Below are 110147 nucleotides of genomic sequence, written 5' to 3' on the forward strand. Positions count from 1 at the left end.
GGTTCGAGGTTGTCTGCGCGGGCGAATGTGGCGCGCACAGCGGATATTCCTTACTTCTCAAGCGCTTCGGCAGCCTGAGTTTGCGGCTTGGTCCCATCAAATCCTGCACTTTCCACTCATGAAAGCCCGTCAGTCATGCAATAAATGCTGGGCTGGCATGCAAGATCGCGGGCTGTGCGTTGATTTGTCGCAAAAACAATGTGCGTGGCTAATAATGTCGCACGTGTGCAATTGGAATTGACACGCTAAAACTCTTGCGCATTGGCTGTGGCTGCGCTAACCACGGCTTGTTGCAACGCACGTTCGCTTGCCGGGCAAATGCTCAGGCCGCGCCTCCCGGCGCAGGCGGCAAGCAGGGATGAACCTGATGACTGGACTTCTCAGTTCCTATATTCCGATCGCCATTTTCATTGCCATCGCCCTTGTAATCGGCTTGTCGCTGCTCATTGCGCCGTTCGCCGTTGCCTACAAGGCGCCTGATGCTGAAAAGCTTTCGGCTTTCGAATGCGGCTTCAACGCGTTCGACGACGCCCGCATGAAATTCGATATCCGCTTCTATCTGGTGTCGATTCTCTTCATCATCTTCGACCTCGAAGTCGCCTTTCTGTTCCCGTGGGCCGTTTCTTTCGGCGCGATCGGCTGGTTCGGCTTCTGGTCCATGATGGTCTTCCTTCTCGTGCTGACCATCGGCTTTATTTATGAGTGGAAAAAGGGAGCCCTGGAATGGGAGTAGCCCCAAGCGACAAGGCGCTCGTCGCGCCGCATCCGAAAAGCATCATCGACCCGGCAACGGGCAAGCCTGTTGGCAGCGACAGTGCGTTCTTCGGCGAGATCAATGACGAGCTGGCCGACAAGGGCTTTCTGGTCACGTCCACTCGCGATCTGATCACCTGGGCGCGCACCGGCTCGCTGATGTGGATGCAGTTCGGCCTCGCCTGCTGCGCCGTCGAAGGCCTGATGCAGGTTTCCGGTCCGCGTTACGACATGGAGCGCTTCGGTGTTGCTCCGCGCGCTTCGCCGCGCCAGTCTGATGTCATGATCGTCGCTGGTACGCTGACCAACAAGATGGCGCCGGCGCTCCGCAAGGTCTATGACCAGATGCCGGAGCCGCGTTACGTCATCTCGATGGGCTCCTGCGCAAACGGCGGTGGCTACTATCACTATTCCTACTCGGTCGTGCGTGGCTGCGATCGTGTCGTTCCTGTCGATATCTACGTGCCGGGCTGTCCCCCCACGGCAGAAGCGCTGCTCTACGGGGTCTTGCTTCTGCAGAAGAAGATACGGCGCACCGGAACGATTGAGCGCTAAGGGCGGAGGACTGTCATGAGTGAAGCCTTGAGCGAACTGTCGTCGTATCTCCGCGAGATGCGCGGCGATCTGATTGCCGATGCGTCCATCAGCTATGGCGAATTGAACGTAACCACGACGCCGGAAACGATTGTCGCGCTGCTGACGTTCCTGCGCGACGATCCGCGTTGCGGCTTCGTCAGCATGATCGACATTTGTGGCGTCGACTGGCCGCAGCGCGAAAAGCGTTTCGATGTCGTCTATCATCTCCTGTCGCCGAAGCAGAACCTGCGCATCCGCGTCAAGCTCGCCGTTGCCGATGGCGTATCGGTTCCGTCGGCGACGTCGGTCTACATGGGCGCCGAGTGGTTCGAGCGTGAAGCCTGGGACATGTACGGCATTCCGTTCTCCGGCCATGCCGACCTGCGCCGTCTGCTGACGGACTACGGCTTCGAAGGCCATCCGCTGCGCAAGGACTTCCCGACGACAGGTTATGTCGAGGTACGTTATGACGATGCCGCCAAGCGCGTTGTCTACGAACCCGTCGAACTGAAGCAGGAATTCCGCAATTTCGATTTCACGTCCCCGTGGGAAGGCACCGATTACGTACTTCCGGGAGACGAGAAGGCTGCGAATTGAGATGAGGCTCGACTGTCTTGAAGCCTCTCCGTTCGCCGTCTCATGCCAATTGCCAGCGCGGAGCGCGTCGCTATGACTGAACATAACGTTCGCAACTTTACGATCAACTTCGGACCGGAGCACCCGTCCGCGCACGGCGTTCTGCGTCTGGTGCTTGAACTCGATGGCGAAATCATCGAACGCGTCGATCCGCATATCGGCCTCCTGCACCGCGGCACCGAAAAGCTGATCGAATCGAAGACCTATCTTCAGGCCGTTCCTTATTTCGATCGTCTCGACTACGTCGCGCCGATGAACCAGGAGCATGCTTTCGCGCTCGCCGTCGAAAAGATGCTGAAGCTGGAAATTCCGATTCGCGGTCAGCTGATTCGAGTTCTGTACTCCGAAATTGGCCGAATCTTGTCGCACATCATGAACGTAACGACACAGGCCATGGACGTTGGCGCGATGACGCCGCCGGTCTGGGGCTTCGAAGAGCGCGAAAAGCTGATGGTGTTTTACGAGCGCGCCTGCGGCGCCCGTATGCACTCGGCCTATTTCCGTCCGGGCGGTGTCCACCAGGACATCCCGCAGGAACTGGTCGAGGATATCGGCAAGTGGTGCGATCCGTTCCTCAAGGTTCTCGACGATATCGAAGGCCTTCTGACCGACAACCGCATCTTCAAGCAGCGTAACGTCGATATCGGCGTCGTCTCGCTGGAAGACGCATGGTCCTGGGGCTTCTCGGGCGTCATGGTTCGCGGTTCCGGCGCTGCCTGGGACCTGCGCCGCTCGCAGCCCTACGAGTGCTACAACGATCTCGAATTCGACATCGCCATCGGCAAGAACGGCGACTGCTACGATCGCTATCTGATCCGCATGATCGAAATGCGCCAGTCCGTCCGCATCATGAAGCAGTGCGTCAACCGCCTGCTCGGCGATGCCAAGGTCGGCCCGGTCTCCTCGATCGACGGCAAGGTCGTTCCGCCGAAGCGTGGCGAGATGAAGCGTTCGATGGAAGCGCTGATCCACCACTTCAAGCTCTACACCGAAGGCTATCACGTTCCGGCTGGCGAAGTGTACGCGGCCGTCGAAGCGCCGAAGGGCGAGTTCGGCGTCTACGTCGTCGCCGACGGCAGCAACAAGCCCTACCGTTGCAAGATCCGCGCCCCGGGCTATGCCCACCTGCAGGCGATGGACTTCCTCTGCAAGGGCCACATGCTTGCGGACGTGACCGCCGTTCTCGGTTCGCTCGACATCGTCTTCGGCGAGGTCGACCGCTAATGAAGCTGCCGTCGCTCGTTACCGCCGTTCTCCTCCTGGCTTCTGGCGCATACGCCCAGCAAGCCGGTGGACTTGGCCCCAAGTTGGGCCAGGACGACGTGACGCCGCCGGCAAAAAACGCGTCCATGGGCGAACTTTTGTCCAAGGGCTATCAAATCAAGGCTGCAGTCCCCAACGGTGGAAAGTTCTTCGTTGTGTTCCTGCAGAAAGACCAGTCGGCCTACGCTTGCGAGATGAAGTCTCTGACCTCGTCGCAGTGTGGCGCCCTAAACTGACAAGGCGTGAGGAAGAATGTCCGTTCGTCGATTAGCCGAAGATCAATTCCAGCCTGCCGCGTTCGCCTTCAATGACGAGAACGCGGCCTGGGCGGATAAGACGATCCAAAAATACCCTGCGGGCCGTCAGCAATCCGCGGTCATTCCGCTGTTGATGCGAGCGCAGGAACAGGACGGCTGGGTCACGCGCGCGGCGATCGAAAAGGTCGCCAACATGCTCGACATGGCCTACATCCGTGTTCTCGAGGTCGCGACCTTCTACACGCAGTTCCAGCTCGGCCCGGTCGGCACACGCGCCCACATCCAGGTGTGCGGCACGACGCCTTGCATGCTGCGTGGTTCGGAAGGTTTGATGTCGGTCTGCAAGAGCAAGATCCATCACCATCCGTTCGAGCGCAATGCCGAAGGCACGCTGTCCTGGGAAGAAGTCGAATGTCTCGGGGCTTGCGTCAACGCGCCCATGGTCATGATCGGCAAGGATACCTACGAAGACCTGACGCCGGAGCGCCTGGCCGAGATCATCGACACCTTTGATGCCGGCAATGGCGCAAGCGTAACACCCGGCCCGCAGATCGACCGTCATTTCTCCTCTCCTGAGGGCGGCCCGACGTCGCTGACCGACGAAGAGCCGAAGAAGAAGGCCTCCGCCAAGAAGGTCGTCGCCGATGCTGCGACCGCAACAGTCGACGCCGCACCGGTTCCCCCGTCCGAAGCAGCCCGCGCCAAGAGCACGGACGCCGAGACCAACGCCGCGCTGAAGACGCCCGTAACGGCGCCGAAGGCCGCTGCAAAAAACGCCAAGGCCGTTGAAGAACAGCCGGGCGTAGCAGCACCGGTTCCGGCAACGGCAAAGCCGTCGCTGACGGACAAGAACCGTCCTGCCGGCATCGAAAAGCCTGCCACCCCTGACGATCTCAAGCTGATCTCGGGCGTTGGCCCGAAGATCGAAGGCACGCTGCACGAACTCGGCATCTTCACCTTCGCGCAGGTCGCGGGCTGGAAGAAGGCCGAGCGCGAGTGGGTTGATGGCTACCTGAATTTCAAGGGCCGCATCGATCGCGACGACTGGGTCAAGCAGGCCAAGGCGCTCGCCAAGGGCGGCGAAGCCGAATACATTAAAGTCTTCGGCAAGAAGCCGCGGTAAGAGGTGAAGCATGTTACAAGATAAAGATCGCATCTTTACCAATATCTACGGCCTCAAGGACAAGTCCCTGAAGGGCGCGATGAGCCGCGGCCACTGGGACGGCACCAAGCAGATCCTCGAAAAGGGTCGCGACTGGATCATCAACGAGATGAAGGCCTCCGGTCTTCGCGGTCGTGGTGGCGCAGGCTTCCCGACGGGTCTCAAGTGGTCCTTCATGCCGAAGGAAAACGACGGCCGTCCGCACTACCTCGTCGTCAACGCCGACGAATCCGAGCCCGGAACCTGCAAGGACCGTGACATCATGCGTCACGATCCCCATACGCTGATCGAAGGCTGCGTCATCGCCTCCTTCGCCATGGGCGCCAACACCGCCTACATTTACGTTCGCGGTGAATACATCCGCGAGCGCGAGGCGCTGCAGGCTGCGATCGACGAGTGCTACGATTTCGGTCTGCTCGGCAAGAACAACAAGCTTGGCTACCCGATGGACATCTTCGTCCACCACGGCGCCGGCGCTTACATCTGCGGCGAAGAAACCGCATTGCTCGAAAGCCTGGAAGGCAAGAAGGGCCAGCCGCGCCTGAAGCCGCCGTTCCCGGCCAACATGGGCCTCTACGGCTGCCCGACGACGGTCAACAACGTCGAGTCGATCGCCGTTGCTCCGACGATTCTTCGTCGTGGCGCCGGCTGGTTCTCGGCACTCGGTCGCCCGAACAACGTCGGCACCAAGCTGTTCATGCTCTCTGGTCACGTCAACAAGCCGTGCACCGTCGAAGAAGAAATGGGCATCACCTTCCGTGAGCTCGTCGACAAGCACGCCGGCGGTATCCGTGGCGGCTGGGATAACCTGCTCGCCGTCATCCCGGGCGGTGCATCGTGCCCGATCGTTCCCGCCAAGGACATGATCGACGTGCCGATGGACTTCGATGGCCTGCGCTCGGTCGGTTCGTCCTTCGGTACGGCAGCCTCGATCGTCATGGACAAGTCCACCGACGTCATCAAGGCGATCGCCCGCATCTCGGCTTTCTTCAAGCATGAGAGCTGCGGCCAGTGCACGCCGTGCCGCGAAGGTACAGGCTGGATGTGGCGCGTCATGGAGCGCATGGCCAAGGGCAACGCCCAGAAGCGCGAAATCGACATGCTCTTCGCCGTCACCAAGCAGATCGAAGGTCACACCATCTGTGCGCTCGGCGATGCTGCCGCATGGCCGGTGCAGGGTCTGATCCGCAACTTCCGTCATGAGATCGAAGCGCGCATCGATCAGTATACGGCAAGCGCCATGGATCATGGCGCGGTTCTCGAGGCTGCTGAGTAAGACGATGGCAAACGCATCCGACAGCAAGAACAAGGAAGGGGTCGCCGATTTCTCGGCCGACTTCGGCCGTCTTGCCGCCGAGATGCTGGAAAATGCCCGCGCCTTGCCGATCGCGCCGATGATGGTCAATCCGGCAGCCGCCATGGCCGCCGCGACCGCAATCGGTTTCGGCTTCTCCACGCAGATGGCCGGCGCCTTCTTCGGCGCTCTCCAGGGCGCGATGGAAGCATCGAACAAGCTGGCGGCGGTTCTCGACGAGACGCCGCCGGAAGAGCCGAAGCCCGAGATCGACGTGAAGCCGGAAAATATTCGCCCGGCCGCGCCGAAGAAGACGGCTGAACGCGTTAAGCTGGCCGTGGTTGCCGACAAGGCCGAGCCGGTGGCGAAGACGAAGACTGCAGCCGCTAAGCCGGTGCGAGGCAAGAGGGCCGATGATCTCAAGCAGATCTCAGGCGTCGGCCCGAAGCTCGAGCAGGTGCTGAACGCCAAGGGTGTTCGCACGCTTGCCGAGATCGCCGCTTGGTCGGATGCCGATGTGGCCCGCCTGGACGCGGAGCTTGGCTTTGACGGCCGCATCGCCCGCGATGGCTGGGTGGCACAGGCCAAGTTGCTGACGGCAAAGGGCCGGAAGCGGACGTGATGATGTCCGGTCGCGGATCGCGATCGGAGGAGAGACAAGACTGAGCGGCGCGGGGAGGGTCCCAATGCCGCGATGTCGCAGGCCGGTTCCCGGGCCTCGGGGGGCGGAGACGAAAATTTGGACGACACCAGTGTCAGCGGGATAAAAATCCGGCCTGGCAGTGGAAACGTTGCAGAATAGGTTTGTTTACCGGCTTCCGGTGAACGGGAAACAGGACTGAGTGACGATGGCAAAACTGAAGATTGACGGTAACGAGATCGAGGTCCCGGATCATTACACCCTCATTCAGGCGTGTGAGGAAGCCGGTGCTGAAGTTCCGCGCTTCTGCTTCCACGAACGCCTTTCGGTTGCCGGCAACTGCCGCATGTGCCTCGTCGAGGTCAAGGGTGGCCCGCCGAAGCCGCAGGCATCTTGCGCCATGGGCGTGCGCGATATCCGCGGTGGCCCGAACGGCGAATTGCCCGAGGTCTTCACAAACACGCCGATGGTCAAGAAGGCCCGCGAAGGCGTGATGGAATTCCTGCTGATCAACCATCCGCTGGATTGCCCGATCTGCGACCAGGGTGGCGAATGCGACCTGCAGGACCAGGCCATGGCTTTCGGTATCGCCGGCTCTCGTTATCAGGAAGATAAGCGCGCCGTCGAAGACAAGTACATCGGACCGCTCGTCAAGACGGTCATGAACCGTTGCATTCACTGCACGCGCTGCGTTCGCTTCACCACCGAGGTCGCCGGCATTGCCGAGCTCGGCCTGATCGGTCGTGGCGAAGACGCCGAGATCACCACCTATCTCGAGCAGGCGATGACCTCCGAGCTGCAGGGCAACGTCGTTGACCTCTGCCCGGTCGGCGCTCTGACCTCCAAGCCCTTCGCCTTCACGGCCCGTCCGTGGGAACTGAACAAGACCGAAACGATCGACGTCATGGACGCGCTCGGCTCGGCGATCCGCGTCGATACCCGTGGCCGCGAAGTCATGCGCGTCATGCCGCGCGTCAACGACCAGATCAACGAAGAGTGGATCTCCGACAAGAGCCGCTTCATCTGGGACGGCCTGAAGACGCAGCGCCTCGACAAGCCTTACGTTCGCAAGGACGGCCGTCTGCAGGTCGCAAGCTGGCCGGACGCGTTCGCAGCGATCAAGTCGGCGGTCGCCTCGACCGCTGGCGACAAGATCGGCGCCATCGCAGGTGACCTCGCTTCGGTCGAAGAGATGTACGCTCTGTCTGAACTGGTGAAGTCGCTCGGTTCCGAGAACCTCGACTGTCGCCAGGATGGGACGGCACTTGATCCGTCGCTCGGCCGCGCAAGCTACCTCTTCAACCCGACGATCGAAGGCATCGAACAGGCCGACGCGCTGCTCATCATCGGCGCCAACCCGCGCTTCGAAGCCGCAGTTCTCAACGCGCGCATCCGCAAGCGCTGGCGCCGCGGCAACTTCCCGATCGGCGTGATCGGCGAAGCCGGCGAACTGCGCTACGACTACGAATATCTCGGCGCCGGTCCCGACACGCTGAAGGATCTGGTCGACGGCAACAACAGCTTCGCCAAGGTTCTGACCGACGCGAAGAAGCCTCTCATCATCATCGGCCAGGGCGCCCTCTCGCGCGCTGATGGCTCAGGCGTTCTCGCCAGCGCCGCCAAGCTCGCAGGCACTGTCGGTGCTGTCGTCGATGGCTGGAACGGTTTCGCCGTCCTGCACACGGCTGCTGCCCGCGTCGGTGGTCTCGATCTCGGCTTCGTACCGGGCGCCAAGGGCGTCAATGCCGCCGAGATGCTGACCTCGATGGACGTTCTCTTCCTGCTCGGCGCCGATGAAATGAACTTCGAAGCCAAGAAGGCGAAGTTCACCGTCTACATCGGCTCGCATGGCGACCAGGGCGCACAGAACGCCGACGTCATCCTGCCGGCCGCCGCTTACACGGAAAAGTCGGGCACCTGGGTCAACACCGAAGGCCGCGTTCAGGTCGGCAATCGCGCAGGCTTCGCACCGGGCGATGCTCGCGAGGACTGGGCGATCATCCGCGCACTCTCCGACGTGCTCGGCAAGAAGCTGCCGTTCGACTCGCTGAGCCAGCTGCGCGCCAAGCTTTACCAGGCGTTCCCGCACTTCGCGGCCGCCGACGAGATTGCCGAAAGCGACAGCGCCAAGATTGCTGCCGTCGCCAAAAAAGCCGGCAAGATGAACAAGGCCGGCTTCGCATCGCCGGTGAAAGACTTCTATTTGACGAACCCAATCGCGCGCGCATCGGCTGTCATGGCTGAGTGCTCGGCATTGGCCCGCAACAACTTCAAAGTCGCGGCAGAGTAAGGGCAGGGGACTATGGAATCGTTTCTTTCAACATATGTCTGGCCAGGCCTCCTCATGGTCGGTCAGTCGCTTCTTGTCCTCGTCTGCTTGCTCGTCTTCATCGCCTACATCCTGTTGGCCGACCGCAAGATCTGGGCAGCCGTACAGCTGCGTCGCGGACCGAATGTGGTGGGTCCTTTCGGCCTTTTCCAGTCCTTCGCCGACCTTTTGAAGTTCGTCTTCAAGGAGCCGATCATTCCGGCTGGCGCCGACAAGGCGGTCTTCCTTCTGGCCCCGCTGGTCACCGTGCTTCTGGCACTGTCGACCTGGGCCGTGGTTCCCTTCGCTGATGGCTGGGTCATCGCCAACATCAATGTCGGCATCCTCTACATCTTCGCGATCTCGTCGCTTGAAGTGTACGGCGTCATCATGGGCGGCTGGGCTTCGAACTCGAAGTACCCGTTCCTCGGCGCGCTGCGCTCGGCGGCACAGATGGTGTCCTACGAAGTCTCGATCGGTTTCGTCATCGTCACCGTCCTGCTTTGCGTAGGTTCGCTGAACCTCACGGATATCGTTCACGCGCAGCAGAGCGGCATCGGTACGCGTCTCGGCATGCCGTCGTCCTTCCTGGACTGGCATTGGCTTGCGCTGTTCCCGATGTTCATCATCTTCTTCATCTCGGCACTGGCTGAAACCAACCGTCCGCCCTTCGACCTTCCGGAAGCTGAATCCGAACTCGTCGCCGGCTTCATGGTCGAGTATGGTTCGGCCCTCTACATGATGTTCATGCTCGGCGAATACGCGGCCATCGTCCTGATGTGCTCGCTGACGACGATCCTGTTCCTCGGAGGCTGGCTGCCCCCGGTCGACGTCTGGTTCCTGAACTGGGTTCCCGGCATCATCTGGTTCATGCTGAAGTCGTGCCTGGTGTTCTTCATGTTCGCGATGGTCAAGGCATTCGTGCCGCGCTACCGCTACGACCAGCTGATGCGCCTCGGCTGGAAGGTCTTCCTTCCGCTGTCGCTCGCCATGGTCATCATTGTTGCATTCGTGCTGAAGCTGACGGCAGGGGCATGATCATGCCGGCCCTGGTTTCCAGCAATATTGGAGGTTGAAGATGGCAGGCTTGTCCAACGCTGTCAGCTCGTTGTTCCTGAAGGAATTCATCAGCGCTTTCTGGCTGACGTTCCGTTACATTTTCAAGCAGAAGGCAACGGTGAACTATCCGTTCGAAAAGGGACCGGTCAGCCCGCGCTTCCGTGGCGAACATGCCCTGCGTCGTTATCCCAACGGCGAAGAGCGTTGCATCGCCTGCAAGCTGTGTGAGGCTATCTGTCCTGCTCAGGCGATCACCATCGAAGCCGGCCCGCGCCGCAACGATGGCACCCGCCGCACGGTCCGTTACGATATCGACATGGTGAAGTGCATCTATTGCGGCTTTTGCCAGGAGGCTTGCCCGGTCGATGCGATCGTCGAGGGCCCGAATTTCGAATTTGCAACGGAAACGCGCGAAGAGCTCTACTTCGACAAGCAGAAGCTCCTCGAGAACGGCGATCGCTGGGAGCGTGAAATCGCTCGCAACCTCGCTCTCGACGCTCCGTACCGTTGATTGAAATTGAAATGCCGGGCGGTGCTTGAAGCGTCGCCCAGTCAACATGCACCAGAGCTTCGCGGCAACCAATGCGAAGCTTCATCGGGCGGGGGGAGTACCCGGCAGCCCGTGGGAAGATGAAGAAGGCACGAACATGGGTCTGCAGGCTCTATTTTTCTATATTTTCGCCTTTATCGCGATAGCGTCGGCGTTCATGGTCATCTGGTCGAAGAACCCGGTTCACTCGGTTCTGTTCCTGATCCTGGTTTTCTTCAACGCGGCCGGTCTCTTCCTGCTGCTTGGGGCTGAATTCCTCGCGATGATCCTGCTCGTCGTTTATGTCGGCGCCGTGGCGGTTCTCTTCCTCTTCGTGGTCATGATGCTTGACATCGACTTCACGGAGCTGCGCGCGGGCGTTCTGGAATACGCGCCGATCGGCGCCCTGATCGGGGTGATCCTCGCGGCCGAGCTGATCGTCGTGGTCGGCGGCAGCGTGATCTCGCCGGAGATCGCCAAGACGGTCGCCATGCCGATCCCCGCGATCACCGAACGCACCAACACCGCCGCCCTCGGCGACGTGCTCTACACGAATTACGTCTACTTCTTCGAAATCGCCGCTCTCGTCCTGCTGGTCGCGATGATCGGGGCAATCGTGCTCACGCTCAAGCATCGCACGACGGTCAAGCGTCAGAACATCGCAAACCAGGTTGCCCGCAACCCGAAGACCGCCGTCGAGGTGATCTCGGTGAAGCCGGGGCAGGGGCTTTGAGGCAGGCGCGAGCTTAAGGAAACAACACAATGGTCATCGGACTTTCCCATTACCTGACGGTCAGCGCCATCCTCTTCACGCTCGGCGTCTTCGGCATCTTCCTCAACCGGAAGAACATCATCGTCATCCTGATGTCGATCGAGCTCATTTTGCTCGCCGTCAACATCAACATGGTCGCCTTCTCGTCGTTCCTGAACGACATCGTCGGCCAGGTCTTTGCATTGTTCATTCTGACTGTCGCTGCTGCTGAAGCGGCCATCGGTCTCGCAATTCTCGTCGTCTTCTACCGCAACCGCGGCTCCATCGCCGTGGAAGACGTCAATATGATGAAGGGCTGATAAGGCTATGTTTTTATATAAGGCTATCGTCTTTCTTCCCCTGATCGGCGCGATCATAGCCGGCCTTTTCGGCCGTGCGATCGGCGCCAAGGCGTCGGAATTCGTCACCACGGGTCTGATGATCATCGCGGCGGTCTTGTCGTGGTACGTCTTCATCACCGTCGGCATGGGCCATGTCGAAGGCGGCCCGATCAAGGTCGAGGTCCTGCGCTGGATCCAGTCCGGCGGCATCGACGTCTCCTGGTCGCTGCGCATCGACACGCTGACGTCGGTCATGCTGATCGTCGTCAACTCGGTCTCGACGCTCGTCCATCTCTATTCGATCGGGTACATGCACCATGACCCGCATCGCCCGCGCTTCTTCGCCTATCTGTCGCTCTTCACTTTCGCGATGTTGATGCTGATCACGTCGGACAACCTTGCCCAGATGTTCTTCGGCTGGGAAGGCGTGGGTCTGGCGTCCTATCTGCTGATCGGCTTCTGGTTCAAGAAGCCGTCGGCGAACGCCGCCGCCATGAAGGCCTTCATCGTCAACCGCGTTGGCGACTTCGGCTTCATCCTCGGCATCTCGAGCGTTTTCGTCCTCTTCGGCGCCATCAACTTCGACACCATCTTCGCCAATGCCGCGAGCTTCGCGCATGAAGGCGGCGAGGGCGGCGAAGTGGTCCTGAACCTCTTCGGCATGCACCTCGACAAGGCACACGCGCTGACCGGCGCCTGCCTGCTGCTGTTCATGGGCGCGATGGGTAAGTCGGCGCAGTTCCTGCTGCACACGTGGCTGCCTGACGCCATGGAAGGCCCGACACCTGTGTCGGCGCTCATCCACGCCGCGACCATGGTCACCGCCGGCGTCTTCCTCGTCGCCCGCATGTCGCCGCTGTTCGAACTGTCTCCGGATGCACTGACCGTCGTCACCATCATCGGTGCGATCACTGCCTTCTTCGCGGCCACCGTCGGCCTCGTGCAGAACGACATCAAGCGCGTCATCGCCTACTCGACCTGCTCGCAGCTCGGCTACATGTTCGTCGCTCTCGGTGTCGGCGCCTATGGCGCGGCCATCTTCCACCTGTTCACGCACGCTTTTTTCAAGGCACTGCTCTTCCTTTGCGCCGGCTCGGTCATCCACGCCGTCGATGGCGAGCAGGACATGAGAAACATGGGTGGCCTGCGTCCGCACATCAAGGTCACGTTCCTGATGATGCTGATCGGCACGCTCGCCATCACCGGCGTCGGCATTCCGTTCACGCCGTTCGGCTTCGCTGGCTTCTTCTCGAAGGACGTGATCATCGAGGCGACCTATGCATCGCATTCGCCGGTCGCTGGCTTCGCCTTCGCCATGCTGGTTATCGCGGCTCTGTTCACGAGCTTCTATTCCTGGCGCTTGATGTTCCTCACCTTCTTCAACAAGCCGCGCGCGTCGCACGAGGTCATGCACCACGTGCACGAATCGCCGCAGGTCATGCTGATCCCGCTCTATCTGCTGGCGATCGGCGCGGTCTTCGCGGGCTGGTTCTTCGAAGGGCACTTCTACGGCGAGGAATATGCGGAGTTCTGGAAGGGCGCGCTCTTCACCTCGGAGCACAACGAGCTGGTCCACGAGTTTCACCACGTTCCGGCCCTCGTAGCCCTCAGCCCCTTCATCGCCATGGTGATCGGTTTCGTGACCGCCTGGTACATGTACATCAAGTCGCCATCGACGCCGGCCGTGCTCGCACGTCAGCATCGGGTGCTCTACCAGTTCCTCTTGAACAAGTGGTACTTCGACGAGCTCTACGACTTCCTCTTCGTCCGTTCGGCAAAGGCCCTTGGCCGCTTCCTGTGGAAGAAGGGTGACGTCGGCGTCATCGACACCTACGGCCCGAACGGCATTGCCGCCCGCGTCGTCGATGTCACCAACCGCGTCGTGCGCCTGCAGAGCGGTTACCTCTATCACTACGCGTTCGCCATGCTGATCGGCGTTGCAGCGCTCGTTACCTGGATGATGCTCGGGAGTGCCCTCTGATGACCGATTGGCCTATTCTTTCCACGGTCACCTTCCTGCCGTTCGTCGGCGTGGTGCTCCTGCTTTTGATGAATGAGAACGGCCCGAACGGCCGCCGCAACGTCCTCAACATTGCCCTGTTGACGACCGTCGTGACCTTCATCCTGTCGCTCTTCATCTGGATCGGTTTCGACAATGCGAACCCGGGCTTCCAGATGATCGAGAAGCACGGCTGGCTCGGCACGGGCATCAGCTACCATCTCGGTGTCGACGGCATCTCCATGCTGTTCGTCATCCTCTCCACCTTCCTCATGCCCTTCTGCGTGCTCGCCAGCTGGTTTTCGGTGGAGAAGCGCCTGAAGGAATACATGATCGCCTTCCTGATGCTGGAAGTGATGATGGTCGGCGTCTTCGTGTCGCTCGATATCGTTCTCTTCTACGTGTTCTTCGAAGCCGGCCTGATCCCGATGTTCCTGATCATCGGCGTTTGGGGTGGCAAGGATCGCGTCTACGCCAGCTACAAGTTCTTCCTCTACACGCTGCTCGGCTCCGTGCTGATGCTGCTCGCCATCATGGCCATGTACTGGCAGGCCGGCACGACCGATATCTCGGCGCTGCTCGCCTACAAGTTCCCGCCGCACATGCAGACCTGGCTATGGCTGGCCTTCTTCGCCTCGTTCGCGGTGAAGATGCCGATGTGGCCGGTCCACACCTGGCTTCCCGACGCCCACGTTCAGGCGCCGACGGCCGGTTCCGTCATCCTGGCGGGCGTTCTCCTGAAGCTCGGCGGCTACGGCCTCATCCGCTTCTCGCTCGGCATGTTCCCTGTTGCTTCCGATTTCTTCGCGCCCATGGTCTTCGCCATGTCCGTCATCGCCATCATCTACACCTCGCTGGTGGCGCTGATGCAGGAAGACATCAAGAAGCTGATCGCCTACTCATCGGTTGCCCACATGGGCTACGTGACGATGGGTATCTTCGCAGCCAACGCGCAGGGTCTGCAGGGTTCGATCTTCCAGATGCTGTCGCACGGCATCGTCTCGGGCGCGCTCTTCCTCTGTGTCGGCGTGGTCTATGACCGCACCCACACCCGCGAGATCGCGGCCTATGGCGGCCTCGTCAACAACATGCCGAAATATGCTGTTGCGATGATGGTCTTCACCATGGCGAACGTCGGTCTTCCCGGCACCTCGGGCTTCATCGGCGAATTTCTGACGCTGATCGGTGTCTTCCGGGTCAACAGCTGGGTTGCGCTCTTTGCCGCCACCGGCGTCATCCTCTCGGCCGCTTACGCGCTCTGGCTCTATCGCCGGGTGATCTTCGGCACGCTGGACAAGGAAAAGCTCAAGGCTCTCCTCGACCTGTCGCCGCGCGAGCAGCTGATCCTCTACCCGCTGATTGCTCTGACGATCTTCTTCGGCGTCTATCCGGCTCCGGTCTTCGATGTGACCGCTGCCTCCGTCGACCATCTGATCAACAGCTATTCGGCCGCAGTCCAGGCAGCGCATGACGTCGCGCTGTCGATGAAATGATGACGGGACTTTTGTGATATGACCTCTGAAACACTACTCGCAAGCCTGCATCTTTCGATACCGGAACTGATCCTCGCGATCGGCTCTCTGGTCCTGCTGATGATCGGCGTATTCTCGGGAGAGCGCTCCGGCCGCATGGTCAGCGTTCTCGCGATCATCCTTTTGGCAGTCGCGGCCCTCTGGCTGGTCTTCGCTCCGAGCGAAGGCCTTGCCTATGGCGGCGTCTTCCTGGCTGATGGCTTCGGCCGCTTCATGAAGGTGACGGCTCTGGTCGGCTCCATCGTGGCGCTGTTCATGTCGCTCGGCCTTGCCAGGGAAAACCAGATCGACAAGTTCGAGTTCCCGGTTCTGATCGTGCTCTGCACGCTCGGCATCCTGCTGATGATCTCGGCCAACGACCTGATCTCGCTCTACCTCGGCCTCGAGCTGCAGTCGCTCGCGATCTACGTCATCGCCGCGATCAACCGCGACAGCGTCAAGTCGACGGAAGCTGGCCTCAAGTATTTCGTGCTCGGCGCTCTGTCGTCAGGCATGCTGCTCTACGGCATGTCGCTGGTCTATGGCTTCACCGGCCACACCCACTTCGCCGATATCGCCCAGGCGCTGACGGTGGATGGCGCGCGCTCGCTCGGCCTGATCTTCGGTCTGGTCTTCATCCTCGCCGGCATCGCATTCAAGATCTCGGCCGTTCCGTTCCACATGTGGACGCCTGACGTATACGAAGGTGCGCCGACCCCGGTCACGGCCTTCCTGGCAAGCGCGCCTAAGATCGCCGCCATGGCCATGATGACGCGTATCGTCATCACCGCCTTCCAGCCCGTCATGGCGGACTGGCAGCAGGTCGTGGTATTCATCTCGATCGCCTCGATGCTGCTCGGTTCTTTCGCCGCGATCGGCCAGAAGAACATCAAGCGACTGATGGCCTATTCTTCGATCGGTCACATGGGCTACGCGCTGGTCGGTCTTGCCGCCGGCTCGCAGACGGGCGTTTCGGGCGTCATGCTCTACATGCTGATCTACATGGTCATGACGCTGGGCTCCTTCGCGATCATCATGTCGATGCGCCGCAAGGATGGCACCGTCGTTGAAAACGTGGCCGATCTCGCAGGCCTGTCGACCACCAATCCGATGATGGCGACGGTTCTCACCATCCTGATGTTCTCGCTGGCCGGTATTCCGCCGCTGGCTGGCTTCTTCGGGAAGTACTTCGTCTTCGTCGCCGCCATCGAAGCCAAGCTCTATGCGCTTGCCATCATCGGCGTCCTCGCATCGGTTGTCGGCGCCTACTACTATCTGCGCGTCATCAAGCTGATGTGGTTCGATGAAGCCACCGGCGAATTCGCCCGCGTCTCCGGCTCGCTGCGCCTCGTCTTCGGCGTCTCCGGCCTGTTCGTTCTCGCCTATGTGCTCATCGGCGGTCCGATCGGTGGTGCGGCCGAACTCGCAGCCGCGACGCTGTTCTGATGAGCTTCGACCCACGGCGCTTGAAGTCGCTCGACGACTTCAGGCACGAGGCTCTGTCGGAGACATTGTCCACCAATAGCGAATGCCTTGCCCGGGCCCGGGCAGGGGATGCTGGTCGCCTCTGGGTGACCGCGGAAAGACAGACCGGCGGCCGCGGCCGCCGTGGTCGTCCTTGGGTGTCTGAACCCGGCAACCTCTACGCCTCTCTTCTCTTGATCGATCCCGCGCCGATGGAGCGCATCTCGTCCCTGCCGCTGGCGATCGCGGTGGCCGTGCACGAGGCGGTGCGGATGGTGCTGCCTCCGAGTGCCGAGCCGCTCGAGGTGAAGTGGCCCAACGACATCCTGATCGGCCGCAAGAAGACATGCGGCATCCTCATGGAGGGCGAGGCCCTGGCCGACGGCCGCTACGCCCTTGTCATAGGCATCGGCATCAACGTCGCCTTCATGCCCGACAATCCGCTCTATCCCGTGACCTGCCTGCGAGAGCAGGGAAGTTCGGCCTCTCCACAGGAACTCTTCGCGCACCTGTTCGCATCCATGGCCGATGTGCTATCAGCGTGGGACCGCGGCCGCGGTATTCGCGATATCACCGCCCGTTGGCGCGATGTGGCTTGCGGTATTGGCGAAAAGATAACCGTGAATCTGCCGGACCGTTCGATTTCCGGCCACTTCAGCGGAATTGATGATAATGGCCTGTTGCTGCTCGATACGGGGGCAGGCAGGATGATGACGATCGCCGCCGGCGACGTCTTCTTTGGATGATTGGAAAAACAAGCAGTATGGCGAAGCAGGACGAACTGGTATTTCTGCCTTTGGGCGGCGTTGGCGAGATCGGTATGAATCTCGCCCTTTACGGCTATGGCCCGTCCGCGCATCGCCAGTGGATCATGGTCGACTGCGGCGTGACCTTCCCGGGTCCCGATCTGCCGGGAGTAGATCTGGTTCTGCCCGATATTCGCTTCCTCGCCAAGGAACGCAAGAACCTGAAGGCGATCTTCATCACCCACGCGCATGAGGATCACTATGGCGCGCTGGCCGATCTGTGGCCGGGCCTCAATGTTCCCGTCTACGCGTCGGGCTTCACGGCGGGGCTGCTGGAAGCCAAGCGCAACTACGAAAAATCGACGATGGTCGAAATCCCGATCACGCCCTTCACAGCAGGGACAGTGGTCAATGTCGGCCCCTTCAGCGTCGAAGGCGTGGCCGTCAATCACTCGATCCCCGAGCCGATGTCGCTGATGATCCGCACGCCCTTGGGCAACGTCATCCACACCGGTGACTGGAAGATCGACCACGAACCGTCGCTCGGCCCGCTGACCGATGAGGCACGCTTCCGCCAGCTTGGCGATGAAGGCGTGCTCGCCTTGATGTGCGATTCGACCAATGCGCTCCGCGACGGCGTCTCGCCGTCCGAAAAGGACGTCTCTGAAAGCCTGCGCAAGATCATCGAGAATGCCGAAGGTCGCGTCGCGATCACCACCTTCTCCTCGAACGTCGGCCGTATCCGCACCGTGGCTGAAGCCGCCGAAGCCGCCGGACGCGAAGTCCTGCTGCTCGGCAGCTCGCTGAAGCGGGTCGTCAACGTCTCCCGCGATCTCGGCCTGCTCGATGGCATCAAGCCGTTCATCGCCGAAGAGGAGTACGGTTATATTCCGCGCGAAAACGTCGTCGTCATCCTCACCGGCAGCCAGGGCGAGCCGCGCGCAGCGCTTGCCAAGCTCTCGCGTGACGAGATGCGCAACGTGGCGCTTGCGGCCGGCGATACGGTCGTCTTTTCCTCGCGAGCCATCCCGGGCAACGAGAAGGCCATTCAGGACATCAAGAACGGCCTCGTCGAGCAGGGCGTTCACATCATCACGGATAGTGAGGCGCTCGTTCACGTCTCCGGCCACCCGCGCCGCAACGAACTGCAGAAGATGTACGAACTGACACGGCCGACCGTCGTCGTTCCCGTGCACGGCGAAGCCACGCATCTGACCGCCCACAAGGAACTCGCGGAGCAATCCGGCATCTCCACCGTTCCGCGCGTGCGCAACGGCGATGTCCTCCGCCTGGCGCCCGGTACGGTGGAAGTGATCGACGAAGCCCCGCATGGCCGTATCTTCAAGGACGGCACGCTGATCGGCGATTTCGACGAAATGGGTATCGGCGACCGCAAGAAGCTCTCCTATGTCGGGCATGTCGCGCTGAACGTCGTGATCGACGCCCGCTTCGATATCATCGGCGAGCCCGACATGGTGGCGATCGGCCTGCCTGTGTATGACGATGAAGGCGATGAGTTCGAGGACACGCTCTATGACGCCGCGCTGAGCGCCTTCGAGAGCATTCCGCGCGCGCGCCGCAAGGATCTGGACCTGCTGCAGGAATCGATGCGTCGGGCGGTTCGCTCGACGGCCAACCAGATCTGGGGCAAGAAGCCGCTGGTCACCGTGTTCGTCACCAAGGTCTGACCCTATGCTCGGCCGCGTCAACCATGTCGCCATTGCCGTTCCCGATCTCGCAGCCGCCACGGCCGCATATCGGGACATGCTGGGCGCCACGGTATCGGCGGCCGAGGCATTGCCGGAACACGGCGTCACTGTCGTTTTCGTCGAACTGCCGAATACCAAAGTCGAACTGCTTGAGCCGCTCGGCCCGCAATCTCCGATAGCGGCCTTCCTGGAGAAGAACCCGTCCGGCGGCATGCATCACATCTGTTATGAGGTGGCCGACATCATCGCGGCCCGCGACCAGATGCTGGCCGCCGGGGCGAGGGTGCTTGGCAACGGCGAGCCGAAGATCGGCGCCCACGGCAAGCCCGTGCTGTTCCTGCATCCAAAGGATTTCTTCGGCACGCTGATCGAGCTCGAGCAGGTCTGATCGGCTGCGGCAGAGTGACCCAAACGTCGCCAAGACTGGACAAGCCCCTCAACACCACTTTGTATCGTCGCTGTTCCGTCTTATAAGGGCGATGGCCCGATGCGGCCGCTTGGGTGGGAGATCTTATGCTGCAGACATTTCTACAGGGCTTTGCCGTCTACTTCATCGTCTGGTGGATGACGCTCTTTGCCGTCTTGCCGATCGGCTTGCGGACGCAGGCGGAGGACGACGATATCGTGCCCGGCACCGTGCATAGCGCACCAACGCGTTTTCGGCCGCTCTTCACCTTCTCGCTGACGACGCTGGTCTCCGCCGTCATCTACACCCTCTGGTATGTCTCTTCGACCTATTTCGGCTGGGGCTTCGACGCCCTCCCGCAGATCGGTCCATCATTTTCGAATGTTTGAGAGCGCTTAAGGGCGTTTGCTCAGCAATTGAGCAGATGCGAGCGAAGGCGCGTCATACGCGTGTCATCAAGTTGCGGCATGCAGGTGCCGTAACGGAATGGGCAGCTTACGTTGCGGAAGATGGGCGTTTCGAGCGAGGGACGCGGTGTCAAAAAGCCAAAAAAAAACAAGGCTAAAAGCCTTGTTTTAAGTATCGCGTGATCCTTAACCGTTACCGGGGCTGCGACAAGCGCGCCTAAGATCTGATCCTCCCAAGACTTGACCGCGAAAATGGTAGGGATTTGAACTCCCTGCCTGTTTTGTGGGCTAAAGCTAGCTCAAAGATTGTGCTTTGTCATCAGATTTTTTTGCATTTTTGCTACACTCGAGTAAATTTTTTCTGTTGATAAGAGTTTCGCGCAAGTCATTATAATTTCGCCGCTTTCTTGGTTTCTTCGGTTTGCGGGCTCCAACTTGCTCTAAGAGAAGCCTGTGGAAATCCCTCGCGGGTTTCCTTCCTGCCGCGAAGCGGTTATGAACGCTGCCAACATTGTGATTGCCTTCGATTCCGCTATTTGGCGGCGTCTCAACAGCTCTGGAATTCGCCATGCGTCTGTCTCGCTACTTCATGCCCATCCTCAAGGAAAACCCCAAGGAGGCTGAAATCGTCTCCCACCGGTTGATGCTGCGCGCCGGCATGATCCGGCAGCAGTCGCAGGGGATCTACTCCTGGCTGCCGCTGGGCAAGCGCGTGCTCGACAAGGTCAACAACATCATCCGCGAGGAGCAGAACCGCTCCGGCGCCATCGAGCTGTCGATGCCGACCCTGCAGTCGGCCGAGCTCTGGCAGGAAAGCGGCCGCTACGACGCCTACGGCAAGGAGATGCTGCGCATCAAGGACCGCCAGGACCGTCCGATGCTGTACGGCCCGACCAACGAAGAAATGGTCACCGATATTTTCCGGTCTTCGGTCAAGTCTTACAAGGACTTGCCGCTCAACCTCTATCACATCCAGCTGAAGTTCCGCGACGAAATCCGTCCGCGCTTCGGCACCATGCGCTCGCGCGAATTCATGATGAAGGACGCCTATTCCTTCGACATGACCCGCGAAGGCGCCGAGCATTCCTACAAGAAGATGTTCGCGGCCTATCTGCGCACCTTCGATCGTCTCGGCCTGCGCGCCATTCCCATGCGCGCTGACACCGGCCCGATCGGCGGCGATCTCAGCCACGAGTTCATCATCCTTGCCGACACCGGTGAATCGGAAGTCTACAGCCACAAGGATTTCGTGAATTTCGATATCCCCTCGGTCGACACCAACTTCGACGACGTCGCCGGTCTGGATGCGATCTTCAAGAAGTGGACCTCGGTTTACGCCGCCACCTCCGAGATGCACGACGAAGCCGCTTTCGACGCCATCCCCGAGAGCGATCGCCTGTCCGCACGCGGAATTGAAGTCGGCCATATCTTCTACTTCGGCACGAAATATTCCGAGCCGATGGGCGCGAAGGTGCAGGGACCGGATGGCAAGGAACACGCCGTCCACATGGGTTCGTACGGTATCGGCCCGACACGCCTTGTTCCCGCCATCATCGAAGCATCGCATGACGAGAACGGAATCATCTGGCCGGCCTCGGTCGCGCCTTTCGATGTCGTCGTGATCAACATGAAGGCCGGCGACGCCGCTTGCGACGCAGCCTGCGAGAAGATCTACGCCGAGCTCTCCAAGGCCGGCGTCGATGTTCTCTATGACGATACCGACGATCGCGCCGGCACCAAGTTCGCGACTGCGGACCTGATCGGTGTGCCCGTACAGATCATCGCCGGCCCGCGCGCGGTCGCGAACGGCGAAGTGGAAGTCAAGGACCGCAAGACTGGCGCCCGCGAAACGATGACCATCGACGCGGCAATCAATAAGCTCTTGGGCTAAGAAAAGGCGGGAGGCGAAATGGCAGACGCAGCGGTGAGCCAGCAGGGATCCAAATCCGGCTCGGCTGCGGCCAGCAGGCCATTTTCCGCTTTCGAGCGACTTGTGGCGTGGCGCTATCTGCGCGCACGCCGCAAGGAAGCCTTCATCTCGGTGATCGCAGGCTTCTCTTTCATCGGCATCATGCTCGGCGTCGCGACGCTGATCATCGTCATGGCCGTGATGAACGGTTTCCGCACCGAGCTGATCTCGCGCATCCTCGGCATCAACGGCCACATGATCGTGCAGCCGGTCGATGGTCCGTTCACGGATTATCCGGCGCTGACCGATCGCCTGGGCGCCGTGCCCGGCATCAAGGTGGCGCTGCCGCTCGTGGAAGGCCAGACGCTGGCCTCCGGTGCCGGCGGTGCCGGCACCGGCGCGCTGGTTCGCGGCATCCGCGCCGAAGACCTGAGCAAGGTGAAAACCGTCTCCGACAACATCAAGTCCGGCGACCTCGTCGGCTTTGCCGCCGGCCAAGGCGTTCTCATCGGCTCGCGCATGGCGGATCAGCTGGGACTGCAGGCGGGTGACAATATTACGCTGATATCACCGGAAGGTGACGTGACGCCGATGGGCATCAATCCGCGCGTCAAATCCTACAAGGTCTCGGGCATCTTCGAGATCGGCATGTCGGAATATGACGCGACGATCATCTATATGCCGCTCGAGGAAGCACAGCTCTATTTCAACGCCGAAGGGCTGGTGCAGTCGATCGAGCTCTATGTCGACAATCCCGACAATATCGATGAGCTCCGCCCCAAGGTAGAGGCCGCAGCCGGCCGCCAGATCGCGATCACCGACTGGCGCCAGCGCAACCAGACCTTCTTCTCAGCGCTGCAGGTCGAGCGCAACGTCATGTTCATGATCCTGACGCTGATCGTTCTCGTGGCCGCCCTGAACATCATCTCCGGCCTCATAATGCTGGTGAAGGACAAGGGCAGCGATATCGCGATCCTGAGAACCATGGGCGCGAGTTCCGGCGCCATCATGCGGATATTCTTCATGACAGGCGCCGCGATCGGCCTGGTCGGCACCTTCGCCGGCGTGCTGCTCGGCGTTATCGTCTGTATCAATATCGAGAAGATCCGCGCGTTCTTCTCCTGGCTGTCGGGTACGGTGCTGTTCGACCCGCAGCTCTACTTCCTCAGCCAGCTGCCGGCCAAGATGGAGGTCGGCGAAACGGTCTCCGTCGTCGTCATGGCGCTGACGCTGTCTTTCTTCGCGACAATCTTCCCCGCATGGCGCGCTTCCAAGCTCGATCCCGTGCAGGCCCTGCGCTACGAATAAGGAATGCTGATTACATGAAGCGGAATACCGTTCTCAAGCTTTCCGGCGTCGAGCGTCACTATGGCCAGGGAGAGACCCAGCTTTCGATCCTCAAGAAGGCCGACCTGACCATCAACAGCGGCGAGATCGTCGCGCTTGTGGCGCCGTCGGGCACCGGCAAGTCGACCCTGCTGCATCTGGCGGGCCTGCTCGAGCATCCCGATGGCGGCGAAGTCACCATCAGCGGCAATGCCTGCAATGGCCTCTCGGACGACAAGCGTACGGCGATCCGCCGCAGCGAGATCGGCTTCGTCTACCAGTTCCACCACCTGCTTCCCGAATTCTCGGCGCTTGAAAACATCATGATGCCGCAGATGATCGCCGGCCTGCCGCGCAACGAAGCCAAGGTGCGGGCAGGGCAGTTGCTCGACTACATGCGCATCGGCCACCGCGGCGCCCATCGCCCCGGCGAATTGTCTGGTGGTGAACAGCAGCGCGTGGCGATCGCCCGCGCCGTCGCCAACGCGCCGAGCCTCCTGCTCGCCGACGAACCAACAGGCAACCTCGACCCCGAGACGGCGAGCTATGTCTTCGAAGCCCTGGAGGCCTTGGTGCGCCAGTCCGGCCTCGCGGCGCTGATCGCCACCCACAACCACGAGCTCGCGGCCCGCATGGACCGCCGCGTCACCATCGCCGACGGCAAGGTCGTGGATTTCTGAGATTTCACTGTCGGGTCAGGACCAGTCTAGCCGCCGCAGATCGACTGCCCGGTTTCGTCCTTCCAGTCGGCAATCGTGATCGTGCGCGCCTCGGCCTTCGCATCCTTGCCGTCCCGCTGCAGCTTGCCGGTGAGCGCATTGTAGTCGCACGAGCCGCCGCCATCGGGATTTAGCGTATCGTAATGGCTGTAGGTGTAGCCAGCGACGACGAACTGGTTGTTGCGGTAAGCAAGCGTCAGCGTCTGCTCCCACCGGTCGCGGCCGATGGCGCTGTTCTGCGAGTGGATGGCTATCGAGCTCTTGCCTGCCGCCTTGATCGACGGCTCCTGGCCGTAAATCCCTTCAGCCACCGTGGTTCCCCAGATCTTGCCGGGTGCGCTGGTCGTAAGCCGCAACAGGTCGTGGTCATCCCGCAGATAGATGTAGACGCCAAGCTGGTCGTCGGCGGCATCATCTGGGGCCTCGGCGAGCAGCGCCAGATCCGGCTTCCCGTCGCCGTTCCAGTCGCCGACGGCCGCATCGACGATGCGCGCGGGATCAGGATCCGCGCCGAAGGCCGCGTTGGCCGAAAGCAGGACTGCCACAAAGATGAATCGCCGCATGCTCGTCTCCCGTTTGCCGTTAACCAAACAGAAAACAATCCTGTTGACAACGGAACAAGAGAGGAACAAAATAAAAACATAAGAGCACAGGAGAGCCAAATGACTGACATGATCCGCGATATCGCAGCATTCACCTCCATCGCAATGTTCATTGCCAGCTTCTCTTTGATCTGCATGGCAATGTAAGAATAACGGGGACCGCATGACTGTCATGCGGTCCGATAGTACCCGTCTCTCTGGACATCGGCGTCCCCAAATCCGACAATGCATCCGATTCATACGGATGCGCGGAAAGGCATATCATGGCGGGCACTGAAAACGGCGCGAGCGACTTCATCGGCGGTACGCCGGGCTTCGTTCACCTGCGTGTGCACTCCGCCTTTTCGCTGCTTGAGGGGGCGTTGCCGCTCAAGAAGATCCTCTACAAGGTATCGGGCGATAGCCAGCCGGCGATCGCCATCACCGATACCAACAATCTATTCGTCGCACTGGAATTTGCGCAGAAGTCGATGGACGAGGGCCTGCAGCCGATTATCGGCTGCCAGGTCTCCATCGATATGGAAGACGGGCTTGAGACCGAGCGGCGCGGCGGCCAGCAACAGCTGGCGAAACTGCCGTCGATCGTGCTTCTGTCCGCCACCGACGCCGGCTATGAGCGGCTAGTGGATCTCGTCAGCCGCGCCTATCTCGGCGGCGAGGGAGGCGGGCAGGCGGTCCACATCAAGGCGTCGTGGCTGGACGAGCTCGGCACCGAGGGGCTGATCGCGCTGACCGGCGCATCGACCGGTCCGATCGATATGCCACTGAAAGATGGGCACATCGCGCCGGCGACCGCGCGCTTGCTGTCTCTGAAGGACAAGTTCGGCGACCGGCTCTACATGGAGCTTCAGCGCCAGGGCACCTACGACAAGCGCCACGAGCAGCGTGTGATCGGCCTTGCCTATGAGCACGAGATCCCGCTCGTCGCGACCAACGAAGCCTTCTTCCCGACCCGCGACGATTATGACGCGCACGACGCGCTGATGGCCGTTGCGCACAACGCCATCGTCTCCGACGACACGCGTTTTCGCCTGACGCCGGATCACTATCTGAAGAGCCGCGCCGAGATGGTGAAGCTTTTCGCCGATCTGCCCGAGGCGCTCGAGAACACGGTGGAAATCGCCCGTCGCTGCTCCTTCGTCCTGAAGACCCGCAAACCGATCCTCCCGCGCTTCACCGGCGCCACGGCTGATCCTGAAGAGGCGGAGCGCGCCGAATCGCTGGAACTTCGCCGCCAGGCAGTCGAAGGCTTGGACATGCGCCTCGCAACGCTCGGCATGTCGGCGGGCTACGAGGAGAAGGATTACCGCGACCGCCTGGAATTCGAGCTCAGCGTTATCGAGCGCATGAAATTCCCGGGCTACTTCCTGATCGTTGCCGACTTCATCAAGTGGGCGAAGCTGCAGGATATTCCTGTCGGCCCCGGCCGTGGCTCCGGCGCGGGCTCGCTTGTCGCCTACGCGCTGACGATCACCGACGTCGATCCGCTGCGCTTCTCGCTGCTCTTCGAACGCTTCCTCAATCCGGAACGCGTCTCGATGCCCGACTTCGATATCGACTTTTGCCAGGATCGCCGCGAAGAGGTGATCCGCTACGTGCAGAAGAAATACGGCCGCGAGCAGGTGGCGCAGATCATCACCTTCGGTTCGCTACAGGCGCGCGCCGCCCTTCGCGACGTCGGCCGCGTGCTTGAAATGCCCTACGGCCAGGTCGACAAGATCTGCAAGCTGGTGCCGAACAATCCGGCCAACCCCACGCCGCTGTCGAAGGCGATCGAGGAAGAGCCGAAACTGCAGGAAGAGGCCGACAAGGAGCCCGTCGTCGCCCGTCTGCTCGATATCGCCCAGAAGATCGAAGGTCTCTACCGTCACGCGTCGACCCACGCCGCCGGCATCGTCATCGGCGACCGCCCACTGTCGAAGCTGGTGCCGATGTACCGAGACCCGCGCTCCGACATGCCGGTCACCCAGTTCAACATGAAGTGGGTCGAGCAGGCTGGTCTCGTCAAGTTCGACTTCCTCGGCCTGAAGACGCTGACGACGCTAAAGGTCGCCGTCGATTTCGTCGCCAAGCGCGGCATCAAGGTTGATCTCGCCGCGATCCCGCTCGATGACAAGCTGACCTACGAGATGCTGTCGCGCGGCGAAACGGTCGGCGTGTTTCAGGTGGAAAGTGCCGGCATGCGCAAGGCGTTGATCGGCATGCGGCCGGACTGCATCGAGGACATCATCGCGCTCGTGGCGCTGTATCGTCCGGGTCCGATGGAAAACATCCCGACCTACAATGCCCGCAAGCATGGCGAGGAAGAGCTCGAATCGATCCATCCGACCATCGATTACCTGCTGAAGGAGACGCAAGGCGTTATCGTCTACCAGGAGCAGGTCATGCAGATCGCTCAGGTGCTGTCGGGCTATTCGCTCGGCGAGGCCGATCTTCTGCGCCGCGCCATGGGTAAGAAGATCAAGGCGGAGATGGACCAGCAGCGCGAGCGCTTCGTCGTCGGCGCCGTCAAGAACGGCGTGTCGAAGCCGCAGGCCGATAACATCTTCGAGCTTCTGGCGAAGTTCGCCAACTACGGCTTCAACAAGTCGCACGCCGCAGCCTACGCCATCGTCTCCTACCAGACCGCCTACATGAAGGCGCATTATCCGGTCGAGTTCCTCGCCGCCTCGATGACGCTCGACATGTCGAACACCGAAAAGGTCAACGACTTCCGCCAGGATGCCAAGCGCCTCGATATCGAGGTGATCGCGCCCTCCGTGCAGACCTCGTTCCGCCACTTTCAGACCGGCGACAACCGCATCTATTACGCGCTGGCGGCGCTGAAGGGTGTCGGCGAATCGGCCGTCGATCATATCGTCGAGGTGCGCGGCGACACGCCGTTCGCCAGCCTTGAGGATTTCTGCTTGCGCATCGATCCCAAGCAGGTCAACCGGCGCGTGCTGGAAAGCCTGATCTTCGCCGGCGCCTTCGATTGCTTCGATCTCGATCGCGCCCAGCTTTCGGGCGGCATCGATCGCATCATGGGCTATGCCCAGCGCGCCCAGGAAAACAAGCTGAGCGGCCAGTCGGATATCTTCGGCGGCGTGTTGTCATCGGGCCCGGAAAAGATCTCGATGCCGCCTTTCTCGCCTTGGCTGCCCTCGGAGCGCCTGCTCAAGGAATTCCAGGTCCTAGGTTTCTACCTGACGGCCCATCCGCTCGATAGCTACAGCAGCGTGCTGGAGAAGATGCGCGTCCAGACCTTCGGCGATTTCGCGGCCGCCGTGAAGCAGGGCGCCAGCAATGCGCGCCTTGCCGGCACCGTCATTTCCAAGCAGGAGCGCAAGACGCGCACCGGCAACAAGATGGGCATCATCGTCTTCTCGGATTCATCCGGCCAGTTTGAAGCGGTACTCTTCTCGGAGATGCTGAACCAATATCGCGACATGCTGGAATCGGGAAAATCCTTCGTCATTACCGCCACCGGCGAAGAGCGGCCGGAGGGCATTGGCCTCCGCATCCAGACGATCCAGTCGCTGGAAGAGAAGTCGCTGCAGATGCAGAAGGCGCTCCGCGTCTATGTCCGCGATTCCGGTCCGTTGCGCGCCGTTGCCGCCCATCTCAATGCCAGGGGCGACGGCCTCGTCTCCTTCATCGTCATCAAGGAAGATGGCAAGCGCGAGATCGAGGTGGAGTTGGCGCAGAAATACCGGATCACGCCCGAAATCGCCGCCGCCATGCGCTCGGCCCCGGGGGTGATCGATGTGGAACTCGTCTAACCGCGCGTCAGCGTGATGAAGTCGGTGCCCTGACCGGTCTCCGGGCCGACGCCGGTGTCGGAGATCGTCAGTGTCGATCCCGGCGTCAGCATGGAGTCGATCCGTTGCCGGGTGTCATCAGGAATGGTGATCCGGCCGAGCGCGTTCAGGATCGGCGTGCCAGAGATGATCGAGCTTTCCATCGTGCTGATGCCCAGCCGCTTCATCGTCTGGCTGGTCAAGGTGTTGGGCAGCGTCACGCCCAGCCACTCGGTGGTGCCGTCTTCGAAATTCACCTCGTGCGCGCTGAAGAAATGCGTCCCGAGGGCCAGTTCCGGTTGGGCGATCGTCACCGGCGCCTCGAATACCTGCTGGAATCCCTGCCGCACCATGATCACGCCATTCGGCGGCTCGCCCTTGCCAGCGGCGCTATAGACCGCGCGTAGCAGGTCGTCACTGATGAGTGACTTGGCGGCATCAGGGCTCATCGGATGCTGCTTCTTGAACTCGCCGATCGCCTGAACCGTCGCCGGCCCGAGATAGCCGTCGGCGTTGCCGACGGCAAATCCAAGCTCGGCGAGATAGGTCTGCAGGTCGATGATCGTCTCGCGCTGCGCCCGGCGGGTGATCAGGATCTTCACCGGCTGGTCGTTGACGGGCGCCACGATCGGCTGCACCTGCAGCCGCGGCATCGCCACCTCGTTCATCGCCACCTGCACCGGCAGCGAGCCGATGGCCGGCCGGAGTTCGACGTCGGACAAAAGCGGCGCCGGAGGTGGCGCGTGTGGGCTGAACAGCAGCGGATGATCGACCGGCTCCGGCGCAAGCTGCGCATCGGTGATGATCACGGGCACGCCCATCTCGGTCATCTTGTAGAGCTGTTTTGCAAATGCGTCGGGCATGCGCACGCAGCCGTGCGAGGCGGGATAGCGCGGCACGGAATTCGACTGGTGGAGCGCAATGCCCGACCACGTCAGCCGCTGCATGAACGGCATCGGCGCGCCCGAATAGATGTTGGATTCGTGGTAGGTCTGCTTCTCGATCACCGAGAAGATGCCGCTCGGCGTGGTGTGGCCGGACTTGCCGCTCGATATCTTCGACGTGGCGATGACATCGGCGCCGTCATAGACGGCCAGAGACTGCTTGCTCTTTGAAACGAAGATCTGCAGCGCCCGCGCGTCCGTGGCGAACGCGGGGTGCACGAGGGCGGTGGCCGACAGCAAGCCGAGCCCGAAGACGAGACGCGAGAACATTTGAACCCAACCGATACGCAATACTACAGGCCGGAGGGTAATGCTCGAAACTTAAGGAATATTTGAAATGAGCGACCCCGAGTAGGGCTCACATATTATTGATTGCGCTTGCTTCCGAACGTATAGCCGGTCTCGACCGTACCCTTGCCGAACTTGTCGCGCAGCTTGTCCATAGCGGCCTCGGCAGCGGCACGTCGCCCGGATTGAACGTCGATCAGGTCGGGCGGATCGGCGCGCGTGGGGTCGCAAAGGTCGGTTACGCCGATACCGATCAGCCGGAACTTGGTTCCGTCGGTTTCTTTCTGCAGCAGTTCGATGCCGGTGCGGAAGATCCGGTCGGCAAGCTGCGTCGGGTCCTCCAGCTTGCGGTTGCGCGTGCGCGACTTGAAGTCCGCCGTCTTCATCTTCAGAACGACCGTGTGGCCGGCGATATCGCCCTTCTTCAGGCGCCAGGCGACTTTCTCGGAGAGATTGCGCAGCACCGGAACGAGTTCCTCATATCGCCAGATGTCGTCGAAGAAGGTCGTCTCGGCCGAAACGCTCTTGGCGGGATCGTTGAGGTGCACATCGCGGTCATCGATCCCGCGTGATAGCCGCGACAGCCGCTGCCCCATGGTGCCGTAGCGGCGCATCAGGTCTGTCTCGTCCATGGTCTGCAACTGGCCGATGGTGCGGATTCCGTCGGCCTCCAGCGTCGCGGCGAAGGCCTTTCCCACGCCCCAGATCGTCGTCACCGGACGCGGCGCCAGAAACGAAACCGCTTCCTCGCGACCGATCACCGAGAATCCACGCGGCTTCTGCAGGTCGGAGGCAACCTTCGCCAGGAACTTGCAATAGGAGAGCCCGATCGAAACGGTGATTCCGATCTCCTTCTCGACACGGCGGGCGAACTTCGCCAGCGTGCGCGCCGGCGGGTCGTTGTGCAGCCGCTCCGTGCCGCCGAGTTCCAGAAACGCCTCGTCGATCGATAGCGGCTGAACCAGCGGCGTCAGCTCCTGCATCATCGCCCGCACCTCACGGCCGACCTTGACGTATTTCTCCATGTTGGGAGGGATCACCACCGCCTGCGGGCAGGCCTCAAGCGCCTTGAACATCGGCATGGCCGAGCGCACGCCGTAGATCCGCGCCACATAACAGGCTGTCGACACCACGCCGCGTTTTCCCCCACCGATGATGACGGGCTTGTCGGCCAGCTCGGGATTGTCGCGCTTCTCGACGGAGGCATAGAAGGCATCGCAGTCGATATGCGCGAGCGTCAGGCCGTAGAGCTCGTCGTGGCGAACGAGGCGGGGGCTGCCGCAGGCAGCACAGCGTCGCCCCTCCGCCTTCTGCTCGGCAAGGCAGTCGCGACAGAAGCCGGGTGTCTTGGCAGGATTGGCGGTCATCGACGGGAACAAAGGTTGAACATCCCGACATTACGCTCTAAGTTCGAGAGTCTCAAGAGGATGTCGGCGCTTATGCGCTGGTTTTGCTGAGCGACGTCGTGGTCGAAAAATGCCGACGCATCAGCTCGGCTGCATGCGTCCAGTCGGACGCTTGGACGATTGTGCCGGTGGGCGGCGGCGCGAATGGCTTGAAATCGGCATTCGCCATCATGTTGAGCAGCAGACACTCCGGCACATGGTCGGCAACGGAAAGGAGGTTGCGTTGTATATCGTCGATAAAGGCGACGGGCAGCTCCCGGCGGTCATGCAGCGCCGCCACGATCGGCCCCTTGGGCTGTTCCGAGGCGATCATGTCGAAGCACAGGTCGAACCGGTCGAGAAGCTTGCGGCGCACCTCGTGGTGGCGCGGCGGCATCGCCGTGAGAAACACGATGTCGGCATCGGCGGCCAGCGCATGCAGCGTCTCGACGGCACGCTCCGCCGGCTCCTGCCACAGATCCTGGGTCTCGAAGAATATCTCGTGGAAGCGGTCGAACGCCTCCCGGTCCATCTCCGCCCCATCAAGCAGCGACACGATATTGCCGTGCAGCCGGAAGGAGCGCGGCAGAAGATCGTAATCGTGCGAGCGCAGGAAGCGGGTGAGGGGCGAGAGAAACTCCAGCACCACCTCGTCGATATCGCAGACGATCAGCGGGCGATCACCGAGGCGCACCTGAGAGGGATCGGTGACCACGCTCATGATCAATACTCGCCCGAGCCGAGACCGGCAGGAGAGAAATGCTGCCAGGCAGCATTGAGCACCTCCGGCGGCGTCCCGCTTGCCTGGCAGAACGCCAGCGCCGTCGGCTCATGCTGCATCAGGAAGTCCATCATCCCCGATAGGAACCCCGGATCATTGATCGCGTTGCGCACTTGGGCCGGCTCGACGCCGGTCAGCGCCAGGAATCGGCCAAACAGATCAGGTTCGTTTGCGAGCCAGGCGAGAACCGCGATGGCCGTCTCTTGCGGGTCGGCGGCGCGTTGCTTTGAAGTCTTGAAGTTGCTCTGCATTTCTTGCGGTAAATTACCTATTTTTCAACCAAATACCGATAGCGTGCCGCAATCGGTTTCATGGCGGCCGGTGCGCTCGCGGGTTTAGTTCCGCATGGCGAAACGGTTTTCATGACGGACTTAGGATCGCGTTCGATGCCCAAACAAGTGATGATTGTAGAGGATAACGAGCTTAACATGAAGCTCTTTCGCGACCTGATCGAGGCGTCCGGCTACAGGACCATCCAGACCCGCAACGGTATGGAAGCGCTGGATCTTGCCCGCAAGCATCGCCCCGATCTGATTCTCATGGACATCCAGCTGCCAGAAGTTTCCGGGCTCGAAGTCACCAAGTGGCTGAAAGAGGACGACGAGCTCCACGTCATTCCCGTCATCGCCGTCACCGCCTTCGCGATGAAGGGTGATGAGGAACGCATTCGCCAGGGCGGCTGCGAGGCTTATGTCTCCAAGCCGATCTCCGTTCCGAAGTTCATCGAGACGATCAAGACCTACCTGGGCGACGCCTGATAGATCGGAAAGAAGCTTATGACCGCGCGCATTCTCGTCGTTGATGATATCCCGGCAAACGTGAAGCTGCTCGAAGCGCGGCTGATTGCCGAGTATTTCGACGTGCTGACCGCGTCCGACGGCTATCAGGCACTGGCGATCTGCGAGCGCAACCAAGTCGATCTCATCCTGCTCGATATCATGATGCCGGGCATGGACGGCTTCGAAGTCTGCGAGCGGCTGAAGTCCAACCCGAAGACATCGCATATCCCCGTCGTCATGGTTACCGCGCTCGATCAGCCGGCCGACCGCGTGCGTGGCCTGAAGGCCGGCGCCGACGACTTCCTGACCAAGCCGGTCAACGACCTGCAGCTGATCGCGCGCGTCAAGAGCCTGCTGCGCCTGAAGACGCTGAGCGACGAACTGCGCATCCGCGCCCAGACGGCGCACACGATGGGCATCGACGAATTGCTGCGCGCCGATCAGCGCGGCGAGGAGGGCGGCCAGATCATGCTGGTCGATGGCCGCGCCAATTCGCAGGAGCGGATCATCAAGGCGCTGAAGCCGATCGGCAACGTGTTTGCCATTTCGGATGCCCAGGCCGCCGTTTTCGAAGCATCCGAAAATCCGTTCGACCTCGTGATCGTCAATTCCAATATCGACGACTACGACCCGCTCAGGCTTTGCTCGCAGCTTCGCTCGCTGGAGCGCACCCGTTTCCTGCCGATCCTGATCATCACCGAGCAGGGCGATGACGAGATGGTGGTGCGCGCGCTCGATCTCGGCGTCAACGACTACATCGTCCGCCCCGTCGATCCGAACGAGCTGGTCGCCCGCAGCCTCACGCAGATCCGCCGCAAGAATTACAATGACCGCCTGCGAGCCAATGTGCAGCAGACGATCGAGCTCGCGGTCACCGATCCGCTGACGGGCTTGAGCAATCGACGCTATCTCGACAATCATATCAGCACGCTCTTCAATCGCTCGATGGCGCGCGGTCGCCCGCTGTCGGTGCTGATCGCGGACATCGACCGCTTCAAGCAGATCAACGACACCCACGGCCACGATGCCGGCGACGATATTCTGCGAGAGTTCGCCAATCGCGTCCGCTCCACGGTTCGCGGTGCCGATCTCGCCTGCCGCTATGGTGGCGAGGAATTCGTCGTCGTCATGCCCGACACCTCGCCGGAGATCGCGGCCTCGGTGGCCGAGCGCTTGCGCGGCGTCATCGAAAGCGTACCCTTCGTGGTGAAGGGTACGGGCCAGGAGTTGCAGGTGACGGCATCGTTCGGCATCGCATCGCGCACGCCGCAGGTCATCACGCCCGGTCATCTGCTGAAGCAGGCCGACGTTGCGCTTTATGAAGCGAAGAACGGCGGTCGCAACCGAGTCGTCGCCGCGGCCTGATATTGGCAACGGCCGTTTAGCGCCTAAGACCGGCAGCGCATTGATCATCCACAGAAAGTTGAACGGGCGCCGATCCGGCCCTGTGTGCGGATTAGCCGCAAGTAGTAGTGCCGGGTTTTGACCTCAGCGCCGCCCGCGACAGGCGATCCAGGTCAGCACAGACGCTGTCGGCCTCAGAAGAAAATGTGAGGCGCCGTCACTTTGCTTGGTCTGGTCGGCGGATTTTGATGATTTTCAGGCGGTTTCGTCGGTCTGCAAGCGCGAAGACTACTCGCTTATATTGTCCGTCTATTCTTGCTGTCGGATCTTATTCTAGCGCGTGGTGGTCGAAAATTACGCGAAACGGCGTCCCAAATCGGGACTTTTAACCATAAAATCAAGCTAATAAATCTCATCATTAAGAATTTGTTGATTTTCTTTCATTTTCGCGCGAATGATCAATACATAGAAATAAAGCACTCCCTATACGGGGTGCGCCGATACCCCATGATGCTCAGGTCCGCCGCATCTCCTGGGTCGTGGGGTCGGTCGGTCGGCAAGCAACACCTGCGGTTCCTCGTGCCGCGTTGCCTGTTGACCGACCCCCTTTCGCAAAACGCCGTCCTCTCCGTTGAAACGGGCAGGGCGGCGTTTTCATTTGTGCTCTCTAGTCGACTGGCTGCGGCCGTATCGCAGACAACAAAAAAGCGCGCAGCCTGGTGGCGCGCGCTTTTAAGCGGTCTACAGGATCAAGAAATTACTTGATCTTGGTTTCCTTGAACTCGACGTGCTTGCGAGCAATCGGGTCGTACTTGGTCTTCGTCATCTTGTCCGTCATCGTACGGCTGTTCTTCGTCGTGACGTAGAAAGAACCTGTGTCGGCTGTCGACAGCAGCTTGATCTTGATTGTTGTAGCCTTGGCCATGGTCGTCCTGCCTTTAATGAAATGAAAGCCGTTGGAATCCGTTTAGGCGCCTCGGCTAATTCTGGCGCGAAACTACGAATCTAGCTTGAAAAGTCAACCCCGCTTTCGAATGAAAAGCAGTCTGCCCGCCGAAAGCACTGCATAAACGCCGAAGAAGCCCGCAATCGCCCAGGCAAAGCCGTTGTTTCCGGCCACATCGATGGCCGCGCCGATGACTTGCGGACCCGCAACGGTGCCGACGGCATAACAGAAGACGAAGGCGGCATTGGCGGCGGCAAGGTCCGAGCCGGTCAGGCGCGAGCCCAGATGGCTCAATCCGACCGTATAAAGCCCGGCCACGCAGCCGCCCCAAAAGAGCAGGACGCCGGCCATCAGCACCCAGCTGTGCGAGAGCACGGGCAGCATCAGCGAGCCGATCAGGCCCATGAAGGCCATGCCGGCAAGCAAGGGGCGCTTGTCCTTCATCTTGTCGGACAGCATGCCCACAGGGATCTGGAAGATCATGTTGCCGATCCCCATGACCGTCAGCAGAAGGGCTGCCTGCGTCTCGGTGAAGGCGGCGCGCACCGCGTAGATCGGAAACAGTGCCAGTCCGCCGGCTTCCACCGCGCCGAAAATAAAGACGGCGGCCGTGGCGCTCGGCACTAGGAAGACATAGCGCATGAAATGCAGCTCCGGCTTCTCTTCGAGCACCGGGCTTTCATGGCGCGCGACAAAGATCGGGATGGCCGCCATCAAGATGGCGCAGGCGCCGACGGCGAAGGGCAGGATGCCGTCGCTGCCGAGAACGGAGAAGAGCAGGGGGCCCGCCGCGAAGCCGAGTGAGAGCACAGTCGCATAGATACCCAACACGAAACCGCGTTTCGATGGCGGCGAGGCGGCGTTGATCCAGAACTCGGAGAGAATGAAGAGTGTGGTCGTGGCGCCGTGAAAAGCGAAGCGCAGCGGGAACCACATCCAGAAGTCCTGCGCATAGTAGAAGCTGACAGCGCTGATTGCCGAAACCACCACCGCCCAAAGCATCGTCTGCGCCACGCCATAGGCATGGGCGAGCTTCGTCGTGATCGGCGCGGCCACCATCGCCGCGACGCCGGCCATCGCCGTATTGAGACCGATCAGGGTCGAGGGGATGCCGCGCTTCTCAAGGATAATGCTCAGAAGTGGCAATCCCAGCCCGATCGCAATGCCGACCGCTGAGATCGACGAAACGGCGGCTACCAGAGACGGCCAATGGATCTCTTCGACATCGCCCGGTGTGCCGTTTCGCGGCTGAGACATATATCCACCCCTACAGAACTGCTGCGCACAAACGCGACCCGAAAGCCACATCTGCCCCCATGGTCATACCAGCCTCAGATGACGGGCCAGACCCAGATGACGTGTGTGCTTTACTAGATGAACAAGGTTGGCTGCAATGATCTGATTGCGGTGGACGAGATTCAGTCAAATAAGCCTACCATCGCGCAAGTTGACATCGTGCCTGAAACAGAGTTCGCAGCACATCCGGCGCTGCTACACGCCAAATATGTCGTGACGGTGAAGGTTCAAGGAAAGTCTTCAGCCTTGATGTCGGCGGCCGGGGATTTCGTACTGATCCTGCTCGTCGCTGTGCCCGCCGAAACCATGCATCTTCAGCGCCCACTGCAGCCCGATGACCCCGCCCTTGATCGGCTGGATGATCAGCAGGGTGGCGAGCAGCGTCAGCGGCGTCCAGATGGCGAAGGTGAGCCAGAGCGGCATCGGCCAGATCAGATCGGTCATCATGTAGCCCGCGATGATCACGTGGCCGACGATGACGATGGTGATGTAGGGCGGCAGGTCGTCGGCGCGATGGTGATGCATGGCCTCGCCACAGGCCGCACAATTGTCCACCGGCTTCAGATAGGCGCGGAACAGCTTGCCGCTGCCGCAGGCAGGGCAGCGGCCGAGAAGGCCGCGCTTGATCGATTGACCGAGCGGGCGCTTGGCTTCATCGACATCGCCGTATTGGATCGCCTGGCCGTTCGAGGTGGTCGTCATGACTGCACTTCCTTCCCGGCGTCCTAAAACGCCTATCGACGCCCTCTCGGGGGTCTTGTCCCGGCCTGCTTGCGCGCGCGGCTTGCGTCGCGGCGGCCGCCCTTGTGGAATGAACGCACGGCGGTGGGCATCTTGCGCCCCTCGCTCACCATCTCGAACCGAAGCGCGCCGGCCAGCGGAATGGCTTCCACCAGCTTGACCTTGACACTGTCTCCCAGGCGGTAGCCGAGGCCGGTTTTCTCACCGGATAGTGCCTGATGCGCCTCATCATAGATGAAGTAGTCCATTCCCAGTGTAGATATAGGAATGAAGCCGTCCGCTCCATAGTCCGGCAGGGCGACAAATAGTCCCGATTTCGTCACACCTCCCACGCGTCCATCGAATTCCTCGCCGATACGGCCGGCTAGATGATGGGCGATGAGGCGGTCGACCGTTTCGCGTTCGGCGGCCATGGCGCGGCGCTCGAAGGTGGAGATCTCGGCTGCGATATCGTCGAGAGCGGCTTCCTCATCCGGTGTGATCCCGCCTTCGCCGAAGCCGAGCGAACCGACGAGCGCACGATGCACGATCAAGTCGGCATAGCGGCGGATCGGCGAGGTGAAGTGCGCGTACTTCATCAGGTTCAGGCCGAAGTGCCCGATATTCTCGGGGCTGTAGATCGCCTGGCTCTGCGAGCGCAGCACCATCTCGTTGACCATCGTCTGGTGCGGCGTGTCCTCGGCCTTGGCGAGAATGCCGTTGAAGTTGTTGGCGCGCATGTTGCCGCCCTTGGCGAGCGAAATGCCGAGCGTCGCCAGGAACTCGCGCAGGATTTCCTGCTTGGAGAGCGACGGGCCGTCGTGCACGCGATAGATCAGCGGCTGCTTCTTCTTTTCCAGCGTCTCGGCGGCCGCGACGTTGGCCTGGATCATCATTTCTTCGATCAGCTTGTGCGCATCGAGGCGCGGCGGCACGACGACGCGGTCGACGGTGCCGTCGGGCTTCAGCTGGATCTTGCGCTCGGGCATGTCGAGTTCCAGCGGCTGCCGGCGCTCACGGCCACGCTTCATCACCTCATAGGCATGCCACAGCGGCTTCAGGATCGGCTCCAGCAGCGGCCCGGCCTTGTCGTCGGGATTGCCGTCGATCGCGGCCTGTGCCTGCTGGTAGGAGAGCTTTGCAGCACTCTTCATCATCACGCGGTGGAAGGTATGCCCGGCCTTGCGGCCTTCCTTCGAGAAGGTCATGCGCACGGCCAGCGCCGGCCGGTCCTGTCCCTCGCGCAGCGAGCAGAGATCGTTGGAAATCCGCTCCGGCAGCATCGGGACGACGCGGTCGGGGAAGTAGACCGAGTTGCCGCGCTTCAGCGCCTCGCGGTCGAGCGGCGAGTTCGGGCGGACGTAATAGGAGACATCGGCGATCGCCACGGTAACGATCACGCCGCCTTCATTGTCGGGCGAGGGGTCGTGCTCGGCATAGACGGCGTCGTCATGGTCCTTGGCATCGGCAGGGTCGATGGTGATGAGCGGCACGTCGCGCCAGTCCTCGCGGTGCGACATGGTCGCCGGCTTGGCGTCATCCGCCTCGGCAACCACGGCCGGCGGGAAGATATAGGGGATGCCATGGGCGTGGATGGCGATCATCGAGATCGCCTTTTCCGAAGCGACAGAACCGACGATCGACAGCACCTTGGCGCGCGGCAGTCCGAAGCTGCGCAGGCGCGCGACTTCGACCTCGACCAGATCGCCGTCCTTGGCGTCGCCCTTGTCATCGGGGTCGATCAGCATTTCCTCGCCGCGCCGCTCGATCGGTAACAGCCGCCCGCCGCCGCCAGGCGCATCCTTGAAGACGCCGAGCAGCGCGCCGCGGCGCTTGTCGAGGATCTTGATGATGCGCGCCGTATAGGCCGGGCCGCCGCGGTCGGTGGCGGCGAAGATCTTCGCGAGAATGCGGTCGCCCATGCCGGCGACGGGCGCCTTGCCCTTGCCGTTGCGGCCGGCAGGCGAGGAGGACTGCCGGATGGAGACGGCAGGCGCGACGCCCATCTCATCCGACCATTCCGCCGGACGGCCGATCAGTCCGCCGTCCTTGTCGCGGGTGGTGATGTCGAGCACGGTGACCGGCGGCAAAGCGCCGGGACGGATCAGCGACTTGCGCGTCTTTTGCAGCATGCCTTCCTGCTCGAGATCGCGCAGCAGGTGCTTTAGCTCGACGCGGCTGTCGCCCTTCAGTCCGAAGGCCTTGGCAAGTTCGCGCTTGGAAGCCTTCTGCGGATGATCGGCGATGAAGCGCAGGATCACTTCGCGCGACGGAAGCGCGCCGTGCTGGATGTTGAGTGGCTCGACGGCGGGCGCCCTGCTGGAGCGTCCCGTCTTGTCGGGACGCTTGCCCATGCCCTTTGGTTCCCGCGGAATTCTGGTCACTCTTCGCTCTTTTTCTTCTTTGCGGGTGCTGTAGCTTTCTTGGCGGGCGCCTTGGCTTTTGCCTTTGGCTTGGCGGCTGCCTTTGCAGGCTTCTCGTCATCGCTCGCCGCAGCCTTGGCCTTCGCTTTCGGCTTCGCCTTGCTCTTGGCAGCAGGCGCCTTGCCAGCCTTTGCGGTGATGAGCGCCACGGCTTCCTCGACGGTCAGCGCCTGCGGATCGGTGCCCTTGGGCAGCGTTGCGTTGACCTTGCCCCAATTGACATAGGGGCCGTACTTGCCGTCGCGCACGGTGATCGCGCCGCCGCCATCGGGATGCTCGCCGAGCTCCTTCAGGGCAGCCGCTGCCGTGCGACCGCGTCCGCCCGGACCCTTGGCGGCCTTCTCGGCGATCACGGTGACGGCGCGGTTGAGGCCGATGCTGAAGACATCCTCGACGGTCTCGAGATTGGCATATCCGCCGTCATGCAGCAGGAACGGTCCATAACGGCCGATGCCGGCCGAGATCATCTTGCCCGATTCCGGATGCTTGCCGATATCGCGCGGCAGCGAAATCAGCGCCATCGCCTTTTCATAGTCGATATCCTCGGGCTTCCAGCCCTTCGGCAGCGAGGAGCGCTTGGCCTCCTTGCCGTCGCCACGCTGGACGTAAGGTCCGAAGCGGCCGGAGCGCAGCGTCAGTTCTTCGCCGGTCACAGGATCGGTGCCGAGCGCCTTCGGCTCGTTCAGTGCAGCACCCTCGGCCTCCGCGCCGCCCTCGGAAGAAAGCTGGCGCGTGTAATTGCACTCGGGATAGTTCGAGCAACCGACGAAGGCGCCGTACTTGCCGAGCTTCAGCGACAGGTTGCCCGTGCCGCAGACCTGGCAGATCCGGGGGTCGCTGCCGTCCTCGCGCTTCGGAAACACCAGCGGCGCCAAGGATTCGTTCAGCGAATCGAGAACGTTGGTGACGCGCAGTTCCTTGGTGTCTTCGATCTGCGCGAAGAAATCCTTCCAGAAGTCGCGCAGAACCTGCTTCCAGTTCAGCTCGCCTGCGGAAATCCGGTCGAGCTTCTCTTCCAGATCAGCCGTGAAGTCGTATTCGACATACTTGGTGAAGAAGCCTTCGAGGAAGGCCGTCACCAGCCGGCCCTTGGAGTGCGGGATCAGCTTGCGCTTGTCGATGATGACATATTCGCGGTCGCGAAGGGTCGCGAGCGTCGCGGCGTAAGTGGACGGGCGGCCGATGCCGAGCTCTTCCATCTTCTTGATCAGCGACGCTTCCGAGTAGCGCGGCGGCGGTTCGGTGAAGTGCTGGCTCGAATTGATCTTCTGCTTGGCGAGGTTTTCGCGCGCATTGATCTCCGGCAGGCGACCATCCTCGTCGCCGTCGTCGCTCTGCTCGCCGTCTTCCTTCTGGTCCGTATAGGCGGCGATGAAGCCGTCGAAGCGGATGACGGAGCCAACTGCGCGCAGTCCGGCCTTCTCGCCGTTGTTGTCGGCGATAATCTCGGCGGTCGTGCGCTCGATCTCGGCCGATGCCATCTGGCTGGCGATGCCGCGCTTCCAGATCAGGTCGTAGAGCTTGAGCTGGTCGGCGTCGAGATACTGGCGAACCTTGTCCGGCGAGCGGTTGAAGTCCGTCGGGCGGATGGCTTCGTGGGCTTCCTGGGCGTTCTTCGCCTTCGTGGAATAGAAGCGCGCCTTCTCCGGCAGGTAGCGCTGGCCGAACTGGTCGACGATGGCGCCACGCGCCGCGTCGATCGCCTCGGGCGCCATCTGCACACCGTCGGTACGCATATAGGTGATCAGACCGACCGTCTCGCCGCCGATGTCGAAGCCCTCATAGAGCTTCTGTGCCACCTGCATGGTGCGCGATGCCGAGAAGCCGAGCTTCGAGGAAGCGGCCTGCTGCAGCGTGGAGGTTGTGAAGGGTGGTCCCGGGTTGCGCTTGACGGGCTTGGCCTCGACGGTATCGACGACGTAGGACGCGCCTTCGAGCAGCGCCTTCAGCTTGCCGGCCTCGTCGCCGTTGCCGATCGAACGTGCCTGCAACCGCTTGCCATTCGCCGCAACCAGCTTGGCTTCGAACTCGTCACCGCGCGGTGTCTTCAGCAGCGCCGAGATGTTCCAATATTCCTCGGAGACGAAACGCTCGATCTCGGATTCGCGGTCGCAGACGAGGCGAAGCGCCACCGACTGCACGCGTCCCGCCGAGCGGGCGCCGGGCAGCTTGCGCCAGAGAACCGGCGAAAGATTGAAGCCGACGAGATAGTCCAGTGCGCGGCGCGCCAGATAGGCGTCGACCAGCGGCACGTCGATATCGCGCGGCTCGGCCATTGCGTCGAGCACGGCCTTCTTGGTGATCGCGTTGAACACCACGCGCTTGACGGTCTTGCCGCCGAGCACGCGCTTCTTGTTCAGCATATCGAGCACATGCCAGGAGATCGCTTCGCCTTCGCGATCAGGGTCGGTTGCGAGGAACAGGCCGTCGGAGGACTTCACCGCGTCGGCGATGTCCTTCATACGCTTGGCCGAGGCCCCATCGACCTCCCACAGCATTTCGAAATCCTGGTCGGGCAGCACGGAGCCGTCCTTGGCGGGGAGATCGCGGACGTGGCCAAAGGAGGCGAGCACCTTGTATCCGGGTCCCAGATACTTGTTGATCGTCTTGGCCTTCGAGGGCGATTCCACCACTACAACATTCATGATGATTCTCTAAAAATGGATGCCAGCCGGCCTATATCAGGGCAGAGGACCTGCCGTGTCACGGTCGCCGGTTCTCCGACATGGACAGGGAATTCGTTTCGGTCAAGTACTTTGAGTGCATTTTTACGCATTGCAACGCGTTGCAACCAAAAGACGATATTCCGCATATTGCAATTTCTGATTATTGCGATATCGTTTTTCGCGTGTGGTTCAGGCTGCGACGATCAACCCTTCCCAATTGGGGCGCGAGTGCTTTCATGACGGCTAAGTACGCAAAGAAGGACACCGGCCGATCCGGCTCCCGCGAGAACATTGCCTTCATCCGCCAGATGCTCGCCGAGTTGCGTCAAGTGGCGGAAAAGGAAAAGGCCGACATGCTCTGCTATCTGATCGAGATGGCATATGTCGAAGCCGGCGATCTCCAGGCTCGTATGTAAGTGGCCCGGATGTAACCCGCTCATATGTAAGTCGTCACACCTCCATTGCAATGGACACCATGCCGCCGGGGTGCCGGTGCAGTCGCCCGGCGATGTCGAGCTCCAGCAGCACGAGATAGACGGCCGAGGCGCTGAGCTCCGTATGCCGGATGATATCGTCGATTTCGACAGGCGTTGGCCCGAGCGCATCTACGATGCGCGCCCTGTCGGTCTCATCCGGCGGCAGCAGCGACGATCCGCCGCCGCGTTCTGGCTCCTCGGCAAGCGGCGCAGTAAACAGGTCGAGCTGCGATAGCGGCGCAAGCGCGCTGATCACGTCATCGGGCGCGGTAACGATCATCGCGCCGTCCTTCAGCAAGCTGTTTGTGCCGTGGCATCGCGGATCGAGCGGCGAGCCGGGAACCGCGAAGACCAGCCTGCCGAACTCGCCGGCGAGCCGCGCGGTGATCAGGGAGCCCGATCGCGTCGCTGCCTCCACCACCACAGTCCCAAGTGAAATGCCGGCGATCAGCCTGTTGCGCCTCGGAAAGTCACGCGCGCGCGGCTCCCAGCCGAACGGCATTTCGCTGACGGCAAGACCGTTGCCGTTCCAGATTTCCTCAAGCAGCCCGGCGTTTTCGGGAGGGTAGGGCTGATCCAGCCCGCCAGCCATGGCGGCGATCGTGCCGGTGTCTAGGCTGGCTCGGTGGGCGGCCGTGTCGATGCCACGAGCAAGACCGGAGATAACAGCATAGCCGACACGTCCGCATTCTCTCGCGATCATCGCCGCGAACTTCGCGCCTGATATCGAGGCGTTGCGCGAGCCGACGATGCCGATGGCAGGCTGGGCGGTCGCCGCGAGATTGCCTTTCACCGCGAGCAGAGGCGGCGCCCCGTCGATCTGCTTCAGCGCCTGCGGATATTCCGGCTCACCGATGCCGACAAAGCGCGCGCCAAACCTGTGCGCCGCATCGAGCTCCTTCAGCGCTTCGCTCTCGGTGGCGATCCGGATCGCGCGTGTCGCGCCGCCACGCGCCGAAAGGCCGGGCAGGGCGGCAAGCGCTGCTTCCGCGGAACCGAAATGATTGATGAGATCGCGAAAGGTGGCCGGGCCGACATTGTCGGAGCGGATGAGACGCAACCAGGCAATCCTTTGCCTGTCCGTCAGCGCAATTCCTTTTGGCCTTGCGCTGCGTGCGTCCATCTATCCTATCCCTTTGCCCCGATCTTGCTTTCCGTGCCGCTGATGAGGCGGCTGATATTGGCCTTGTGCTTCCAGTAGGAGATCACGGTCATGATCGCCATGATCGCTGCAACCTTCTCTGCACCCAGTATCCACAATGCAACCGGAATGACAAGCATTGCAACCAGTGCGGAAAGAGAAGAATAACGGGTCAGGAATGCAACGCCGAGCCAGACCGCCGCGAAGCCAAGAACCATCAGCGGTGCGACGCCGAGAAGCGTGCCGATATAGGTCGCGACGCCCTTGCCGCCCTTGAAGCCGATCCAGACCGGGAAGAGGTGGCCGATGAAGGCGAAGAAGCCGGCGATCACAGCGGCTTCCGGGCCGAAGAAATAAGAGACGATCCACGCCGCCGCCGATGCCTTCAGCGCATCCAGCAGCAGCGTCGCTGCCGCCAGCTTCTTGTTGCCGGTCCGCAGAACGTTGGTGGCGCCTATATTGCCCGAACCGATGCTGCGCACGTCGCCAAGGCCGGCAGTGCGCGTCAGGATAAGCCCGAACGGAATGGAGCCCAGCAGATAGCCGATGGCGGCCGCCGCCAGCGCGATTTGCCAGGTGATCTGCCACGTCATGAGATCAGCGCCCATGTTCCCCCACTTGTCTTCTTATAATGTATGCACGCACTGGCCGGCGACATAGGTCGCGACTGCACGTCCGCTGAAGCGCGCGTCTTCGAACGGCGTGTTCTTCGACCGCGAGAGAAGCATGTCCTTGGCGACAATCCAAGGCTCTTCGAGATCGATCAGCACGATATCCGCCTTGGCGCCGGGCTTCAGCGTACCGGCATCAAGACCGAAGATCTGCGCCGGCCTCGTCGACATGGCATCGATCAGGCGCATCAGCGTCACATGCCCGCTGTGGTGCAGGCGAAGGGCGGCCGCCAGCATGGTCTCGAGCCCTACGGCACCGTCGGCAGCCTCGCCAAAGGGCAGGCGCTTGGTGTCGACGTCCTGCGGGTCGTGCGAGGAGACGATGATGTCGATCGCCCCGCGCGCCAGCGCATCCACCATCGCCACGCGATCGTCCTCGGAGCGCAGCGGCGGATAGAGCTTGAAGAAGGTGCGGTACTCGCCGATGTCGTTTTCGTTGAGCGCCAGATTGTTGATCGAGATGCCGCAGGTAACCGTCGCGCCACGGCTCTTCGCCAGCTCGATCGCCTCGACGGATTCGGGCACCGAGATCATCGCGGCGTGATACTTGCCGCGTGTCAGCTTGGCGATGCGCAGGTCGCGCTCCAGCGGGATGAGTTCTGTCTCGCGCGGGATGCCGCTGAGGCCGAGCCAGCTTGCAAACAGCCCCTCGTTCATGACGCCGCCGGCGGCCAGATGCTGGTCGCGTGTTTCGCAAGAGATCACCGCGCCGAATTCGCGCGCATAGGTCATCACCCGGCGCAGCACCTGCGCGTCGTGGATGCTGGAGCGGCCGTCGGTGAAGGCCACCGCGCCTGCTTCCATCAGCATGCCGATCTCGCTCATCTCCTCGCCGGCGAGACCCTTGGTGATCGCCGCTGCTGGATAGACGTTGACCAGCGCCTTGTCGCGGGCGGTCTTCTTCACGAATTCGACCAGCGCGATGTCGTCGATCACCGGATCGGTATCGGGCATCATGATGATCGAGGTCACGCCGCCTGCGGCAGCGGCCCGGCTGGCGGATTCGATCGTTTCGCGATGCTCAGCCCCAGGTTCGCCGATATGGACGCGCGCATCCACGAGGCCGGGCGCCGCGACAAGCCCGTTGCAATCACGCACCGTCGCGCCTGCGGGCACGGCCTCGTTCAGCGCATCCTTGCCGGAAGCCACGATCACGCCGTCCTTGACGACGATCGCGCCGACCTCGTCCAGATTGCGAGAGGGGTCGATGATGCGAACGTTCTTGAAGACGATCGAGTTGCTCATGCGCCGGCTCCTTCGCTGCGGGGACCCTGGTTCTGCGAGATCAGCAGCGTTTCCATGACAGCCATGCGTACGGCGACACCCATTTCGACCTGTTCGGCGATCACGCTCTGCGGCCCGTCCGCGACCTCGGAGGCGATTTCCACCCCGCGGTTCATCGGTCCAGGGTGCATGACCAACGCATCTTCCTTCGCCGCCTTCAGCGTTTCCGCGTCGAGACCATAGAAGTGGAAATATTCCCGCACCGACGGCACGAAGGCACCGGACATGCGCTCGCGCTGTAGCCGGAGCATCATCACGACGTCGGCATCCTTCAGGCCTTCCTTCATCGAGTGGAAGACCTCGACGCCCATGTCCGCGATCCCAGCCGGAAGCAGCGTGGCCGGTGCCACGACTCGAACCCTGGCACCCATGGCGTTGAGAAGCAGGATGTTGGAGCGCGCCACGCGCGAGTGCAGCACGTCGCCGCAGATGGCGACGATGATGCGCGAGAGCTTGCCCTTGGCGCGGCGGATCGTCAGCGCGTCAAGCAGCGCCTGCGTCGGATGCTCGTGCTGGCCGTCGCCGGCATTGACCACCGAGCAGGAGACCTTCTGCGCGAGAAGCGCTGCGGCGCCCGCGCTCGAGTGCCGGATGACCAGCACGTCAGGGCGCATCGCATTCAGCGTCATCGCCGTGTCGATCAGCGTTTCGCCCTTCTTCACCGAGGAATTGCCGACCGACATGTTCATCACGTCGGCGCCTAGGCGCTTGCCGGCGAGCTCGAAGGAGGCCTGCGTGCGGGTGGATGCTTCGAAAAACAGATTGATCTGCGTCAGTCCCCTGAGGGTCGACGTCTTTTTCTCTCGCTGTCGACTGATCTTGACGGCCTCGTCGGCCTTGTCGAGGAGAAAGGTGATATCCTGCTCTGTGAGCCCTTTGATACCGATGAGGTGGCGGTGGGGAAAGAAGACCATGAACCTGCCTCTATGCTGTCGTCAGCGGCTCTATAAAGAGTGCGTGCGGCGGCGGCAAGCATGCGCTGTGGGCAAACCGCGCTCTCCCCCTGCAATTTTGTCGCAATTGGGCTAAAGCACAAGGAGTGCCAAACTTCCGGTTTCCCTTTGCCCGCCTCATACTCTAGAAGCGATTCATGACATCCGCTGAAGAAAAACTCGCCGAACTCAACCAGCCGAGCCTGTGGTCCGGCATCAACGCCTACAGGTCCGATCCGCTGATCGTCGACCTCACGGGTTCGTTGCCGCGCGGCATTCGCGATGATCTCGACAATATGGGCCGCTACGTCACCTCGCCGGAAGCGCAGGAGCTGGCGCGCATGGCAAACCAGGGCGTACCGCAGCTGCGCACTCATGGCCCGCGCGGCGAACGGCTCGATGTCGTGGAGTTTCACCCGGCCTGGCACGCGCTGATGCGCCGCTCCATGTCCGTTGGTCTTCACTCGTCCGTCTGGGACCCGCAAGCCGATGCCGAGGCAAAGGACCAGGCGCACAAGATCCGCGCCGCCCGCTTCTATCTGTCGTCGCAGCTTGAGACCGGCCATCTCTGCCCGATTACGATGACGAGCGCATCTGTTGCCGCTCTCTCCGCATCGCCCGCCGTCCAGAAGGACTGGGCGCCGAGGATCCTGTCGCGCAAATACGATTCGGCCAACAAGCCGGCCATGCAGAAATCCGCCGTGACCATCGGCATGGGCATGACCGAAAAGCAGGGTGGCACCGATGTCCGCTCGAACACGACGTCTGCCGAAAAGGTCAGCGAAGGCATCTACCGTCTGTCGGGCCACAAGTGGTTCATGTCGGCGCCGATGAGCGACGCCTTCATCATGCTGGCGCAGACCAAGGAGGGCATGGGCTGCTTCCTGGTGCCGCGCCTGCTCGAGGACGGATCGGCCAACGGCCTGCAGTTCCAGCGCCTCAAGGACAAGGTCGGCAACCGCTCGAACGCCTCGTCCGAGGTCGAGTTCAGCGATACCTTCGGCTTCCTGCTGGGCGGTCCGGATGCCGGTGTGCGCACCATCCTCGACATGGTCACGCTGACGCGCCTCGATTGCGCGCTGGCATCCTCTGGCATCATGCGCGCCTCGCTGGCCGAGGCCGTGCACCACACGCGCGGCCGCAGCGTCTTCGGCAAGATGCTGGTCAGCCAGCCGATCATGACCCGCGTGCTTGCCGACATGGCGCTCGACGTCGCCGCCGCCACAGCCTTGTCCTTCCGCCTCGCCGACGCCTTCGACCGCGCGCGCGGCAGCGCCGAAGAGGCCGCCTATGCCCGCGTCATGACGCCGGTCGCCAAATACTGGTGCTGCAAGATCGCGCCGGCGCTCATCTATGAGGCGATGGAGTGCATCGGCGGCAGCGGCTATATCGAGGAACGCCCGATCGCCCGTCATTACCGCGAGGCGCCGGTGAATGCGATCTGGGAAGGCTCGGGCAACGTCATGGCGCTCGATGTCTTGCGTATCCTGAACCGCGGCAAGGATCTCTTCGAGACCGTCTTCGCAGGCCTTGCGAGGGATCTCGGCCCAGCCGGAAAGAAGACCATCGACGTGCTGCGTGCCGCCATGGCGCTTTGCGAACGCGACGAGGGTGCTGCCCGCCTCCTCGTCGAGCAGCTGGCGCTCGCGGCCGGTGCCGCTGAGCTTTATCGCCTGGGGGCAGGGCGTATCGCCGATGCCTTCATCGAAACCCGTCTCGCCGGCGGCTGGCGCTCTACATACGGCATGCTCGATAGCCGCTTCGACGCCAGCTACATCGTCGATCTCCTCTATCCGCCGGCATCCTGATGACGACAACGCTGCGCCAAGCCCGGCTCGACGATCTCGATGAGATCTACAACATCTCATTGGTCACGGGCGACGCCGGCCAGGATGCAACGTCACTGCATGGTGACGGCAAGCTCATCGGCCACATCTATTCCGCGCCCTATGTGACGCTCAGCGCTGAAACGGCCTTCGTGGCCGAGGATGCCGAAGGCGTCGCTGGCTATATCGTCGGCGTCTACGATACGCTTGCGTTTCAGGCTCAGCTTGAACGCGATTGGTGGCCGGCGCTGCGCAGCGCCTACGCTGATCCGCAAGGCGATCCCGAACTCTGGAATGCCGACGAAAAACGCATCGCCGCGATCCATCACCCTTCGTCGGCACCAGCAGCCATCATCGAGGCCTTCCCGGCGCATATTCATATGAACCTGCTGTCGCGTCTGCGCGGGCAGGGGGTGGGAACGAAGCTGCTCGACCTGTGGCTCTCGCAGGCAAGAGACGCCGGCGTGAAGTCCGTCCATCTCGGCGCCAGTGCAACGAATGCCAATGGTATCGGTTTCTGGGGCTCTCGCGGCTTTACGCGCCTCGGCCCACCGCTCGTCGAACCATCCGAGCGCACAGTCTGGTTCGGCCAGACGCTCTGATCGATGTCGCCGCTCGGCGACATTTGACTGCCCGCCGCGAATGGCCTGAAAACAATCCACAATCTTTCAAGGGGCTCGCCGTTGCCGGTTGGGGGCGGGGTTGTTACTCACCGATGAGTGACACATGAAATCCGAGTCCCTGATGCTGAATGACCCCATGCCTTTGACCCCCATCGCGAGCGCATCGCAGGCCGAACCGGAAAAGCGTGTGCGTGACCGTGGCGCGACTGAAAAGGCGATCCTCAACGCCGCCAAGGCGCTGCTTGCGGAAGAGGGGTTCCAGAATTTCGGCATCAACGCCGTGGCGCGCAAGGCCGGCTGCGACAAGCAGCTGATCTACCGCTACTACGGCGGCCTCAATGGCCTGGTCGACGCGATCGGCGCCGATCTCGGCACATGGGTGAAGGACCGCATTCCCGAGGATACCGGCGGCATGTTCCTGCTGACCTACGGCGACCTGATGGAGCGCCTGTCGCTGCTCTTCCTCCAGGCCCTGCGGGACGACCCGCTGATGCGCCGCATCGTCGCCTGGGAGGTGTCCGAAAATACCGAGCAGGTCCGCCGCCTCTCGGATGCGCGCTCCAAGGCGCTGGCCACTTGGCTGGAGCGCATGCGCGGCTCGCTGACGCCGCCCAAGGGCGTCGATGCCGTCGCTGTGAACGCGATTCTGATCGCCGCCATCCAGCATATCGTCCTTTCGGCATCGGCCGGCGGGCAATGCGCCGGTCTGGCGCTGAAGGCATCGAAGGACTGGGAGAAGGCGGAGCAGGCCCTGAAACGCATCGTTCGCGGCGTTTACGGCTGATCGGCGCTAAACTTTCCCACAGCCTCCCGCTTGGCCGTTAACCTTAACAAATGGTTTACGTTGCGCCAGAGTGCTTAAGAAGTCAGGTTACCAGACAGTTTCAAAGTTTGAGTTGTCTGGAACCATGCGAACCAAAATCGCGAGAATCATGTTCCTCGTTGCCGCGATGATGTTCTTTGCCGTGCTCGCGCTCGATATCGCGGTGCCGGCCCTGGTGCTGGGTTTGATGGCATTATCGACATGGCTGGTCTCGCTTGATCTGCCATTCGCAAAGCGACAAAGAGGGGCGACCGCATGAAGTGGTTCCTGATCTTCTGGGCCGGTCCGATCGTGTTTCTCGCGGGCTGGTATTGGCTATCCTACTACGACATGAGCTTCGGCATCTTCATGCTCACGCGCCAGGCCCATGACCTGACCTTCCAGGTCTACGCCAATATCCTCGGCATCCCCGCCGAAACCATCCCACCGCTAGTGGCCCGCGCCGTCGTTGTCGATAGCCTCGTGGTGTTCGTGATCATGGCTTTCCGCAGGCGCAAGAAGATCGCCGCTTGGTGGCGGGGACGTCAGGCGTCCGGTTCTTCGAGTGCTGCCCTTCCAAGCAAGGATAGCCTGTCCAGAGCGCCTTGAAGAATGAAGCTCGCAGCCGCCGAATCGATGCGTTCGGCCCGCTTGGCGCGTGACACGTCCATCTCCAGCAGCGCTCGTTCCGCGGCCACCGTTGATAGCCGCTCATCCCAGTAAACGAAGGGCAGGGCCGTCTTCTGCTCCATGTTGCGCACGAAGGCCCGCGTCGCCTGCACCCGTGGCCCCGCCGACCCGTCCATATTGACAGGCAGGCCGATGACGAAGGCCGCGACCTTTTCCTTCTCGGCGAAGCTCAGGAGCACCTCGGCATCGATGGTGAATTTCTCGCGCTTTATCACCGGGCGCGGCGTCGAGAATCGCCGGCCGAGATCCGACATCGAAAGCCCGATCGTCTTGGTGCCGAGGTCGAGCCCGGCGATTGCCTGTCCCGGCTGAAGGGTCGCCGCCAGTTCCTCGATCGTCAGCACGGTCATGGTCGCTTAACTCCGTCAAAAAAAATTGAAGCTGCCGCCGCTTTCCTTTGCCGCTGCATCGGATATGTCCATAACCGCCCCCACAAGCTTTTGCATTACATATTGCAAGGAGACATTTCATGAAGATCACTTGGCTAGGCCATGCGGCATTCCGCATCGAGACCGCGAAGGCAACCATCCTTCTCGACCCGTTCCTGACGCATAACGGCTCGTTCGCCGGCCAGGACATCAAGGATGTCACCGCTGGCGTTACCCACATCCTGTTGACCCACGGCCACGGCGACCACGTCGGCGACACCGTAGCCATCGCCAAGGAAACCGGCGCCGTCGTTCTCGCCAACGCCGATCTCGCCTCCTGGCTCGGCACCAAGGGCGTTTCGAAGATCGAGATGGGCAACACCGGCGGCACCGTTTCTCTCGGCGGCTTCTCGGCCACCTTCACCAACGCGCTGCACTCCTCCGCTCAGATCACCGAGGACGGCGTTTCCCACGCGCTCGGCAACGCCAACGGCCTGATGCTGCACTTCGACGACGAAGCCTCGATCTTCGCCATGGGCGACACCGACATCTTCTCCGACATGGCGCTGATCAACGAACTGCACCAGCCCGATATCGGCCTCGTCCCCGTCGGCGACCGCTTCACCATGGGTGGTGCGGTGGCGGCACTCGCCTGCCAGCGCTACTTCAATTTCAAGACCGCGATCCCCTGCCACTACGGTACTTTCCCGATCATCGACCAGACGCCGGAAAAGTTCGTCGCCGGCATGGAAGGCGCAAAGACCGAGGTGAAGGCGATCAAGCCGAGCGAAAGCGTCGTTCTCTGACGCATTGGCACTTCGCCCCGACTTGAAAGGGCGGAAATCTGAATGAACGAAAGGCCATGCCCGTTGCACACAGCGGGCATGGCCTTTATAGCGTGTGGGAAAATCCCATCCGGAGAATATGATGTCCGTCGACCTAGCCACCGTTAAGCGCGTTGCGCGCCTTGCCCGTATTGCCGTCTCCGAAGATGAGGCAAACCGCATGGTCGACGAGTTGAATGGGATCCTGGGCTTCGTCGAGCAGCTCTCCGAAGTCAATGTCGAAGGCGTCGAGGCGATGACCTCGGTCACGCCGATGCTGATGAAGAAGCGCACCGACGACGTCACCGACGGCAACAAGGCCGCCGATATCGTTTCCAACGCGCCTGTTACCGATCAGAATTTCTTCCTGGTGCCCAAAGTCGTCGAATAAGGCCTCGCGCCGCTTTCCGACCTCGTTGCCATTCAAGATTTGAAGCGAACCATCATGAGCGAACTCACCAGCCTGACCATTGCCGAAGCCCGCACCAAGCTGCGCGCCAAGGAGATCAAAGCAACCGAACTCACCGAAGCCTATATTTCGGCGATCGAAGCGGCCAACGACAAGCTCAACGCCTATATCAAGGTGACGCCTGAAAAGGCGTTGCAGATGGCCGAAGCCTCCGACGCCCGTCTTGCCAGCGGCAAGGGCGGCGAGCTCGAGGGCATTCCGCTCGGCATCAAGGATCTCTTCGCCACCGAAGGCATCCACACCCAGGCCTGCAGCCATATCCTCGACGGCTTCAAGCCGCACTACGAATCGACGGTCACGCAGAACCTGTGGGACGACGGCGCCGTCATGCTCGGCAAGCTGAACATGGACGAGTTCGCCATGGGCTCCTCCAACGAGACCTCGCATTATGGCGCGGTCATCAACCCCTGGCGCGCCGCAGGCTCGAACCAGCAACTGGTTCCCGGCGGTTCCTCGGGCGGCTCGGCCGCTGCCGTTGCGGCCCATCTTTGCGCCGGCGCCACCGCCACCGACACCGGCGGCTCGATCCGCCAGCCCGCCGCCTTCACCGGCACCGTCGGCATCAAGCCGACCTACGGCCGCTGCTCGCGCTGGGGCACGGTTGCCTTCGCCTCGTCGCTCGACCAGGCCGGCCCGATCGCCCGCGACGTCCGCGACGCCGCCATTCTCCTGAAGTCGATGGCCTCTGTCGACGCCAAGGACACGACCTCGGTCGATTTGCCGGTTCCGGACTATGAAGCCGTGCTCGGCCAGTCGCTGAAGGGCATGAAGATCGGCATCCCGAACGAATACCGCGTCGCCGGCATGCCGGAAGAAATCGAAACGCTCTGGCAGCAGGGCATCGCCTGGCTCAAGGATGCAGGTGCTGAGATCGTCAACATCTCGCTGCCGCACACCAAGTACGCGCTGCCAGCCTATTACATCGTGGCACCTGCCGAAGCGTCGTCGAACCTCGCCCGCTACGACGGCGTGCGCTACGGCCTGCGCGTCGACGGCAAGGACATTGCCGACATGTACGAGAAGACCCGCGCCGCCGGCTTCGGCAAGGAAGTCAAGCGCCGCATCATGATCGGCACCTATGTTCTCTCGGCCGGCTATTACGACGCCTATTACATCCAGGCGCAGAAGGTCCGCACGCTGATCAAGCGCGACTTCGACCTCGCTTTCCACGCCGGTGTCGACGCCATCCTGACACCCGCCACTCCGTCGTCCGCCTTCGGCATCGCCGATGAGGATCTGGCGTCCGATCCGGTCAAGATGTACCTGAACGACATCTTCACCGTCACCGTCAACATGGCCGGCCTTCCCGGCATCGCCGTCCCCGCCGGCCTCGACCACAAGGGCCTGCCGCTCGGCCTGCAGCTGATCGGCAAGCCGTTCGAGGAAGAAACGCTCTTCAAGACGGCCCACGTCATCGAACAAGCCGCCGGCCGCTTCACCCCCGCAAAGTGGTGGTAAGCGGACTGAAAATCAGAGACATGACGATCGCCGACCACATGCTGGTCGGCGAAGTCGGTTTTGCGGCAGGGAAGTGCCACGTATCTTAGATGCACCAAGTGGAGGAGAAGCTTATGGCATCGCAGATTACAGTGCTCGTCGAGGCCTTCGACCACTTGGCCGCCGCGGATTTCACGATGGGCGCGGAGTGGAAGACCGTGCACGATATCTGCCAGGCCCATGAAGGAGAACAGCCTTTCGATTGGGGGCACGCGCTCTGTCACCGCATCGAAGGCGATGACTGGAATGCCGGCTATTGGTATCGGCTGGCGGGCAAGACGGTCGCGACAGGTTCGTTTGCCGATGAGTGGGCCGCCATGCGCTTGGTATTGCTGGCCAAGTGAAAAAGGTACCGCATCCGGAGTTGCCGTGTCTCGGCCACCGGTTTTTCACCTCGGATTCGTCGGTCCACAAGTATCCAAATTGCTGATGCTGGTCGTCGCGGTATCTCGCTGGATTTTTATTTGGCGACCTGCTACGTGCGATTGAATTCCATTGGTGGATAACGCTTTGCCCGCAGGTCGTATTTCTATTATTGCCCCGACATACAATGAGTCGGGAAACGTCATTCCTTTCATCGAACGCACCAAGGCTGCCCTTCATGAAAAGGATTGGGAGATCATCTTCGTCGATGATAACTCTGCCGATGGAACGGCGCAGAAAGTCTTCGACTACGCTGCGCATGATCCGCGCATACGCATTATCACCCGCCTCCAGGATCGAGGCCTTGCGAAGTCGAGTATCCAGGGCATGCTCTCTGCAAAGGGCGGGCTGCTGTGCGTGATGGACGTCGATGGCCAGCATGATCCTGAAGTGGTCAAGGATCTGGTCGATCGACTGCATCAGGATAATTTACATATCGTCAGCGCCGCACGCCGGTTGGGCGACGAGCGCCAGGCGGACGCATTGTCGCCGGTGCGCAATACTTTGTCGAAGGTTGGCAACTGGTTGAGCAGCTTCGTCCTGGGACGCCAGCTGGTCGACCCGCTGACTGGCTTCTTCGTTATCAGGCGCGAGGCGTTCCTGGGAATTGCACCGCAGCTTGGCGACGCGGGCTTCAAGCTTCTTCTCGATATCCTCTATTCGCGCAAGGATTTGCGTCACGCCGAAGTGCCTTTTGATTTCCAGGCGCGGCTGAGTGGCGAATCCAAGCTCGACAGCTACGTGATCTGGAAATTCGTCACCTTCCTGCTCAGCAAGATGACACGCGGCATCGTGCCTGCGAACCTGATTTCCTTCCTGTTCGTTGGAGGCTCGGGTCTCTTCGTTCACTTGGCGGTTCTCTACAGCGCGCTGGCGCTTTCCGTGCCCTTCATGGCGGCGCAGACCGTGGCGACGCTGGTAGCCGCCACCAGCAACTTCCTGCTCAACAACCTGCTGACCTTCCAGGATCGCCGGCTGCGCGGCATGAACAAGTTCTGGGGCTATCTGAAGTTCCTGTTCGTGTCCTCTGTCGGCATTGTCGCCAATGTTTCGGCCGCAACCCTTGCCTATGAACGGCTGGTGCACGTGGTCTTCCTTGCCACGCTCGCGGGCATCGCGATCGATACGGTGTGGAAGTTCGTGATCGCCAACAAGTTCATCTGGAAGTAGGCGAGGCCACCCATGCAGTCCAAGACCGTGGATGCTGCAAAGCCTCTCTGGATCATCCTCTCGATCGTCGTCTGCCTGCTGGTGTTGTGTCAGCTCATGCATCAGTCGATGTTCTTTGATGGCGCCATCTACGCCAGCATCGCGCGCAACTTGGCTGAAGGCACTGGATCGCCTTGGCGACTGCAGTTCTCCGAGACCTTATTTTCGGTCTTCTCGGAACATCCGCCTCTGATGATGTGGCTCGAGGCCATTGGTTTTCGTCTGTTCGGCGATACGATCGCCGTTGAGAAATGTTTCTCGCTGATGACGTTGATCGCCAGCGGCTTCATTCTGCTGAAGATTTGGCAGCGATTGCACGCAAACGATCCCGAGCTTCGGTGGGCAGGCCCCATGGCCCTAGCCATGGCACTCGCCGCCGGACGTGTCAGCTGGGCCTTCACCAATGGCATGCTCGAAAACCTGCTGATCGTTTTCACATCGCTCGCGATCTACTGTGTTGTCGTCGCTTACGACGGCGCAGGCCTCAGGAGCACCATATCGCGCTCCGTCTTGATGGTTGCTGCAGGAGTTTTGGTGGCTTTGGCCTTGATGACCAAAGGCTTGGTCGGCCTGTTCCCTCTCGCAACACCGGGGATATGGTGGCTGGCATTTCGCCGTCGAAATCTGGTCTCCTTCATCGTCGACACATTTGTCATGACGGCGACGGTAATCGTTTTCTTTGCCGCTCTCTGGCAGTTCGACGACGCCCGGGGGGCGATCGAACGCTATCTCTCCATACAGTTGCTGCCCAGCTTGACTGGACAACGCGGAAGCGGCGGCGGCCATTGGAGTGCCGTGCGCGCCTTCGTACGCGTCAATGCCTATCCGGCGATCGTGATGTTGATTGTTCTGCTCTGCGACCGGCGCTGGGGAAATCGCCCGGAATTGTCTCGCGATCTGAAGCAGGCGCGTCGACAAACTGCCGCCTTCCTGGCGCTCGTGGGCTTTTCCGCCTCGCTGCCCTTGCTCGTGAGCCCACGCGTCGCCAGTTTCTATTTCAATCCTTCGTTGGCCTATTTTGCGTCGGCATTCGCGGTTGCGAGCGCACCGGCCGTTATTCGAGCTCTCAAGGCAATGAATGCGCGCTCGTATCGTCGTCTGACGATCGGCTTGGCTGCGGCGCTTGCGTTGAGCGTCATTCTCGTCGGTTTCAACATCGGTCGCCCTGGCACGGATGCAGCTACGATCGCGAACGCTGCAGCCATCGCGGACCATGTCTGCCCGACAACGGGCGCGTGCGAACGTGTCGTCACTGTCTGTGGCGCTGCGGCCGAAGATTGGGCGCTTTACGGCTATCTCGAGCGTTGGCATAAAGTCAGCCTTGCGCCCATGGACGCCGAGACAGGCAACTATATGGTGGTTGACGATAGCTGCCGCGACCGGGTTGCCGGCTACCGCGATACAGGTGTCCAGCTCTCGAAATATCGGCTGCTTCAACGCTGAGGTGTGAAAACGGCGCCACCTGAGCGGCGCCGTTTCGCTGTCATCGGTTGTCGAGCTGCGAGCGAACCAGCCGCAAGCCGCGTTCGGTGATCCGATATGGCTGCCCGGTCTGCGATCTGATCGCCTTCAGCCGTTTGAGCTTTCGAAAGAGCTCGAGGTCGAAGCCTGGGTAGAGCCAGCCGTCGCGGGTGAGGCAGTTGACGGCCTCGATCTTGTGTCTGTCGTCGCGTTCGATTTCGATGCGGCCGCCTTGGGCCAGCAAGTGCAGGATGCGCTGTTCGGCGCGTGAAATATCCATGGAGATGTTGATCCGGTCTCGCGCCGTTTAAGGCGCACAAAAACGATCTGGCGTCCGAATGGGACGTCAGGGCTTCGTTCTCGTCAGGCCCATGCGCGCAAGAAAACTTGCGGGCAGGGCCTTTACCGGGTCTCTGATTGCGAGCTCAACATGAGGGTTTGATAGGCTTCGACCCCGTCGGCGTCAAGGTCGGCGCCAAGCGAGCTCCATCTTTCGCAATGCGGGATAAGCTGCGCCTGGCGTTACGGAAGGCTTTGAGATGGCCCGATTCGGTGGTTTACTTTCCTGGGTGTTTCGGAGGTTCTGATTGATCACTATTCGCAATGCCCATGAGGGCGAAGCCGAGGTTTTGAGCGAGATCGGCCTGCGCGCCTGGCAGAAGGCGATGGCGCCGATCGGCGAGGCGGATGCGATGGCGTCGGCTGCCCGCAGCGCTTTCATGAATTTCGCCGAGACCCGCTGGCTCACCATCACCGTTATCGAATGGAACGGCCATACGGCCGGATGGGCAGCGCGTGAAAATCTCGACGAGACGATTTCCGACTTCTGGATCGATCCGTCGTTCACCGGCCATGGCCTCGGTTCGGCGCTGCTGCAGTCGATCGAGAAGGAAGTGGCGGAGCAGGGGCTCGATAGCGTCATGATGCAGACCCACGCCGAGAACAACGAGGCGATCGCCTTCTTCAAGAAGAACGGCTATTCAATTCACTGGCTGTCGGTCGCCTATAATCCCAAGCTCGACCGCGACGTTCCCTCGGTTGGGCTATCGAAGCCGGTGTCATCGCCGGGCGATGGTCCCTACGGCGCCTTCTAGATCAGCCCAAGCATCCTGGCTGTGATGCCGGAGACGAGCGCGACCACGGCAAGCAGGTGAAAAACGCAGATCGCCATGAGTTCCGAGCGAAACGGCTCCTTGCGGGTCTTGTGGCGCAGTAGCTGCTGGGCGCTGACCGCCCCAGGGCTGCCGGCAAGGAACGCAAGCGTCAGAAGCGTCTTTTCGCTGATGCGCCACTGGCCGTAGCGCGCGGCCTGCTTGTCGACGAAGTAGATTGTAAACACCAGCCCGTTCCAGGCTGTGAACAGTCCGATGATTTTGGCGAGATCGGTGAGAGGCATTGGTGAAGTTTAGCGGCGGCCCGTTAACAACCGAAAAATGCCCGGTGTGCGGCCCGCATTGGCCGAGACCATGCCGAAAGCCTTGCACCGGAAGGTCATTTCCGTTACCTCACCAGTTGAATAAGATAGCCTCAAAAGAGCATTTCCATGACCCTTGTCGACGTTCGCACGCCTGATCCGAAACGCTTCATTCCCGGTGCCACTGGCGATTGGGAAGTCATCATCGGCATGGAAGTCCATGCGCAGGTGCTGTCCAATTCGAAGCTGTTCTCCGGCGCTTCGACCGAATTCGGCAAGCCGCAGAATTCCAACGTCTCGCTGGTCGATGCCGCCATGCCCGGCATGCTGCCCGTGATCAACGAGGAATGCGTCGCCCAGGCGGTCCGCACGGGTCTCGGCCTGAAGGCGCAGATCAACAAGCGCTCGATCTTCGACCGCAAGAACTACTTCTATCCCGACCTGCCGCAGGGCTATCAGATCTCGCAGTTCAAGGATCCGATCGTCGGCGAGGGCCAGATCGTCATCTCGCTCGGCCCGGATCGCCAGGGCCAGTTCGAGGATATCGAGATCGGCATCGAGCGCCTGCATCTGGAACAGGACGCCGGCAAGTCGCTGCACGACCAGCACGCCACCATGTCCTATGTGGATCTGAACCGTTCGGGCGTCGCCCTGATGGAAATCGTCTCCAAGCCGGACATGCGCTCGTCGGATGAGGCCAAGGCCTACATGACCAAGCTGCGCTCGATCGTGCGCTATCTCGGCACCTGCGACGGCAACATGGACGAAGGCTCGATGCGCGCCGACGTCAACGTCTCCGTGCGCCGCCCGGGCGAAGGCTTCGGCACGCGTTGCGAGATCAAGAACGTCAACTCCATCCGCTTCATCGGCCAGGCGATCGAATACGAAGCCCGTCGCCAGATCGCCATCCTCGAGGATGGCGGCGTGATCGATCAGGAAACCCGCCTGTTCGACGCCGGCAAGGGCGAGACGCGCTCGATGCGCTCCAAGGAAGACGCGCACGATTATCGCTACTTCCCGGACCCCGACCTGCTGCCGCTCGAATTCGACGACGCCTATGTGGCGAACCTCGCAGCCGACCTGCCGGAACTGCCTGACGACAAGAAGGAGCGCTTCGTGCGCGAACTCGGTCTCTCGATCTACGACGCCTCCGTGCTCGTGTCGGAAAAGGCGATCGCCGATTACTTCGAAGCCGTTGCCGAAGGCCGCGATGGCAAGATGGCTGCCAACTGGGTCATCAACGACCTCTTGGGCGCCTTGAACAAACTCGGCAAGGATATTGAATCGACTCCGGTTTCCGCCGCTCAGCTCGGTTCGATCATCGACCTCATCAAGGCTGAGACCATCTCCGGCAAGATCGCCAAGGACGTGTTCGAAATCGTTCTGGCCGAAGGCGGAGACCCGGCCGAGATCGTCGAAAGCCGCGGCATGAAGCAGGTCACCGACACCGGCGCCATCGAAAAGGCCGTGGACGAGATCATCGCTGCCAACCCGGATCAGGTCGCCAAGGCGCAGGCCAAGCCCGCTCTCGCCGGCTGGTTCGTCGGCCAGGTGATGAAGTCGACCGGCGGCAAGGCCAACCCGCAGGCCGTCCAGGCTCTGGTCAAGGCCAAGCTCGGCATCGTCGAGGAATAGGTCATCCGGCATCGCCGAAAAGTGTGAAGCGGTTTTCGGATAGCCGATGCCGGAAGGAAGAAAATGGTCTACTTCGTCCGCACCGCCAGCGAGCGCGATCTCGACAAGGTTCGCGCTCTCTTGGTCGAAACCTTCCATGCGACCTACGACGCGCTGCTTGGCGCGCCGAAGGTTGATGAACTGGTCGCGACGCTCTTCTCGCCCGCGGCGTTGAAGACGCGCATGGCAAACAAGAACGCCGAATTCCTGGTGGCCGATGACGGCAAGGAGATCGGCGGCGTCGGCTATGCGGCCATGTCCGGCGAGATGACCAAGACGGTCATGCTGCATCTGCTCTACGTCCGCCCCTCGCTGCAGCGCGAGGGCATCGGCCGCGATATCTTCGCCGAGCTCGAAACCTGCTTTCCGGCAGCCGAAATCATGCGGCTCGAGGTCGAGCCGCGCAACGAGGCGGCGATCACGTTCTACCACCGGCTCGGCTTCACCGATGTCGGCCAGAGCGAAAACAACGGCCCTGGCCAATCCGGCATCCCGGCACTGATCCTCGAAAAACCGCTCGCCAGCTATTGAAGCGTATCCCATGGCCCCACAGATCATCATTCGCGAAGCCCGCCGGGACGATCTGAAGGCATTGATCGCCATGTTCGCTGCCGATGATATCGGTGGGCACGGCGATACGGTTTCCGAAGACGCGCTGCCGGATTACGAGCGCGCGTTTAAGACTATCGCGGCCTCTCCCGACCAGACGCTCTACGTCGCCGAACTGGCCGGCGAAGTAGTCGGCACCTTCCAGACCGCGATTCCCACGACGCTGACCGGCCGCGGAACGTCCTTCATGATCATCGAGGCCGTGCAGACGCGCGGTGATATGCGCGGGCAGGGCATCGGCGCCCGGATGATCGAATTCTGCATCGAAAAGGCGAGGGCGCGTGGCCTGCCGCGCGTGCAGCTCATCTCCAATGCCAAGCGCAAGGATGCCCATCGCTTCTATGAGCGGCTCGGTTTCGAGCCCTCGCATCTCGGCTTCAAGATGGCGCTGAAATGAACCCTTTTGCCTTCGGAATCACTGGACAACAGACGCTGCTGGCGGCATAAGCGAAGGATCGAATTCTGGTCCCGCTTGCTCCCAAGGCAGGCACAAGGAAAAGACATGAAAACTCTCCTCCTGCAAATTTTCACCTGGTGGAACGGTCAGACGATCGGTACCCGCTTTGCGACCTGGCGTTTCGGCAAGCGCGTCGGCGAAGATGAATTGGGCAACATCTACTACGAAGGCGGCACCACCTCCTTCGGCCTTCCGCGCCGTTGGGTGATCTACAAGGGCTACGCGGACGCTTCGGCTATCCCGCCGGGCTGGCACGGCTGGATGCACTATCGCACCGACGTACCGCCCTCCAAGGAGACCTATGTCGCCAAGGAATGGCAGAAGGGACACCGCGCCAACCCGACCGGTTCGCCGCAGGCTTACCGTCCGCCGGGCTCGCTCGCCGTTGCCGGCGAACGTCCGCGCGTCACGGGTGACTATGACGCATGGACGCCCGGCAGCTGATCGCAGCCAGTCCGGCCCGGTTTTTGGCCACAATTGACCTATACCCGCAGAATGGCCGCAGACACTGCGGCCTTCTATTTTTGAAATGCGGTGGAGACGGAAAGATATGAAGCTTCTCACGCGGAACCCCGTCCTGCGTGCCGCCGGCATTGCTCTGGCGCTTGGCTCGTCCTTCCTGCCGCAGACGGTTCTCGCCGCCCGCATCGACAATCCTGTCGCCGTCTTTTCCGGCCTCGACAAGATCACCGGCCGCATCACCACCTTCGACGTCTATGTGAACGAAACCGTCCAGTTCGGCGCCCTGCAGGTGACGCCAAAGGCCTGCTATTCGCGCGACCAGAGCGAAGTGCAGAAGATCGACGGTTTCGTCGAAGTCGACGAGATCACGCTGGATCGCAAGATTCGCCGCATCTTCACCGGCTGGATGTTCGCCGACAGCCCCGGCCTCAACGCCGTCGAACACCCGATCTATGACGTCTGGCTAAAGGACTGCAAGGCGTCGTCGGACGTGCCTGCGCCCGACGCCAAGACGAACTAACCCTCGGAGATTACGCCGAGGGCTTCTTGCGGGAGAACAGTCCCTTGAGGGCCCGCAATAGCGCTGCTCCCGCGACAAGAACAATCACGCCGGCCTTCTTGAAGAAAACGGCCGCCATTGCGAGCAGTCCGACTTTGGCGGCGACCTTCGCGCCGGCTCCGGCCGCGATCATGCCTGCCATGCCGTAGGCCGCCAGCTTGTCTCCGCTTTCATAATCCTTGTAGGTCTTGCCGCTGTCGAACTTGACCATGGTCAGGACGTCGGGGACGGCGGACTGGATTTCCTTCAGCTGGTCCATTCCCGCCACGAAATTGAACATGAAGACGCCTTCGCGCCCAAAGACGCGCACGGAATAGTTCAGCGTGTGTGGCTGACTCATGTCGTCGCCGAAGATGAGATCGCGCGCCCAGTGCAGCGCATGCGCGGATTGGTCGTAGTGCGGGGGCGAAGCCCAGCCGACGAGCGTGATCTTCTCAAATCCCTGCTTCTCGCGTTCCGGATTGGTTTCCGCGATCGAGTCCTTGATGTTGCGGAGCAGTTCGTCGTAGTCGGTGGATGCGGCATCCACGTCGGAGACGTAGCCGTCAGCACTGTATTCGACGACAGAGCCCCACGACCCGCCTTCAACGGGAGCGTATTTGGCGGGGAAGACCATGCCCATCGTTCCTTCGCCCGCTTGTGGCGGATTGCCCCAGATGTCGACGATTACGCGGCGCGCGTCGGCAGGGCTGAGATAGTAAAATTGCTCGGGAATATTGAGGGTGGCATTCGCGCCCGGAATCTTGATCGCGCCTTGCTGAAAGTCGATCTTTTCCAGGATGGCCTTGTCGGCATCTCCGAAACGATCCGCACCCGGAAACATCTCCTGATATGGCTTCGCCTCAGCCAGGGTTGCTGCCAGAACGAAGAGGGACGTCAGTGCGGCAATTTTCAACTTCATGAACAATACTCCCGTTAAAGGCGCGACAATAGGCGACTTGGAAGTAACGTCAACGTGAACGTGTATTTTATTATGCAAAAGACAGATGCGGCGATTGCATCGCCGTGGCGAGCATGTGCTCGTATTCGTCCTTCGGAACGTCGATGGCGCCGAAGGTCTTCAGGTGCTCGGTGGTGAACTGGGTGTCGAGCAACACGAAACCCTTCTCCTTCAGCCGCTCCACCAGATGCACGAGGCAGATCTTCGAGGCGTCGGTACGCCGCGAGAACATGCTCTCGCCGAAGAAGGCGGCACCCAGCGACACGCCGTAAAGCCCGCCCACAAGCTGATCGCCATCCCATGCCTCGACCGTATGGGCGTGTCCCATGCGAAAGAGCGATGCGTAGAGCGACCTGATCGTCTGGTTGATCCAGGTGCTCGGACGACCTGACGTCTCCTCCGCGCAAGCGGCGATCACGGCCTCGAAGTCATGGTCGAAGCGGATATCGAACGGTTTGCGCCGGATGGTCTTGGCGAGGCTTTTGGAGACGTGGAAATCATTAAGCGGCAGAACGCCGCGAAGATCGGGCTCGACCCAGAAGATCTCGGGATCGTCAGCCGATTCGGCCATCGGGAAGAGGCCGATGGAATAGGCGCGCAGGAGAATTTCCGGTGTGATGCCTGGAGATTTCCTGCGCGACCCTGCCATTGCGGTTAAGCCGGCTTGCTGGCCAGATAGTTTTCCAGCCAGTGGATGTCGTAATCGCCGTTGGCGATGTCCTGATTGTCGACCAGATCCTGGAAGAGCGGCAGCGTCGTCTTGATGCCGTCGACCACGAACTCGTCAAGCGCACGACGCAGACGCATCATGCATTCGACGCGGGTGCGGCCGTGCACGATGAGCTTGCCGATCAGGCTGTCGTAATAGGGCGGGATCTTGTAGCCCTGATAGACGCCCGAATCGATACGCACGCCAAGGCCACCCGGCGCATGGAAATGCGTGATCGTGCCGGGCGAGGGCACGAAGGTGCGCGCGTCCTCGGCGTTGATGCGGCATTCGATGGCATGGCCATGGAAGTGGATCTCATCCTGCGTGACCGACAGACCGCCACCGGAGGCGACGCGGATCTGTTCGTGCACCAGGTCGATGCCGGTGATCGCTTCGGTGATCGGATGCTCGACCTGAAGACGGGTGTTCATTTCGATGAAATAGAACTCGCCGTTTTCGTAGAGGAACTCGATCGTGCCGGCGCCGCGATACTTCAGCTTCTTCATGGCGTCGGCGCAGACCTGGCCGATCTTCATGCGCTGCTCGACGTTGAGGGCAGGCGAGTTGGCTTCTTCCCAGACCTTCTGGTGGCGGCGCTGCAGCGAGCAGTCGCGTTCACCAAGATGGATGGCATTGCCTTCGCCGTCGCCGAACACCTGGATTTCGATGTGCCGCGGCTTGCCGAGGTACTTTTCCATGTAGACGGCTTCGTTGCCGAATGCGGCGGCCGCTTCGGTACGGGCCGTAGACCAGGCCTCGATCACGTCGTCAGCGCTCTTGGCGACCTTCATGCCGCGTCCGCCACCACCGGCGGTCGCCTTGATCAGCACGGGATAACCGATTTCGGCGGCCGTCTTGATGGCCTCTTCCTCGGTCTTCACTTCGCCGTCTGAGCCGGGAACCACCGGGATGCCGAGTTCCTGCGCCGTGGTCTTGGCGGTGATCTTGTCGCCCATGATGCGGATGTGTTCCGCGGTCGGGCCGATGAAGGTGATGCCGTGCGCTTCGAGGATCTCGGCGAACTTGGCGTTCTCCGACAGGAAACCGTAGCCGGGGTGTACAGCGTCGGCGCCGGTGATCTCGCAGGCAGCAACGATCTGATGAATGTTCAGATAGCTGTCGCGCGACGGCGGCGGGCCGATGCAGACGCTTTCGTCGGCCAGGCGCACATGCATGGCGTCGGCATCGGCGGTCGAGTGAACGACGACGCAGGGAATACCGAGCTCCTTGCAGGCACGAAGCACGCGAAGGGCAATTTCCCCGCGGTTGGCGATGAGGATTTTCGAGACCATGACGTTCGCCTTATTCGACGACCACGAGAGCTTGGCCGTATTCGACGGGGCTGCCGTCCTCGACAAGAATTTCAACGACCTTGCCCGACTTCGGGGCGGGGATCTGGTTCATCGTCTTCATCGCTTCGATGATGAGCAGCGTCTGGCCTTCCTTGACCGTCGCGCCAACTTCGATGAATGCGCGCGCGCCCGGAGCCGGTGCCATGTAGGCGGTGCCGACCATAGGAGCGGAAACCGTGTTGGCCGGGTTGCGGGCCGGTGCGGCGGAAGCGGCAGGCGCTGCTGCGACTGGTGCTGCAATCGCTGCCGGAGCGGCGGCGTAGGCAGGGGCACCCATCGGCGCCTGGATATACTGCGTGTTGCCGGCGCGCGAAACGCGGATGCGCAGATCGTCCTGCTCGACTTCAATCTCGGTCAGATCCGTGTCGTTGAGGATGTTCGCGAGATCGCGGATCAGTGCCTGGTCGATACCGTTCTTTTTTTCAGCCATGAGTTTTGCCCTGTCTTTTTATGCGGTGACGTTCTTTAGCGCATGGAGCGCCAGAATGTAGCTATATGGTCCGAAGCCGGCGATGACACCCTTCGCAGCGGGCGCGATCATCGACTTGTGGCGAAATTCTTCCCGCGCATGCACGTTGGAGATATGGAGCTCTACAACGGGAATGGAAATGGCGCGGATCGCATCATGTAGCGCAACCGATGTGTGCGTATAGGCGCCGGCGTTGATCGCAACGCCGATGGCCTTGTCGCCGGCTTCGTGCAGCCAGTCGACGAGCTGACCTTCATGGTTGCTTTGACGGAAATCGACATCGACGCCAAGCTCTCGCCCGGCCGACTTGCAGTCCGCCTCGATGTCCTGAAGCGTCTTGCCGCCGTAAATGCCGGGCTCTCTTTTGCCGAGCATGTTCAGGTTTGGCCCGTTCAGGACGAAAATGGTTTGCGTCATCGAGTGTTCCGTCAAATGTGCGAGGGCAACCTATAGACTCACCAAAGGCTTAATGAAAGCCCTTTGGACAAGGCATCAGGAATCGCGCCACATTGTCCACATGGCTGAAGCACCGGGATTTTGGCAATTTGATGGGGGCCGGCTCAGCAGCTGGTCTTGCCGCAGGTCCGCATGTTCTTGACCTTGGTCTCGAGGTCGTCGTAGCCGACCGCGCCCTGCACCAGTTCGTTGCCGATCACATAGGACGGCGTGCCTGTGATACCGAGGTTCTGCGCCAGTGAGTAGGTTTCCTGCACGGAGGCGTCGCTCGGGCTCTTGGCCATCTCCGCCCGGATCTGCTTTTCGCTGACACCGAGAGACTGAGCCGCTTCGATAGCGCTCGCCTCGTCGGCGCGTCCGTCGCTGCCGAGAAGCGCTACGTGGAACTTGCTGTACTTCTCCGGAGCGATCTTGCGGAAGGCGTCCGACACCTTGTGGGCGGCAACCGATTCAGGTCCGAGGATCGGGAATTCCTTGAGCACGAAGCGGACGTTCGGGTCCTTTTTCAGCATGGTCTGCATGTCGGTAAGCGCGTGGCGGCAGTAACCGCAGTTGTAGTCGAAGAACTCGACGATCGTGACGTCGCCCTTCGGGTTGCCGATCGTCATGTCGTATTTGGAATCGAAGATCGTCGCCTTGTTCTCCGAGATCGTCGCATTGGCCTTCACCAGGCGCGCAGTCTCCTGCTTCTTCTGCAGGGCGTCCTGCACGTCGAGCATGATCTCCGGGTTCTCAATCAGATACTGCTTGATGAACTCGCCGAACTCCTTCTTCTGCGCATCATCGAGCGCAGCGGCCGGCTGGGCGGAGACTACGGAGGCGGTCAGCGCGAGCGCCGTGAAGATTTTCGGGAGAATGGCCATGATATCCTCGTCTTTGCAGGTGATTTTGGTCGTTCAATGCTTCGGGTATCACAGTCCCATGATCGGAACGCAATGCGAAGCAACAAAAATACGGCGCATTCCGGCGTATTGAAACAGGAATTCTCGTGTTCGTTATCTGGTCGCGGGATTGTGAAGATCTCACTAATGCGGCATTTGTCTGGCCGCAAATCGAAGTCGAAAGAGCAGAGCAGTTGTTTTCCATTTCCAAGCGCAGTGCAGTCGAGCCGTTTCACGCAATGGATGTTTTGGCGGAAGCGACGCGGCGGCGCGCAAGTGGCCGGCCAGTAATATCAATGGCCGTCGGCCAGCCCTCGCATCCGGCGCCTCGCGCCGCACTTGATGCGGCGAAGGCAGCCCTGGAGGATGGCAGGATCGGCTACACCGATGCGCTGGGTACTGTGAGCCTGAAGCAAGCGCTTGCAGCGAATTACCGCGAGCGCCACGGCCTGGACATCGATCCGGCGCGCATCGCGATCACGACAGGCTCCTCCGCGGGCTTCAACCTCGCATTCCTGTCGCTCTTCGATGCCGGTGATGCGGTGGCGATCGCCAGGCCCGGCTATCCCGCATATCGCAACATCCTCGGCGCGCTCGGCCTGCGGGTCATCGAGGTACCCGTCACCGCCGAAACGCATTTCACGCTGACGCCGCAAAGCATTGAGGCGGCCCAGAAGAAAAGCGGCGTCCGCGTGAAGGGCGTTCTGCTCGCAAGCCCGGCAAACCCGACCGGCACCTTGACCGGCCGCGAGGCGCTTGCCGAGCTGGCGGAATACTGTTCGGCAAACTCGATCGCTTTCATTTCCGACGAGATCTATCACGGGCTCATCTTCGCGGGCGAGGAGACAAGCGCGCTCGAACTGACCGACGAAGCGATCGTCATCAATTCGTTCTCGAAATATTATTGCATGACCGGCTGGCGCATCGGCTGGATGGTGCTGCCCGATCGTCTCGTGCGCCCGATCGAGCGGGTCGCCCAGAGCCTCTACATCTCCGCGCCGGAGCTGTCGCAGATCGCCGCGACCGCAGCGCTTGGCGCTTCCGCCGAGCTCGATGTCTACAGGGCAAGCTACGCTGCCAACCGCGATTTCCTGATGCGGCGTCTCCCAGACATGGGCCTTACGATCGCCTCGCCGATGGATGGTGCCTTCTACGCTTATGTGGATGTGACGCGCTTTACCAACGACAGCATGGAATTCGCCAAGCGGATGCTGACCGAGATTGACGTCGCCGCGACACCAGGCCTCGACTTCGATCCGCTGGAAGGGCACCGCGCCATGCGCATGTCCTACGCAGGCTCCGAAGCCGAGATCGCCGAAGCGGTCGATCGCATGACGGGCTGGCTCAAAGCGGGCTGATTTCAAGGCGCTGCAGGCGTTTCCTGACTGATTTTCTGAGCGCCTTGAAAAAGCATTGTGAAGGGCAGGTCGGCCGTCTAGGCCGGCTTGCAGTTCTCGCGATCGAGCTGCGAAACCATTGCAAGCAAGGTTTCCGAAACCGGTGTCGGCACCGAAGCGAGCCTCCCGAGAACCACGACCATGCCGACCAGCGGCGTGATTTCGAGTGCCTTTCCGGCAAGCAGGTCCTGCAGCATCGAGGTGCGGACAGGGCCGATTTGGCTCGCCTGTTCGAGCCGCTCTTCGACGGACATGCCGACATTGGCCCCAAGCGCCTCGCCAACCGCCTTGACCTCCTTCATCACCTTGCCGATCTGGTCGCTGACCGCGACGTCGGCCATGAGGTCGGACATGGTGGAGCGCGTCAGCGCGCTGATGGGGTTGAACGAAGCATTGCCCATCAGCTTGCTCCAGATGTCGTTGCGGATCTCCGGTGACAGCGTGATGTTGAGATCTGCCTTCTGCAGCAGAGCCTGGATGGCCTCGAGATCAGACGTGATTTCGCCCGACGGCTCGCCCAGGATGAAGCGGCCCTTGTTGCTGAGCTTGATATGACCGGGTTCGCTCACTTCCGCGCCCTGATGCGCGACGCAACCGATGACCCGGTGTGGGCCGACAAGTCTCCAGAGCGCACCGCCTTCATCAAGTTCCTCGAATTGCAGTTCGGCGAATTCGGGATGGTCGTCGCGGTGGAAGTACCACCACGGAATACCGTTGAGGATCATCAGAACGCGCGTGCCGTCCTTCAACAGCTTCGCCATCCCCTCGGCGGCAGCGCTGAGCTGATGTCCCTTGAGCCCGGTGATGACCAGATCCTGCGGCGGAAGATCGGCGGGATTGTCCGTGGCCACCACCTTTACATTGAGGGGCGTTTCGGAACCCGCTTCATGCAGCGTCAGACCCTCGCGGCGGATGGCATCGAGATGCGCTCCGCGCGCGATGACCGACACCGTGACGTCGCTTCCAAGCGACGACGGCGCGATCTTGGTGGCGATCATCCCGCCCAGCGCGCCGGCGCCAAAAATGCAGATGGTCTTGATGGTCATGAAATCCTATCTCCGCAATCACTTGAAAGCGGTAGAGATAGGCTATCCGGCCTCGAAGGCGAATGATTTTTTGGTGTTCAGCGATCGCCCGGCAGCAACTCGCTGCGACGCAATTCGTCGATCGCGCTCACTGCGTCCTCTGCCGACCATCCGGCCTTCAGAGCAGCGGAAATCATCCGCAACTCGGCCTCGGCCTCGATCTGCAGGAAGAGCGGCTCCAGCGCTTCCTGGGCGGTCACGACATGGTCTTTCGGAGGGGCTATCGACTGGCTGGAAGCGAGCATAGGCATCTGCGCGGTACTCCTCTCTTTATGGGCAGGCGGGCTTTCATTTGAAAAGGTATTTTGACTGGCTTGAATCGACCTAATGCGCCAACCTCAAAAAAGGTTCCGGATAAATTTTAGAAAAGCCTGCATCTTGTTCTTTCGCCCCGCCTCTGCCTTCTTGCGCCCATAGGCTGATGCGCGATTCGGGTCCCGATAAAGCGGTGGAGCCCACGAAAGAATGCGCACGAAGGAGATTGCGATGACGAACGCCAAGCCCGGGATTTCCGAGATGCGGCCCAGAATTTCGGTGATCGGCGTTGGTGGTGGCGGCGGCAACGCCATCAACAACATGATCGCGGAAAGCCTCGAAGGCGTTGAATTCATTGCCGCAAACACCGATGCGCAAGTGCTCGCGACCTCGAAGGCCTCGCGACGCATCCAGCTCGGCGCGCATGTGACCGAAGGCCTCGGCGCCGGTTCGCTGCCCGAGATCGGTCGCGCCGCCGCTGAAGAATCGATCGACGAGATCATGGATCACCTGGCCGGCTCGCACATGTGCTTCGTCACCGCCGGCATGGGCGGCGGCACCGGCACGGGTGCCGCACCCGTGATCGCGCAGGCGGCCCGCAACGCCGGCATCCTGACGGTCGGCGTCGTCACCAAGCCCTTCACCTTCGAAGGCAACCGCCGCATGAAGACGGCCGACGCTGGCATCGAGGCGCTGCGCCAGGCTGCCGATACCGTGATCGTCATCCCGAACCAGAACCTGTTCCGCATCGCCGACGCCAAGACCACCTTCGCCGACGCCTTCATGACCGCTGACCGCGTGCTGTTCGCAGGTGTCGGCTGCATCACCGACCTGATCGTCAAGGAAGGCCTCATCAACCTCGATTTCGCCGACGTGAAGTCGGTCATGCGCGGCATGGGCCGCGCCATGATGGGCACCGGCGAAGCATCGGGCGAAGAGCGCGCGATGAAGGCGGCGGAAGCCGCGATCGCCAACCCGCTGCTCGACGACATCTCGATGCGCGGAGCCAAGGGCGTGCTGATCTCGATCTCCGGCGGCTCCGACATGACGCTGTTCGAGGTGGATGAAGCCGCAAGCCGTATCCGCGACGAGGTGCAGGACGATGCAGATATCGTCGTCGGTGCGATCTTCGACCGCAATCTGGATGGCAAGTTCCGCGTCTCGGTCGTCGCTACGGGCCTCGATGGCGCGGGCGCCGGTGTCGCTCCTGTCCAGCAGGGCGCGACCATGGTCCCAGGCCTCCCGCCGCGCACGCTGCAGTAAGCCGCAACAAGAAGTTGGTCCGATCCGGCCGCGTGCTCAAGCGAGCGCGCGGCCTTTTTGCGTCGAGTGGCCTTAACGTCCCGCCAATTCTGGAAAAAACAGTCGAACGACCCTAGATCAGAAGGTGCCCCCAAGACGCGCCCAACGACATCCCCAAAGGACACCAAAGGACACCCAAGGGCGCTTTCAATTTCAGACGAACATTTCAGGAAAACACGATGTCTCAAGATAAGAATCCCGTCTGGTTCATCACCGGTTGCTCGACAGGCTTCGGCCGCGAACTGGCGAAACTCACCATCGCCCGTGGTTGGCCGACTGTTGTCAGCGCCCGCGACAAGGCCCGCGTTGCCGATCTCGTGACCGGTCATGAGGACAATGCGCTCGCCGTGGATCTCGATGTGACCGATGCCGCGCAGATCACCGCCGCCGTAAAGGCCGCCGAGGAGCGCTTCGGACGGATCGACGTCCTCGTCAACAATGCTGGCTATGGCTATCAGTCGACGATCGAGGAAGGTAGCGATAGCGAGATCCGCGATCAGTTCGAGGCCAATGTCTTCGGCCTCTTCGCCATGACCCGCGCCGTTCTGCCCGGCATGCGCACGCGCCGACGCGGCCATGTGATCAACATCACCTCGGTGGCCGGCTTCATCGGCTTCCCGGCATCCGGTTACTACTCGGCGAGCAAGCACGCGGTCGAGGGTATGTCGGATGCGCTTGCGGCCGAAGGCGCGCCGCTCGGTATCAAGGTCACCTGCGTCGAACCCGGTCCGTTCCGCACCGATTGGGCTGGCCGTTCGCTGCGGCAGACCGAAAGCAAGATCGCCGATTACGCGGAGACCGCTGCCGCACGCATGCGCCAGACGGCCGGATACAGCGGCCAGCAGCCGGGAGATCCCGTGCGCGCCGGCGAGGCGATCATCAAGATCACCGAGGTCGAGAATGCTCCGCGCCACTTGGTGCTTGGCGAATTCGGCTATGGCGCGGTCACGGCCAAGCTGAAGGAGCGCCTGGCGCTGATCGAGGAATGGAAGGACACCAGCCTCGGCGCCGATTTCCCGAAATCGTGAGGCTCGCGCTCTGGCATGAGCAGGGCGCCGTGGAGGAAGATGTGATGGTGAAGCTGGTCTATGGCCTTGAAGGCTTGTTGATCCTGGCCGGTCTGATCTGGATGGGGCAGGGCAGCGGATATTTTCCGTATCCGGCTGAAAGCTTCATGATCGACCAGACGCCCTGGATCTACTGGGGCGCGCTTGCGGTTGCCGTCGGCCTTATTCTGATCGTGCTGACCAAGAGCCTGCGCGGCAGGCGTTAACACGCGCCCAAAACAAATTCGCCGGCTGGAAGGGCCAGAAAACCCCGCCAGCCGGCGATAATCAGTCGCTTGAAAGCGTTCAAGCGCGGCGCAAACGCGCCTCGGGCAGTTCAGGCCGGGTGCCGTCAGGCGCGCGCAGACCGCGATGCTTGCTGACAAAGATCCACTCGACATTGCCGGGCTCGAACGGCCGCCGCGGATTGCGCAGCGCCAAACGGCGCTCGGACAGGCTGCGGGGCAGGGTGTCGATCATGTCGTTCATGAACGTGTCGAGACACTCTTTCCAGCGAGGCGAAACGGCGACATCGACGCCGCCGTAGCGATGAAAATCGGGGTGTTTGCGGGAGTAGCATGCGCCGATCATCCAGGCATGCTGCTGTTTCAGAAAACGCTCTTTAATGGTCATTCGCAGTCTTTTTCATTCCTTGGCGTCAGCGACTCCCTAGCCGTCGAAGCGAGCGATGTTGATCGGCCGTTCCGCTGTCCAGGTGCCATCCGCACGCTGATATTTTGTTTGCAAACCGGCTGCCGATCAAACGATCGATAAGCGACCTGGGGCCGCCGCCGGTGCCTCTACACGAGTAGGAAAAGGTGGCCGATTGAACGCCGTCGAAGCCTGAGCTGGGACGCCATTACGTTCGGCGACGTGCTACCTAGTCGACATTGATTGTTCCTTCAAGGATTTTCCTGAAACAATTTTGCATGGCTGCCCGTCTCGACGAAAAAACGGTAGCAGCGCCCTCATCGGCTCGCGTCATGGGCGTGAATTTTGCCCGTGGCTGACTTGAGGCTGTATATGGCAGCCGAGGTCCGGGGATGCGACGCCGAATGCGCTTGCGCGGCGAGGGAACGCTTCATAGGCTCGCTGCGTTGATGGATTCGTTCAACGCTTTTCAGTAGGAATCACATGCGCGCTCAATCGAAGCCGTTCGTTGTTGAAATCAAGACATCCCGCCGTACCGATCGCAGCAAGGAAAAATCCATCTGGGGCAATCTCGACCTCTCCGCCGTCGCGCAGGAAGTGGCCGATGACGTGCCGTTGTCGGCGGCGCCTGCTACCGGTGTCGAGCAAAAAGCCGTCCGGTAACGCCGAAAGGGCGCGCGCCTTAAAATGCAGCCGCGCCCTTCATCGAATTCCGTAAAAGCTGAGTACCGTCAGACCGGATTACAGGTCATGCCGTTGCGCTGCGCATTCGCGATGCAGTCGCTTCGATTGGAATAGCCTTCCGTCGATGAACCGACGATCCGACCATTGGACGCCGTGCGCCGCCAGCGCCACTGACCATTCGTCTGGTAGATCTCCCAGGTATCACCATTGCTTGCCTTGCAACTCGGCATGTCTCTCTCCCTTTGTTTTGACAGATCAGGCCTAGGCCATTCCTTCGCACGTTTCCACGAACCGACTGCAATCAAAGGTCGTGCCTGACTGCGAGGTTGGTTGCGTCGACAGCGAGGCGGCTGCCAAAAGTGGCGAACCATCTGGCTCCTTGGGCGTTGTTTGGAAACACGCTGAAGGAGAAGATCGATGCCAATCAACGATGATGGAAAGAAGCCGCTGTCGCGCAGCGAGGACTATCGCGATTTCGAAGAGCGCAATATCGACGACGGCTGGCCCTATGCGGACACAACTGACGCCGCGTCGGCAGCGCCTGAAAATCGCGCCTATGGTGAAACGCCCGCCAATTTCGACAGCAACGACAATCCAGGCTTCCGCGTCGACGGCATAGACCGCGATGGCAACGAAAACCGGCTCAGGGATTCGCTGCGCGCCGACACGATCGATCGCGATGACAGCGACGATCTGGAAGCGCGGGTCACCGAAAACATCGAGAACGTCCCCGAAGTCGACATCGACAGCATCGAGGTCCATGCCGACGGCCATGTCGTCACGGTCGAAGGCTCTGTCGAAACGATTGGTATCGCCCGGAAGGTCGAACTCGCAGCATCCTCTGTCGATGGCGTCCACCACGTGAGGAACAGGCTGCACACGACGGGCGTGGATGCGCATCGATAATTTGCGCCCTGCCTACAACGGAAAAGGCCGCCCGCTGGATAAGCGGACGGCCTTTTTTAATTGGCGTTCTCTAAGCCGATCAGCTGCAGCCGCTGGTCGCGCCGCAAGTGTCGCACTTCTCGCAGGTGCCGTTGCGCACCATCGTGAAGTTCTGGCACTCCGAGCAAATGTTGCCGGTGTAGCCCTGCATGATCGACCGGGCGCGGCGCTCGGATTCGATCTTCTTGGCTTCCGTCTTGGCCGATGCGGCGTCAGCCGCGGCCTTGTCGGAGAACAGCGCGGTCGCCTGCTGCTGGTTTTCGGTCGTGACTTCTTCCAGCACTTCCTCGGCGATCTCTTCGGCCAATTCCTTGGCGCGCTCTTCGTAATCGCGCTTGAAGGCGACGATTTCGGAGGTCGAGATGGCGGTCGTCGGCTCGATCTTGCGGGCGGCAGCGCCAGCGAAGGACGTTACCGTCGCACCGGACGAGGCGCGGGCAGGGGCGGCCGTTGCCGAGCCCTTGGGCTCGCCGGAGGCCTGACGCTCGCTGTTCGAAACGATCGTCGGCTTGTAGCCGCGGGTCCAGCCGGTCGAGACGAGGTTCGTCTTGCCTTCCTGGATGCCCTTGCCGAGTGCCGTGTTCGAGAAGTCCGACGTATCGACATGCGCCAGATCGTGGCGGCCGAGGTAGGAGACGGCCAGTTCGCGGAACACGTAGTCGAGGATCGACGTGGCGTTCTTGATCGCGTCGTTGCCGATGACCATACCTGCCGGCTCGAACTTGGTGAAGGTGAAGGCCTCCACATATTCCTCGAGCGGCACGCCGTACTGCAGACCCAGCGATATGGCGATGGCGAAGTTGTTCATCATCGCACGGAAGGCGGCGCCTTCCTTGTGCATGTCGATAAAGATCTCGCCGAGGCGACCGTCACCGAATTCGCCGGTGCGCAGGTACACCTTGTGTCCGCCGACGGCGGCCTTCTGGGTGTAGCCCTGGCGGCGGTTCGGCAGCTTCTCGCGTTCGCGGGTCACGCGCTCTACCACACGCTCGATGATCTTCTCGGTGATGGTGACGGCCTGGGCGGCGACCGGCTGCTGCAGCAGATCGTCCAGTGCGTCCTCATCGCTTTCGTCTTCGATCAGCGAGGCGTTCAGCGGCTGCGACAGCTTGGAGCCGTCGCGGTAGAGAGCGTTTGCCTTCAGGCCGAGCTTCCAGGAGAGCATGTAGGCGCTCTTGCAATCCTCGACCGTCGCGTCGTTCGGCATGTTGATCGTCTTGGAGATCGCACCCGAGATGAACGGCTGGGCGGCAGCCATCATGCGGATGTGGCTGTCGACCGAGAGGTAACGCTTGCCGATCTTGCCGCACGGATTGGCGCAATCGAAGACGGCGAGGTGCTCGTTCTTCAGGAACGGTGCGCCTTCCAGCGTCATCGCGCCGCAGACGTGAACATTGGCAGCCTCGATGTCCTTCTTCGAGAAGCCGATGTGCTCAAGCAGGTTGAAGCCCATGTCGCCGAGCTGTTCGTCGGAAACCTTCAGCGTGCCCTTCAGGAAGTCGGTGCCGAGCGTCCACTGGTTGAAGACGAACTTGATGTCGAAGGCCGACTTCAGCGCGCCGTTCAGCGCTTCGATCTTCTCGTCGGTGAAGCCCTTGGCCTTCAGCGAGCCGGGGTTGATCGCCGGCGCCTGGTTCAGGTTGCCGTGGCCGACAGCGTAAGCTTCGATCTCGGCGATCTGGCTCTCGGAGTAGCCGAGCGTGCGCAGAGCTTCCGGAACGGCACGGTTGATGATCTTGAAGTAGCCGCCGCCGGCGAGCTTCTTGAATTTCACCAGTGCGAAGTCAGGCTCGATACCGGTCGTGTCGCAATCCATGACGAGGCCGATCGTGCCTGTCGGCGCGATGACGGTTGCCTGGGCGTTGCGGTAGCCGTGCTTTTCGCCGAGTTCGAGAGCCTTGTCCCAGGCGCTCTTCGCGTGAGCCGCCAGATCCTGGTCCGGGTTCTCGGAGTGGATCAGCGCGACCGGGTTGATCGAAAGGCCTTCATAGCCCGACGTCTCGCCGTAAGCGGCGCGGCGATGGTTGCGGATGACCCGCAGCATGGCTTCGCGGTTCGGCTTGAACATCGGGAAAGGTCCGAGTTCAGACGAGATCTCGGCCGAAGTGGCGTAGGAGATACCGGTCATGATCGCGGTCAGCGAGCCTGCGATGGCGCGGGCTTCGTCGCTGTCGTAGGGAATGCCCGAAGACATCAGCAGGCCGCCGATGTTGGCGTAGCCGAGGCCGATCGTGCGGTATTCGTAGGAGCGCTCGGCGATCTGCTTCGACGGGAACTGTGCCATCATCACGGAGACTTCAAGCACGACCGTCCAAAGGCGAACGGCGTGTTCGTAATCAGCGATGTTGATGCGCTTGGTGGCCGCATCCTTGAACTGGATGAGGTTCAGCGAGGCAAGGTTGCAGGCCGTGTCGTCGAGGAACATGTATTCCGAGCACGGGTTGGATGCACGGATCGGGCCGGCAGCCGGGCTGGTGTGCCAGTCGTTCATCGTCGTGTTGAAGTGCAGGCCCGGATCGGCCGATGCCCATGCGGCGTAGGAGATCGATTCCCACAGGTCGCGTGCCTTCAGCGTCTTCATGACCTTGCCGTCCTTGCGGGCGGTCAGGTTCCAGTCACCATCGTTTTCGACAGCGCGCAGGAAGTCGTCCTTGATGGAGACCGAGTTGTTGGAGTTCTGGCCCGAAACCGTGAGGTAGGCTTCCGAATCCCAGTCGGTGTCGTAGGTCTTGAACTCCAGGTCCTTGTAGCCCTGGCGAGCAAACTGGATGACGCGGCCGATGTAGTTTTCCGGAACCTGATCCTTCTTGGCAGCGCGCACTTCGCGCTTCAGGGCAGGGTTCTTGTTCGGGTCGTAGCAATCGTCATTGTCGCCGTCGCAATTGACGCAGGCCTTCATGATCGCCTTCAGGTGGCGATTGACGATCTTGGAACCGGTCACGAGGGCAGCAACCTTCTGCTCTTCCTTGACCTTCCAGTTGATGTATTCCTCGATATCCGGATGGTCGATATCGACCACGACCATCTTGGCCGCGCGACGCGTCGTGCCGCCAGACTTGATGGCGCCGGCAGCGCGGTCGCCGATCTTCAGGAAGCTCATCAGGCCGGAGGAACGGCCGCCGCCGGAAAGGCGTTCGCCTTCGCCGCGCAGATACGAGAAGTTGGAGCCGGTGCCGGAGCCGTACTTGAAGAGGCGGGCTTCGCGAACCCACAGGTCCATGATGCCGCCTTCGTTGACCAGATCGTCTTCGACGGACTGGATGAAGCAGGCGTGCGGCTGCGGATGCTCATAGGCCGACTTCGACTTCGTCAGCTTGCCGGTGAAGGGGTCCACATAGAAGTGGCCCTGGCCGGGGCCGTCGATGCCGTAGGCCCAGTGCATGCCGGTGTTGAACCACTGCGGCGAGTTCGGGGCGACGCGCTGCGTCGCGAGCATGTATGCAAGTTCGTCGCGGAAGGCGGCCGCGTCTTCTTCGGAAGAGAAATAGCCACCCTTCCAGCCCCAGTAGGTCCAGGTGCCGGCCAGACGGTCGAAGACCTGGCGCGCATCGGTTTCAGAACCGTACTGCTGATCCTTCGGGAGGTCCTTCAGAGCGGCCTCATCGGCAACCGAGCGCCACAGGAAGGAAGGAACGTCGTTTTCCTCGACCTTCTTGAGGCGGGCAGGGACGCCGGCCTTGCGGAAATACTTCTGCGCCAGAATGTCGGCCGCGACCTGCGAAAACTGCGCGGGAACATCGATGTTCTCGAGGCGGAATACGATCGACCCGTCAGGGTTCTTGATCTCGCTGGTTGCCTTGCGGAATTCGATAGCCGCGTAAGCGCCCTGATCTGCCTTCGTAAATCGGCGTTCTATGCGCATTTGCCTTAACCTCTAGCTCGCGCGCCCCGTCCCCGTTGACCAAGGCGCAAGTTTCCACCTCCGGCGGCGCCGTAAGGAGCGCAGCCAGTTCTCGTTTCCGTATCGTCACAGGAGTGTCATCCGGAGATGGGTCATCCTGTATCTTGTGGTGATGGTGGCTGCAATCACTAAATATAGTATTAACAGCCTTTTTCCGCCAGCCCCGGATGTCGCTTTTTCAGGCGGCAAAAATCGCGCAGAACATACTCATGGCGGCTCACCCCTCATGGATCAACGCCCTGATTCAATGCTCGATTTCTGGTGAGAACCGGCCTCGTAATGTCCGGTTCAGCTGCCGCCGCAACATCGAAGTTCATTAAGTTGAAAACAGGCGATTCCGTCAAGGGCTTGTTCTTAACGAAGTGTTCACCACAAGATATTGTGGAGTGGCCTGTGGAGACTGGGGAAAAACCAGTTGGGCAAGAATTTCAATGGCTTGCTAAGGGATGCGCAAGAGAAATGCCAAAGCCGGATTAATTTTGCCATATTTTGTCATTTGGCGGTGGCTTTTCGAGCGCAAATGAGCGTTGTGATTCGCAAGGCCGAACAAGGCGCTAAAGTGCGTCGATGGCGATGGTCACCGTAGCGCTTCCGATCGCCTGTCCACTCTCGTCGCGAACCGTGAAACTTGCCTGCGCTTCCAGCAATTGCGTGGCATCATCGCGGCTGGCGCGATCGATGAAGACCTCGTCGGAGTCCCGGGCAAAGGTCTTCAGGAACTTGTTTTCGTCGCCCTGCCAGTAGTCGTTGGTGGGCACGCTCTGCGCGACATTCAGTCCGTTCCGGTCGGTCACGAATATTTCCACAATCGTTCCTTGCGAATCATCCTGCTTGGCTTTGAGGTATCGCGAGACCGGATTGTTGAGGAGGCGGGTGACCATCTGCCATTGCCCGCTCTTGATCTCCGAGCGGTAGCTGTTGTCGAGCACCTGGATATCCATCGGGCTGATATCGCCGAACTTCCTGTTCTGCGCCTTGATCGCGGCCAGAACGTTCGGCTTGTTGATCATCGGCTTGACGAGCGTATCCACATATTCGCGCACGACGGAGATATAGGCGGGTTCGGCTGAGACCGCGCGCGGAAGCACGTTCAAACACAGCCCGAAGGCCGCGATCAAGCCGATAAACCGCCAACGCTGCATGGTCGTTCCAGTGTCGCGCTAGCGACCGCCCTCTACCCAAACACCCTGCCGCGCCCTTGCCGCCTGATGCCATATGATCATACGGCGGACGGCGAGGGGCGGACAGCAAATTTGGTTATGTTAGTAAACAAAGATTGGAGCAATTTAAAGTTGCTTCTGTCTCTGTCTGCCAAGAGCCTGGAAAATCAGCCCTTGCTGCCCTTGGAGATCGGTTCCTGATAGGTGAAACCCATATCCCACGGGAAGTAGATCCAGGTGTCCTGGCTCACCTCCGTGACGAAGGTGTCGATGACAGGCACACCCTGTGGTTTTGCGTAGACGCAGGCGAAGTGCGCCTTCGGAAGCAGCGTGCGGACTTCGGAGGCTGTCTTGCCGGTATCCGTCAGATCGTCGACGACGAGCACGCTTTCGCCGCCATCTTCAAGCAGTTCGGCCGCGATGCCCTTGAGGAGCATCATCTCGCCCTGGTTCACATAGTCGTGGTAGGACGCGACGCAGACCGTTTCGATCAGGCGGATGTTGAGCTCGCGCGAAATGATGGCAGCCGGCACGAGGCCGCCACGGGTGATGCAGACGATCGCCTTGAACTCGCGGTTGAGGCCGGCAAGGCGCCAGGCAAGCGCGCGTGCGTCGCGGTGAAATTGATCCCAGGAAACGGGAAAGGCTTTATCGGGAAGGGACATGGGCTCGCTCCGAGGCATGAATGATGACACGCCGTTTGCCGGCGGCCGGACGCTCTTCCGTTCACTTGGGTCAAACGCAAATCGCGCAGCCGAGACTGCGCGATGGAAGGACCGAAGCCGGAGCTCGTCGTCGGTCGTGGCAATTAGCGGAATTTGGCTGCAAAACGCAAGCCCCCGCTGATCGTGGCCCGCTAACGCGAAAGCAGCGTCATCGCCGTCATGGAGTGCAGGAGCGTCTTCGTCGTGCCGCCGAAGATCATCTGCCAGAGCCTCGAATGTGTGTAGGCGCCCATCACCAACAGATCGATGCTGCTGTCGGACAACCGGTTCTCGATAACGGCCGACGTGCTCTTGTCCGTGGTCGTCGCCGTTGCAAGCGTGACGTTGACGCCGTGGCGGGCAAGTGTCGCGGCGATTTCCGCACCCGCGACTGCCGCCGATTGCAGCGCGTTGTCGACCGGGTCGACGGAGAAGATCTCAACCTCGTCGGCAGCCTTCAGGAAGGGCAGGGCGTCGAATGTGGCGCGCGCCGCTTCCTTGGAGCCGTTCCAGGCGACCAGCACCCGCTTGATCGGCTTCGGCTGGCGAATGATGAAGGGGATCATCAGAACCGGCCGTCCGCTTTCGAGCAGGAAGTTATCGACATCGACATGACTGTCCGACGGCCGTGCCGGATCGGCCTGCGAGGCGATCAAGAGATCGGCGCTGCGCGCGCTCTCGATCAACGGCGCCGAGCCGTAGCCGGTCGAGGAGGCGAAGCTGCGCCACTCGAACGACACGCCTTCCACTTCCGCCTTGCGGCGAACGATCGTCTCGATCTTGACCCTTTCGCTATGCGCCATGTCCTGCAGCGCCTGCACAGCGACAGGATCGGGAATCTCCATCGGCGCCACGAGCGGCACGACGGCGATCGTTTCCGCATGAAGCCCGATCACATGGGCACCGTGTTCCGCAGCCAGTGCGAAGGCCAGATCGGCGACTGCGGTGCAATTGTCTGAAGTATCGAGAATCGCAAGAATGGTTTTGTAAGACATGGGTATCTCCTTGCTCGGATGAAAAAGTCCGTAAGAGAAGCAATGCGCTTGGCCGGCATTTGTTTCCTTGACCGAGATCAAGTCCCGCAGGCCGGCTCTAGAAAGAAATTAGGCCTCCGCTGATGGGTTTTCCAGGACAGTCCGCTCGCGGCGAATGCCTTCGATCATCGCCGAGACATCCGCGCCGGCGGCATCGATCACGGCCTGCGAGCGACCACGAACAACGATCTCGGTCGAGAATTTCTGGCCGACATAGCGCGGATAGGAGCCGATGCTGGTTTCCTGATGCGCCTTCTGGATCGCGGCGAGCGGCGTGCCGATATCGCCTTCGCCATAAGGGCACGAGATCGCCAGCGACAGCACCGGCGTTCCGGTTCTGAGCGTCGGGATAACCGCGTCGACCATCGCCTGAAACACCTGCGGCACGCCGGCCATGACATAGACGTTGCCGATATTGAAACCGGGCGCCGTGGAGACCGGGTTGGGAATGTGCGTCGCGCCGACAGGCATGCGAGCCATCCGCTGGCGGGCCTCGGTGAACTCCATCTCGCGGCGCTTGTACATATCGCCAAGCAGCGCCATTGCCTTCTCGTCGTGATGGCAGGCAACGCCGAAGGCCTTGGAGACGGCGTCGGCCGTGATGTCGTCATGGGTCGGCCCAATGCCGCCCGAGGTGAAGACATAGTCGTATTTCGTCCTCAGCGCGTTCAGCGCCTCGACGATCGCGTCCTCTTCGTCCGCGACGATGCGGACTTCCTTGAGGTCGATGCCTGCAAGCAGCAGCATATCGGCGAGATGGCCGATGTTCTTGTCCTTGGTGCGGCCGGATAAAAGCTCGTCGCCGATTGCCAGAATGGCTGCGGTCACAATCTGTTGGGTCATGTTAGGTCTCTGTCTTCACTCAGTCTTTGGTGTCGAGCTTATACCAAATAGAGCGGACGGGAAGCCCGTGCCCACCAATACGGAAATGTGAACGCAAGGCAAAAACGTGCGATAAGATTGAACAGTCCGTCTCTCGCGGCGTGGCTGGCCGTCACCCAGTGCATGCGCTAGCTATTTGGCAGACGCACGATGCGTTGCGAGGCATTCTTTATGATACGCGAATTCATCAAACGGATTTTGGTCGGTGCACCGAGCGCAGCACCCGCCGCAACCCAGAAAGAGGAAACGTCCAAGATGGCTAAGGTTCTGGTTCTTTACTATTCGTCGTACGGCCACATCGAGACGATGGCATACGCCGTTGCCGAGGGCGCGAAATCCACAGGCGCCGAGGTGACCGTCAAGCGCGTACCGGAGCTGGTACCGGAAGAAGTCGCCAAGGCATCGCATTTCAAGCTTGATCAGCAGGCACCGATCGCCACCGTGGACGAGTTGGCCGAATACGATGCGATCATCGTCGGCGCCGGCACCCGCTTCGGCACGGTTGCGTCGCAGATGCGCAACTTCTGGGACCAGACGGGTGGCCTGTGGTTTGCCGGCAAGCTGGTCGGCAAGGTCGGCTCGGTTTTCACCTCGTCCGCCACGCAGCACGGCGGCCAGGAATCCACCATCCTCGGCTTCATCCCGACCTTCCTCCACCAGGGCATGGTCGTCGCCGGACTTCCCTATGCCTTCCAGGGCCAGATGGGCGTGGACGAGATCAAGGGCGGCTCGCCTTATGGTGCATCCACGATTACCGATGGCGACGGTTCGCGCCAGCCTTCTGCCATCGAGCTCGACGCCGCCAAGTTCCAGGGCGCGCATGTCGCCAAGCTCGCAGCAAAGCTCGCCTGAGCCAAGGGGCGTGTCAAAACAGTGAAGGCGCGGCCTCGGGCCGCGCCTTTTCATGTGTGGCGTCGAAACGCCGAAGCACTGTATCGGTAGTCGTCGACTGCGGGCCTTACGTTCGTTCAGCCGTATAGTCCATGAAACTTGGCTGTATAAACGAAGAGCGGTACCCCAAATACCGCAAGTCCAATCAAGAATGCCGTGCTTGTTCTAACCAGTCTCAGGCGCCGTGTGCGGGCGCCATCCCAATCGTAAACCATCGTCTTACTCCCACCACAAGACAAGCTTTACAAATACACGACCAGAAGCCGTGTCTTTACTGACACAGGCATACAATCACATTCTAACATTGCAAAAAAGATGCTTGTTAATGACTCCGTAATATGTTTTCCGACCGTGGCCGAATCGCATCACGTTGCACTTTGTACGATACCGGATGCACTTGACTGAATCGCCGCAGTCGTTGATTGAGGGTGCTATTGCGGGCGTGGCGAAACTGGTAGACGCAAGGGACTTAAAATCCCTCGGCCTTGGCTGTGCGGGTTCGACCCCCGCCGCCCGCACCAACTTTCCCTTGCGCATCCCGACCTTCAGTCCGCACTGAATTTTGCCGGCGAAGACGGTTCACCAGCATGCCGATTAGAACGCCGAGGCAAGCCCCCACGGCTTTGACTGCGGCGTCGTGCATCCGCGCGTGCCGCGTCGGCGAAAGATACTGCAGAAGCTCGATCCCGACGGCGCCGACGACCAGGAGGGCGGCGACCGCCAGCCAGTGCCTGGGATAAGCCACGGCAAAGGCGAGACCGACGACCAGATAGGCAAGCGCCCGGTCGAGGTTGACTGAAGTAATCGTATGAGGACGAAGGCCGATCGGCGAGACCGTTACGAAAATGATGGCGGCGAGTAAGAGCCAGGCGATCGGCTTTGAAAATTTGTCTGCTGTCATGAAACTCACACTATTGATGTCGTCACGCGTTTTCAGCGCACATCCGCGTTACCGGGGTGCTTTCCCAAAACGCGCATCACCGCGCTCTACCGAACCGTTGTGGTTGAAAATGGGCTTCTTTCGAGGGTCTGCCTATGGCATAGCGTGGGGCGCAATAACAAGGGACTGAGACCGTGACCAGACAGAATGTCGAAGCTGCCGAAGAGGCTCTGCGCAGCTTATTTCCGGCAACGCCGCTGCAACTCAACGAGCATTTGTCCGCCCGCTATGGCGCCGACATTTGGTTGAAGCGCGAAGACCTGTCGCCCGTCCGCTCCTACAAGATCCGTGGTGCCTTCAATTTCTTCCGCAAGCGGATCGAGGAAGGTGCGTCCGGCAAGACCTTCGTTTGCGCGTCTGCCGGCAATCATGCGCAGGGCTTTGCATTCGTCTGCCGCCATTTCGGCGTTCCCGGTGTCGTCTTTATGCCGGTGACGACACCGCAGCAGAAGATCGACAAAACCCGCATCTTCGGCGGCGAGTTCATCACCATCAAGCTGACAGGCGACTTCTTCGACCAGTGCTACAAGGCAGCCCGCGATCACGTCGAGACGATCGACGGCGTCATGGTGCCGCCCTTCGATCATGAAGATATCATCGAGGGCCAGTCGACGGTGGCCTCCGAGATCATGCAGCAGCTGCCCGAGGGCACGGTGCCCGATCTCGTCGTCATGCCTGTCGGCGGCGGCGGTCTGGCGGCCGGCATCAGCGGTTATCTCAAGGACACGGTGCCGAGCACGGGCTTCTTCTTCGTCGAACCCCAGGGCGCGCCGAGCCTTAAGCGCAGCATCGAGGCCGGCGAGGTCGTGACACTCTCCAAGGTCGACAATTTCGTCGATGGCGCGGCCGTTGCCCGCATCGGCGACCTCAATTTCGCTGCGCTGAAAGGCTTCCCGAGCAATCAGGTGATGTTGATGCCGGAGAACGCCATTTGCGTGACGATCAACGAAATGCTGAACGTCGAGGGCGTGGTACTGGAACCGGCAGGCGCCCTGTCGCTGACGGCAATCGCCACGATGGATCCCGAAGCGATCCGCGGCAAGACGGTGGTCGCGATCGTCTCCGGCGGCAATTTCGATTTCGAGCGGCTTCCGGATGTGAAGGAAAGGGCCATGCGTTACGCGGGCCTGAAGAAATACTTTATTCTCCGCCTTCCGCAGCGCCCCGGCGCGCTCCGCGACTTCCTCAATCTGCTCGGTCCCGATGACGATATCGCCCGCTTCGAATATCTGAAGAAGACCGCCCGCAACTTCGGTTCGGTCCTGATCGGCATCGAAACCAAGGCGCCGGAAAACTTCGCGGCGCTGTTCGCGAAATTCGAGACATCGGGTATCAGTTTCGAGGACATCACCGAAAACGAGATCCTCGCGAACCTCATCATTTAACTTTCACGGCAACGGCCCTATTTAACCTTGATGGCATCCGCCCTCATCACAAAGGCGTATCATGGCTTCGATCTTTTCCAGCATTTTCTCCATGTTCTCTGGCGGCGAGAAGCAGCCGGGCGCGGCTTCTTCGGGCGCTGCTTCCGATCCGCAGCCCTATGCCGATTGCACGATTTATGCCGAACCGATGAAGGAAGGCGGCCAGTACCGTCTGGCCGGCCGCATCGAGAAGACCGTTGGCGACGAGGTGCTGGTCCGCAATTTCATTCGCGCCGACATGTTTTCGTCGACGGATGATGCGATCGAATGCACGGTGCGCAAGGCGCAGCAGATCATCGATCAGAACGGACCATCCCTGTTCAGCGACGGAGCCAAGGTTCGTCAGGTCTGATCATGGAAGGCCGGCGCGCCCTTGCGTGTTGAGCGGTCGCGCCGCCATTCCCTCATGCTATTTTAAAACATTGCGGCGATCCTGCGCTCAGCAGACATTGCAGGAATATCCAGTGCCTCAGAATGCCCGCCGCACATTCGCTGCCGATACCGCCGACAAAGCGTTCGAGGTGCCGTGGCATGGCAATATTGGCGGGAGGTCGCGGCGTTGATCGCAAACGTCAATCTCATCCTCTTCGTCGTCGAGGCCATCGGCTACTTCACGCTGATGGTGACGCTGCTGCATTTTCGCGCGCGCATAGGCCTCGGCATATTCCTGACGGCACTCGGCGTCATGCACTTCATGGAGACCTACCTCGCGGCGGTCTTCTATGTCGAATTGCCGTTCGGGATCGTCTCGCCGGGATCATCGGTGTTCTTCACCGGCAAGCTGATGATGATCCTGATGCTCTATCTTCAGGAAGACGCCGCCGTCGTCCGCCAGCCGATCTACGGGCTTTTCATCGGCAACCTTCTGACCGTCGCGATCGCCTGGATCGTGCAATGGCACGCGCCGCTGGAGCTTACATCAGGCGCGCTGCCGAGCGATGAATTTCTGAAGGAAATGGGCTGGCTTATGCTCTGGGGCACGGCCATCCTCTATCTCGACGCCATCGGCATCATCCTGCTCTACGAGCGGCTCGGCCGCTATTTCAGGCAGCGGCCAATCCTGCGCTTCATGATCTGCGGTTTCGTGCTTTTGACCTTCGACCAGATCGCCTTCTTCGGCGCGCTGCACTATTCGGTCGGCGTCCCGCTCGCCGCCTTCTGGGGTGGTTGGAAGGCGAAGATGTTCGCCGTCTGCATCTACACCGTGCTCTTCGCGATCTACGAGAAATGGATCGGTCGGGCAGTCACCACATCGAGCGCACGCCCGATCGGAGACATCTTCAGCGACCTGACCTTCCGCGAACGTTACAACGATCTCCTGAGCCGCACCGGCCGGGACGTGCTGACCGGACTTTACGACCGCACGCGAATGGAGCTCGAAGCGCCGGTCATGATCCGCGAATCGCTGCGCCAAGGGCAGTCCGCCACGGTAATGATCCTCGATGCCGATCACTTCAAGAACGTCAACGACGTGTTCGGCCACCTGCAGGGCGACGACGTCCTGCGCGCGATAGCAGCCCGCCTGGGCTCGATCCTGCGCGCCGGCGATCGGGTCTTCCGCTTCGGCGGCGAGGAATTCGTGGCGATCTGTCCCGTGACCGATCACGCCGAGGGCCTGCGTCTGGCCGAGAGGTTGCGCTGGACGATCGAAAACAGCGTCGCGACACCCGATGGCAAGCCGGTAACGATCAGCATCGGCGTCGCGACAGCCACCGAAGATGGCGACGCCTTCACCGCGATCTTGTCGGCAGCGGACGAGCGGCTTTATTGCGCCAAGAAGAACGGCCGAAACTGCGTCTTCGGCCAGACCGGAGTCCATGGCCTCACGGTCGCCGGCTGACAGTAAGTTCCTACAAACAAAAAGACGGCCGGCAAGCCGACCGTCTTCCTGAATTGATTGCCCTTTAAATTAGGCAGCGAGCGCGAGTTCTTCAGCGCGTGCCTTGGCAGCGCCGACAGCCTTCTCGGCTGCTTCGGGACCAAAGGCCAGGCCTTCGACGTAGATGGTCTCGACGTCGGTGATGCCCATGAAGCCGAGAACGGTCTTCAGGTACGGTACCGCATGGTTCATGCCGGCAGCCGGACCTTGCGAGTAGACACCGCCGGAGGCGAGAACGACGTAGACCTTCTTGCCGGTGGCAAGGCCAACCGGGCCGTTTTCGGTGTACTTGAAGGTCAGGCCGGCGCGGGCGACGTTGTCGATCCAGCTCTTCAGCGACGAGTAGATGTTGAAGTTGATGAGGCCGGTGCCGATGACGATGGTGTCTGCTGCGAGCAGCTCGTTGACCAGCTCGTCGGAAATCTTCGCGGCTTCGTTTTCTTCGGCCGTGCGGGCGTCAGCCGGCTTGCGGATCGCGCCGGTGAAGAGGTCGTTGATATGGGCCAGCGGGTTCGCGGCGAGGTCACGGCGAACGACGACGCTGCCGGCCTTCTGCGACTGGAGCTTGCCAGCGAGGTCTACGGCGATATCGGTCGAAAGCGACTCAGCGCGCGGGCTGGAGGTCAGAAGCAAAATGGACGACATGATTGATAATCCTTTGGTCTTTGCGTTTGCGGCGCGATCGGGGGAAGGTCGAACCGCGTCTTCGAGTGAAGAAATAGGTCTAGCGGCCTATCGAAAAAACTGTGATAATGTCGATCAAGACTATCGATCGATTGGATGGATGTAATGTTGCCCAACCCGACACTGGACCAGCTGCAGGTTTTCCTGACCGTTGCCGAGACCGGGAGCTTCTCGGCCGCCTCGCGCGTGCTCAATCGTGCCCAGTCGGTGGTCAGCTACACCATTGCCAATCTCGAAGCACAACTGGAAATGCAGCTGTTCGAACGCTCCGGTGCCCGTCAGCCGAAGCTTACCGAGGCAGGCAAGGCCATGCTTGAGGATGCCCGCCGGCTGATGACTGACCTGCAGGTGATGCGGGCGAGGGTGAAGAGCCTGAAGGAAGGGCTGGAAGCCGAGGTGGATGTGGCGATCAGCGTCATGGTGCCGTCGCAGGCGGTCGTCGCCGTGCTCACGGAGTTCCGCGATCGCTTTCCCTCCGTCACGCTCAATCTAAGTGCTGGCGAACTCGGCATGGTCATGGAGGCCGTCCTGTCGGGCAAGGCCACGATCGGCATAGGCGGAGCGCTCCTGAAGCAGGACGACTCCATCGCCGTCGACAAGATCGGCCACTCCTTCATGATCCCGGTCGCCGCGCGCTCCCACCCGCTGGCTGATATTGAGAGGCCGCTGACGCTCGCGGATGTTCGCGAGGAAGTGCAACTCGTCGTCACCGACGCTTCCGGGCTCACCAAGGGCCGTGATTTCAACGTGCTGTCCTACAAGACGTGGCGCGTCAGCGACATTGCCACCAAACACGCGCTGATCCGCGGCGGCCTGGGTTGGGGCGGCCTGCCGGCGTCGATTATCCGCGAGGATTTGGCCAACGGAACGCTCGTCCATCTCGATCTGCCGGCCTACGAGCAGGGCGAGTATCCGATCTATGCGATACGGCGCATTGCAAACCCGCCGGGCCCGGCTGCCACATGGCTGATCGAAGCTTTCCATTCGAAACTGTCGTTCTGCCCAAACCACGCCGATTTCACCGCGGCGCTGAACGAGATCAAGGCTCCCGATCTGCCGCTCGCGGCGGAGTAGGCGAGGCGTTAGAGCCCTTCCTGGTTAGATTGAAGCATTCTGTTGGCTCAAACGGAGTCGGATGGTCGTCCGGCCGGCGCGTGTCATAGCCAACGCATACGGCCAAGCTGGCCGGACGATCAGGCGGCCCGTTTCAGCCAACCCGAAGGGCCGGGCATCTTTCCGCCAGGATCAAAGGCGATCGGCTCGACCGTACCTGGGGTATGCCCTTCGCCAATCGCCTTTGCCCTGACGAAAACCTACTCCGGCAGAATGCTTCAAGCTAACCAGGAAAGGCTCTAAGCCTCGCCTGTAGTCTGTCTTAGAGAACCAGCCGGAACTTGGCGAAACCATCCGTTCCTTCGCCGGCATCCTCGATCTTCGCGCCCTTGACGTCCGCGATGAACTGCTTCGCCTTAGGCCCGCTCTGAAACGTCGCGGTCGCGCCGGTCACCGGCTTGAAGGTCCAGTTGCCGTCGGCAGCCGGATTGATCGTTCCCTGCTCGTGCACATAGCGCACGATCACGTCGCGGTTCGTGTCGGGCGCCTGGAACACCACCTTGTCGGCCGCGATCTCGGGGAACTTGCCGCCACCGCCGGCGCGGTAGTTGTTGGTCACGACCACGAATTTTTGGCTCGGGTCGATCGGCTTGCCGTCAAACGCAAGGTTCTGGATGCGGTTGGATCCGGCGTTGATGGCGTTGCCGTCATTGTCGTATTTGCGCGGCTGCGCCAGGTCGATCTGGTAGGTGACGCCATCGATCACGTCGAAATTGTAGGAAGGGAAGTCGGCGTTCAAAAGCTCGGCGTCCTTCGTGCCTTCCTTGATTTCGTTGAACATCCCCGCCGACATTTCCAGCCAGTTCTTCACCTGCTCGCCGGTGATCACGACGGCCTGCACGGTGTTCGGATAGAGATAGAGGTCGGCGATGTTCTTGATGGCGAGATCGCCGGCCGGAACATCGGTATAGTAATCGGCGCCGCCACGACCGCCCGACTTGAAGGGAGCCGCCGCCGAAAGCACCGGCAGATCCTTGTATTCGGTGTCGGCGAGCATCTGCTTGATGTACCAGGTCTGCGCCTGACTGACGATCTGCACGGAGGGATCGTCAGCGACCAGAGCGAAGTAGGAGTAGAGCGGCGCCGACGTCTTGCCGACGGGAGTGCGGACATAGGCGAGCGTCGCCTCGTGCTCCGCCTTGGCGGCGTCGACCACTTCCTTCTTGTCGGCGACATCGGCCACGACCTTCTTCTTGTCGTCGCGGTGGTAGATCGGCCGCGCTTCGGAGGTGAAGTCGACGATCTTCCAGCTTTTGCCGTCCTTTTCGAGCAGCAGATCGATCAGGCCGAGATGCGAGCCCCAGAAGCCGGCCATGACGGCAGGCTTGCCGTGCAGCGTTCCCTTGACCGGATCGGCGTTCTGGACGCCGTCCCAGGTCTTAGGTCCGGGGAAGACGAGGTGCTGGTGGCCGGTAAAGATCGCGTCGATGCCGTCGACGGCGGCGAGATGAAGCGAGGCATTCTCCATCTTGTCCGTGGGCGCGTTGCCATCGATGCCCGAATGCGAGAGCGCAATGACGATATCCGCGCCTGCTTCCTTCATCGCGGGCACCCAGGCCTTGGCGGCTTCGACGATATCGCGCGTCTGCGCCTTGCCCTCGAGGTTCTTGATATCCCAGAGCATGATCTGCGGCGGAACGAAGCCGATAAAGCCGATCTTCACCGGGCTCTCGTTGCCGGCTCCGTCCTTGATCATCTTTTCGACGATGATGTAGGGCTTGAAGAAGAGCTCGTCGTTTTTCGGATCGGAGGCGAGCTGGCCCTTGGTCAGGTTGGCACAGACGAACGGGAAGTTCGCGCCACCAAGCACCTTGAACATGAAGTCGAGCCCGTAATTGAACTCGTGATTGCCGAGCGTGCCGACCGTGTAGCCGAGCGTGTTCATCGCCTTGATCACGGGGTGAACGTCGCCATCCTTCAAGCCGCGCTGATAGGCCATGTAGTCGCCCATCGGGTTGCCCTGCAGAACGTCGCCATTGTCGATCAGCAACGAGTTGGCGGCTTCCGCGCGGATCGTGTCGATGATCGTCGCGGTGCGCGCCAATCCCATCGTGTCGTTCGGCTTGTCGGCGTAATAGTCGTAAGGGAAAACGTTGACGTGAATATCCGTCGTTTCCATCAGCCTGAGATGCGCCTGGTTGGCAGCGGCGCGCGCGGTGAACGGATGCAGCAGAACGAGCGCTGATGTGGCGGCAATGCCGGAGAGAAGAGAACGACGGCTCATGGATGAAAGATCAAGATTGGAAGACATGAAAACTCCTTCGAAACATCACGCGACACCCGCCCGGCGGCGAGAGTAGGGTGATTTTCGAAGGAGTAAACCCTGTAAATGACAGGGGAATATCGCTTTTCGCTTTCTGCGTGTCAGCCGCGGCCTACCGCGCCAGAACCGGCTTCACGTCCTTGTGGAAGAACCGGAAGTAGGAGGCCACCTGCGCGCGGGCGTTGGAGTTCGGGTCGAACTGGACGCCGACGCGGCCATTGTGGCTCCAGCGGATGACGCCGTGCAGAACGCCGAGATCGTCGGCAAGGATCTGAACGCGGCTGCCGGAAGCCGCATGCAGCGGCGAGCGCACTTCAAGCGCAATGCCCGAGATGGACATGTTGAGAATGCGCGCATCGACTTCCTTCGTCAGGTAACGAACCTTGCCGAAGATCCGGCACGACTTGCGTTCGGCCTTGCGGGTAATAATGTTGAGATTGTGCATGACGCGTCTCCCAAATTGAACTGGAGACAGCATACGTCGCGTAGATTGAAATGAATTTATACAATTCGCTAAAATTGCGCGGTCGATTTTTACTTCCGCATTGCTTCCCGGCGGCCGACGACATGCTCGCGCCAGATCGTGAAAATGCCGGAGGCGACGACGATGACGGAGCCGATGATCGTGTTTAGGCTCAGCGTCTCTCCATAAATCGTCACCCCGATGATCGAGGCATAGACGAGCTGCAGATAGGTGAGCGGCTGGACGGCCGCGGCATCGAGCATGTCGTAGGCGCGGATCAAGAAATAGTGGCTCGATATGCTGGTCATGCAGACGAGCGCCATCCACACCCAGTCCGTAGGCGCCATCCATGTCCAGTAGAACGGCCCGACCAGCGTCATCGCGATAGCGCCGACGACACCGGTGTAAAAGAAGCTGGTCATCGACGAATCGTCGCGGCTGACCAGCCGGGTGGCGATGACGTAGAAAGCGAAGAGGAAGCAGGAGAGGACAGCGAGCAGCAGCGTGACATCGAAGAAGCCGCTATCGGGCTTCAGGATCAGAAGCACGCCGACCAACCCCGCGCCGATCGCCGTCCACCGCCGCCAGCCCACCCGCTCGCCGAGCAGCGGCATGGCCAGCAGCGCAATCAGGATCGGCGTCGCCGAGAAGATCGCCTGCGAGTGCGCGAGCCCGATCACAGCGAAGCAACTGATCACGACAACCACCTGGGCAGCGAGAAGCAGTCCGCGGATCACCTGCAAGACCGGCCGCTTGGTGCGCGCCGTGGCGACAATCCCGCCGCGCATCTTCGCGGCCAGAAGGATGGTGAAGAGGCCAAAGGCCCAATAGCGGATCATCGTCACGAAAACGGGCGGGTAGGCGCCGCCCAGATGCTTCGAGATGCCGTCCTGAATGGAAAAGATGGTGATAGCCAGAAGAACGAAAATATAGCCTCGGGTCTTCGATCTCATGGCGTCTTCTTAATACACCGGCCTCGGCCGTATTCCGGAAACACCCGCGCAGGCAGGTGATTCCGCTCCTCCGTCACAAGCCCACATTGGGCCGGTCCATCACCTCGCGCAAGGCAAAGCTGGAATTGATCTTGACGACATGGGGCAGGGCCGAGAGCCAGTCGCGGTGGATGCGCTCATAGTCCTCCAGATCGCGGGCCGCGACCCGCAGGATATAGTCGTACTCGCCCGACATCAGGTAGCAGACGAGCACATTGGGACAGCGCTTCACGGCGGTCTCGAATTCCGACAAGGTCTTCGCGAACTGGCCGGACAGCGAGATGTGCACGATGGCGATCATCTTGTAGTCGAGCGCTTTCGGCGAGACATGCGCGTGATAGCCGAGGATGACGCCGCTGCGGTCGAGGATGTCGAGCCGCCTGGAACAGGCCGACGCGGACAAGCCAACCTTGGCGGCCAGATCGGCATTGGTGATGCGGGCATTCGATTGCAGCGCTTTCAAAATGGCATGATCGATGGCATCGAGTTCCGACATTCGAAGAACTTTCGATTATTGCGTCTGAAACGCATCTTTCTTCGAAAAATGCCGTACATGCAAATCCTCTTTGCAAGGACATTTCGTGCGCGGGGTGATTGGATTTCACTCGTGAACGCTTCGCTCGACGAGGCGGAAAAAACAAACGAGGAGGAGCGCCCCGATGCGCGTCGGTTGTCCGAAGGAAATCAAGAATCACGAATATCGCGTCGGCCTGACGCCTGCAGCCGTTCGCGAATACATCGCGCATGGCCACGAGGTCTGGATCGAGACGAAGGCGGGTTCCGGCATTGGAGCCGATGACGCGGCCTATGCCGCCGCGGGCGCGAAGATCGCGTCATCCGCCAAGGACATCTTCGAAAAGTGCGACATGATCGTGAAGGTCAAGGAGCCGCAGCCGTCCGAATGGGCGCAGCTGCGCGACGGCCAGATCCTCTACACCTACCTGCATCTTGCGCCCGACCCCGAGCAGACCAAGGGCCTGCTGTCGTCAGGCGTCACCGGCGTGGCCTACGAGACGGTCACCGATGACCGTGGCGGCTTGCCTCTCCTGGCGCCGATGTCCGAAGTCGCCGGTCGCCTTTCGATCCAGGCGGGTGCGACAGCGTTGCAGAAGGCCAATGGCGGCCTCGGCATTTTGTTGGGCGGCGTGCCCGGCGTCCTGCCGGCCAAGGTCACCATCATCGGCGGCGGCGTGGTCGGCCTGCATGCGGCGCGCATGGCTGCCGGTCTCGGCGCCGACGTTACCATCCTCGACAAGTCGCTACCGCGCCTGCGCCAGCTCGACGATCTGTTCTCCGGTCGCATCCACACCCGCTATTCCAGCATCCAGGCTTTGGAAGACGAAGTCTTCTCCGCCGATCTCGTCATCGGCGCGGTGCTGATCCCCGGCGCTGCCGCGCCCAAGCTCGTCACCCGCGAAATGCTCTCGGGCATGAAGAAGGGCGCGGTCATCGTCGACGTCGCCATCGATCAGGGCGGCTGTTTCGAGACATCGCATGCGACGACCCATTCGGACCCGACCTACGAGGTCGATGGCGTCGTGCACTATTGCGTCGCCAACATGCCGGGCGCGGTGCCTGTCACCTCCGCGCATGCGCTGAACAACGCCACGCTGGTCCATGGTCTTGCGCTCGCCGATCGCGGCCTGCGCGCCATCGCTGAAGACAGGCATCTCAGAAACGGTCTCAACGTCCACAAGGGACGGGTTACCAATAAAGCCGTTGCCGAGGCGCTGGGCTACGAGCCTTACGCTGCGGAAGCCGTGCTCAACGTAGCGTAAAGTCCATCGCGCTACGTCAACTGAAGCCGGTTGCACTCTCCGCAACCGGCTTTTTTCCGTGAGTTAACCGTCGATCCGGCATTGATAGCAATTGTTGCGCGCCGAGCGCACATGCACATAGGCGACCTCGGGCTTGCGCAGGAGCTCTGCCGCATAGGCAGCGATATCGACGACCTCGGTCACGGCGCCGGTGCCGTAGACGATGCGGTTGTTGCTGCCATAGCCGCGCAGGATGAAGTTGGGGCTTGTCGTCAGGACAGGCGGCAGCACTTCCTCGGCGGCATAGCGTTCGCAGCGCTTTTGATGCAGGAACACCGGTCCTGTCTCCGCATAAGGCTGCATCTCCGGGAAGGGGCGGTAGGCGAAGACGTAAAGCGCGTCGCCTGCATCTATGTTCTTCAGGCAATGGCGGCAGGGGTGTCCCGGGCCATCGGAAATCATTGTCTCCGGCGGGTGACCATGGGCATCGTTCCCGCCGTTCCAGATCGTTTCGGCGTCGGCAGTGGGCATCGCGGTGAAAGATAGGGCAATCATGGCAAGTCTCCTTTTCGAGCTTGCCTTGAATGCGCTTCAGCCCGAGTGGAAACCACCCGATCCTTGCGTCCCTATACTTTCGCGTGAGGAAACAGCCGAAACGCTCGGGCTAGCTTCTCTTCGCCAGCTCAAGCAACTCCTTGTCGCTGAGCGGCCGCACGATCGCGGTGCCCGTCGAAACCGGAGAAAAACCGAACATCTGGTAGAGCTGCAACGCCCGGGGATGATCGAGATTGTTGGTCGTGGTCGTCACGCGCAAAGGGTTCTGCGTCCAGATCGCATAGAGCGCCTGCAGCAGGAACCACTTGCCGATCCCCAGACCCAGCGCGTGCTCCATCAGCCCGAAATGGCTGAGCTCGATCGTATCCTCGTCAACCGTCAGATATTCGTAGAACCCTGCAGGCGCGCCGTTCACGTAGAGTACGCAGATCGTGTTGCGCTTGTCGTAGAGCGTGGCGGCCAGTTCCTCGTCGCTCATCCTCAGACGATCCACCCACTGCCATCGCGCGCCGACCTGGCGGTAGAGATAGCGGTAGAACGGCAGCGGGATTTCCGGCGCGCGCATGATGGCGGTCTGGATATTGACCGGCACCGGCAGGCTCGTCTTCGGCGCCGCCGTCATTTCGAGGCGGGTCACATGAGCCTTCAGCGAAGAGGGAGCTTTTGCCATGGTCAAGCTTTGATCGCTTCTGCGGGGCCGGTGACGATGGGCGTGTCCTCACGGCTGCCCCACTCGCTCCAGGAGCCGTCGTAAAGCGCGTTGTCATCATGCCCAACGCTTTCCAGCGCCAGCATGATCACCGCGGCGGTTACGCCCGAGCCGCAGCTTGTCACGACAGGCTTGGAGAGGTCGATACCGGCATCTGCTATCATCGTCTTCAGCGTGGCCACATCCTTGAAGCGGCCATTGGCCGAGAGGCTCGTCGCCGGCAGGCTGCGGGCGCCGGGCATGTGGCCAGAACGCATGCCCGCACGCGGCTCGGCTTCCTCGCCGGTAAAGCGGCCGGCGCCGCGAGCATCGGCAATCTGCGCCGAACCGTCATCGACGATCTCGCGCATGGTCTCGAAGGGTATAACCTTGTCGGCACGGAATTTCGGCGTGAACACTGCCGGCGCCGGGGCGGTCGTCCCGGTCTCCAGCGCGCGCCCCTCGGCCTTCCAGCCATCGAGGCCGCCATCCAGAACGTAAACGTCCTTGGCGCCCATGGTCCGCAGCATCCACCAGACGCGCGGCGCCGAGAAGAAACCCATGCCGTCATAGACGACGACCGTGTCCGTCTCTGAAATGCCGAGCTTGCCGACTTCCGCGGCGAAAAACTCAGGCGAGGGGAGCGAGTGCGGCAGGCCGGTCGAATGATCGGCGATGACGTCCTGGTCGAAGAACACGGCGCCGGGAAGGTGGCCCGACACATACTCGTCCTTGGCCGCGCGCTTGTGGGCCGGCAGATACCAGGAGGCGTCCACCACCTTGAAACCTGAAGTCCCCAGCTGCTTTTCGACCCAATCGGCCGAAACGACGAAGCGGCTCGTGGTCTCGCTCATGCTGCTCTCTCCAATCAATGCTTATGCGTCGTCGCCAGGAGCGCCGAAACGGATACGGAAGCGGCGATTTTCCTTGCCCTTCTTCTCGATCTTGGCGATGTGAATCTGTCCGACTTCTCGTGTTGTCGCAACATGTGTGCCGCCGCAGGGCTGGCTGTCAATCGCCGAGTTCTCGCCGATGCAGACGAGGCTGACGCGACCGAGCCCCATCGGCGGACGCACGTTCTTGGATTTGACGATGCCAGGATTGGCCGCCAGTTCCTCATCGGTAATCCACTGCAGGTAAACCGGATGGTCTTGGTCGACCAGCGCCATCAGCTTGGCCGTCACTTCGTCCTTGTCGATCGTGTCGGTCATGTCGAAATCGACACGGCTCTCCTCTTCGCCGACGGCCGCTCCGGTAATCGGATACGAGCAGACGACGGAAAGCAGGTGGCAGGCCGTGTGCATGCGCATGAGCTTGTGGCGGCGCTCCCAATCGACATGCAGCACGACCTTCTCGCCGACCGCTGGGCTTGCCTGCCCTTCGAGCGGAACATGGATGATGATGTCCTTGGCGGCGCCATGCTTGGTCTGCGCAAGCGTGATCCGGCTGCCGTCGGCACGCTCGAGGATGCCGGTATCGCCCGGCTGTCCGCCCGAGGTTGCGTAAAGGCAGGTCTGATCGAGCTCGATGCCCCCGTCTTCGTGAATGGCGGTGACGACGGCCTCGCAGGTCGAGAGATAGAAGTCGTCACGATAGAGGGCATTAACGGGCATTGGGCCTCACGCTGCGGGTTCGTATGGGATCTTGATATCGACAGGCGAGGTCAGCCATGCCGGCAGCGGCAGCGACTTCGATGTCAGGAAATCCGGATTGAAGAGCTTCGACTGGTAGCGGTTGCCGTAATCGCAAAGGATGGTCACTACCGTGTGGCCGGGGCCGAGGTCCTTGGCGAGGCGCACCGCGCCCGCGATGTTGATCGCCGACGAGCCGCCGAGGCAAAGCCCCTCATGCTCGACGAGGTCGAAGACATAGGGCAGGGCTTCCGCGTCCGAGATGTTATAGGCGAAATCAGGCCTGAAGCCTTCGAGATTGGCGGTGATGCGGCCCTGGCCGATGCCCTCGGTGATCGAGGAGCCCGCGGACTTCAGCTCGCCATTCTTGTAGAACTCATAGAGTGCTGCGCCATCCGGGTCGGCGATGCCGATCTTGATGTCCTTGTTGAAGCCCTTCAGGCCCATCGCGGTGCCGGCAAGCGTGCCGCCTGAACCGACGGAGCAAATGAAGCCGTCGACCTTGCCCGAAGTATCCGCCCAGATTTCTTTCGCCGTGGTCTCGATATGCGCCTGCCGGTTGGCGACGTTGTCGAACTGGTTGGCCCAGATGGCGCCGTTCGGCTCGGTCTTGGCAAGCTGCTCGGCGAGACGTCCGGAAACCTTCACGTAGTTGTTGGGGTTCTTGTAGGGCACGGCCGGCACTTCGACGAGTTCGGCGCCAAGCAGCTTCAGCGCGTCCTTCTTTTCCTGGCTCTGCGTCTCGGGAATGACGATCACGGTGCGGTAGCCGAGCGCCTTGGCGACCAGCGTCAGGCCGATGCCGGTGTTGCCGGCGGTCCCTTCCACGATGACGCCGCCCGGCCGCAGCAGGCCCTTTTTCTCGGAGTCACGAATGATGTAGAGCGCCGCGCGATCCTTGACCGACTGTCCCGGGTTGAGGAATTCCGCCTTGCCGAGAATGGTGCAACCGGTCGCGTCCGATGCTCCCTTGAGCTTGATCAGGGGAGTGTTGCCAATGGCTTCTAGGACGGAAGGATGAACGGTCATGGAATCTGCCTCTTTGAAACACTTAGTTTAGGAACGGTCTTTTCCCTTCACAAGGCTGGGTTGGCAAGAAATCCTATTCCTCGCCCTCAACCACCACGGTAAAATTAGACTTCCCGTCCCAGATTGGCTCGCGACGTGCTGATCCGGGTCGCTATGTGATCCGGAGATTGACATTCATCGTATGGACGATGACAAAGCAATCACTGAAAGCGGAAACGACCGAAACCATCATGGTTCACGAGCATATCGACACGGTCGATGCATTGATGGCGTATTACGTCGCGGGTTCCCTTCCGGAACCGGCGCGCGTTCTTGTCGAATCGCATCTGCAAATGAAGCCGGATCGTCGGCCTTTGGTACGCGATCTCGAGTTTCTGGCCGGCCAGGCCCTGGAGCAGACATCCGAAGCAAGTCTTGAAGACCGCGATGCCAAATTGGCGCGGATATTCGCATCCACCGCGCCGGTCGAGCCCAAGCCATTGATCGCCTCCGATAAGCCGAGCGTATTCCCACGCGCGCTGCGCCGCCTCGTCGGTTTCGATGTCGATACGGTGCCGTGGAAGACCAAGCTCCCCGGTTTCAAGGAATATTCGGTCGATATCGACGGCTGCGAAGTCAGCGTCATGTGGATCAAGCCCGGCCGCGCCATGCCGGCGCATACCCACAAGGGCATGGAGCTCACGCTCATCCTCGACGGCGCCTTCAACGACAATCGCGGCCGCTTCGGCCCCGGCGACATCTCCGTTGCCGACGAGACGATCGACCATCGCCCGGTGGCCGAAAAAGATCGTCCCTGCATTGCATTTTCCGTTCTCGATGCCCCCATCAAACTGACCGGGTCCTTCCGCCAGCTGATTGGCGACCTGATCGGCTGAAAGCAGCCACAATGGCGTGATAGAGCCATTATCCCGGGAGGCTGAGAGGAACTTCCGGGCCCGTTTCGACGTTCTTCGATACAACCTGAGGAGTCGCGCCATGAACGATTTTGTAGCCCGCCCCGAACATGGAATTGCCTGGATATCAGGCGCAAGCTCCGGCATCGGCCGGGCATTGGCGCTGAAACTGGCAAGCGAAGGCTACAAGGTCGCCGTCACCGCTCGCGACCACGAAAAGCTTGCCGAGCTGCAATCGGAAGCCAACGGTCTTGCGGGCAGCATCATCGTTCTCGATGGCGACGTCACCAATCCCGAAGACATGGAGCATGTGCTCGCATCGATCGAATACGAGCACGGCGCGCTGGCGCTCGCTGTCTTCAATGCCGGCGTCTATCTGCCCGTGCATGCCGAGGAATTGCGCCGCGAGGATTTCGAGCAGAGCTTCGCCGTCAATCTGCAGGGCGTGGTCAATTGCCTCGTGCCGGCGGTGCGTCACATGAAGCACAAGGGGCAGGGGCAGATCGCCATCGTCTCCTCGGTAACTGGTTATGGCGGCCTTCCCACGGGCGCTGCCTATGGCGCCACCAAGGCTGCCCTGATCAACATGGCCGAGAGCCTGAAATTCGACCTCGACAAGATGGGCATCCGCATCCAGCTCATCAATCCTGGTTTCGTCGACACGCCGGCCACCCGCAAGAACGAGTTCCCGATGCCGTCGCTGATCCCGGTCGACGAGGCCGCCGCCGAAATCTATGCGGGCCTGAAGTCGAAGAATTTCGAGATCACCTTCCCGAAGCGCTTCACCTACACGCTGAAGGCTCTCAACCTCATGCCCTACAGCCTGTATTTCTGGCTGGTGAACCGCGCCACCGGCTGGCAGGAGCGCCCACGCGCCGATGGTCGCCGCCCGGTGACGCCAAGCCCGGCGGAATAGCTAAGGCGTCATCGCGCCGACAACCAGTAAGGATGTTGATGAGGGGATAGACGAGGCGGATGGCGACCGGGACAGGAGGTCGACTGTCTGGTCCCGCCACCCGCTCTCGTCAGCTCCGCGAAAAGACGACCTGGCGGACGTCTATGTTTCGGGCGCGGAAACCTGCTTCACAATAAAATAAATAGAACTCCCAGAGCCGCTTGAAGCGCTCGTCGAAGCCCAGTGGGCGAACTCGTTCCCAAACGGACCAAAAACGCTCTCGCCATTCGGCCAGAGTACGAGCGTAGTCTAACCCAAAACCGAAGTCCCGCACCAGTGACAAATTCACTTTTCGTCCAAGTTCCGCCAAATGCTCGCGGGTCGGTAGCATGCCGCCGGGAAAAACGTACTTCTGGATGAAGTCGGGATTGCTCCGGTACTGTTCGAACGACTCTGGGCGAATCGTTATGATCTGAAGCCCCGCCTTGCCCCCAGGCTTCAGGCACTGCTCGAGCTTGGAGAAATAGGCGGGCCAGTATTTCTCGCCGACGGCCTCGAACATCTCGATCGAGACGATCTTGTCGTAGACGCCGGTTTCGTCGCGATAGTCCTGAAAGCGGAAGTCGACCTTGTCGCTGAGCCCCGCCTTGCGGATGCGCTCCTCGGCGAATGCCAGCTGCTCGCGGCTGATCGTCAGGCCCGTGACCCGACAATTCAGTTCGCTGGCGGCAAACTCGGCGAACCCGCCCCATCCGCAGCCGATCTCGAGCACATGGTCACCCGGCTTGATCCCGGTCGCCTCGGCGAGAGCCCGATACTTCGCGTTCTGCGCCGACTGCAGATCGTTGGCGCCGGTGGAATAGAGCGCTGACGAGTAGGTCATCGTCGGGTCGAGCCACTGCTTGTAGAAGTCGTTGCCGAGATCGTAATGCGCTGAGATGTTCCGCTTCGAGCCCTTGCGGGTATTGGCGTTCATCCAATGACGGATGCGCTCGACCAGACGGGGCAGGCCGCGCTTGCCGTTGGCGTAATCCTGGATCGCTTCGTCGTTGACGATGAACAACTCAAGGAACGCCGCGATATCGGGGCTGTCCCAATCGCCATCCATATAGCTCTCAGCCACGCCGATCGTGCCGTTGGAAAGCGCCCGGTAGCAGATGTTCCAGTTCTTCAGGTGGATCTCGGCGTGCTGGCCGGGTGTGCTGCCGGTCACCCGCACCACGCGACCATCGGGAAAAGCGATCGTCAGCGAGCCATGCTGCATACGAAGCAATGCCCTCAGCGCCAGCTTGGCGCGCAGCGGCAGTCCCTTCGAAACCTGTCCGATATTCTGCTGCGTCAGCTGGATCGCGTTGCGTTGAGAATCGGTCAAGTCGCTAGCATCACTCATGGTTTTCTCCTCCGGCAAGATTTGGCCGGTTCAGGACGACGATGCGCTGAAAATCTCCGCCCCCCGGCGATTGCTTTGAACGCTATCGTAAAAATTGGAAAAGCCAAACAATTTTCCAATCCTGTGTTGCGGGTAATCGACGCATATATCGAAGCACGCTTATCTTATTCCGCTGCCTCCGCCGTCTCGCGCGGCGCGACCAGGCTGACGGGGGCGGGTGGTGCAGGCTTTGCGATATATTTCGCGCCCTTCAGCCACAGTTTCAGCGCCTCCCAGTGAATGCCGCCGACGATCTTGATCGGCAGAAACGGAACGGCGGCCGTGAGCCACGCCAGGTTCCTCGTCGTGAGGCTCACCTGTCGTCCGGAGAAGGTCGCCGCAAGCAGCGGGCCATCTGCATCGGTTTCGAGGATACGCCAGCGAATCTCCTTGCCCGGCGGCAGCATGCGGAAATTGTAGCGCATGCCCATCTCGATGAAGGGCGAGACGTGAAAGATCTTGTCGCAGCTCTGCCGAACGCCGGTGTCGCTGACCTCGCCTGAGCCGATAGGGCAGACATAGGTATGCCGTTCGCCGAACGTGTTGCGCACCTCGTAGATCATCGCGATCAGCTGATCACGCGCGTCATAGGCATGGTAGACGGAGAGCGGATTGAAGACGTAGCCGAGGATGCGGGGGTAGCAGACCAGCACGATGCGCTGGGCACGCAAGCCCGCCTGCGCCAGCAGTTCGTCGGCATGCGCCCTGGCGCCCATCCGGCCGCCATGGTCGCTCTCGTGGAACGACACCGCGTTGCGCTTGTTCACGGAAAACAGCGCGGACAGCCGATCCGCCTCGTCCAGCCGGTCGAGATCGATCGCCATCGAGAATACGCGGTAGCGAAAGCGATGGCCGAAGGGCTTCATGCGCTGGTGCATGACGTCGCCGACATAGAGTGCTGCCGCAGCCTCGGGCGGCGGCCCGTTGTCGCGCATGCTCACGCCTCGTCCTTCGCGCTCCTGCGTCATGCGACGGCGTCCAGCTCCGGTTCGATGTTGTCAGTCTTGAGTGTGCTCCACGGCAGCGCCGCGCCGAGCGCCTTGGCGGCTGCGAGGCCAGAACTCAACCCGTCCTCATGGAACCCATAGCCCGTCCAGGCGCCGGCGAAGTAGCAGCCATTACGTCCCTGTATATCCATCAGCGCGCGCTGCGCCTGGACGCTGTCGGCGGAGAACTGCGGGTGCTCGTAGCTGAACTCCGCGAAGACCTTGCGCGGGTCCGGCTCGCGATCGGGGTTCAGCGTCACGAACAACGGGAAGCGATCGTCGATCGCCTGCAGCTTGTTCATCCAGTAGGTGACGGCGACATCGGCGTTACCGTTAGCCGAGCTGGAGCGGAGATAGTTCCAGGATGCCCAGACCTTCCGGCGTTGCGGCATCAGCATCGGATCGCGGTGAAGCACCACTCTGTTTGGCTGATAGGGAACCGCCGCCAGCAGCCGTTTTTCCTGTTCGGTCGCATCGACGAGCATGCGCCGTGTCTGGTCGCTGTGCGCGGCAAGGATCACCTTGTCGAAGCGGCGCTCCTCGCCGCGGTCGTCGACGATGGTGACGCCGCTCTCTGTCCTGATCACGGCTCGCACGCCGAGCCCGAGCTTCAACCGGTCACCCAGAGGCTCGAGCAGTCTGTCGAGATAGTTTCGGCTGCCGCCGGTCACCGTGCGCCACTGGTGCTGCCTGGAATAGATCAGGCGGTGATTGTCGAAGAAGTTGACGAAATGCTCGGCCGGAAACTGCATCATTTTCGCGGCTGGCGTCGACCAGATCGCGGCTGCCATCGGGACCAGATAGTTATTGGTGAACCCGGGCGAGAAGCCGCGCCAGTCGAGATAGTCGCCGATGGAGCGCGCGGCGAGGTGGCCGGCGGCGCGGTCGAGAAGGCAGGTCTTGTTGAAGCGCAGGATCTCGCGGATCATCAAGAGGAAGGAGGGGCGTACCAGATTGCGCTTCTGCGCGAAGATCGAAGACAGGCCGCTGCCGCTCCACTCCAGCTTGCCGTGGTCTAGCGATAGCGAAAAGCTCATGTCGCTGGCATGGGTGGCGACGCCGAGCCGCGCAAACAGCGCGGTAAGGTTCGGATAGTTCGGCTCGTTGTAGACGATGAAGCCGGTATCGACGGGAATGTGCGTTCCATCGTAATCGACATCCACGGTGGCGGTGTGGCCGCCGGCGCGCGTTTCCTTCTCATAGAGCGTGACGTCATGCAGCGGATTGAGCGCCCACGCCGCCGATGCCCCGGAGACGCCGGAGCCGATGACCGCGATCTTCAAGCGACTGTGCGGGTGGTGAAAATGGGCGTTCATGCTGCGTCCTTTACGGCGTTGTAGGCTTTCAACGCCCGGTCGCGGGCGGTCGCGTGGTCGACGATCGGCTTGGGATAGGTTTCGCCAAGCTTGATATCCGCCTTGTCGAGCACGCTCTGCGGTGCCGCGAATGGCTTGTGAATGTATTTGGTATCGAGCGCGGCAAGCTCGGGAACGAATTCGCGGACATAGGCGCCATCCCGATCGAACTTCTCGCCCTGCAGCACCGGATTGAAGATGCGGAAGAAGGGGGCGGCATCCGCCCCGCAGCCGGCCACCCATTGCCAGCTCGCGGCATTGCTTGCCGGGTCGGCATCGACGAGTGTGTCGCGGAACCAGGCTTCGCCGCGCCGCCAGTCGATCATCAGATCCTTGATCAGGAACGAGGCGACGATCATCCGCACCCGATTGTGCATGAAGCCGTGCCTCCAGAGCTGGCGCATGCCGGCGTCGACGATCGGGTAGCCGGTCATCCCCTTGGTCCAGGCGCGGAAATGCGCGGTGCTGTTGCTCCATTCGAAGCCATCGAAACGGTCGTTCCAGTTGGCGTATGGCAGCTTCGGGAAGTGAAACAGCAGATGGTAGGAGAACTCGCGCCAGGCGAGTTCCTTGCGGAAGTGAACCAGATCGTCCGCCGGCACGTCCAGCCCACGCGTCTCCTCCCAGATGCGGGCAGGCGATATCACGCCCAGCGCCAGATAGGGCGACATCATCGAGGTCGACTGCTTGGCCGGAAAGTCGCGGTCGGCCTTGTAGCCGTCGAGGCTCTGATCCAGAAAATCCGCAAGCCGCTCGCGCGCTGCCTCTTCGCCGGCAGTCCAGACCTCAGCGAAATCCTTGGCCCAGTCCGGCTTGGTCGGCAGAAGCTTCCAGGACTTCAGTGTCTCGCTTGCGGGAAGCTCCGGCGCGAATTTGACCTTCTTGGGCGCATCGACAGGGTGCGGCGGCTCGCCGGCACCCTCTAGCGCCCGCCAGAACGGCGTATAGACGCGGTAGGGCGTCCCACCGCCTGTCTTGAGCCGCGACGGCTCATGCAGCAGCTGGCCGGCGAAGCTCTGCGCATCCAGCCCCTGCTGCTCAAGCTCCCGCTTGATGCGCGTATCGATGGCGATGCCGGGCGGATCGTAGCGGCGGTTCCACATGACGGTCTCCGCACCAGTCTTCTTGATCAGGTCGGCGAGCACATCGAGCGCATCGCCGCTCACAAGATTGAGCGAGCCGCCAAGCGCTTCGATGGATGCCGTGAGCGATGCCAGCGAATGATGCAACCACCACTCTTGCGCGCCGCCTAGAGGCCCGGTGCCGGAAGAGGAGGGCTCGCGGATATAGAGGGGAATGATCGGGCGTCCGGTGCGGCAGGCAGCATGCAGCGCATGATTGTCGTCGAGGCGAAGATCCTTGCGAAACCAGAGGATAAGCGGCTTTGCTGCATCGTCGGACAATGAATGTGATCCCCTTGTTTCTGTGTTGCTTCTGTTACGAAGCTACGGGGAGTGTGGATCAAAAGTTTCAGCCCGCATAAAGATTTAACACCGCACATCGGTAAATTATCCGACAGCATCGGTGGTTGCGCGCGTCGCGGGTCGCCTGGCGGGTCGATCGTCGCCCTCAGGCGAGATCGGCATGCCGATTTTTCCCCTCGTTCGCGCATGCAGGGATGCTCATTCCTTTAATCCACTAAAAAGATAGAGAATACTGCTCTCATCAGATGGCGGCTCGAAAAACGCAGCCGCACAGGAGAGACGACGATGAGTATCATCCGGCATTTCGATCGCCTTTGCACCATCCGCGACCAGCTGGAAGCGAGGCTCGAACTGCACGAGGCGCGCTATTGTTTCGGCAGCGAAGATGTCGAGGACGGCACGGGTGCCGATCTGCGCGAGCGCATCATGCAGATGACCGACGAGATCTCGGCGCTCATGCACAGCCCGCGCTATGCCGATTTTTAGGAGGGAGCGATGACCGCGACACTGATCATTCCCGGCCTCTACGGCTCCGGCGAGGGCCACTGGCAGCGATACTGGCTCCGAGATCATCCTGACAGCGTTCTGGTGGAACAGGACGATTGGGACGATCCCTTGGTCGATCGTTGGGCCGATCGGCTCGAAGAAGTGCTCCTCGAACACGGCGAGGCCTATATCGTCGCCCATAGCCTCGGCTGCCTGCTGACGGCGAAGTTCGCCGACCGGCCATCGGCGCGCCGCATCAAGGGCGCGCTCCTCGTCGCTCCCTGCGACTTGCGCCCCACGGAACGGCGGCACCCGGATGCCGCCATCCGCTTCGGGCCGATGCCGACAAGGGTGCTGCCTTTTCCGAGCATCACCGTTGGCAGCCTCAACGACCATTACATGGAGCTCGACCGCCTGACGCTCTATGCGCGTCTGTGGAAAACCGAGCTCAGGAACATTGGCCTTGCTGGCCACATCAATATCGCCAGCGGCTTCGGCCGCTGGACCGGCGGCTATGCGCTCTTCGACAATCTCAGGGAGAAGGCGAAGGCGCCGAGGCGATACGTAGCCGACCACACACCGCACACCTCGCTTGGCTGATCGCCATTGCCGTTCGATGTAAACTTACGTGCCGGTATCACCCGAACGGTGAAGCGCGACAGTTGTCGTAATGCTGTAATGTGGTCCCCATCGATAGCATGTGACGGATGGGAGGCCGGATATGTGGTATGAAGTTGCCTTGGCCATGACACTCGTGGCGTTTACGCTCAGCAGTTGCCAGACGGTGGTCACAAATACGCCGACGCAGATGTCGACGGCGAAGATGAACTGCGATCCCGCCACCAACCGCTGCCAGACCCCCGAATTCGGCATCAAGCAGAAAGCCCGGAAGGGCCAGAGGGTGTCATGGACGATGCAGCCGGCCGAGGGCTGGCGTCTGACGGGCAATCCCAAGACCACCTTCGCCGGCAAGGGCGTCTATGATGTAACCGTCACCGCATGGGACGCCAACTCGCTGACCTGCCAGTGGCACGCGGAGGGCGATTCCAAGCTCTTCGCCAGCGACGGCTGGGTCGCCGGATATTGCTACGCCGACGCCGAACTGATCCCGCCGCCGGCACCTGTCAAAGTCCGTTCGACAAAGAAGAAAAGATAACGTCGCTGATCGGATGACCGCCGCGGCAGGCGCTGTCGGCGGTCACGATCACGTGTTTTAGCAGGGTCGAACGGAAAGCGGCCCGGATGCCATTGACAAGCACGCCGGTCAGGGCGGAAACGGTTGCAGCAACAACCCCCAGAGGCGCGCTGTCGGCAGCGGGCCGGACAGTTTTCTCATGGATGCATCAGCAGTTCACCAGGATAGCGTTCTGCGCCATCCCGGCTATCTCAATTTCGCGGCTTCCCGCGTTTTCTCTTCTCTCTCCTTTCAATGCGTCGCCATCGCGATGGGCTGGATGATCTACGATCAGACCCATAGCGCCTTCGCGCTCGCCATGGTCGGGCTCTGCCAGTTCCTGCCGATGGTGGTTCTGACCTTCGTGGTCGGTCACGTCGCCGATCGCTTCGACCGAAGGCGCATCGGCCTCGTCTGCCAGCTGATCCTCGCCACCGTGTCGGCGGCGCTTGCTGTCGCCACCTGGCAGAACTGGCTGACGCCGGCGGGCATCCTGACGGCGGTGACGATCATGGGCGCGACCGTCGCCTTCGAGCGGCCGACGATGGCAGCCCTTCTTCCCAGCATCATGCCGCCCTCGCTGCTGCAGCGCGCGGTGGCGACCTCGACCTCGATGATGCAGACGGCGCTGATCGTCGGCCCGTCGCTGGGCGGCTTGCTTTACGGCGTCGATGCCGTCGCCCCCTTCGCCGTGGCCGCCGTCCTGTTTGCCGTTGCAAGCATCAACGTCATTTCGATCCGCATGGAGTGGACGCCGAGCAAACGCGAACCCGTCACGCTCGCCTCGGTCTTCGCCGGCGTTTCCTTCATCAAGAGCAAGCCGGTGATGCTCGGCACCATCTCGCTCGACCTCTTCGCCGTTCTGCTGGGCGGCGCCACGGCACTGCTGCCGATGTTCGCCAGCGATATCCTGCATGCCGGCCCCTGGGGCCTCGGCATGCTACGCGCGGCCCCGGCCGTCGGCGCGCTCACCATGTCGATCGTTCTGGCAAGACGCTCGCTCACAAGCAAGGTCGGAGCGAAGATGCTGACTGCCGTGGCTGTGTTCGGCGTCGCGACGATCGTCTTTGCCGTATCGACTAATATCGCTCTATCCATAGCCGCGCTGCTGGTGGTGGGTGCGGCAGATACGGTGAGCGTCGTGGTGCGCAGCTCGCTGGTTCAGCTCCTGACGCCGGATTCGATGCGTGGCCGTGTGAACGCCGTCAACTCGCTCTTCATCGGCACCTCGAACCAGCTCGGCGAATTTGAATCGGGCATGCTGGCCGGCATGATGGGTCCCGTCGCCGCCGGCGTCATCGGCGGCGTTGGAACCATCGTCGTGGTGCTCCTGTGGACTCGGCTTTTCCCGGATCTTCGCAAGGTCGACACGCTGCAAGGGTAGGGTGCGCGGCCACGACAAGCGTTCGCCTAGCCTGACGCAAGAAATTTACGTGGCGTTTGGCGGATGCGCGCTAGCTTAATAGTAGAGACAGTTTCGAGGAGAGGTGCATATGAAACGAATTTCAAATGTCGTGGCCGCGATCGCGCTGATCGGCCTTTCGGCGCTCACCACAGGATGCGCAGGCTACCCGACCTCCGCGGGCTCGGCATCCGGCTATGTGCCCGGCGATTCCATGAACCGCGCCTGCTCCGATGGCTTCAGGCCGAGCGACGGACGCTCCTGCGGCTATTGATCTCGCCGCTTCGTCTTCATCCCCGCGGCTAGATCGCCCACGGGGATGAAACAATCGCAACGCCGCCGAGGAACTCTCGGGGCGAAACCTATCGCTTTGATTTCGGAAAAGAAAAAGGCCTGCATTTTTCAATGCAGACCTTTTAGAAACTGGCTCCCCGGGCCGGATTCGAACCGGCGACCTGTCGATTAACAGTCGAATGCTCTACCGCTGAGCTACCAGGGATCACCGCTCGCCGCGGTGTGAGTGGGCTAATACAAATGCTTGCTCGATTTGCCAAGCGGTTTTTTCAAAAAAATGACATCTCCTTGCAATCATTCAGGTTATCCCCACATGCTGTGGATGACCGAGACCCCGAAAAACACCGCCAAACGCTTTGGCATCGATCACACCACCGGCCACATCGTCATGGGGCCGACCCGCATTCCGCTGCCGAAGTCGCGCATAGCAAGGCTTTTGATCGGCGGACTGCTGGTTTTGGGCGGATGTCTGGGCTTTCTTCCGATTCTCGGCTTCTGGATGATTCCGCTCGGCGTGCTGGTGCTGTCGCACGACCTACATGTCGCGCGGCGAATGAGACGACGATTTTCGGTTTGGTGGCACAGGAGGCGGAATTCCGCCTCCTGATATCAATCGCTCAGGCGAAGAGGCCGGCGATCCAGTAGAAGGCGGCGGCGATCAGTGCGGCGGCCGGCAGCGTCACCACCCAGGCGACGACGATGTTGCCCGCAAGGCCCCAGCGCACGGCAGACACCCGCCGCGCCGCGCCGACGCCGATGATCGCGCCGGTGATGGTGTGGGTGGTCGAGACGGGGATGCCGAGCCATGTGGCGCCGAACAGCGTCAGCGCGCCGCCCGTCTCCGCGCAAAAGCCCTGCATCGGGTTCAGCCGGGTGATCTTCGATCCCATCGTGTGCACGATGCGCCAGCCGCCGAACAGCGTGCCGAGCGCCATCGCCGACTGGCAGGAAAGCACCACCCACAGCGGCACGTGGAAGCTGCCGCCGAGATAGCCCTGCGAATAGAGCAGGATGGCGATGATCCCCATGGTCTTCTGCGCGTCGTTGCCGCCGTGTCCAAGCGAATAAAGCGACGCCGAGACGAACTGCATGATGCGGAAGGTGCGATCGACGGCGAACGGCGTCTGCCGCACGAAGAGCCATGACACGATGAGCACGAGAAACAGCGCCAGGAGAAAGCCGATCATCGGCGACATGACGATTGCACCGGCGGTCTTCAAGAGACCGCTCCAGACGATCGAGCTGAAGCCGACCTTGGCGAGCCCAGCGCCGACCAGCCCGCCGACCAGCGCGTGTGACGAGCTCGAGGGGATGCCGAACACCCAGGTGACGATGTTCCAGATAATCGCGCCCATCAGCGCCGCGAAGATCACCATGGGCGAGACGATGGCGGGATCGATGATCCCGGTCCCCAGCGTCTCGGCGACATGCAGTCCGAAGAATAGGAAGGCGATGAAATTGAAGAAGGCCGCCCAGGCAACGGCGAACTGCGGCCTGAGCACGCGCGTCGAGACGATCGTCGCGATCGAATTGGCGGCATCATGCAGGCCGTTCAGAAAGTCGAAGAACAGCGCGACCGCGATCAGCCCGACAAGCAGCGGGAAGGCAAGGGTGGCGTCCATCAGACGTTCTCGATCACGATGCCGCTGATCTCGTTGGCGACGTCCTCGAAGCGGTCGACGACCTTTTCGAGCTCGCCGTAGATCTCGCTGCCGATGATATAGGCCATCGGGTTGGTGGCGCCGTGTTTGTGGAAGAGGTCCTTCAGCCCCTGATCGTGCAATTCGTCCGACCGTCCCTCGATCCGCGTCACAGCTTCCGCGATCGCCGTCAGGCGAGGGGCGTTGGCATTGATTCGATCGAGGAGCGGAATGGCCTCGGCGATCATGTGCGCGGCCTCGACGATCGTCTTGCCCATCTCCTGCATGACAGGATCGAAGCTCTTCTGCTCGAACAGGCGGATCGTCTTGACCGTCTTGTGCATCATGTCGATCGCGTCATCCATCGACTGGATGAGGTCCTTGATGTCGACCCGGTCGAAGGGTGTGATGAAGCTGC

The 110147-nt window shown here is 61.2% G+C and carries 112 protein-coding genes, 2 tRNA genes and 1 pseudogene (1 of these 115 running past the window's edge); 65 read left to right on the plus strand and 50 right to left on the minus strand.

Annotated features, from left to right (window positions below; genetic code table 11):
• Positions 1–367: 367 nt before the first annotated feature.
• From ACIQUB_RS05420 to ACIQUB_RS05530, 23 genes are all read left to right on the plus strand, one after another.
• Positions 368–733 (plus strand): NADH-quinone oxidoreductase subunit A, encoded by a 366-nt coding sequence (locus ACIQUB_RS05420; protein WP_026283310.1) that lies wholly within the window; start codon positions 368–370, stop codon positions 731–733.
• Entirely contained in the window at positions 724–1308 is a 585-nt protein-coding gene (locus ACIQUB_RS05425; protein WP_113238560.1) for an NADH-quinone oxidoreductase subunit B family protein, read from the plus strand. The genes ACIQUB_RS05420 and ACIQUB_RS05425 overlap by 10 nt, the downstream gene beginning before the upstream one ends.
• Before the next feature lie 15 nt (positions 1309–1323).
• The gene (locus ACIQUB_RS05430) at positions 1324–1926 is read left to right on the plus strand and encodes an NADH-quinone oxidoreductase subunit C (RefSeq protein WP_113238561.1); all 603 of its coding nucleotides are present in this window, start codon (positions 1324–1326) and stop codon (positions 1924–1926) included.
• A 72-nt stretch (positions 1927–1998) separates the two neighbouring features.
• Complete coding sequence (locus tag ACIQUB_RS05435; protein ID WP_018900211.1) at positions 1999–3189, plus strand: NADH-quinone oxidoreductase subunit D; 1191 nt, start codon at positions 1999–2001, stop codon at positions 3187–3189.
• Positions 3189–3464, plus strand: coding sequence for a hypothetical protein (locus ACIQUB_RS05440; RefSeq protein WP_113238562.1), 276 nt, complete (start codon positions 3189–3191; stop codon positions 3462–3464). The genes ACIQUB_RS05435 and ACIQUB_RS05440 overlap by 1 nt, the downstream gene beginning before the upstream one ends.
• A gap of 16 nt (positions 3465–3480) precedes the next feature.
• Positions 3481–4608 carry an NADH-quinone oxidoreductase subunit E gene (locus ACIQUB_RS05445; protein WP_018900209.1) on the plus strand — a complete coding sequence of 376 codons (1128 nt, stop codon included), beginning with the start codon at positions 3481–3483 and terminating at the stop codon, positions 4606–4608.
• Between the two features lie 10 nt (positions 4609–4618).
• Positions 4619–5923, plus strand: coding sequence for an NADH-quinone oxidoreductase subunit NuoF (nuoF, locus tag ACIQUB_RS05450; RefSeq protein ID WP_018900208.1), 1305 nt, complete (start codon positions 4619–4621; stop codon positions 5921–5923).
• Positions 5924–5927: 4 nt separating this feature from the next.
• A complete protein-coding gene (locus tag ACIQUB_RS05455) occupies positions 5928–6563 on the plus strand; it encodes a helix-hairpin-helix domain-containing protein (protein ID WP_113238563.1) in 636 nt (211 codons plus the stop codon).
• Positions 6564–6789: 226 nt separating this feature from the next.
• Positions 6790–8871 (plus strand): NADH-quinone oxidoreductase subunit NuoG, encoded by a 2082-nt coding sequence (gene nuoG, locus ACIQUB_RS05460; RefSeq protein WP_113238564.1) that lies wholly within the window; start codon positions 6790–6792, stop codon positions 8869–8871.
• Positions 8872–8883: 12 nt separating this feature from the next.
• A complete protein-coding gene (gene nuoH, locus ACIQUB_RS05465) occupies positions 8884–9927 on the plus strand; it encodes an NADH-quinone oxidoreductase subunit NuoH (RefSeq protein WP_018900205.1) in 1044 nt (347 codons plus the stop codon).
• 40 nt (positions 9928–9967) lie between these two features.
• Positions 9968–10459 carry an NADH-quinone oxidoreductase subunit NuoI gene (gene nuoI, locus ACIQUB_RS05470; protein WP_018900204.1) on the plus strand — a complete coding sequence of 164 codons (492 nt, stop codon included), beginning with the start codon at positions 9968–9970 and terminating at the stop codon, positions 10457–10459.
• 136 nt (positions 10460–10595) lie between these two features.
• Positions 10596–11210 (plus strand): NADH-quinone oxidoreductase subunit J, encoded by a 615-nt coding sequence (locus ACIQUB_RS05475; protein WP_018900203.1) that lies wholly within the window; start codon positions 10596–10598, stop codon positions 11208–11210.
• A 29-nt stretch (positions 11211–11239) separates the two neighbouring features.
• Entirely contained in the window at positions 11240–11548 is a 309-nt protein-coding gene (nuoK, locus tag ACIQUB_RS05480; RefSeq protein ID WP_018900202.1) for an NADH-quinone oxidoreductase subunit NuoK, read from the plus strand.
• A gap of 7 nt (positions 11549–11555) precedes the next feature.
• Positions 11556–13550 (plus strand): NADH-quinone oxidoreductase subunit L, encoded by a 1995-nt coding sequence (gene nuoL / locus ACIQUB_RS05485; protein ID WP_047509993.1) that lies wholly within the window; start codon positions 11556–11558, stop codon positions 13548–13550.
• Complete coding sequence (locus ACIQUB_RS05490; RefSeq protein ID WP_018900200.1) at positions 13550–15061, plus strand: NADH-quinone oxidoreductase subunit M; 1512 nt, start codon at positions 13550–13552, stop codon at positions 15059–15061. The genes nuoL and ACIQUB_RS05490 overlap by 1 nt, the downstream gene beginning before the upstream one ends.
• 18 nt (positions 15062–15079) lie before the next feature.
• Entirely contained in the window at positions 15080–16525 is a 1446-nt protein-coding gene (gene nuoN / locus ACIQUB_RS05495) for an NADH-quinone oxidoreductase subunit NuoN (RefSeq protein WP_113238565.1), read from the plus strand.
• Positions 16525–17289 carry a biotin--[acetyl-CoA-carboxylase] ligase gene (locus tag ACIQUB_RS05500; protein ID WP_112941540.1) on the plus strand — a complete coding sequence of 255 codons (765 nt, stop codon included), beginning with the start codon at positions 16525–16527 and terminating at the stop codon, positions 17287–17289. The genes nuoN and ACIQUB_RS05500 overlap by 1 nt, the downstream gene beginning before the upstream one ends.
• Before the next feature lie 17 nt (positions 17290–17306).
• Entirely contained in the window at positions 17307–18977 is a 1671-nt protein-coding gene (locus tag ACIQUB_RS05505; protein ID WP_018900197.1) for a ribonuclease J, read from the plus strand.
• Positions 18978–18981: 4 nt separating this feature from the next.
• Positions 18982–19386, plus strand: coding sequence for a methylmalonyl-CoA epimerase (gene mce / locus ACIQUB_RS05510; RefSeq protein WP_113238566.1), 405 nt, complete (start codon positions 18982–18984; stop codon positions 19384–19386).
• Between the two features lie 125 nt (positions 19387–19511).
• Positions 19512–19793 carry a DUF1467 family protein gene (locus ACIQUB_RS05515; protein ID WP_113238567.1) on the plus strand — a complete coding sequence of 94 codons (282 nt, stop codon included), beginning with the start codon at positions 19512–19514 and terminating at the stop codon, positions 19791–19793.
• Between the two features lie 586 nt (positions 19794–20379).
• Entirely contained in the window at positions 20380–21702 is a 1323-nt protein-coding gene (gene proS, locus ACIQUB_RS05520) for a proline--tRNA ligase (RefSeq protein ID WP_018900194.1), read from the plus strand.
• An 18-nt stretch (positions 21703–21720) separates the two neighbouring features.
• Positions 21721–23028 carry a lipoprotein-releasing ABC transporter permease subunit gene (locus ACIQUB_RS05525; RefSeq protein WP_113238568.1) on the plus strand — a complete coding sequence of 436 codons (1308 nt, stop codon included), beginning with the start codon at positions 21721–21723 and terminating at the stop codon, positions 23026–23028.
• Between the two features lie 14 nt (positions 23029–23042).
• Positions 23043–23726, plus strand: a complete 684-nt coding sequence (locus tag ACIQUB_RS05530) for an ABC transporter ATP-binding protein (protein WP_111561297.1) — start codon at positions 23043–23045, stop codon at positions 23724–23726.
• Between the two features lie 26 nt (positions 23727–23752).
• On the opposite strand, the gene ACIQUB_RS05535 is transcribed toward ACIQUB_RS05530, so the two are convergent.
• Positions 23753–24328: a hypothetical protein gene (locus ACIQUB_RS05535; RefSeq protein ID WP_402928829.1), complete on the minus strand. Its 576-nt coding sequence runs from the start codon at positions 24326–24328 to the stop codon at positions 23753–23755.
• 302 nt (positions 24329–24630) lie between these two features.
• Here ACIQUB_RS05535 and dnaE point away from each other — a divergent pair, with 302 nt between their 5' ends.
• On the plus strand, positions 24631–28128 hold the full coding sequence (gene dnaE, locus ACIQUB_RS05540; RefSeq protein ID WP_113237078.1) for a DNA polymerase III subunit alpha: 3498 nt from the start codon (positions 24631–24633) through the stop codon (positions 28126–28128).
• Here dnaE and ACIQUB_RS05545 read toward each other — a convergent pair.
• The 4 genes from ACIQUB_RS05545 to ACIQUB_RS05560 all read right to left on the minus strand — a co-directional run bounded on the left by ACIQUB_RS05545 (position 28125) and on the right by ACIQUB_RS05560 (position 31795).
• Positions 28125–29360, minus strand: a complete 1236-nt coding sequence (locus ACIQUB_RS05545) for a L,D-transpeptidase family protein (protein WP_113237079.1) — start codon at positions 29358–29360, stop codon at positions 28125–28127. The two genes, dnaE and ACIQUB_RS05545, sit on opposite strands and share 4 nt — an antisense overlap.
• A 95-nt stretch (positions 29361–29455) precedes the next feature.
• Positions 29456–30745 carry a DNA polymerase IV gene (locus ACIQUB_RS05550; RefSeq protein WP_113237080.1) on the minus strand — a complete coding sequence of 430 codons (1290 nt, stop codon included), beginning with the start codon at positions 30743–30745 and terminating at the stop codon, positions 29456–29458.
• Between the two features lie 70 nt (positions 30746–30815).
• On the minus strand, positions 30816–31484 hold the full coding sequence (locus ACIQUB_RS05555) for a hypothetical protein (protein WP_113237081.1): 669 nt from the start codon (positions 31482–31484) through the stop codon (positions 30816–30818).
• A 2-nt stretch (positions 31485–31486) separates the two neighbouring features.
• Positions 31487–31795, minus strand: a complete 309-nt coding sequence (locus ACIQUB_RS05560) for a DUF3572 domain-containing protein (RefSeq protein WP_111561303.1) — start codon at positions 31793–31795, stop codon at positions 31487–31489.
• 135 nt (positions 31796–31930) lie between these two features.
• Between ACIQUB_RS05560 and ACIQUB_RS05565 the strand changes: the two genes are divergently transcribed.
• Both ACIQUB_RS05565 and ACIQUB_RS05570 read left to right on the plus strand, forming a co-directional pair.
• Positions 31931–32302 carry a response regulator gene (locus ACIQUB_RS05565; protein WP_018900184.1) on the plus strand — a complete coding sequence of 124 codons (372 nt, stop codon included), beginning with the start codon at positions 31931–31933 and terminating at the stop codon, positions 32300–32302.
• 18 nt (positions 32303–32320) lie between these two features.
• The gene (locus tag ACIQUB_RS05570) at positions 32321–33688 is read left to right on the plus strand and encodes a PleD family two-component system response regulator (protein ID WP_113237082.1); all 1368 of its coding nucleotides are present in this window, start codon (positions 32321–32323) and stop codon (positions 33686–33688) included.
• Positions 33689–34424: 736 nt separating this feature from the next.
• Here the strand turns inward: ACIQUB_RS05570 and rpmG are convergent.
• From rpmG to topA, 5 genes are all read right to left on the minus strand, one after another.
• Positions 34425–34592: a 50S ribosomal protein L33 gene (rpmG, locus tag ACIQUB_RS05575; RefSeq protein ID WP_018900182.1), complete on the minus strand. Its 168-nt coding sequence runs from the start codon at positions 34590–34592 to the stop codon at positions 34425–34427.
• Positions 34593–34685: 93 nt separating this feature from the next.
• Positions 34686–35870: an MFS transporter gene (locus ACIQUB_RS05580; protein WP_018900181.1), complete on the minus strand. Its 1185-nt coding sequence runs from the start codon at positions 35868–35870 to the stop codon at positions 34686–34688.
• Positions 35871–36149: 279 nt separating this feature from the next.
• On the minus strand, positions 36150–36611 hold the full coding sequence (locus ACIQUB_RS05585; RefSeq protein ID WP_018900179.1) for a DUF983 domain-containing protein: 462 nt from the start codon (positions 36609–36611) through the stop codon (positions 36150–36152).
• A 32-nt stretch (positions 36612–36643) separates the two neighbouring features.
• On the minus strand, positions 36644–39013 hold the full coding sequence (rnr, locus tag ACIQUB_RS05590) for a ribonuclease R (protein WP_047510009.1): 2370 nt from the start codon (positions 39011–39013) through the stop codon (positions 36644–36646).
• Positions 39010–41697, minus strand: a complete 2688-nt coding sequence (gene topA / locus ACIQUB_RS05595) for a type I DNA topoisomerase (protein ID WP_113237083.1) — start codon at positions 41695–41697, stop codon at positions 39010–39012. The genes rnr and topA overlap by 4 nt, the downstream gene beginning before the upstream one ends.
• A gap of 257 nt (positions 41698–41954) precedes the next feature.
• Between topA and ACIQUB_RS05600 the strand changes: the two genes are divergently transcribed.
• The gene (locus ACIQUB_RS05600) at positions 41955–42134 is read left to right on the plus strand and encodes a hypothetical protein (RefSeq protein ID WP_018900176.1); all 180 of its coding nucleotides are present in this window, start codon (positions 41955–41957) and stop codon (positions 42132–42134) included.
• Between the two features lie 34 nt (positions 42135–42168).
• On the opposite strand, the gene dprA is transcribed toward ACIQUB_RS05600, so the two are convergent.
• The 4 genes from dprA to ACIQUB_RS05620 are packed head-to-tail and all read right to left on the minus strand — an operon-like array spanning position 42169 to position 46204.
• Positions 42169–43317 (minus strand): DNA-processing protein DprA, encoded by a 1149-nt coding sequence (gene dprA, locus ACIQUB_RS05605; RefSeq protein WP_113237084.1) that lies wholly within the window; start codon positions 43315–43317, stop codon positions 42169–42171.
• Positions 43318–43322: 5 nt separating this feature from the next.
• Complete coding sequence (plsY, locus tag ACIQUB_RS05610; RefSeq protein WP_113237085.1) at positions 43323–43943, minus strand: glycerol-3-phosphate 1-O-acyltransferase PlsY; 621 nt, start codon at positions 43941–43943, stop codon at positions 43323–43325.
• Between the two features lie 18 nt (positions 43944–43961).
• Positions 43962–45251 (minus strand): dihydroorotase, encoded by a 1290-nt coding sequence (locus ACIQUB_RS05615; protein ID WP_113237086.1) that lies wholly within the window; start codon positions 45249–45251, stop codon positions 43962–43964.
• Positions 45248–46204, minus strand: coding sequence for an aspartate carbamoyltransferase catalytic subunit (locus tag ACIQUB_RS05620; protein ID WP_018900172.1), 957 nt, complete (start codon positions 46202–46204; stop codon positions 45248–45250). The genes ACIQUB_RS05615 and ACIQUB_RS05620 overlap by 4 nt, the downstream gene beginning before the upstream one ends.
• 176 nt (positions 46205–46380) lie before the next feature.
• On the opposite strand from ACIQUB_RS05620, the gene ACIQUB_RS05625 reads away from it, so the two are divergent.
• The 5 genes from ACIQUB_RS05625 (at position 46381) to ACIQUB_RS05645 (ending at position 50082) form a co-directional block, all read left to right on the plus strand.
• Entirely contained in the window at positions 46381–48030 is a 1650-nt protein-coding gene (locus tag ACIQUB_RS05625) for an acyl-CoA dehydrogenase family protein (protein ID WP_113237087.1), read from the plus strand.
• The gene (locus tag ACIQUB_RS05630; protein ID WP_113237088.1) at positions 48030–48650 is read left to right on the plus strand and encodes a GNAT family N-acetyltransferase; all 621 of its coding nucleotides are present in this window, start codon (positions 48030–48032) and stop codon (positions 48648–48650) included. Before ACIQUB_RS05625 ends, ACIQUB_RS05630 begins: the two co-directional genes overlap by 1 nt.
• 142 nt (positions 48651–48792) lie before the next feature.
• Positions 48793–49455: a TetR/AcrR family transcriptional regulator gene (locus ACIQUB_RS05635; RefSeq protein ID WP_113237158.1), complete on the plus strand. Its 663-nt coding sequence runs from the start codon at positions 48793–48795 to the stop codon at positions 49453–49455.
• 148 nt (positions 49456–49603) lie between these two features.
• On the plus strand, positions 49604–49753 hold the full coding sequence (locus ACIQUB_RS05640) for a hypothetical protein (protein WP_018900168.1): 150 nt from the start codon (positions 49604–49606) through the stop codon (positions 49751–49753).
• Positions 49750–50082 (plus strand): DUF6105 family protein, encoded by a 333-nt coding sequence (locus tag ACIQUB_RS05645; RefSeq protein WP_113237089.1) that lies wholly within the window; start codon positions 49750–49752, stop codon positions 50080–50082. Before ACIQUB_RS05640 ends, ACIQUB_RS05645 begins: the two co-directional genes overlap by 4 nt.
• On the opposite strand, the gene ruvX is transcribed toward ACIQUB_RS05645, so the two are convergent.
• On the minus strand, positions 50019–50513 hold the full coding sequence (ruvX, locus tag ACIQUB_RS05650; RefSeq protein WP_113237090.1) for a Holliday junction resolvase RuvX: 495 nt from the start codon (positions 50511–50513) through the stop codon (positions 50019–50021). The genes ACIQUB_RS05645 and ruvX overlap by 64 nt on opposite strands.
• Before the next feature lie 119 nt (positions 50514–50632).
• Between ruvX and ACIQUB_RS05655 the strand changes: the two genes are divergently transcribed.
• From ACIQUB_RS05655 to ACIQUB_RS05680, 6 genes are all read left to right on the plus strand, one after another.
• Entirely contained in the window at positions 50633–51337 is a 705-nt protein-coding gene (locus tag ACIQUB_RS05655; RefSeq protein WP_113237091.1) for a metal-dependent hydrolase, read from the plus strand.
• A 121-nt stretch (positions 51338–51458) separates the two neighbouring features.
• Entirely contained in the window at positions 51459–51746 is a 288-nt protein-coding gene (gatC, locus tag ACIQUB_RS05660; RefSeq protein ID WP_113237092.1) for an Asp-tRNA(Asn)/Glu-tRNA(Gln) amidotransferase subunit GatC, read from the plus strand.
• 54 nt (positions 51747–51800) lie between these two features.
• Complete coding sequence (gene gatA, locus ACIQUB_RS05665) at positions 51801–53282, plus strand: Asp-tRNA(Asn)/Glu-tRNA(Gln) amidotransferase subunit GatA (RefSeq protein WP_047510034.1); 1482 nt, start codon at positions 51801–51803, stop codon at positions 53280–53282.
• A gap of 113 nt (positions 53283–53395) precedes the next feature.
• Positions 53396–53665, plus strand: a complete 270-nt coding sequence (locus tag ACIQUB_RS05670; RefSeq protein ID WP_113237093.1) for a hypothetical protein — start codon at positions 53396–53398, stop codon at positions 53663–53665.
• A 166-nt stretch (positions 53666–53831) separates the two neighbouring features.
• Positions 53832–54914: a glycosyltransferase gene (locus ACIQUB_RS05675; RefSeq protein ID WP_113237094.1), complete on the plus strand. Its 1083-nt coding sequence runs from the start codon at positions 53832–53834 to the stop codon at positions 54912–54914.
• A gap of 12 nt (positions 54915–54926) precedes the next feature.
• The gene (locus ACIQUB_RS05680; RefSeq protein ID WP_402928838.1) at positions 54927–56396 is read left to right on the plus strand and encodes an ArnT family glycosyltransferase; all 1470 of its coding nucleotides are present in this window, start codon (positions 54927–54929) and stop codon (positions 56394–56396) included.
• 40 nt (positions 56397–56436) lie between these two features.
• Here the strand turns inward: ACIQUB_RS05680 and ACIQUB_RS05685 are convergent, their stop codons facing one another.
• Positions 56437–56694: a YjhX family toxin gene (locus ACIQUB_RS05685; RefSeq protein WP_113237096.1), complete on the minus strand. Its 258-nt coding sequence runs from the start codon at positions 56692–56694 to the stop codon at positions 56437–56439.
• Between the two features lie 307 nt (positions 56695–57001).
• Between ACIQUB_RS05685 and ACIQUB_RS05690 the strand changes: the two genes are divergently transcribed.
• Entirely contained in the window at positions 57002–57508 is a 507-nt protein-coding gene (locus ACIQUB_RS05690) for a GNAT family N-acetyltransferase (protein ID WP_113237097.1), read from the plus strand.
• Here the strand turns inward: ACIQUB_RS05690 and ACIQUB_RS05695 are convergent.
• Entirely contained in the window at positions 57505–57810 is a 306-nt protein-coding gene (locus ACIQUB_RS05695) for a DUF1294 domain-containing protein (RefSeq protein ID WP_113237098.1), read from the minus strand. The two genes, ACIQUB_RS05690 and ACIQUB_RS05695, sit on opposite strands and share 4 nt — an antisense overlap.
• 147 nt (positions 57811–57957) lie before the next feature.
• Here ACIQUB_RS05695 and gatB point away from each other — a divergent pair, with 147 nt between their 5' ends.
• From gatB to ACIQUB_RS05720, 5 genes are all read left to right on the plus strand, one after another.
• Positions 57958–59463, plus strand: coding sequence for an Asp-tRNA(Asn)/Glu-tRNA(Gln) amidotransferase subunit GatB (gatB, locus tag ACIQUB_RS05700; RefSeq protein WP_113199593.1), 1506 nt, complete (start codon positions 57958–57960; stop codon positions 59461–59463).
• 63 nt (positions 59464–59526) lie between these two features.
• Positions 59527–60033, plus strand: a complete 507-nt coding sequence (locus tag ACIQUB_RS05705) for a GNAT family N-acetyltransferase (protein ID WP_113237099.1) — start codon at positions 59527–59529, stop codon at positions 60031–60033.
• A 10-nt stretch (positions 60034–60043) separates the two neighbouring features.
• The gene (locus tag ACIQUB_RS05710; RefSeq protein WP_113237100.1) at positions 60044–60508 is read left to right on the plus strand and encodes a GNAT family N-acetyltransferase; all 465 of its coding nucleotides are present in this window, start codon (positions 60044–60046) and stop codon (positions 60506–60508) included.
• A 105-nt stretch (positions 60509–60613) separates the two neighbouring features.
• Positions 60614–61012 (plus strand): NADH:ubiquinone oxidoreductase subunit NDUFA12, encoded by a 399-nt coding sequence (locus tag ACIQUB_RS05715; RefSeq protein WP_113237101.1) that lies wholly within the window; start codon positions 60614–60616, stop codon positions 61010–61012.
• Positions 61013–61118: 106 nt separating this feature from the next.
• The gene (locus ACIQUB_RS05720) at positions 61119–61550 is read left to right on the plus strand and encodes a DUF2155 domain-containing protein (protein ID WP_113237102.1); all 432 of its coding nucleotides are present in this window, start codon (positions 61119–61121) and stop codon (positions 61548–61550) included.
• Between the two features lie 10 nt (positions 61551–61560).
• Here ACIQUB_RS05720 and ACIQUB_RS05725 read toward each other — a convergent pair whose 3' ends face one another.
• The 6 genes from ACIQUB_RS05725 to ACIQUB_RS05750 form a co-directional block, all read right to left on the minus strand.
• Positions 61561–62490, minus strand: a complete 930-nt coding sequence (locus ACIQUB_RS05725) for a DUF2167 domain-containing protein (RefSeq protein WP_113237103.1) — start codon at positions 62488–62490, stop codon at positions 61561–61563.
• Between the two features lie 70 nt (positions 62491–62560).
• Complete coding sequence (gene aat / locus ACIQUB_RS05730; protein ID WP_113237104.1) at positions 62561–63178, minus strand: leucyl/phenylalanyl-tRNA--protein transferase; 618 nt, start codon at positions 63176–63178, stop codon at positions 62561–62563.
• 5 nt (positions 63179–63183) lie between these two features.
• Positions 63184–64530: an acetyl-CoA carboxylase biotin carboxylase subunit gene (gene accC, locus ACIQUB_RS05735; protein ID WP_018900150.1), complete on the minus strand. Its 1347-nt coding sequence runs from the start codon at positions 64528–64530 to the stop codon at positions 63184–63186.
• A 10-nt stretch (positions 64531–64540) separates the two neighbouring features.
• The gene (gene accB / locus ACIQUB_RS05740) at positions 64541–65020 is read right to left on the minus strand and encodes an acetyl-CoA carboxylase biotin carboxyl carrier protein (RefSeq protein WP_113237105.1); all 480 of its coding nucleotides are present in this window, start codon (positions 65018–65020) and stop codon (positions 64541–64543) included.
• Between the two features lie 18 nt (positions 65021–65038).
• A complete protein-coding gene (aroQ, locus tag ACIQUB_RS05745; protein WP_047510061.1) occupies positions 65039–65476 on the minus strand; it encodes a type II 3-dehydroquinate dehydratase in 438 nt (145 codons plus the stop codon).
• A gap of 143 nt (positions 65477–65619) precedes the next feature.
• The gene (locus tag ACIQUB_RS05750; protein ID WP_112941509.1) at positions 65620–66378 is read right to left on the minus strand and encodes a DsbA family protein; all 759 of its coding nucleotides are present in this window, start codon (positions 66376–66378) and stop codon (positions 65620–65622) included.
• A 212-nt stretch (positions 66379–66590) separates the two neighbouring features.
• Here ACIQUB_RS05750 and ACIQUB_RS05755 point away from each other — a divergent pair, with 212 nt between their 5' ends.
• Entirely contained in the window at positions 66591–67754 is a 1164-nt protein-coding gene (locus tag ACIQUB_RS05755) for an aminotransferase class I/II-fold pyridoxal phosphate-dependent enzyme (protein WP_113237159.1), read from the plus strand.
• A gap of 77 nt (positions 67755–67831) precedes the next feature.
• Here the strand turns inward: ACIQUB_RS05755 and ACIQUB_RS05760 are convergent, their stop codons facing one another.
• Positions 67832–68839 carry a 2-dehydropantoate 2-reductase gene (locus tag ACIQUB_RS05760; RefSeq protein ID WP_113237106.1) on the minus strand — a complete coding sequence of 336 codons (1008 nt, stop codon included), beginning with the start codon at positions 68837–68839 and terminating at the stop codon, positions 67832–67834.
• A gap of 77 nt (positions 68840–68916) precedes the next feature.
• Positions 68917–69129 carry a hypothetical protein gene (locus ACIQUB_RS05765; protein WP_026283302.1) on the minus strand — a complete coding sequence of 71 codons (213 nt, stop codon included), beginning with the start codon at positions 69127–69129 and terminating at the stop codon, positions 68917–68919.
• 235 nt (positions 69130–69364) lie between these two features.
• Here ACIQUB_RS05765 and ftsZ point away from each other — a divergent pair, with 235 nt between their 5' ends.
• From ftsZ to ACIQUB_RS05780, 3 genes are all read left to right on the plus strand, one after another.
• Positions 69365–70396, plus strand: coding sequence for a cell division protein FtsZ (ftsZ, locus tag ACIQUB_RS05770; RefSeq protein ID WP_051110811.1), 1032 nt, complete (start codon positions 69365–69367; stop codon positions 70394–70396).
• Between the two features lie 218 nt (positions 70397–70614).
• On the plus strand, positions 70615–71463 hold the full coding sequence (locus ACIQUB_RS05775) for an oxidoreductase (protein ID WP_402928844.1): 849 nt from the start codon (positions 70615–70617) through the stop codon (positions 71461–71463).
• A 44-nt stretch (positions 71464–71507) separates the two neighbouring features.
• Positions 71508–71708: a hypothetical protein gene (locus tag ACIQUB_RS05780; protein ID WP_018900141.1), complete on the plus strand. Its 201-nt coding sequence runs from the start codon at positions 71508–71510 to the stop codon at positions 71706–71708.
• A gap of 79 nt (positions 71709–71787) precedes the next feature.
• Here the strand turns inward: ACIQUB_RS05780 and ACIQUB_RS05785 are convergent, their stop codons facing one another.
• Positions 71788–72114 (minus strand): hypothetical protein, encoded by a 327-nt coding sequence (locus ACIQUB_RS05785; RefSeq protein ID WP_018900140.1) that lies wholly within the window; start codon positions 72112–72114, stop codon positions 71788–71790.
• A gap of 501 nt (positions 72115–72615) precedes the next feature.
• Here ACIQUB_RS05785 and ACIQUB_RS05790 point away from each other — a divergent pair.
• On the plus strand, positions 72616–72795 hold the full coding sequence (locus ACIQUB_RS05790) for a hypothetical protein (protein ID WP_047510070.1): 180 nt from the start codon (positions 72616–72618) through the stop codon (positions 72793–72795).
• Positions 72796–72863: 68 nt separating this feature from the next.
• On the opposite strand, the gene ACIQUB_RS05795 is transcribed toward ACIQUB_RS05790, so the two are convergent.
• Positions 72864–73046, minus strand: a complete 183-nt coding sequence (locus ACIQUB_RS05795) for a DUF1508 domain-containing protein (protein ID WP_047510072.1) — start codon at positions 73044–73046, stop codon at positions 72864–72866.
• Positions 73047–73233: 187 nt separating this feature from the next.
• Between ACIQUB_RS05795 and ACIQUB_RS05800 the strand changes: the two genes are divergently transcribed.
• Positions 73234–73722, plus strand: a complete 489-nt coding sequence (locus ACIQUB_RS05800) for a BON domain-containing protein (protein ID WP_113237109.1) — start codon at positions 73234–73236, stop codon at positions 73720–73722.
• A 79-nt stretch (positions 73723–73801) separates the two neighbouring features.
• Here ACIQUB_RS05800 and ACIQUB_RS05805 read toward each other — a convergent pair whose 3' ends face one another.
• From ACIQUB_RS05805 to ACIQUB_RS05825, 5 genes are all read right to left on the minus strand, one after another.
• Positions 73802–77623, minus strand: a complete 3822-nt coding sequence (locus ACIQUB_RS05805; RefSeq protein WP_113237110.1) for a vitamin B12-dependent ribonucleotide reductase — start codon at positions 77621–77623, stop codon at positions 73802–73804.
• A 593-nt stretch (positions 77624–78216) separates the two neighbouring features.
• Positions 78217–78804, minus strand: a complete 588-nt coding sequence (locus ACIQUB_RS05810) for a hypothetical protein (RefSeq protein WP_113237111.1) — start codon at positions 78802–78804, stop codon at positions 78217–78219.
• Positions 78805–78989: 185 nt separating this feature from the next.
• Positions 78990–79487 (minus strand): xanthine phosphoribosyltransferase, encoded by a 498-nt coding sequence (gene gpt / locus ACIQUB_RS05815; protein ID WP_018900134.1) that lies wholly within the window; start codon positions 79485–79487, stop codon positions 78990–78992.
• A 191-nt stretch (positions 79488–79678) separates the two neighbouring features.
• Positions 79679–80521, minus strand: coding sequence for a universal stress protein (locus ACIQUB_RS05820; protein WP_018900133.1), 843 nt, complete (start codon positions 80519–80521; stop codon positions 79679–79681).
• Positions 80522–80629: 108 nt separating this feature from the next.
• Positions 80630–81403, minus strand: coding sequence for a competence/damage-inducible protein A (locus ACIQUB_RS05825; RefSeq protein WP_113237112.1), 774 nt, complete (start codon positions 81401–81403; stop codon positions 80630–80632).
• A 294-nt stretch (positions 81404–81697) separates the two neighbouring features.
• Between ACIQUB_RS05825 and wrbA the strand changes: the two genes are divergently transcribed.
• Together wrbA and ACIQUB_RS05835 are read left to right on the plus strand one after the other, a co-directional pair.
• Positions 81698–82294, plus strand: a complete 597-nt coding sequence (gene wrbA, locus ACIQUB_RS05830) for an NAD(P)H:quinone oxidoreductase type IV (RefSeq protein ID WP_113237160.1) — start codon at positions 81698–81700, stop codon at positions 82292–82294.
• A 475-nt stretch (positions 82295–82769) separates the two neighbouring features.
• Positions 82770–82854: transfer RNA gene (locus ACIQUB_RS05835), tRNA-Leu, on the plus strand.
• Positions 82855–82901: 47 nt separating this feature from the next.
• Here the strand turns inward: ACIQUB_RS05835 and ACIQUB_RS05840 are convergent.
• Positions 82902–83234 (minus strand): annotated as a pseudogene (locus ACIQUB_RS05840) (VanZ family protein); the annotation flags it as partial.
• Between the two features lie 173 nt (positions 83235–83407).
• Between ACIQUB_RS05840 and ilvA the strand changes: the two are divergent.
• The 3 genes from ilvA (at position 83408) to ACIQUB_RS05855 (ending at position 86537) form a co-directional block, all read left to right on the plus strand.
• Complete coding sequence (ilvA, locus tag ACIQUB_RS05845; protein ID WP_113236989.1) at positions 83408–84658, plus strand: threonine ammonia-lyase; 1251 nt, start codon at positions 83408–83410, stop codon at positions 84656–84658.
• A 61-nt stretch (positions 84659–84719) separates the two neighbouring features.
• On the plus strand, positions 84720–85049 hold the full coding sequence (locus tag ACIQUB_RS05850; RefSeq protein WP_113236990.1) for an HlyU family transcriptional regulator: 330 nt from the start codon (positions 84720–84722) through the stop codon (positions 85047–85049).
• A 267-nt stretch (positions 85050–85316) separates the two neighbouring features.
• A complete protein-coding gene (locus ACIQUB_RS05855; protein ID WP_402929120.1) occupies positions 85317–86537 on the plus strand; it encodes a diguanylate cyclase in 1221 nt (406 codons plus the stop codon).
• A gap of 69 nt (positions 86538–86606) precedes the next feature.
• On the opposite strand, the gene ACIQUB_RS05860 is transcribed toward ACIQUB_RS05855, so the two are convergent.
• Positions 86607–87221: an FMN-dependent NADH-azoreductase gene (locus ACIQUB_RS05860; RefSeq protein WP_018900127.1), complete on the minus strand. Its 615-nt coding sequence runs from the start codon at positions 87219–87221 to the stop codon at positions 86607–86609.
• A gap of 144 nt (positions 87222–87365) precedes the next feature.
• Here ACIQUB_RS05860 and ACIQUB_RS05865 point away from each other — a divergent pair, with 144 nt between their 5' ends.
• Positions 87366–88334, plus strand: a complete 969-nt coding sequence (locus ACIQUB_RS05865; protein WP_402928847.1) for a LysR family transcriptional regulator — start codon at positions 87366–87368, stop codon at positions 88332–88334.
• A gap of 301 nt (positions 88335–88635) precedes the next feature.
• Here ACIQUB_RS05865 and ACIQUB_RS05870 read toward each other — a convergent pair whose 3' ends face one another.
• The 4 genes from ACIQUB_RS05870 to ACIQUB_RS05885 form a co-directional block, all read right to left on the minus strand.
• A complete protein-coding gene (locus ACIQUB_RS05870) occupies positions 88636–90624 on the minus strand; it encodes a bifunctional 2',3'-cyclic-nucleotide 2'-phosphodiesterase/3'-nucleotidase (RefSeq protein WP_113236992.1) in 1989 nt (662 codons plus the stop codon).
• A 124-nt stretch (positions 90625–90748) separates the two neighbouring features.
• Entirely contained in the window at positions 90749–91081 is a 333-nt protein-coding gene (locus ACIQUB_RS05875) for a PilZ domain-containing protein (protein WP_018900124.1), read from the minus strand.
• 89 nt (positions 91082–91170) lie between these two features.
• Positions 91171–92052 carry a DMT family transporter gene (locus ACIQUB_RS05880; RefSeq protein WP_402928849.1) on the minus strand — a complete coding sequence of 294 codons (882 nt, stop codon included), beginning with the start codon at positions 92050–92052 and terminating at the stop codon, positions 91171–91173.
• A 73-nt stretch (positions 92053–92125) separates the two neighbouring features.
• A complete protein-coding gene (locus ACIQUB_RS05885; protein ID WP_112425295.1) occupies positions 92126–92587 on the minus strand; it encodes an Lrp/AsnC family transcriptional regulator in 462 nt (153 codons plus the stop codon).
• 163 nt (positions 92588–92750) lie between these two features.
• Here ACIQUB_RS05885 and ald point away from each other — a divergent pair, with 163 nt between their 5' ends.
• Complete coding sequence (gene ald / locus ACIQUB_RS05890; RefSeq protein WP_113236994.1) at positions 92751–93869, plus strand: alanine dehydrogenase; 1119 nt, start codon at positions 92751–92753, stop codon at positions 93867–93869.
• A gap of 63 nt (positions 93870–93932) precedes the next feature.
• On the opposite strand, the gene ACIQUB_RS05895 is transcribed toward ald, so the two are convergent.
• From ACIQUB_RS05895 to ACIQUB_RS05915, 5 genes are all read right to left on the minus strand, one after another.
• Entirely contained in the window at positions 93933–94403 is a 471-nt protein-coding gene (locus ACIQUB_RS05895) for a DUF1203 domain-containing protein (protein WP_113236995.1), read from the minus strand.
• A gap of 109 nt (positions 94404–94512) precedes the next feature.
• Complete coding sequence (locus tag ACIQUB_RS05900) at positions 94513–95073, minus strand: GNAT family N-acetyltransferase (RefSeq protein ID WP_047510110.1); 561 nt, start codon at positions 95071–95073, stop codon at positions 94513–94515.
• Between the two features lie 2 nt (positions 95074–95075).
• The gene (gene sseA / locus ACIQUB_RS05905) at positions 95076–95945 is read right to left on the minus strand and encodes a 3-mercaptopyruvate sulfurtransferase (RefSeq protein WP_113236996.1); all 870 of its coding nucleotides are present in this window, start codon (positions 95943–95945) and stop codon (positions 95076–95078) included.
• A 21-nt stretch (positions 95946–95966) separates the two neighbouring features.
• On the minus strand, positions 95967–96704 hold the full coding sequence (locus tag ACIQUB_RS05910) for an alanyl-tRNA editing protein (protein WP_113236997.1): 738 nt from the start codon (positions 96702–96704) through the stop codon (positions 95967–95969).
• Positions 96705–96710: 6 nt separating this feature from the next.
• Positions 96711–97751: a cysteine synthase A gene (locus ACIQUB_RS05915; protein WP_113236998.1), complete on the minus strand. Its 1041-nt coding sequence runs from the start codon at positions 97749–97751 to the stop codon at positions 96711–96713.
• A gap of 188 nt (positions 97752–97939) precedes the next feature.
• Here ACIQUB_RS05915 and ACIQUB_RS05920 point away from each other — a divergent pair, with 188 nt between their 5' ends.
• Entirely contained in the window at positions 97940–98626 is a 687-nt protein-coding gene (locus ACIQUB_RS05920) for a ChrR family anti-sigma-E factor (RefSeq protein ID WP_402928853.1), read from the plus strand.
• Between the two features lie 100 nt (positions 98627–98726).
• A complete protein-coding gene (locus ACIQUB_RS05925; protein ID WP_112979577.1) occupies positions 98727–99560 on the plus strand; it encodes an SDR family NAD(P)-dependent oxidoreductase in 834 nt (277 codons plus the stop codon).
• 109 nt (positions 99561–99669) lie between these two features.
• Here ACIQUB_RS05925 and ACIQUB_RS05930 read toward each other — a convergent pair whose 3' ends face one another.
• From ACIQUB_RS05930 to ACIQUB_RS05945, 4 genes are all read right to left on the minus strand, one after another.
• Entirely contained in the window at positions 99670–100929 is a 1260-nt protein-coding gene (locus ACIQUB_RS05930; RefSeq protein ID WP_113236999.1) for a cyclopropane-fatty-acyl-phospholipid synthase family protein, read from the minus strand.
• A gap of 164 nt (positions 100930–101093) precedes the next feature.
• Positions 101094–101936 (minus strand): DUF1365 domain-containing protein, encoded by an 843-nt coding sequence (locus ACIQUB_RS05935; RefSeq protein WP_113237000.1) that lies wholly within the window; start codon positions 101934–101936, stop codon positions 101094–101096.
• On the minus strand, positions 101933–103270 hold the full coding sequence (locus ACIQUB_RS05940) for an FAD-dependent oxidoreductase (RefSeq protein WP_113237001.1): 1338 nt from the start codon (positions 103268–103270) through the stop codon (positions 101933–101935). The genes ACIQUB_RS05935 and ACIQUB_RS05940 overlap by 4 nt, the downstream gene beginning before the upstream one ends.
• Positions 103267–104712, minus strand: a complete 1446-nt coding sequence (locus ACIQUB_RS05945) for a deoxyribodipyrimidine photo-lyase (RefSeq protein ID WP_113237002.1) — start codon at positions 104710–104712, stop codon at positions 103267–103269. Before ACIQUB_RS05945 ends, ACIQUB_RS05940 begins: the two co-directional genes overlap by 4 nt.
• Before the next feature lie 306 nt (positions 104713–105018).
• On the opposite strand from ACIQUB_RS05945, the gene ACIQUB_RS05950 reads away from it, so the two are divergent.
• The 5 genes from ACIQUB_RS05950 to ACIQUB_RS05970 all read left to right on the plus strand — a co-directional run bounded on the left by ACIQUB_RS05950 (position 105019) and on the right by ACIQUB_RS05970 (position 108069).
• Positions 105019–105219: a hypothetical protein gene (locus tag ACIQUB_RS05950; protein WP_047510130.1), complete on the plus strand. Its 201-nt coding sequence runs from the start codon at positions 105019–105021 to the stop codon at positions 105217–105219.
• Positions 105220–105228: 9 nt separating this feature from the next.
• Positions 105229–105819 carry an alpha/beta hydrolase gene (locus tag ACIQUB_RS05955; protein ID WP_113237003.1) on the plus strand — a complete coding sequence of 197 codons (591 nt, stop codon included), beginning with the start codon at positions 105229–105231 and terminating at the stop codon, positions 105817–105819.
• A 121-nt stretch (positions 105820–105940) separates the two neighbouring features.
• Positions 105941–106375, plus strand: a complete 435-nt coding sequence (locus ACIQUB_RS05960; protein ID WP_018900107.1) for a hypothetical protein — start codon at positions 105941–105943, stop codon at positions 106373–106375.
• Positions 106376–106553: 178 nt separating this feature from the next.
• Complete coding sequence (locus tag ACIQUB_RS05965; protein WP_113237004.1) at positions 106554–107777, plus strand: MFS transporter; 1224 nt, start codon at positions 106554–106556, stop codon at positions 107775–107777.
• Positions 107778–107886: 109 nt separating this feature from the next.
• Positions 107887–108069 carry a hypothetical protein gene (locus ACIQUB_RS05970; protein ID WP_113237005.1) on the plus strand — a complete coding sequence of 61 codons (183 nt, stop codon included), beginning with the start codon at positions 107887–107889 and terminating at the stop codon, positions 108067–108069.
• A 150-nt stretch (positions 108070–108219) separates the two neighbouring features.
• Here ACIQUB_RS05970 and ACIQUB_RS05975 read toward each other — a convergent pair.
• Positions 108220–108294 (minus strand) — tRNA-Asn (locus ACIQUB_RS05975).
• Positions 108295–108402: 108 nt separating this feature from the next.
• Here ACIQUB_RS05975 and ACIQUB_RS05980 point away from each other — a divergent pair.
• Positions 108403–108696, plus strand: a complete 294-nt coding sequence (locus ACIQUB_RS05980; RefSeq protein ID WP_113237006.1) for a hypothetical protein — start codon at positions 108403–108405, stop codon at positions 108694–108696.
• Between the two features lie 10 nt (positions 108697–108706).
• Here the strand turns inward: ACIQUB_RS05980 and ACIQUB_RS05985 are convergent, their stop codons facing one another.
• Both ACIQUB_RS05985 and ACIQUB_RS05990 read right to left on the minus strand, forming a co-directional pair.
• Complete coding sequence (locus tag ACIQUB_RS05985; protein ID WP_113237007.1) at positions 108707–109711, minus strand: inorganic phosphate transporter; 1005 nt, start codon at positions 109709–109711, stop codon at positions 108707–108709.
• Positions 109711–110147 carry the 3' portion of a DUF47 family protein gene (locus ACIQUB_RS05990; protein WP_026283297.1) on the minus strand. Its footprint extends 205 nt past the window's final position, so only the last 437 of its 642 coding nucleotides appear in the window; the start codon falls outside the window, past its right edge; the stop codon is at positions 109711–109713. The genes ACIQUB_RS05985 and ACIQUB_RS05990 overlap by 1 nt, the downstream gene beginning before the upstream one ends.

Source organism: Rhizobium sp. NPDC090275 (assembly GCF_044772225.1).
Taxonomy (GTDB): Bacteria; Pseudomonadota; Alphaproteobacteria; order Rhizobiales; family Rhizobiaceae; genus Rhizobium.

Excerpts from the sequence above, each read along its gene's own strand:
- ACIQUB_RS05810 (WP_113237111.1), bottom strand. The coding sequence starts at position 78,804 with ATGCAGCGTTGGCGGTTTATCGGCTTGATCGCGGCCTTCGGGCTGTGT.
- ACIQUB_RS05600 (WP_018900176.1), top strand. The coding sequence starts at position 41,955 with ATGACGGCTAAGTACGCAAAGAAGGACACCGGCCGATCCGGCTCCCGC.
- ACIQUB_RS05500 (WP_112941540.1), top strand. The coding sequence starts at position 16,525 with ATGAGCTTCGACCCACGGCGCTTGAAGTCGCTCGACGACTTCAGGCAC.
- gatC (WP_113237092.1), top strand. The coding sequence starts at position 51,459 with ATGTCCGTCGACCTAGCCACCGTTAAGCGCGTTGCGCGCCTTGCCCGT.
- ACIQUB_RS05570 (WP_113237082.1), top strand. The coding sequence starts at position 32,321 with ATGACCGCGCGCATTCTCGTCGTTGATGATATCCCGGCAAACGTGAAG.
- ACIQUB_RS05455 (WP_113238563.1), top strand. The coding sequence starts at position 5,928 with ATGGCAAACGCATCCGACAGCAAGAACAAGGAAGGGGTCGCCGATTTC.
- ftsZ (WP_051110811.1), top strand. The coding sequence starts at position 69,365 with ATGACGAACGCCAAGCCCGGGATTTCCGAGATGCGGCCCAGAATTTCG.
- ACIQUB_RS05925 (WP_112979577.1), top strand. The coding sequence starts at position 98,727 with ATGAACGATTTTGTAGCCCGCCCCGAACATGGAATTGCCTGGATATCA.
- ACIQUB_RS05525 (WP_113238568.1), top strand. The coding sequence starts at position 21,721 with ATGGCAGACGCAGCGGTGAGCCAGCAGGGATCCAAATCCGGCTCGGCT.
- ACIQUB_RS05565 (WP_018900184.1), top strand. The coding sequence starts at position 31,931 with ATGCCCAAACAAGTGATGATTGTAGAGGATAACGAGCTTAACATGAAG.
- ACIQUB_RS05585 (WP_018900179.1), bottom strand. The coding sequence starts at position 36,611 with ATGACGACCACCTCGAACGGCCAGGCGATCCAATACGGCGATGTCGAT.
- ACIQUB_RS05780 (WP_018900141.1), top strand. The coding sequence starts at position 71,508 with ATGGTGAAGCTGGTCTATGGCCTTGAAGGCTTGTTGATCCTGGCCGGT.
- ACIQUB_RS05715 (WP_113237101.1), top strand. The coding sequence starts at position 60,614 with ATGAAAACTCTCCTCCTGCAAATTTTCACCTGGTGGAACGGTCAGACG.
- ACIQUB_RS05765 (WP_026283302.1), bottom strand. The coding sequence starts at position 69,129 with ATGCCTATGCTCGCTTCCAGCCAGTCGATAGCCCCTCCGAAAGACCAT.
- gatB (WP_113199593.1), top strand. The coding sequence starts at position 57,958 with ATGACCCTTGTCGACGTTCGCACGCCTGATCCGAAACGCTTCATTCCC.
- ACIQUB_RS05695 (WP_113237098.1), bottom strand. The coding sequence starts at position 57,810 with ATGCCTCTCACCGATCTCGCCAAAATCATCGGACTGTTCACAGCCTGG.
- ACIQUB_RS05635 (WP_113237158.1), top strand. The coding sequence starts at position 48,793 with ATGCTGAATGACCCCATGCCTTTGACCCCCATCGCGAGCGCATCGCAG.
- ACIQUB_RS05515 (WP_113238567.1), top strand. The coding sequence starts at position 19,512 with ATGCTGCAGACATTTCTACAGGGCTTTGCCGTCTACTTCATCGTCTGG.
- ACIQUB_RS05930 (WP_113236999.1), bottom strand. The coding sequence starts at position 100,929 with ATGAGTGATGCTAGCGACTTGACCGATTCTCAACGCAACGCGATCCAG.
- ACIQUB_RS05805 (WP_113237110.1), bottom strand. The coding sequence starts at position 77,623 with ATGCGCATAGAACGCCGATTTACGAAGGCAGATCAGGGCGCTTACGCG.
- ACIQUB_RS05425 (WP_113238560.1), top strand. The coding sequence starts at position 724 with ATGGGAGTAGCCCCAAGCGACAAGGCGCTCGTCGCGCCGCATCCGAAA.
- dnaE (WP_113237078.1), top strand. The coding sequence starts at position 24,631 with ATGGCGGGCACTGAAAACGGCGCGAGCGACTTCATCGGCGGTACGCCG.
- ACIQUB_RS05875 (WP_018900124.1), bottom strand. The coding sequence starts at position 91,081 with ATGCACAATCTCAACATTATTACCCGCAAGGCCGAACGCAAGTCGTGC.
- ACIQUB_RS05855 (WP_402929120.1), top strand. The coding sequence starts at position 85,317 with ATGGTGACGCTGCTGCATTTTCGCGCGCGCATAGGCCTCGGCATATTC.
- ruvX (WP_113237090.1), bottom strand. The coding sequence starts at position 50,513 with ATGACCGTGCTGACGATCGAGGAACTGGCGGCGACCCTTCAGCCGGGA.
- ACIQUB_RS05775 (WP_402928844.1), top strand. The coding sequence starts at position 70,615 with ATGTCTCAAGATAAGAATCCCGTCTGGTTCATCACCGGTTGCTCGACA.
- ACIQUB_RS05545 (WP_113237079.1), bottom strand. The coding sequence starts at position 29,360 with ATGTTCTCGCGTCTCGTCTTCGGGCTCGGCTTGCTGTCGGCCACCGCC.
- nuoN (WP_113238565.1), top strand. The coding sequence starts at position 15,080 with ATGACCTCTGAAACACTACTCGCAAGCCTGCATCTTTCGATACCGGAA.
- ACIQUB_RS05670 (WP_113237093.1), top strand. The coding sequence starts at position 53,396 with ATGGCATCGCAGATTACAGTGCTCGTCGAGGCCTTCGACCACTTGGCC.
- ACIQUB_RS05900 (WP_047510110.1), bottom strand. The coding sequence starts at position 95,073 with ATGGCAAAAGCTCCCTCTTCGCTGAAGGCTCATGTGACCCGCCTCGAA.
- ACIQUB_RS05655 (WP_113237091.1), top strand. The coding sequence starts at position 50,633 with ATGAAGATCACTTGGCTAGGCCATGCGGCATTCCGCATCGAGACCGCG.
- ACIQUB_RS05880 (WP_402928849.1), bottom strand. The coding sequence starts at position 92,052 with ATGAGATCGAAGACCCGAGGCTATATTTTCGTTCTTCTGGCTATCACC.
- ald (WP_113236994.1), top strand. The coding sequence starts at position 92,751 with ATGCGCGTCGGTTGTCCGAAGGAAATCAAGAATCACGAATATCGCGTC.
- ACIQUB_RS05435 (WP_018900211.1), top strand. The coding sequence starts at position 1,999 with ATGACTGAACATAACGTTCGCAACTTTACGATCAACTTCGGACCGGAG.
- nuoH (WP_018900205.1), top strand. The coding sequence starts at position 8,884 with ATGGAATCGTTTCTTTCAACATATGTCTGGCCAGGCCTCCTCATGGTC.
- rpmG (WP_018900182.1), bottom strand. The coding sequence starts at position 34,592 with ATGGCCAAGGCTACAACAATCAAGATCAAGCTGCTGTCGACAGCCGAC.
- ACIQUB_RS05555 (WP_113237081.1), bottom strand. The coding sequence starts at position 31,484 with ATGAGCGTGGTCACCGATCCCTCTCAGGTGCGCCTCGGTGATCGCCCG.
- ACIQUB_RS05505 (WP_018900197.1), top strand. The coding sequence starts at position 17,307 with ATGGCGAAGCAGGACGAACTGGTATTTCTGCCTTTGGGCGGCGTTGGC.
- ACIQUB_RS05895 (WP_113236995.1), bottom strand. The coding sequence starts at position 94,403 with ATGATTGCCCTATCTTTCACCGCGATGCCCACTGCCGACGCCGAAACG.
- topA (WP_113237083.1), bottom strand. The coding sequence starts at position 41,697 with ATGAATGTTGTAGTGGTGGAATCGCCCTCGAAGGCCAAGACGATCAAC.
- ACIQUB_RS05915 (WP_113236998.1), bottom strand. The coding sequence starts at position 97,751 with ATGACCGTTCATCCTTCCGTCCTAGAAGCCATTGGCAACACTCCCCTG.
- ACIQUB_RS05965 (WP_113237004.1), top strand. The coding sequence starts at position 106,554 with ATGGATGCATCAGCAGTTCACCAGGATAGCGTTCTGCGCCATCCCGGC.
- ACIQUB_RS05785 (WP_018900140.1), bottom strand. The coding sequence starts at position 72,114 with ATGACCATTAAAGAGCGTTTTCTGAAACAGCAGCATGCCTGGATGATC.
- aat (WP_113237104.1), bottom strand. The coding sequence starts at position 63,178 with ATGGCAGGGTCGCGCAGGAAATCTCCAGGCATCACACCGGAAATTCTC.
- ACIQUB_RS05850 (WP_113236990.1), top strand. The coding sequence starts at position 84,720 with ATGGCTTCGATCTTTTCCAGCATTTTCTCCATGTTCTCTGGCGGCGAG.
- gatA (WP_047510034.1), top strand. The coding sequence starts at position 51,801 with ATGAGCGAACTCACCAGCCTGACCATTGCCGAAGCCCGCACCAAGCTG.
- ACIQUB_RS05825 (WP_113237112.1), bottom strand. The coding sequence starts at position 81,403 with ATGACCCAACAGATTGTGACCGCAGCCATTCTGGCAATCGGCGACGAG.
- sseA (WP_113236996.1), bottom strand. The coding sequence starts at position 95,945 with ATGAGCGAGACCACGAGCCGCTTCGTCGTTTCGGCCGATTGGGTCGAA.
- ACIQUB_RS05720 (WP_113237102.1), top strand. The coding sequence starts at position 61,119 with ATGAAGCTTCTCACGCGGAACCCCGTCCTGCGTGCCGCCGGCATTGCT.
- ACIQUB_RS05920 (WP_402928853.1), top strand. The coding sequence starts at position 97,940 with ATGACAAAGCAATCACTGAAAGCGGAAACGACCGAAACCATCATGGTT.
- ACIQUB_RS05445 (WP_018900209.1), top strand. The coding sequence starts at position 3,481 with ATGTCCGTTCGTCGATTAGCCGAAGATCAATTCCAGCCTGCCGCGTTC.
- nuoG (WP_113238564.1), top strand. The coding sequence starts at position 6,790 with ATGGCAAAACTGAAGATTGACGGTAACGAGATCGAGGTCCCGGATCAT.
- nuoI (WP_018900204.1), top strand. The coding sequence starts at position 9,968 with ATGGCAGGCTTGTCCAACGCTGTCAGCTCGTTGTTCCTGAAGGAATTC.
- ACIQUB_RS05420 (WP_026283310.1), top strand. The coding sequence starts at position 368 with ATGACTGGACTTCTCAGTTCCTATATTCCGATCGCCATTTTCATTGCC.
- ACIQUB_RS05955 (WP_113237003.1), top strand. The coding sequence starts at position 105,229 with ATGACCGCGACACTGATCATTCCCGGCCTCTACGGCTCCGGCGAGGGC.
- ACIQUB_RS05680 (WP_402928838.1), top strand. The coding sequence starts at position 54,927 with ATGCAGTCCAAGACCGTGGATGCTGCAAAGCCTCTCTGGATCATCCTC.
- ACIQUB_RS05685 (WP_113237096.1), bottom strand. The coding sequence starts at position 56,694 with ATGGATATTTCACGCGCCGAACAGCGCATCCTGCACTTGCTGGCCCAA.
- ACIQUB_RS05860 (WP_018900127.1), bottom strand. The coding sequence starts at position 87,221 with ATGTCGTCCATTTTGCTTCTGACCTCCAGCCCGCGCGCTGAGTCGCTT.
- ACIQUB_RS05615 (WP_113237086.1), bottom strand. The coding sequence starts at position 45,251 with ATGAGCAACTCGATCGTCTTCAAGAACGTTCGCATCATCGACCCCTCT.
- gpt (WP_018900134.1), bottom strand. The coding sequence starts at position 79,487 with ATGTCCCTTCCCGATAAAGCCTTTCCCGTTTCCTGGGATCAATTTCAC.
- ACIQUB_RS05645 (WP_113237089.1), top strand. The coding sequence starts at position 49,750 with ATGAAGTGGTTCCTGATCTTCTGGGCCGGTCCGATCGTGTTTCTCGCG.
- ACIQUB_RS05960 (WP_018900107.1), top strand. The coding sequence starts at position 105,941 with ATGTGGTATGAAGTTGCCTTGGCCATGACACTCGTGGCGTTTACGCTC.
- ACIQUB_RS05705 (WP_113237099.1), top strand. The coding sequence starts at position 59,527 with ATGGTCTACTTCGTCCGCACCGCCAGCGAGCGCGATCTCGACAAGGTT.
- accC (WP_018900150.1), bottom strand. The coding sequence starts at position 64,530 with ATGGTCTCGAAAATCCTCATCGCCAACCGCGGGGAAATTGCCCTTCGC.
- ACIQUB_RS05620 (WP_018900172.1), bottom strand. The coding sequence starts at position 46,204 with ATGGTCTTCTTTCCCCACCGCCACCTCATCGGTATCAAAGGGCTCACA.
- ACIQUB_RS05870 (WP_113236992.1), bottom strand. The coding sequence starts at position 90,624 with ATGTCTTCCAATCTTGATCTTTCATCCATGAGCCGTCGTTCTCTTCTC.
- ACIQUB_RS05950 (WP_047510130.1), top strand. The coding sequence starts at position 105,019 with ATGAGTATCATCCGGCATTTCGATCGCCTTTGCACCATCCGCGACCAG.
- ACIQUB_RS05640 (WP_018900168.1), top strand. The coding sequence starts at position 49,604 with ATGTTCCTCGTTGCCGCGATGATGTTCTTTGCCGTGCTCGCGCTCGAT.
- nuoF (WP_018900208.1), top strand. The coding sequence starts at position 4,619 with ATGTTACAAGATAAAGATCGCATCTTTACCAATATCTACGGCCTCAAG.
- ACIQUB_RS05970 (WP_113237005.1), top strand. The coding sequence starts at position 107,887 with ATGAAACGAATTTCAAATGTCGTGGCCGCGATCGCGCTGATCGGCCTT.
- mce (WP_113238566.1), top strand. The coding sequence starts at position 18,982 with ATGCTCGGCCGCGTCAACCATGTCGCCATTGCCGTTCCCGATCTCGCA.
- nuoL (WP_047509993.1), top strand. The coding sequence starts at position 11,556 with ATGTTTTTATATAAGGCTATCGTCTTTCTTCCCCTGATCGGCGCGATC.
- ACIQUB_RS05550 (WP_113237080.1), bottom strand. The coding sequence starts at position 30,745 with ATGACCGCCAATCCTGCCAAGACACCCGGCTTCTGTCGCGACTGCCTT.
- dprA (WP_113237084.1), bottom strand. The coding sequence starts at position 43,317 with ATGGACGCACGCAGCGCAAGGCCAAAAGGAATTGCGCTGACGGACAGG.
- plsY (WP_113237085.1), bottom strand. The coding sequence starts at position 43,943 with ATGGGCGCTGATCTCATGACGTGGCAGATCACCTGGCAAATCGCGCTG.
- ACIQUB_RS05885 (WP_112425295.1), bottom strand. The coding sequence starts at position 92,587 with ATGTCGGAACTCGATGCCATCGATCATGCCATTTTGAAAGCGCTGCAA.
- ACIQUB_RS05980 (WP_113237006.1), top strand. The coding sequence starts at position 108,403 with ATGCTGTGGATGACCGAGACCCCGAAAAACACCGCCAAACGCTTTGGC.
- nuoK (WP_018900202.1), top strand. The coding sequence starts at position 11,240 with ATGGTCATCGGACTTTCCCATTACCTGACGGTCAGCGCCATCCTCTTC.
- ACIQUB_RS05750 (WP_112941509.1), bottom strand. The coding sequence starts at position 66,378 with ATGGCCATTCTCCCGAAAATCTTCACGGCGCTCGCGCTGACCGCCTCC.
- ACIQUB_RS05430 (WP_113238561.1), top strand. The coding sequence starts at position 1,324 with ATGAGTGAAGCCTTGAGCGAACTGTCGTCGTATCTCCGCGAGATGCGC.
- ACIQUB_RS05940 (WP_113237001.1), bottom strand. The coding sequence starts at position 103,270 with ATGAACGCCCATTTTCACCACCCGCACAGTCGCTTGAAGATCGCGGTC.
- ACIQUB_RS05630 (WP_113237088.1), top strand. The coding sequence starts at position 48,030 with ATGACGACAACGCTGCGCCAAGCCCGGCTCGACGATCTCGATGAGATC.
- ACIQUB_RS05530 (WP_111561297.1), top strand. The coding sequence starts at position 23,043 with ATGAAGCGGAATACCGTTCTCAAGCTTTCCGGCGTCGAGCGTCACTAT.
- ACIQUB_RS05800 (WP_113237109.1), top strand. The coding sequence starts at position 73,234 with ATGCCAATCAACGATGATGGAAAGAAGCCGCTGTCGCGCAGCGAGGAC.
- ACIQUB_RS05710 (WP_113237100.1), top strand. The coding sequence starts at position 60,044 with ATGGCCCCACAGATCATCATTCGCGAAGCCCGCCGGGACGATCTGAAG.
- ACIQUB_RS05580 (WP_018900181.1), bottom strand. The coding sequence starts at position 35,870 with ATGTCTCAGCCGCGAAACGGCACACCGGGCGATGTCGAAGAGATCCAT.
- ACIQUB_RS05490 (WP_018900200.1), top strand. The coding sequence starts at position 13,550 with ATGACCGATTGGCCTATTCTTTCCACGGTCACCTTCCTGCCGTTCGTC.
- accB (WP_113237105.1), bottom strand. The coding sequence starts at position 65,020 with ATGGCTGAAAAAAAGAACGGTATCGACCAGGCACTGATCCGCGATCTC.
- ACIQUB_RS05725 (WP_113237103.1), bottom strand. The coding sequence starts at position 62,490 with ATGAAGTTGAAAATTGCCGCACTGACGTCCCTCTTCGTTCTGGCAGCA.
- ACIQUB_RS05790 (WP_047510070.1), top strand. The coding sequence starts at position 72,616 with ATGCGCGCTCAATCGAAGCCGTTCGTTGTTGAAATCAAGACATCCCGC.
- ACIQUB_RS05865 (WP_402928847.1), top strand. The coding sequence starts at position 87,366 with ATGTTGCCCAACCCGACACTGGACCAGCTGCAGGTTTTCCTGACCGTT.
- wrbA (WP_113237160.1), top strand. The coding sequence starts at position 81,698 with ATGGCTAAGGTTCTGGTTCTTTACTATTCGTCGTACGGCCACATCGAG.
- ACIQUB_RS05795 (WP_047510072.1), bottom strand. The coding sequence starts at position 73,046 with ATGCCGAGTTGCAAGGCAAGCAATGGTGATACCTGGGAGATCTACCAG.
- ACIQUB_RS05475 (WP_018900203.1), top strand. The coding sequence starts at position 10,596 with ATGGGTCTGCAGGCTCTATTTTTCTATATTTTCGCCTTTATCGCGATA.
- ACIQUB_RS05760 (WP_113237106.1), bottom strand. The coding sequence starts at position 68,839 with ATGACCATCAAGACCATCTGCATTTTTGGCGCCGGCGCGCTGGGCGGG.
- proS (WP_018900194.1), top strand. The coding sequence starts at position 20,380 with ATGCGTCTGTCTCGCTACTTCATGCCCATCCTCAAGGAAAACCCCAAG.
- ACIQUB_RS05535 (WP_402928829.1), bottom strand. The coding sequence starts at position 24,328 with ATGCGGCGATTCATCTTTGTGGCAGTCCTGCTTTCGGCCAACGCGGCC.
- aroQ (WP_047510061.1), bottom strand. The coding sequence starts at position 65,476 with ATGACGCAAACCATTTTCGTCCTGAACGGGCCAAACCTGAACATGCTC.
- ACIQUB_RS05985 (WP_113237007.1), bottom strand. The coding sequence starts at position 109,711 with ATGGACGCCACCCTTGCCTTCCCGCTGCTTGTCGGGCTGATCGCGGTC.
- ACIQUB_RS05440 (WP_113238562.1), top strand. The coding sequence starts at position 3,189 with ATGAAGCTGCCGTCGCTCGTTACCGCCGTTCTCCTCCTGGCTTCTGGC.
- ACIQUB_RS05625 (WP_113237087.1), top strand. The coding sequence starts at position 46,381 with ATGACATCCGCTGAAGAAAAACTCGCCGAACTCAACCAGCCGAGCCTG.
- ACIQUB_RS05560 (WP_111561303.1), bottom strand. The coding sequence starts at position 31,795 with ATGCAGAGCAACTTCAAGACTTCAAAGCAACGCGCCGCCGACCCGCAA.
- ACIQUB_RS05935 (WP_113237000.1), bottom strand. The coding sequence starts at position 101,936 with ATGACGCAGGAGCGCGAAGGACGAGGCGTGAGCATGCGCGACAACGGG.
- ACIQUB_RS05910 (WP_113236997.1), bottom strand. The coding sequence starts at position 96,704 with ATGCCCGTTAATGCCCTCTATCGTGACGACTTCTATCTCTCGACCTGC.
- ACIQUB_RS05820 (WP_018900133.1), bottom strand. The coding sequence starts at position 80,521 with ATGTCTTACAAAACCATTCTTGCGATTCTCGATACTTCAGACAATTGC.